Below are 112015 nucleotides of genomic sequence, written 5' to 3' on the forward strand. Positions count from 1 at the left end.
TCACCCAATTTGCAACTCCGCTGACCACCGCCCAAGGCAAGCGTGCTAGCTCAGATCAAAATCTGATTTTAGATAGCCTAAAACGCTATGACGTTTACACCGCAAAAATCGATGAAGCTGCCGCTAAAGATCGAATTATTCCAGCGCCGATTGAACAAAAAATCACTAAAGCAAATAGCGTTTCAATCCAACATGGTTTGTTCTTAAATCAAGTCGCGCCCGAGAGCAAAGACGTTTTTGCCCAAGCACTCAAAAAATATAAACTCCTCGCTAAAAATAAAGACCAAGCTTTGCTGGTGAATATTGCGATTGATCCAAAACAAATCCAATTGGCTGCAGCGAAAAAAGACGGCGGCTACACCTTAATCATTAAAGATGGCGTCGCCCAGATTCATGGTTTTGATGCTGCTGGCGCAATGAATGGTTTTAATTCATTACTCTCACTGATTGATATTCAATCGAAAGATAATCTCTCTGAGATGGTGGTCAATGATGCGCCACGCTACGAATACCGTGGCATGATGCTCGATACCGCCCGTAACTTTAAATCCAAACAGCATGTATTAAGTTTAATTGACCAAATGAGCCAATTAAAATTAAACAAACTGCATTTGCATTTAAGTGATGATGAAGGCTGGCGTTTACAAATCAATGGCTTGGATGAATTGACCAGCGTTGGCGCACAGCGCGGCTTGAATTCAAGCAATGAACAAACTCAATTATTGCCGCAATTGGGCCATGGTACTGAGCCACAAAAATCCGATGGTTTTTTTATACTCGCGCTGATTTTATTGAAATCTTAAAATACGCTAAAGCGCGCAATATTGAAGTGATTCCAGAAATCGACATGCCAGGCCACTCACGCGCCGCCGTGGTTTCAATGGAAGCGCGCTACAATAATCTAATGAAAGCTGGCAATAAAAAAGCGGCCGAGCAATATCGTTTATTAGATCCAAGCGACACTTCGCAAGTAACCACCGTTCAGTTTTATGACAAGAAAGGCTTTATGAATGTCTGCCTGCCGTCATCAAAAGACTTTGCGAAAAAAGTCATTGCTGAAGTTAATGCCATGTATACCGAAGCCGGTCTGCAATTAAGCACTTGGCATTACGGTGGTGATGAAGCGAAAAAACATTATGCTTGGCGGTGGTTATGCCAGCGCAGCAGAGGCTAAACCGGGCCAAGGTATTATTGATAAAAAAGCACAAAACTTCCCTTATGAGAAATCACCTGCGTGCCAAGCTTTGGTTAAAAACGGCACTGTCGGCTCATTTGATGAATTAACCACGTGGTTTGGCAAAGAGATTAATAAAGAGCTCGTGCCACACAAAATTAATTCATTCCAAAGCTGGCAAGATGGTTTGTCGCATTTAAAGAGTGCCAGCGAAATGACGGTGAAACCAACCGTTAACGTTTGGGATACTTTATTCTGGGGCGGCACTGAGGTTGTTTCTCAATTTAGTCAAAAAGGATTTGATATTGTTTTATCCAATCCAGATTATTTATACCTCGATATGCCTAATGAAATCGACCCTGCTGAGCGCGGTTATTACTGGGCAGCGCGTGCTAACCCATTGAAAAAGATTTTCTCTTTTGCACCGGGCAATTTAGCGCAAAATGCTGAAACCAGCGTAGATCGCGATGGCAAGGCAATGAGTATTACTTCACCGGCCACCGCACCAAGCATCAAAGGGATCTCGGGTCATTTATGGTCAGAAACGCAAAGAACCGATGCGCAAGCTGAATATATGATGTATCCACGCATCTTTGCCATTGCCGAACGCGCTTGGAATAAACCAAGCTGGGAGAACTTTAAAGCCAACACGGTTTATTCGAGCGAAAGCAAACATGTGAATAAACAAGCATTAGAAAATGATTACAATCATTTCGTTAATGCCGTTGGCGCGCGCGTGGTTTAGAAAAACTCGATGCGCATCAAATTCAATATCGTTTGCCCAAAGTCGGCGCTAAAATCATTAATGGCGTGTTAAATGCCAATACTGAAATTCCAAATGTGCAAATTCAGTATTCAACCGATGGTGAGCAATGGCTGGTTTACGATGCCAATAAAAAACCAGCAGTCACTGGCAGCGTTTGGGTGAGAACCAGCAACTTTGATCAGAAAAACCCACGTTTTGGTCAAGTGTCTAAAGTGCAATAAACCGTAATCAAAACAAAACGCCCGCCAGGGCGTTTTTTTTCGTGCCGTAAAAAATCGTCTCCGCGATCTGGTGGAATGCACTGCGTTTATTCCCCCCTACATTGCCCCCCCCTACTTTGACTCCCGTACTTTTATTGCTAGCCGCGCAATAATTTTTTCGCCATCAGCGCCAATACGGCTGGGCGATTGCTGCAAGCGGCGATGCGGGTTTTGGCTTGTGGGGCGAGTTCAAGGTCATACGGGTTACGTCCGGCAATCAGCAGTAATTTATCGGCCGCAATCTGGCGGATTAATTCACTTTGCCGCGCAAAGCGAGTGGCGTTATAGCTTTGAAAAATCACTTGCGGTGCGCTTGCTTGTGCGGCGATCACTTGCGCCCATTCGCTATCGTTCACCTGCGGGGAAATAATCATTTCACTGACAGCAACACCCGCTGCTTGCAGCAAGGGCAATAAAGTCCCGCGCGCGCTGCGCGAAGCGCCCAGAGCAACTTCGTCAATCTCGGTGCGTTGCATTAATTCAACCGTGACCAGTAAGGTTGCAGCGTGCTGGTCCAGCGGTAAACCGTGCATTTCAATCGCTTGCGTTTGCACTTGCTGCGCCAAGGCCATCGCGGCGGGCGCTTGCAAATGGGCTGGCGGCTGCACTAGATTACGCCATTGCGTCATTGCCTTGGATTGTTTAAGCAGGGTAATTCGATCTAGGCTTTGCTGTATATGTTCTACATTGATATACCCAGATTCTACGGCCTCAAGTAAAGCCTCGACGGCCGCCACTTGCCGTGAATAAGTATGCGAAACCAAAGCGATATCGGCCCCGGCCGCAATCGCTTGTACTGCACCTTGTACGGTACCGGCAGCGCCGGGGCAATCGCGGACCCGTGGGCGCGCTGCAATCGCATCCATTTCAAGGCAGTCGGTAATAATCAATCCGCCAAAGCCCAATTGTTGCCGTAGCAAACCTGTGAGCACTTTGCGCGATAAAGTCGCCGGCAAACTGGTATCGGGTTCGATGGCAGCAAACACCACATGCGCCGTCATCACGGCATCCACGCCTGCGGCAATCGCCGCCTTAAATGGCAGCAGTTCTACCGCATTTAAGCGCGCTAAATCATGCGCCACTAGCGGTAAGGCGTAATGTGAATCGGTGGCGGTGTCGCCGTGGCCGGGAAAATGCTTGGCGGTTGCCGCAATGCCTGCGGCATGAATGCCGCGCAGCGCCGCTAGGCCATATTGCGTGACCGTTGCGGCGTCTTCACCAAAAGAGCGAATGCCAATCACCGGATTAGCGCGGTTATTATTTATGTCTAAGCAAGGGGCAAAATTAATATTGATGCCCATTTGCCGTAATTCATCGGCGGCTATTTGATGCAAAGCTTGGCAGGCCTCTATCGCATTGGCTTGCTGGGCTGGGCTAGTTGCTTCGCGAGCGTAGGCCATCGCCGAAGGCATCGGGGTCACGCCTTCTTCGATGCGCATCACCATACCGCCTTCTTGATCAATCCCAATCAATAACGGCAAATCGCTAACCTCTGCATTAATCATTTGCAATTGCTGGCATAGCGCCGCAACTTGCGCTGGCGTATCGATATTGCGGCGAAACAAAATCACCCCACCGATGCGCTGCTGGCGAATCAGACTTTCAATCTCTGGATTCACCACAAAACCATCAAAACCGACCATCAGCAATTGGCCGATTTGCTCCGGTAATTGAGCATGCGAAACAGCAATAGACATCCAAACATCCTTTGGCAATCGGCCCATGGCGATTGTTCAATCAGCAAAAAAAAAGGCCAAGATGGGCTTGGCCTTTTGACACTCAGTTAGCAAATCATTGCGGGTTTAAGCCACTAAGCGGCGCAATACTTCTTCGCGACCGATCAAGGCCAATACTGCGTCCACCGATGGGGTATTGGTGATGCCGCAGACTTTGGCGCGAATTGGCATGCCCACTTGCGGCATTTTTACGCCTTGTTGCTTCACAAACTCTTTAATCAACGTGCCCAAACTTGCCGCATCCCATGTTTCAAGCGCAGCAGCGGCTTCGGCGAATAACTTCAAGCGTTCTTCATCATCTGGCGTGAGGTGCTTATCGGCGATTTCTTGTGTTGGCGTTAAAGCACGATAGAAATATTCAGCTTGATCGGCCATTTCAACTAAGGTTTGGCAACGATCTTTCAGCAAAGCGCACACCTCAGCGAGCGCTGGGCCGCCTTCCGTTGACACACCTTTATCGGCCAAAAAGCCAGCAACGCGCGCCGCGAGTTGCGCTGGATCGGCCGCTTTGATGTATTGCGCATTGGTCCACAGCAATTTATCGCGGTCCATCCGGCTTGGGCTGCCGCTGACGTCTTTTAAATCGAACCATTCAACGAATTGCTCTAACGAGAAAATCTCATCGTCGCCATGACCCCAACCCAAGCGCGCCAAATAATTGAGCAGCGCTTCTGGCAAAATACCTTGCTTATCGTAATCAACCACCGACACCGCATCGCGGCGCTTAGACAATTTAACGCCCTGATCGTTATGAATCATCGGTAAATGAGCAAACAAAGGCACCGTGGCGTCAAGCGCGCTTGGTAAATCACAATTTGCCGTGGAGTGTTGTTTACATGATCGTCACCGCGAATAACGTGGGTAATTTGCATATCCCAATCGTCAACCACTACGCAAAAATTATACGTTGGCGTGCCATCAGGGCGCGCCAAGATCAAATCATCCAGTTCATCATGGCTGATTTCAATCCGACCTTTCACTTGGTCGTACCACACCACGGAGCCGCCTATTGGGGTTTTAAACCGCACCACGGGGGTGATATCACTCGGAATCGCTGGCAAGGTCTTGCCAGTCTCTGGTCGCCAAGCGCGGTTGTAACGGGGTTTTTCACCCCGGCTTTCGGCTTCTGTACGTTGCGCGTCGAGCTCTTCTTTACTGCAATAACAGTAATAAGCATGACCTGAATCGAGTAAATGCTGGATCACGGTTTTGTAGCGATCCATTCTTTGCATTTGGTAAAACGGGCCTTCGTCGTAGTCCAAACCCACCCAATGCATGCCATCCATAATGGCGGCAACCGATTCTGGCGTTGAGCGTTCTAGATCGGTGTCTTCAATCCGCAAAACAAATTGGCCACCGTGTTTTTTGGCAAAAGCCCAAGAAAACAGCGCAGTGCGAACACCGCCAATGTGTAACAGGCCAGTTGGAGAAGGGGCAAAACGAGTGCGAACTTTCATGGGCGCAGATCCGGCGAAAAGCAAAAATACTATTGTACCGGAAATGCGCAGTAATACAGCCCCAAAGCTCTCTTTCAAAAGCTATACGGCGGACTGAATTATTTTGAAATTAATGCGGAAATATACGCTGAATTATAAGGCTGCAACTTGGCGTGGTTTAGCCTGACTGAGCTTGCTATTGATGTCTAATGTCAGATTGCCCGGATTGTCGACCATCACCGTAGTCGAGAATTCTGGCGCAGTGATTTTGCTCGGCTGCTCAAAACGCACCAAAATATCGTAATAGGTTTTCAGTCTTTCAACATAAATCACCGGTGCTCCGCCGCGCGCATAACCGTATTTTAAGGTACTAAAATGTTCGGCTTTGCGCAACAAAGGTAAAACGCCTTTTAGATCAGTCCAGCTATCAGGATTTTTATCTAAACGTTGTGCCAAAGTGCGCGCATCTTCAACATGGCCCAAGCCAATATTATAAGCGGCCAAGGCTTGCCAAGTGCGATCTGGCTCTGGCACACGCTCAGGAATACCTTTACGCATCAGTTGCACATAACGCGCGCCGCCTAAGATGCTCTCTTGTGGATCTAGCCGATTGACGCCGAGCAAAGACGCCGTGTCGTTGGTCAGCATCATAATGCCGCGAACACCCGTTGGCGAGATTGAGGCGTTGTCCCAATGCGATTCTTGGTAAGCCAAAGCCGCCAATAAGCGCCAATCAATGCCGGTTTCAGCTTCAGCTTTTAAAAAGGTCGCTTTAAATTTCGGTAAAGTTGATTTGATGCGCCCGAGATAAGTCAGCGCATCCACCGGATCAACTCGATTGATATGGCCATAATAACGGTCTTGCAAACGGCCTAATGAGCCATCGGCCATCGCCTGACGGAAAAACGTCGACACCATGGTTGATAGTTGACTATCCCCTTCCATCATGGCCCACGATAATTGCTGTGCACTTTCGCCAAAAGACTTGGAGATCGCTACATTGGGATAATAATTTTGTGCAATTTCGGCCGCATGCGAATCCACCACGGCGTAATCGAGTTTGCCGGACGCGACCAATTCAATCAAATCTTCGTTATCAACTTGATCAACGGTATTCCAGAGCAAATTTGGAAACTTAACTTTATGTTGCTGCAGTGAAGCGGTGTATTGCGGCAAGGTACTGAGCGTGCCTTGGCCTTGTTCGATCTGACGCAAAACATTGCTTTCATTGCGCGCTGCGGGATAAACCAGAACCGGCTTCACCGTTTGATAACCCGGGCCAAACACCAAGCCCTCACCATCAATATCACGGTGCACACCGACGGCCATATGCGCTTCTTTACGCTTTAAACGCTGCACCACTTCGCCATACGTCGCGGCCATAATAAAGCGAACTTTTAAGCCATGTGCCTCGGCAAAACGGGTGACTAAATCGTATTCAATCCCCGCATAACGCCCTTCGGCATCCACGTATAAAGTGGTTGGACCATTTTGTACCAGCACGGTCAATTCTTTTGACTCCGCCCATGGTAATACACGTTGTGCTGTTGACGAAAGGTTGCCACAGCCCAAAAGTAAACACGCTGAGAGCGCAGTTAAGAATCTCTTCATGCCTAGCCTGTTGATCGTTAAGTTGAACGCATTGTGCCAAGAAATTTGAAAAACAACAAATTATTCAAGCACATCTGTGAAATGTACCTGCAAGCCAGCGCCAAGAAAAAACACCGCCAAGCAGCGCCAATACACGCGATCAGTAAAAAAAAAAAAGTCCTCACCATCATCAATCAGTAAATCACGACACTTTTTTTCGCTTTTGGCCCTCAATCGCCACCGATCGACAGCCAAAAAACAGCGAGCCAAGCCAAAAATCAGCTGGCGTTTTTCGCCGGCCACTGATTTTTACCTCGATTAAAAGCTACAAAATTTGCAGTGCAACATTAAGCCATTTTAAACGCGAACTTCGCGCAAAAAAAATGCCCAACTTGGCAAATTGGGCCACACGGCGTAAACTGCGCCCTCTTGTTGGAGAGGTGGCAGAGTGGTTGAATGTACCTGACTCGAAATCAGGCGTAGTAGCGATACTATCGGGGGTTCGAATCCCCCTCTCTCCTCCAAGCCCAAGATCAAAAAGCCCAGATTAAAAATCAGGGCTTTTTGCATTTATACAAAAAAATTGATCGATTAAGCGTTCGCGAGTTTAAAACGGCTAATTGCTTGTTTTAAATTATTAGCCAACAGCATTAAAGAGCTCGATGAGGTTGCGACTTCCTGCACCGCTGCATTATTTTCTTCAGCCATTTGTGCGATTTTCTCGACATTGTGGGCTAGATCTTGGCTCACTGCTTTTTGCTGTGCAATCGCGGCTGAAATACTATTGACGGCGGTTTGTACTTTATTCGAGCCATCTTTAATTTGCTCCATCACCTTATGTGTTTGCTCAGATGCATGAGCCACGCGCTCGGATTGATTTGTACCCCCACTATTTGCTGTATTATGGATACCGGTAATCATTCGAGTAATTTCCATCGCTGATTGAGTGGTGCGTTCAGCTAATTTACGTACTTCGTCGGCAACCACCGCAAAACCACGGCCTTGCTCACCAGCACGAGCCGCTTCGATCGCGGCATTTAATGCCAATAGATTGGTTTGATCGGCGACATCTTTAATGATGACTGCAATATTGCCAATTTGTACTGAATTTTTTTCCAAATCCAATAATTTTAAATTAACGTCCACCAAAACTTCACGCATTAAATCAGCCGATTCTGCCACCTCATGCCCTCCAGAATTAGCCAATACGCCAGCTTCGCCAGCTTGCTGATTAGCCATAGTTGCATTTTGCAAAACACAATCAATGCTACTGCTTAACTCTTCAACCCCGGTGGCAGAAGATGCAGCAGATTCAGATTGTAATTGTGAACTATGCGCAACCTGTTCAGCCGCAGTTGCTAATGCACTACTCATGCTCAGTAATTCATTACTTTCTCGAGCAATTAAGGTAATCGTTCCAGACAACTCTTTTTGCATATGCTGTAATGTTTTCTGCATAATGCTGAGTTCATCTTGTCCGGTAATTACAATTTGCCCAGATAGATTTCCGGTACCAATAGTCGCTAATTCATTTTTTAAATCGTCTAATGGCTGATTAATACTGGCAGAGATTTTTGATCCCATCACCATGCTAATTGCTATTGCCAGCAGTGAAACCAAAATACAAATAATAATAGAAGTCCAATAAGCATCGTTGCTTTCACGCAGTGCATCATCGGCTAATTTCTTATTAAGGATAACTAATTCACTCAATGCATCGTCTAATGGCTGAAATGCTGCGATAACTTGATTCGATAAAAGCTCTGATGCTAATTGGATATTATTTGCTTTGCCGGCAGCCATTGCCGGTGCCGTGGTTTTAATATATTCGGGCCAAAGCGTATCTACTTTTTTTAGTAAATCAATTTCTGTTTGAGTTAACGAGGTGGCACGATATTTATCAAGTAGCTTTTTATAATTGGCCTCATAGCTCGATATTGAAGCCAAGATTGTTTCCATCTTTTTTTCATCAGGCTCCACAGCGTAGGCATACAAGGCCCGATGATGGTAAATCGCAGCCATATTGGCATTAGCTAGGTCCATAATCGGCGTAAGCTGGTTATCGTACATATTTACGGATTGAGCGTGCATCGATCTGGCAAACCAAATGGCCATGCATCCTAAGCTCAATGTCAATGAAGCACAGATCAAAAAACCAATGATCAGTCGTTACTACTGATTGAATATTTACGCAAGAGGCTCATTGAGTTTTACCCATCCATAGTTAGCCATTCTTAAACCCGTCAAGCAGCCATCAAAAATGATTGATTCGGCCAAGTCTGATTACTGTTTAGTAAATATATTAGTCAGTTACAAGCTGCAATTTATTTTTCAATTTCTTACATAAAAAATAATGGCAACAATTTCACTTACGCATAAAAACTTCCAATTCAACACCATGGCACTATCCGCGCCAATCGCTGGCTGCAATGCTATTTCAACTTTGGGAAACGAGCTGGCTGACTGACTAACTGACTGACTGACTGACTGACTGACTGCATCACCTTGCTGGCACCGCGCGCTGGCGGCAAGCGCCATTTTTTGCAATATGACCTCGTGGTCAGTACATCAAAATCATTTTCGCCTACCAGCAACGACACCACGCCGCGTATCCAAGCTTGCTGGTCCAGCATAGTGCCTGCCTCACACTCCCCGAGATGGGCGCTGGCTATCTGGATCACTTACTCAATCCGTATAAGCAGCTAACGCAAAACATCGGCAAATCCAGCGCCATGAGCGACAACTATGCGGGGATTACTTGGGGGCAAATTGATCGCGCCAGCATTATGCCGACATTTGAAAAACTACAGCGCTCGCCCGCTGCAATGCGCGCCATGATTGAAGAATTGGTGCTCGATCCGGTGAAGTCACTACCGGAAGTGTTAGAGCGACAATTGCAGCGGCAACAGCAAGTCAGTATTGCGGCACTGGGTTGGGAAGATTTGGCGCGTTTAGATCGATTGTTATTGCTGGGGATTGCCGAAGGTCGGCAGCAATTTTATGAGACCAAATACCGGCTTTGGCTCGCCGAACAAACCGCAAGCCCAGCCATTAGCGCCTCGCAAATACCAAGCAGCTTTTAAAAAAATGCAAAGAAATCGGGTGATTGCGCAATTGGCGAATCAATGGCAAATCATTGACCCACAATTGAGCAAACTATTGCGCCGCAATCATGGGAATAAACTCAGTGAATCAGCGCCGATGCGGCATTGGCGCGAGTGCGCTGTAAAATCTGCCGAGTGTGTTGGGCAATCATCCATTCTTCATGCGTTGGAATCAGCCATGCGCTCACCGCGCTGTCTGCGCGGCTAATGCATGCAGCGCCAGCTTGATTGGCGGCCTCATCCAAATCAAGCCCCAGCCACGCCGCCGCTTGGCAAACACGCTGCCGAATCAGCGGCGCATGCTCGCCAATGCCAGCGGGTAAAACCAAGGCATCGACGCCGCCCATGGTTGCGGCCAGCGCGCCCAACTCGCGGGCGATCCGATACACAAATAAATCCACCGCAAACTTGGCCTGTGGTTCATCCGAATCGAGCAAGGTGCGCATATCACTTGATACGCCAGAAACGCCCAATAAACCCGATTGTTGATACAGCAGTTTTTCGATTGCGCGCACGTCCATTTTTAATTCATCAATCAAATACAGCACCACACCGGGATCTAAATTACCGCAGCGCGTTCCCATCGGCAGGCCATCAACGGCGGTAAAACCCATAGAACTGGCCACGCTTTTTCCATCTTGAATCGCACACATACTGGCGCCATTGCCTAAATGCAGCACCACCACTCGGCGTGCCTGCGCAGCGTATTGTGGCAACACGGTCGTAATATATTCATAAGACAAACCATGAAAACCATAGCGCCGCACACCCAACTCAGTGATCTGCTGCGGAAGCGCAAAGGTTTGTTCTACAGCAGCTTGGGTGCAATGAAACGCCGTATCAAAACAAGCCACCTGCAGTAAATCAGCACGCTGCTTGAGTAAGATCGAGATCGGCTTGAGATTATGCGGCTGATGCAATGGTGCCAGCGCCGTGAGGCAACTTAAATCTTGCACAATCGCTGCATTGAGCGCCACGGGCGCGGTATAGCGCATTCCGCCATGTACCACCCGATGCCCAACCGCCACTAAATGGTGCGTGCCCAATTGCTCACGCAAAAATTCAGCCAAAAAACGCCAGAGCGCCTTCATGGCCGAGTGACTCACCTTCAAGCCATTGTTTTTCACCGATCAACGCCCCTAGCGCATCTTTCACTTTAAATCGCGGCGCGGTATACAGCCGCTCAAGTTGGCCGGTTAAGCCCGCATTGAGCGCATCTTCTTGAAGCAAAAATAGCGAGAATTTAAGGCTGGAAGAGCCCGCATTCAAAACTAAAATGGCCTCGCTCATACCGCCACCGCTTGCTTTACGTTGACGCGTGGCGATTCGGCCAGCGCTTGCTTTAAGCTGAGCCGCTGCGATTCCGCCACCAAGGCAGCCACCGCGCAAGAGGCCAAGCGCGTCATTACAGAATCGGCTCGGCTAGTCAAAATAATCGGCACGCGCGCGCCAAGTACAATGCCAGCGGCGTCAGCCCCTGCCATAAAGGTCAAGCTTTTGGCCAGCATATTGCCCGATTCCAAATCTGGCGCCACCAAAATATCGGCCATGCCGGCCACCGGAGAGTCGATCTTTTTGATTTGTGCCGCCTGTAGATTGATGGCATTGTCGAGCGCCAATGGCCCATCTAAAATCCCGCCGGTGATTTGCTGGCGGTCGGCCATTTTGCACAGCGCCGCAGCTTCAACCGTTGAAGGAATATCAGGGTTAACGGTTTCCATTGCCGATAAAATCGCCACTTTGGGGGTACCAAATCCCAAGGCATGCGCCAAATCGATGGCGTTTTGTACGATGTCCACTTTGTCTTTGAGCGTAGGCAAAATATTAATCGCGGCATCGGTAATGATGATGGCGCGATCTAAACTCGGCACATCCATAATAAATGCATGGCTAATTCGCCTTGCGGTGCGCAAACCCGTTGCAGTACGCACCACCGCCGCCATTAGCTCATCGGTATGCAAGCTGCCTTTCATCAGCATTCTGGCCTTACCTTGATGCACTAATTGAACAGCCGTTTCGGCGGCGGCTTGGCTATGCGCAGCGTCAACCAGCGTAAACCCAGAAATATCTAATTTAAAAACTCAGCGGCAACCGCCTCAATCTTGCCCCTTGGGCCAACTAAAATCGGCAGCAAAATCCCTGCTTCAGCCGCTTCAACCGCGCCGCGCAATGAGCTTTCATCGCAAGGATGAACCACCGCCGTGGCCACTGGGCTGAGCGCCTGACTGCGTGCGATCAGATTTTGATATTTTTCATGCGCCATATTGTTGCCTCTAGGGTCGATTGATATTGGGTTTACTCGCTGCCTTGCTGCGGATATTGGCCCAAAGCAAGGCCAAAATCGCCGGAGAAGCCATCAATTATTGCAGTGAATGAACCGGCGTTCTCTGAGCCACAAATAGCGTTTCAATTTCATGTAAGCGCGCCGTTGCCGCCGCGCTCATCTCACCAGTGGCCTGTACAATGCGCCGAATCACATCCAATGCGGCCTGCCTTTTGGCTAAATCCGCAGGCAACATGTCGACCATCGTCGCCAAAGCGCGATCTTGATCTAAGCGCAATGAAAAATACTGTTCACGCAGCTTTTGCTTAAATTCACTCAATGGCAGCGCCTCATTTTGCGAACGAATTAAGCGCAAAGCATTAAATGCCCGCTCATCCACGCCGTCCCCCGCCATGCCGATATATAGCAAGGCGCGAATCACCGCTTCACGCAAACCGCCTTCGGCCATATTGGCGTTAAAGTGAGCGATGCGCTGCTGAATAAAAGCTTGGCGCTCTGGCGAGATATCTGAGATCGCAGGACAAGACGCCTCGGTGATTCCGAGCATCTGCTGCAATATCGGCGAGCCATAAATTGAGATAAACAACTGCTCCATCGCGCGATCACGCTGATCTCGGTATAAATTGAGTGCGCTCATCATCTGTTCTGAAAACAGATTTTGCCATTTTAAAAATGGATTATCCGCAGCCACCGGCTGACGATGCTGGCGAACCCACTCCGCGCATTGCGGCAACATCGACATCATTGGATTTTGATTTGAAAAAACTGAAGCCGGCGCCAGCGCCGCAAAACATGATTTTAAATATTGATTCAACGGGGTATTAACCGCCAGCCTAATCAAGGTTGGACCCAACGTCGATACCCTTCTAAATTGATTTCGGACACTCGCGCCACCGTGGCAAAGCGTAATGCGTCATCCAGATTGGGCTGAACAATCTGGCGAATATCGGCCAAAGTGCGCGGCTCAAAACGTACAATCCAGTCGCCTTCAACCCATTCTGGATTAACCACCTCGGCGGTTTTGGGCGTCAGTACCGCCTCGTACAATCCCGGCGGCAAGACATCGATCAGATCAATATTGCTGGCAAACTCTTGATGCTCTTTTTTCGCCACGCTGCCTGAGACAAAAATACCTAAATGCCCCACATGATCGTGCACCGCATACACAATGGTTTGCCCACACAGCCGCAGCTCGTCATCACTGGCGTAGATATCGCTAATCCAGCCCAGCGCCTGCTGTGGCGGGGTAATGTTGTCGCCTTTCGAGCAAAAACAAATAATCGGCGAGCGAATATTGCGTAAATCAATTCGCTCGCCCGCTTGCGTCTCAATCTGCCCGCTTGAGAGCCGATTGCCGATAAACAGTTGATCAACAATCCATTGAATTTCTTCGCTATTTAAATTGACATGCGCGCCCCACCATTTTTCAAACGCCAGAAAACGTGCGCCGCCATGGTCGATATCGGACCAAATCTCGTAATTTTTGCCCCACAGGGTATTGGCTGGATTGAGGTTTTCAAAATTCTTAACCAAATTTCCGCCATCAAAAATACCATGACCTAAATCGCTAGTGAGTGCGGTGATCCAACTACCACCGCTCAAGCCGCCGGTATAGCGCATTGGATTTTCACCCTCAACGCCCGCCCAGTACGACAACGGCGCGCCAGGCACAATCACTGGGCCACATAATTCAGGTCGCGTCGCCGCCAACATCATCACTGCCCAGCCCGCTTGGCAATTGCCAATAATGCACGGTTTTCCTTCGGCATCAGGATGTAGCTCAATGACTTTTTCAAGAAATTTTGCCTCAGCATGCAGGATGTCTTCTATCGTTTGGCCGGGCATCGGGTCGGGCGTAAAGCCAACAAAATAACAAGGATGCCCTGCCGCCATGGCCACACCAATTTCACTATCAGCTTTAAAACCACCGATGCCCGGGCCATGGCCCGCCCGAGGATCGACCACCACAAAAGGGCGTTTTTTGGGGTCGATGACCTGCGCCGCAGTGGGCTTAACACGGACCAATAAATAATTCACTGCCGTGGCAAAAGTGCGCGCATCCAACACTAATTCAGCGTCAAAACTCAGCACATGTGGCACGGCCTTGTTTTTTTGCGCTTCATTTTGTTCACTACGCTGGCGCAGTAAATCAGCAAACAACACCGTGCGCTGCATCGCATCCAGCCAATATTCAAACCAAGGATTTTGCGCGCATGGCAACTGCGGCGCGGGCGCCGCAGGCTGGGTCACGCTGCTGGCCGCACGACGACGGGAACTCTGACTAGCCACTTTCGACATCTCACTACTCCACAATGATTGAATTTTCGACTGATCACGATGCATTAAACTGGGCGAGTCCCTGCTCAAGCCATGATATTGACGCCACCATCGACATAAATCGTCTCGCCAGTCAGGCGGCGTGCATAGGGTGTTGCCAGATAAGCGCAGGTATAACCGACATCCATAATGTCAACTAACTCGCCCACTGGTGCGCGCTCTGCCGCCGCATTGAGCAGTAAATCAAAGTCTTTTAGTCCAGAAGCCGCGCGGGTTTTGAGTGGCCCCGGTGAGATCGAGTGCACTCGAATCCCCTTGGGGCCCAATTCATACGCCAGATAACGACACGACGCCTCCAGCGCGGCTTTTACTGGGCCCATCACGTTATAGTTGGGCACAACTTTGCATGCGCCGTGGTAAGTCATCGCAAAAATGGTGCCGCCATCAGTCATCAAAGGCGCAGTCAATTTGGCCATGCGAATCAAAGAATGCACCGAAATATCCATTGCCAATGCAAAGCCATCGGCCGAGCAATCGAGCAGACCGCCTTGGATGTCTTCTTTTTTGGCCGACGCAATCGAATGCACCAAGATATCGATCTTGCCCCATTCTTTTTCGATCCGCGCAAACAACGCTTCTAATTCACCGGGTTTAGACACATCCAATGGTGCAAAAATTGAAGCGCCAAGGGCTTGCGCCAGTGGCTCAACATGCGGTTTGGCTTTGTCATTTAAATAAGTAATCGCCACATCAGCGCCAACGGCGCGAAAAGCCTGCGCGCAACCATAAGCAATCGAGTCTTCGTTAGCGACCCCTACCACCAGCGCCTTATAGCCAGCCAAAATAGGTGTCGGGTTTTCTATCGTCTTCATCTGGTTTTCCGTCTAGTTGAATCATCATCACACATTGATCGCAGCGGCGATTTTACCCTCAAACATATTACGCCAAAATTTCTAACAAATAACACCAAAAGAAAATATCGGGCATATTAATTGATGCGCCGCAACAATAAAGTCGATTTAAATGCGCCAACCTCTCGCCTCAGGCAAAAAAATACCGCCATATTTGGCGGTATTTTTTTTGCAAGCAACGCACGCTAACACGTGGCGTAGTGAATTAAAGCAATCGGTGTTGCATCGCGATAATCGCCGCCACATTGCGCGCCACGCGATACAAATTATCACTCGCGCCTGCAAGGGCTTCTTCTAGCGGCATGGCTTTATGCACGCAATCAAACACCGCATCAATGCCGTATTCATGCACAATATCCACGTCTTCACGCAGACAACCGCCAATAGCAATCACCGGTAGATTAAATTGCTTGGCCAGTTGCGCCACGCCAATTGGCGTTTTACCAAAAAATCGTTTGCCCATCCAAACGGCCTTCGCCAGTAATCACTAAATCAGCGTCTTGCAACTGATCAGCCAATTTAGCGGCGTCGAGCACAATATCAATCCCACGCCGCAATTGGCTATTGAAAAACGCCAAAGCCGCCGCGCCCATACCACCCGCAGCGCCCGCACCGGCAGTCATCTCGACATCACGGCCGATTTGCTGACGAATCACCTGAGCAAACCGCGCCAATGCCGCGTCCAAGGTCTGCACCATTTCAGGGGTTGCGCCTTTTTGCGGGCCAAAAATACTGGATGCGCCATTGTCGCCGGTTAATGGATTATCCACATCGCACGCGACTTCAAACTGACATTCTGCCAAACGCGGATCGAGCAAACTTAAATCAATCGTTGCCAAATGCGCCAAACTTGCGCCGCCCGCAGGCAGGGCTTGGCCTTGTTCATTTAAAAATTGGGCACCCAAAGCGCGCATCATACCGGCACCGCCGTCATTGGTCGCCGAGCCACCAATGGCCAAAATAAAGCGCCGAGCGCCGGCATCTAACGCGGCACGAATTAATTGTCCGGTACCTTCGCTCGAAGTAATTAAAGGATTTCGCTGCGCGGCAGGCACCAAAGCCAAACCACTGGCGGCGGCCATTTCAATCACGGCGGTGATGCCATCCCCCCATCAAACCCCAAGTGGCATTCACCGGCTCACCCAAAGGACCGTGCACCGTGCATTGATGACGGCTGCCGTTAGATGAATCAATCAGCGCGTCCAACGTCCCCTCGCCGCCGTCGGCAACCGGAATTTCTACCAACTCAACATCGGGCAATTGCGAGCGAAAAGCTTGGGCAATAATGTGCGCTACCGTTTGGGCGCTCAGTGTTTCTTTAAATGAATCTGGGGCAATGACAATTTTACGCATTTCAATTTCTCCACCGCGCCGCACCCGACGCCGTATCTGTTACGTCAACTTAATCTCAATAAATAAACGGGTATAACCATGCAAGGCTTATTCAGCATTAACCTAGATTAAATACCCCATAAATTAATGTCGCAGTGATGGTGATACCCATACCAATGGCAGCTTCATACGGGATCATTTTCAGACGCTCTTTCATTTGCATGCCCACAGCACCGGCCGTTGAATGGAAGAAACTACCGTGTGGCAAGCTATCCAAGACCGTCGCCCCAGAGTGAATCATCACCGCAGAACCCAAAGGCGCTACGCCTAAAGTGGTCAGCGTTGCAGCAAAGACTTGCGAAGCCACCGCCGTACCTGCCGTGGTCGATGCAGTGGCCATCGACATCAAAATACCTGCCACTGGCGCCAGCACATAAGCCGGTAATCCTAGGTTGGCAATGCCATCAATCAACACATTTTTGAGTTCCGAATTAGCGACAATCCCGGCCAAAGTCCCGGTACCGAGCAGCATCACCGCCACCGGCAACATTCTTTGCAAACCGGCAGTGCTGTAGTGATTTAATTGGCGAATTTTGCCCATCGCCAAGGTACCGGCAATCCCGCCGACTGGTAGCGCAATCAATGGATCTACTTTGATATCAAATAAAGGACGTAAGGCCAGCAAACCAATGGCCACGCTTGGTGCCACGATGGCGGCACCAAAACTCGGCAGCACTTTGTTGTGATCTTTGTCGTGCACTTCACTGGCGTGCACCGCCGAGCCAAAATGGCTTAAACGACGCGCTAATAGATAGGCGACTAATAAACCCACCAAGCCTGGAATCACCCCACCCATCATGACCGAGGTGAGCGATTGGTGAAATGCATCGGCCGCCGCAATGGTATTGGGATTGGGCGACATCACATTGCCCGCTTTACCGCCACCAATCATCGCCAGCAGCACCGCAAAACGCGAAATATTAGCCCGCTCTGCAATCAACAAGGCAATCGGTGCTACGGTAATCACCGCCACATCCACAAACACTCCAACCGAAGTCAGAATCATGGTCGCGACTGCCAACGCCAATAAGGCGCGCACTTCGCCCAATTTACCGACGATGGTGTCGGCAATGCGCGCAGCGCCACCCGATTCGATCAGCACGCCAGCCAACACCCCGGCCGCCAAAATCCGCAATACCGCAGGAATAATATTTTTAGCGCCGCCCATCATTAATTCGACGGTGTACACCAAATCAGCACCGCCAACCAAACCGCCAATTAAAGCCCCGGCGACCATGCCGTAAGTCGGCGAAACTTTCTTTAGGATCAGGCCAATGGCCACGGCCAAGGCGACAATCGCGCCCAGTGTGCTGACTAATTCCATAACAAGACTCCTTTAAACCGGATGTAGCGCTTCAGTAAGGACTACATTTTCTGCCGATTTAAAGCGGGAGTCATTGTGAAAACGCCTCAATATAAAATCAATTTATGGTTAAATTTTGGGCGTTTTAACAATAACTGCATTAACCCTGCGGTTTTTCATCGCAATTTGCATCAACTATTACTTTCGCAACAGCACGTGGCCATGGCGTCAGCAAGGCGCAAAACGATTTAATGCGGTAACTGATCCAATTGCACGGCAATATACAGCTGCATCCGCTCTTCTAATTTATCTAAATTCAAGTGCGTTAATTCAGCGATTTTTTGCAAGCGATAATCCAGTGTATTGCGATGAATATGTAAAGCAGCGGCGGTTTGCGCGTAATGCAAATCGTGCTCAAACCAGTGCAGCAAAGTGTGATAGAGCAACCGATCTTTATCATGCTCAGCCAAGCGGCTCACTGGCAGGCGAAATAATTCGGCTTGCCAGCCACTGGCCAAAGGCGACAATAAAACCGGCAAGCGGCGCTGTTCAAACGCTTGCAGTAAAGGGCGCTTGGCTTGCGGCTGCAATAAGGTGGCTCGCGCAGTTTGATACGACAAAGCAATGCTGCCGTCCTGACTAAAATAATGCCCAAGCGCGGCATGAATATGCGCCACGCCATCGCGCTGGATATCTTCTAACCAACGGTTTAATTCCAGACTTAAAGCGCTGGCATCCCACTGGCCGCGCCGATCCAGTGCGGGGTAGAGCACGACAAATTCATTTAAAGAACGCCGCGCCGTTAATTGCCCGCGCCGATCTTGACTCAAACGCCGTTGCAATTGTTGTAATGCTTCTAGCCCCGACTCTTCATTTAATGCCATGCCACTGGTTTGTATCACCAGCGCCACTCGCGGTTTAAGTAAGTCCACATCCAGCCGCGCCGCCCATTGCTGCAAAGGCTCGTCCGGTGCGCTGGTGCGCTCAATCAGCTGTAATACCAGCTCTTCACTCATGCGACTATCACGCTCAATGGTTTGCAGTAATTGCCGCTGATCGAGCATCATTTCTGCAGTCATTCGCACCAACTCACCAAATTGACGCACCTCATCGGGCTGGCCAGTAATGCCAATCGCACCAATCACTTTGCCATCGTGATGCAGCGGCAGATTCACCCCCGGGCGCACGCCCTGCAGTCGATTCACCGCCAGCTCGTCAATTTCAACCGTTCGCTCCTGACTAATCGCTAACACTGCGCCTTCATGTCGCTCACCTAAACGATTTGGGTCGCCACTGCCCAAAATAATGCCCTGCTCATCCATCACATTGATGTTTTGCGGCAAAATCGACATGGTTCTTTGCACAATCGATTGCGCTAACAACACAGAAAGTAAAGACATACTCGTTCTCGTTTACCGTTGAATTTCATACGCACTTGATAACACGAACGCCAGTCACTGTCTTACCAGCGCATCAGCAAAGTTAAAAAATAGCGCCCTATTGGGCGCTATTGAGTGAATCACAGTGCGGCGTAAAGACTTATTTGCGAAAACTACCTTCGTTCCTGAACGATGCGTCATAACCCCAAATCGCCGTTTCCTTATCCAGCCCCAGCGCTTGCGCATGAATGCCTTGAATCACAAACAGTTCATGCGCCACATTGGGGGTAAAGCCTTCTCGATCGCCACGATTATCAAATAGTATTTCATTTAAAAAATTCGCTAGCTCAGGGCTACCCCCACAGCAGCGTGATTTTTTCCATAATGCGTGGATGTTGCTCGATCAATAGGTGTGGCAAGTTATTTTCGCCAAGATATTGGGCCAACTGGGCTTGCAGTTTGCTATCCATTACGATGCTCCAAAAGCAGGTCTATTTCAGCTATAGACCAGCGCTTGGCATTCAGCAAAAAAACGCCGCTGAACAACAACGCTACGCCGACTTACGGCAAGGATTTTTTACTGCAGTATTTAGTAAAGTCCGCTTGTAAGATTTGTTGTTTGTCTTTCATTCTTTGCACGCGCATACGGTTGATTAGGCCCACCCAAACGGCGCTGAATCAGTCGCTGCTCTTGCGTAATTTTGGTGCAACGCTGCGCCTCGAGCGCACGTAATTTATCTGGATCACCTTGGTAATATTCTTGAGCTGGCGCCAAGCTAGCGAGCCATAACACGCTGCTGAACAAAACAAACTTCATCATGCCGATTGATTTCCAATAAATAGTAATGACGCCGTAGCTCGTTGGCCGAGCCGCGCAGCGATCTCGCCAGAAAGCAGCGGCCACGATTGCTCACCCATTTGCCGCACTGGCACGCAAGCGGCCAAACTATTACACATAAATACCGCATCAGCAGCATACAGCTGAGCCAAGCTGATTTTGCATTCAACTATGGGTATTTCATCACAAGCAATATCATTCAATAGGATGGAGCGATATACCCCAGAGACACCGGATTCATTTAATATGGGCGTGCACCATACGCCATCGATCAAAGCAAATAAATTGCTCATCACGCCTTCCACCACCCAACCATCCCGATCGAGCATCACCCCATCAAACACCGCCGGATCGGACCATTCTTGCCGTGCCAAGACGTTTTCTAAGCGATTCAGATGTTTTATTCCCGCCAACGCCGGTTGCCAGCTGGCCCGAGTCGCACACAACACCAGTTTGGCGCCCGCAAGATATAAGCGCTCAGCATACGCAGGCAATGCCGCCAATTGCACAATTCGATTGGGCTCAATATCAGCCGGCAGCGCATAACCGCGTGCTGATTCACCGCGCGTGATGATGATTTTTAAGCTGTGATCAAACGGTGCAAGTTGGGCGATATCGGCCAATAGCGTTGCCTCGCTGGGCGCAGTAATGCCGATGCGTGCGCAGTCTTGGACTAATTTAGCGTATTGCTGCGGCCAAAATTCCAACTGCCCCGCACGCACTTTCAGTGTGCGAAATACGCCGTCACCAAACTGAATCGCCCTATCGCTCAAATTCAAGTTGTCCGCCAAAACGCCATTGACTAACCGCATTGTGATCTTCCTGCTAGCAACGCCATCATCCCGCTACACCAAGAGCGCGCAATAAACCACGCGCTTTATGCCGCGTTTCTTGCAATTCACGCTCAGCATCAGAATCGGCCACGATACCGGCACCAGCGCGGAAATACAGCTGGTCGGCGCGTTGCACAAAAGTACGAATTAAAATATTGCTGTCCATACTGCCGTCGCGATTGATGTAGCCCAAGCTGCCGGTGTAGGCTAAACGAGGCCGATCTTCGAGCTCGCGAATAATTTGCATGCAGCGCACTTTAGGGCAGCCGGTAATGGTGCCCCCCGGAAACAAGGCGCGCAGCACGTCGGCGCTATTGAGGCCCGATCGCAATACCGCGCGGATATTCGATTCAATGTGATGCACAAAAGAATACGTCGCCACCGCCATTAATTCATCGACGTGCACCGTGCCCGGTACGGCGATCCGCCCCAAGTCATTGCGCTCTAAATCGACCAACATAATGTGCTCGGCGCGCTCTTTGGGGGTATTTAATAATCGTTGTTTGAGTTTTTCGTCTTCGATTGGATCGGTCGATCGGGCAAAGGTCCCCGCAATCGGCCGCGTTTGTATAATGCCGTCTTTGACTTGCACCAAGCGCTCAGGCGATGAGCTGATGATTTGTCCGGCGTCGCCCAAATCTAAATACGCCGAAAATGGCGCAGGATTGGCGGTGCGTAATGCCGCATAAACGTCGGTGGCCTGACCTTGCGCCAAGGTGACATCCCAACCGCGCGATAAATTCACCTGAAACACATCGCCATCGACAATATATTGCTTGGCGCGCTCAGCGCCGGCGATAAATTGCTGTGGTTCATCCTCCGAAATGGCTGCCACCACCACCGCTTGCGGCTGCCACACCGGCGCTTGCGCAAGCAAAGCTTGCAGTTGCGCTAAATCTGCGGCAGTTTCAGCGAGCAAGGTCGCCACTTGCGTTTCACGGTGCAGCAATACCGCAGCCGGGCAACGAATTAAAGCGCCCAAAGGAAAATCAGCATACTGCCCTAGGGTACGGCTCGCTACGCTAGGCTCAAAAATCTCTAGCAGCTCATACCCAGCATAAAAAAACCAGCCGCCATGAAATGGCAACTCAGACTCTATGGTTGGGCCTTGTGGTAGCGCAGCTAAATCACGCACTAAAGCCGCGCCTTCATCAGCGCCATAGCAGCGGATTTCGCTCGGCAAGGCAAATAAAATATCCCAACCTTGCGTTTGCGATGATTGCAATAGCGCGGGAAAATGCGCACGAGAATGCGCCAACAAACCGGCTAAATCCGGAGCTTGTGGCAATCTATGGGTAAAATAGTTAAATTCTGACATGGCGCTATTGTAACAAGAGCCCAGCCCACTCACACCATCGAGAACCCTGATGCCAAAACTTTTACTGATTATTTTATGCAGCTTGATCAGCAGCGCCTACGCCGAAACCACGCCGGTACGCAGTGTGCCGCAGCTGGATGTGGCGCGTTATCTGGGCACTTGGCATGAAATCGCCCGTTTTCCGATGTATTTTCAAAATCAATGCGTCGGTGAGGTGACGGCTAATTACACACTGCAAGACAATGGCGATATCCAAGTGATTAACCGCTGCCGCATCGCCAATGGCGAATTTGACCAAGCCAAAGGCCACGCCCAAGTCATCGCCAACACCGGTAATGCCCAATTAAAAGTCAGTTTTTTTTGGCCATTTAAGAGTGATTACTGGGTGATTGGCCTTGATCCTGATTATCGCTGGGCGGTTGTAGGTAATCCGAATCGCAAGTATTTATGGATTTTATCGCGTACGCCGACCTTGAGCCCGGCTGACTTGGCGCTCGCCAAAGCCAGCGCTATGGCGCAAGGCTATTCACTCAAGCAGCTCATTCCAAGCGATACATCGAGCGTTCTGCCATAAAAAAAATCACCGCGCTGATTAAGCTGCGGTGATTTTTTTATTCGTCAATCATGCCAATGGCGAAATTTTATTTGATCGTTTACTTGTAATACGCACGGCGAATTTCACGTTTTTGCTTCGCGCTTTTCTTGGCGCACTTCGCGTTCGGCTTTGCGTGTCGCTTGGCGAACTTCACGCGCACCTTCACGAATCGCTTGGCGGCGCTCTTGCGGTGTTCTGGCATTGTAATAATCACGCGCTGCTTCGCGGCGTTCGCTCATCACTTCACGCGCACCTTCAATTTTGGCTTGGCGAACTTCACGCGCACCTTCACGCATCTCGTGGGCCACGCTGCCGGCCATCGCAGCCGTGCTTGAAATAGCAAAAAGTACCGTTAGCAAAAGTCGTTTCATGATGAATTCCTTGGATCAATTTAAGCTGGAGAGTGCTTTTGCACCTGTAGTGTCGCCATCTTAAAAGCCCCTTCCCGACTGCAACAGGCTTTGTGCGATTGTTCACAAGCGGTTTGCATCACAGTTCAACGTCGCAATTCACAAGCAATCATCATCGAATCTATGCCAAGTTAAGTTTGAACACCGCCCGCGAAACGGCCAACGCCGTGCCGAATCATTGGGCCAATAATTTTAATATTTTAAATTCAAGCACAAAACATGAAACGCAAGTATTGCCATCTAGCTCATATTTAATAAAGCATAGCTGGCAATACCTATCGACTCAGCCACGACCAAGCTGGCTTATCTAAGCGATGCTGCCCAGCAATCAATGTTTCACCACAGTCTTTTTGCAAAATAATCGAATTGCAATCGACTTCACGCTCCAGTGCTGCGACTAGGCGGCTGGCATGGCTCACCACAATCACCTGACTACGCGTTGCCGCCGCAGCAATTAAGCGGGCTAAAGCCGGTAATAGATCCGGATGTAAACTCGTTTCTGGCTCATTGAGCACCAATAACTCAGGTGGGCGTGGGCTCAATAAAGCCGCGACCAAGAGTAAATAACGCAACGTGCCATCAGAAAACTCACTGGCAGACAATGGCCGCAGTAAACCATGCTGCCACATCACAACGCTAAATCGTCCTTGTTGCACCTCAATTTGAATCCGTGCCCCCGGGAAAGCATCATCAATCGCTGCAGCCAGCGTTTCGGGTTCTCCGATTTCAATAATGGTTTGCAAAGCAGCAGCTAAATTAGCGCCATCGTTGGCCAAAATCGGGGTGTAAGTGCCGATTTGCGACTGCCGCGCAGGAGCGCCAGCATCGGTGCGTAGATGATCATAAAAGCGCCAGCGGCGCATCGCTTCGCGTAATTGCAACACTTCGGGCGCATTAATCGGATCTGCGCACTGCATAAAAACACTATCGTACGTTGGCACATGCTGATTGAGCACTTGCCAAGCACGGCCATCACGAGTGCGCGCCACGGCGCCACGCCGATCCAGTAGTAGTGTCGCATCGCGCTGTAGTTGCCCCGCCCAAATCTGTTCGCGCTTGATTTCTGGATCGGCGCAAAACAACGACAAACTCGGCACTGGCAGGCCCAAATCTATGGCGTACGAAAAATCATCACCGGCAAAACCCAGCTTCAACGCCACCGTTGTTTGGCGAATCGTCCCTTGAATCGGCACCTCACCGCGCCGCATCGCTGGGCTGATTTTTTCTGGCCCCGCCCATAAGGTGGATGCAAAGCCCCCCTCTTGCGCTAAATGCGCAATCAAGCGCCCTTCGGCGGCTTCGGCAGTTAACCGCAAAGCGCGATACAAACTGGATTTGCCACTGCCATTGGCACCACTAATCACATTCAGTTGTGCCAGCGGCATGATCAAATCACGTAGCGAGCGATAATTGGCAATGGCCAGCGTATGTAGCATCGAATTTCTTCACCCCAAAAAAACCATCATAAAGAGAAATTGCTAGCTCGTACTGTGTTTTTTGCCAACAGATGTTCGGTAGCGACAGCGTAAAAAAAAGCCACCCGAAGGTGGCTATTGTTTTGTGCTAGTCGCTTAAATCTTTTTGAACACCAGCGTACCGTTGGTGCCGCCAAAGCCAAATGAATTGGAAATCGCCACTTCAATCTTCATATCACGCGCGGTATTAGCGCAATAATCAAGGTCGCAACCGGATTCAAAATCTTGCTCATGCAAGTTAATCGTCGGTGGTGACACTTGATGGTGCAAGGCCAAGATCGAATAAATCGCTTCAACACCACCCGCGCCGCCCAATAAATGGCCAGTCATTGATTTGGTTGAGTTAACGACTAATTTCTTCGCATGATCACCAAAAGCAATCTTCAAAGCATTGGTTTCATTGGCATCACCCAGCGGTGTTGATGTACCGTGCGCATTCACGTATTGTACTTGATCCGGATTCACACCGGCATCGCGCAATGCATTGGCAACGCCACGTGCAGGGCCTTCAGCGCTTGGTGCGGTGATGTGATGCGCGTCCGAGCTCATGCCAAAACCAACCAGTTCGGCATAAATGGTTGCGCCACGCTTTTTAGCGTGCTCGTACTCTTCGAGTACCAAGACCCCAGCGCCTTCACCCATCACGAAACCATCACGGCCTTTATCCCAAGGACGTGACGCGGTTTTTGGATCGTCATTGCGCGTTGAGAGGGCCTTCATTGCGCCAAAGCCACCGATGGCCATTTTGCAAATTGTGCCTTCAGCACCGCCCGCAACCATCACATCCGCATCGCCGTACTGAATAATCCGCGCCGCATCACCGATGCTATGGGCACCAGTGGTACACGCTGATACGATGCCATAACTCGGGCCTTGATAGCTTTTCATAATGGAAACGTGGCCAGCGATCATATTGATCAATGAACCAGGAATAAAGAACGGGCCGATTTTACGCGTGCCGCCTTCGAGATAAGCTGCATTGGTTTGCTCAATCAGCTGCAAGCCACCAATACCCGAACCGATATTCACCCCAACGCGGGTTTTATCCAGATCGCTCACATCATCCAAGCCAGCGTCGTTAATCGCTTGCATTGCAGCAGCGATCCCGTAATGAATGAAGTCATCCATTCGGCGCGCATCTTTCGGGCTCACGTACTGGCTAATATCAAAATCTTTTACTTGGCCGGCGATATGGCAACCCATATCGCTCGGGTCAAAACGGGTGATTAAATCAATACCGGATTGACCAGCAAGCAGGTTGGCCCAGCCAGTGGCAACATCATTGCCAACTGGGGAAACTTGGCCCAAGCCGGTGACAACTACTCTGCGTTTAGACACGGGGTGACTCCGCTTAAAACCGGACTGTGCCGGTTGCGCCATAAACCAATTCAAGAGCGTGTTTTAAAACTATGCCGCGCCTAGCCTTAAAACACGATCTTAAACACTGCTTCATCGCGCTAAATATGAAAAAACCCCCGCGACGACACTGTAGTGCCGCAGCGGAGGTTGGATGTTCCTTCTTACTTGCTCAAATGAGCGCTGACGTAGTCAACTGCTTGCTGAACAGTAGTGATCTTTTCTGCATCTTCGTCAGGGATTTCGCACTCAAATTCTTCTTCAAGCGCCATAACGAGTTCAACGGTGTCGAGAGAGTCGGCGCCGAGGTCGTTTACGAATGATGAATCAATCTTAACGTCAGTTTCTGGCACGCCCAGTTGCTCAGCAACAATCTTCTTCACGCGCGCTGTTCGATGTTTTCCATGGATTTATCCCAAGCCTATTAAAAAGCAAATTTCGAAAAAAAACGTCCGCATTCTACCAAAAAAATGGTGAAGCAAACAGTTTGATGATGTTTTATTGCAAAAATACCTGCAATTCACATCGTTAATAAAGACTACAAAAATATGTCAATCTAGCAAAATGCAGTATCGCTGCTATTTTACTCGATTAATTCATAAACATGCCACCATTCACATGAATGGTATTACCCGTAATATAACCGGCTTTATCTGAAGCCAAAAATCCAACGGCATCGGCGATGTCTTTTGGATCACCCAAACGTCCCAGTGCAATATTAGCAACGAGGTGGGCTTTTTGCTCATCAGGTAAATTACGGGTCATATCGGTATCAATAAAGCCCGGTGCGACGGCATTCACTGTCACACCACGACTACCGATCTCTTTAGCTAGCGATTTGGTAAAACCAAATAACGCCGCTTTGGCTGCCGAATAATTGGTTTGACCGGCGTTGCCAGTCGCGCCTACTACCGACGCAATATTGATAATCCGTCCCCAACGCGCTTTCATCATACCGCGCATCACGGCTTTAGATAATTTGTAAACTGGCTTCAGATTGGTATCCATAATGGCATCCCATTCTTCATCCTTCATGCGCATCAATAAGTTATCACGGGTAATCCCAGCGTTATTGACCAAAATCGCAATCGGGCCAAATTCTTTTTCAATTTGTGCCACGATGGCTTCACAAGCACCATCTTCGGTCACTTGCAAACGTAAACCAGAACCTGCGGCACCTGCTGCTTGTAGATAATCGGCAATCGCTGTTGCGCCTGAATCGCTGGTGGCCGTACCAATCACGGTTGCGCCTTGCGCTGCCAACTCTAAAGCAATCGCTTGGCCGATCCCGCGTGAAGCGCCAGTCACTAGCGCAACTTTACCTTGCAAACTCATTCCTCACCCCTAATCTAGGTATACATTGCTAAGATATAGCCACAAACGTATTGCAGCATATACCTGTAATAAATCTGCAGATTACACCGCTGATTTTAATTGATCCATACTGGCTACGTCGACTAAAGCAACGCCTTGCAGATCACTTGAAATGCGTTTGGTTAAACCAGCAAGCACTTTACCTGGGCCACATTCAGCAACAACAGTCACGCCATCGGCAGCCATTTTTTGAATGGTTTCAACCCAACGTACTGGCTGATACAACTGGCGAACTAAAGCCTCACGGATCTGCTCGGCATTGTTATACGCGGCAACGTCAGCATTGTGCAAGACAGGAACGATAGGTGTATGAATTTCTACCACAGCCAATTTAGCGGCTAATTTTTCTGCGGCAGGTTTCATCAAATCGCAATGCGATGGCACCGAAACCGACAACAGCATCGCACGTTTAGCGCCACGGGCTTTACAGCCTTCGCATGCACGCTCTACCGCTGCTTTGCTACCAGCAATCACCACTTGGCCTGGTGAATTAAAATTCACCGCCTGCACCACGTCGCCCTGCGCGGCTTCGGCACAAGCTTCAATAATCAATTCATCGCTCAAGCCAAGCACTGCAGCCATTGCGCCGGTGCCAGCAGGAACGGCTTCTTGCATTGCTTCTGCGCGTAAGCGCACCAATTGCAAAGCATCGCCAAAACTCAAAGCTTCGGCAGCTACCAAGGCGGTATATTCACCCAAGCTATGCCCAGCCATGACCGCAGGCATAGCGCCACCTTGCGACTGCCATGCACGCCACACGGCAACACCAGCGGTCAACATCAAAGGCTGCGTGTTCACTGTGGCATTGATCGCTTCGAGCGGGCCTTCATTGGCCATCGCCCATAAATCAAAACCGAGCACGCTTGATGCTTCGTCAAATGTGGCTTTAACCACGGCTAAATCAGCCCAACCATCATCATCATACCGATGGATTGCGAGCCTTGACCTGGAAACACAAATGCTAAAGACATATCACTACCCCTTTCAAACCATCCAACAGTAAAACGGCGCTTCAAAGCGCCGTTTACAAACCATTAAAATCAATATTTAACCAGCGCCGAGCCCCAAGCAAAGCCACCACCAATCCCTTCCATCAACAGGGTTTGGCCGCGTTGAATCTTGCCGCTGCGAACGCCCGCATCCAACGCCAATGGAATCGATGCTGCCGAAGTGTTGCCGTGCATATCCACCGTCACAATCACATTGTCCATCGACATATGTAAGTGCTTGGCTGTTGATTCAATAATGCGAATATTGGCTTGATGTGGCACCAACCAGTCCACATCACTTTTTTTGCAAACCGGCTTTTGCCAATGTGCTTTCAGCAACTTCAGCCAAGGCTTTTACGGCGAATTTAAACACCGCATTGCCTTCCATATACACATAAGGATCACCGACTAACTCGCCTTGTTTTGGGCGTGCATCGGTTTTTAAAATACCACTATAACGACCATCTGCATGCAGTTGTGTCGCTAAAATACCCGGCTCTTCTGATGCTTTAAGCACCACAGCACCGGCACCATCGCCAAACAAAATACAGGTACCACGGTCTTCCCAATTAATCAGATTGGTGACAGTTTCTGCGCCAACCACAACCGCGCATTTGGCTGCACCGCTTTTGACAAATTGGTCTGCGGTACTTAAGGCATAAATAAACCCAGCACAAACGGCTTGTATATCAAAAGCCGGAAAGCCATGCATTCCGAGTTTATTTTGCAAAATACACGCCGTTGACGGAAAAATACTGTCTGGCGTCGTGGTTGCGACGATCAATAAATCGACTTCGCTTTTATCCACACCCGCCGCTTCAAGTGCACGCTCAACGGCAATCAACGCTAAATCAGAAGTACGTTGATCTTCTGCGGCGATATGGCGCTGACGGATACCGGTGCGTGAAACAATCCACTCATCAGTGGTGTCGACACGTTGCGCCAGCTCGGCATTAGTAAGAATTTTTTCTGGCAAATAAGAGCCAGTTCCTGCAATACGAGAATACATGAACACCTCTGAATTAGATCAGGACTCGGTCGCTTCTACTGCAGCGTTAAGATGCACCAACTCTTGTTGCACCTGCTCTGTAATGCGTTGAATCATACCGGAGCGTGCTTCCTCAACGGCCTGAGACAATGCCCAGTAAAACGCAATTTCATCCGCGCCGCCATGGCTTTTTACCACAATGCCACGTAAGCCCAAAAATGATGCGCCATTAAAACGGCGTGGGTCTAAACGCTTTTTAAATCGATTCATTAATGGCAAGGCCAGCAATGCCACGCAACGTGTCAGAATATTACGAGTAAATTCTTCCTTCAAGAAGGTGGTAATCATTTTGACTAAACCTTCTGAAGTTTTTAATGCCACATTACCGGTAAATCCATCACAAGCCACCACATCCACTGTACCGCGATAAATATCATCACCTTCGATATTACCTTGGAAATTCAAACGGGTTTTACGCAGCATTTCAGCCGCTTCTTTTCACCGCTTCATTGCCTTTGATGTCTTCCGAACCAATATTGAGCAAACCCACGGTGGGTGCATCAACATGCTTGAGCGCCGAAAACATCGCCGAACCCATAATGGCAAATTGCGTGAGCTGCAAAGGCGTTGAATCCACATTCGCGCCCAAATCGAGCATCGCCGTTTGTCCCTTCATTGTGGGCATCAGCTTTGCAATCGCGGGGCGATCAATACCTGGGATCGTTTTTAATACAAACCGTGCCGTCGCCATCAATGCGCCGGTATTACCCGCTGACACACACGCATTGGCCTCACCGGACTTCACCAAATTAATGGCGACACGCATCGATGAATCTTTTTTATTTTTCATTGCCGATTGCGGGGACTCATCCATCGTCACCACCTCGGTGGCAGGATGAATTCGCAAACGCGGACTCGTTGTGGCATGCTGAGCCGCTAATTCAGCCGCAATCGCATCGGCTAAACCGACTAAAACGATATTGACATCGGGATTGTCTCGCAAAAAGCGCAATGCGGCTGGCACTGTAATGTGCGCGCCGTGATCGCCGCCCATTGCATCTACTGCGACAGTGATATCCATTCAAACACCTAAAATGACGAACGGCGCAAGGGAGTTATTCTCAGAGAGACACTCACTTGCGCCGTAAAGCTAGCCAGCATGGCTAAAAATTAACCCGCTTAGCTAAAACAGCAAGGCGGCGATTATTCGCCCTTAGCTTTGATCACACGACGGCCATTGTAAAAGCCGTTTGGAGAAATGTGGTGCGGGCGATGAACTTCACCAGTTGCAGCATCTACAGACAAAGCTGGTGCAGACAAGAAGTCATGAGCGCGGTGCATGCCACGTTTCGAAGGTGATTTTTTATTTTGCTGAACTGCCATGTGAAATACTCCTAATAACTCAGTTGTTTATTCCGCTTTCCTGGTTTTCAACTGAGCCAGGACTGCAAACGGATTCGGTTTTTTACTCGCCAATTTGGCCAGTGCATCGTCGCCACCACACTCATCGTGTACTGGCGCCACTGGTAAAGCGAGTAACAATTCGTCTTCGACCAGTGCTTCAATATCCAGCTCCGGATCGATCAAAATGCCATCAAGGTCCTCATCGATGGCTTCCGCTTCATCGATTTCTTCCTCAGTAGCAAACTGGGTCAACACGGTTTCGTTATGAATTGACCAAGGCATACCTAACAGGCAGCGCTGGCAAATCAGTTGCAAATCACCTTTTACTTCTAAATAAAGCCAAGGGCGTTGCGTACGATCATCTACGCCACTTTCGATATGCCAAGCGATTTCGCCTGATGTATCTGCCAACAGGTCACTCAAACGTGAGAGCTGCGAAAGTGGGATAGAACCTTTAAGTTCTCGACCTTCTTGCGCAAATTCCGCGCTATGAATCACCGTCATGGAGTTGCCGCGTAGAACTGGAAACCGCGCATGATATATAATCTCCGACTATCCTCTGTCAAAGTATTTTGCGCTTTTAAGCACGGTGAAATTCATATGCGAACCACTTCTACCTCCTGCGAGTCACGCCAACTGGTTCTGGCGTCTACATCGCTGTATCGAAAAGAACTTTTAGAACGCTTGGGTCTACCGTTTGTCACTGCAGCACCCAATCTGGATGAATCGCCACTGATCGGTGAGACTGCAGCCCAAACCAGCGAGCGTTTGGCCATTGCCAAAGCTAAGGTACTGGCCGATCAATATCCAAATAGTCTCATTATTGGCTCAGACCAAGTGGCGCTACTTAACGGTGTGCAATTAGGCAAGCCCGGTAATCATGAGCGTGCCGTTGTGCAATTGGCTGCCATGCGTGGACAAAGCATTGCGTTTCATACTGCGCTCTGCCTTTACAATACGGCAACGCAACAAGTGCAAAGCCATGTCGACATCACCAAGGTGACTATGCGCGATTACAGCGATGCACAAATCGAAACCTATTTACGCCGTGAGCAGCCTTACAACTGCGCCGGCAGCGCCAAAACCGAAGGTCTTGGAATTGTGATGATTGCCGCGATTAACAGCACCGATCCAGCGGCGATTATTGGTTTGCCTTTAATCGAGCTCGTTAGCATGCTCAATCGCGAAAGCTATCCAATTTTGTAATCAAAACCAAACACCACTGGGTATATTTAGCTAGCTCTTTTAAATAAAGAATTAGCAAGAGATACCCATTAATAATGTACTCACTCCTTATTTGGATAAATGACCATGACGGGCATCTTGTATTTAATCCCCGCGCCAATGGGTGGCGATACCATCAACGATATTTTGCCGCTCGACGTAATTGAAACCGCCAAACGGCTGACGCATTTTGTCGTTGAAAATGCCAAAACAACCCGTGCACATTTAAAAATGTTCGGCACACCTCATGAGTTACGGAGCCTTACAATGGCCGAGCTTTCTGAGCACACCAAAGATCATGAAGTCAGTGCGCTGTTACAACCGCTACTCGATGGTTTTGATGTTGGCTTAATGTCCGAAGCAGGTTGCCCAGGCGTTGCTGACCCCGGCGCTCGACTGGTACAGCTAGCCCATCAACGTGGCATCCAAGTTGTGCCGCTAGTGGGACCATCGTCGTTATTGATGGCTTTAATGGCCTCTGGGGCTAATGGGCAGAAATTTCGCTTTAATGGTTACCTGCCTTCTGATGCAACGGGACGCGTGCAAGCCATTCGGCAGCTTGAAGCGAGCTCAAGCAAAGAAAATCAGGCGGAATTATTTATTGAAACCCCATATCGCAATGGCGCGCTGTTTCAAGCCTTACGCGACAATCTCAAAGCCAATACACGGTTAACGGTGGCCTGCGATATTAGTTTGCCAAGCCAAGAAATTTTGACGCTAGAAATCGGTCAATGGAAGAAAAAAACTGAGCCACAAATCCATAAACGGCCAACGGTATTTATCATCCAAGCGTAAAAATACCGCATCGATCAATCCACAACAGCGCGGCAACCTGCCGCGATCGATGCGCGTCATGATCATTTCGTTGCAATTAATGGGCTTGCGTCACCCCTTGCAACGCCGAATTATAAAACAAGGCGGTATTTCGACCGGCGGCTTTGGCCTGGTACATCGCCACATCAGCGTGTTTCAGTAAATCATCAATTGAGATTTGCTCTGCTAAAAATAAAGCCACACCAATACTGGGTGTGCTCACATGCGTATGCCCAGATAAATCATACGGCAGGCGCAAGCATTCCAAAATTTTATTGGCCACCGTCTGCGCTTGCGTGAATGCGTGTGCTGCTTGCTCGCTTAAAGTTTCAAGCAAGACCACAAACTCATCACCGCCCAAACGCGCCACGCTGTCATTTTCTCTAACACACGACTGCAAGCGTGCCGACACCTGTTGCAGTAATAAATCGCCCATATGATGACCATAATTGTCATTCAAATTTTTAAAATGATCGAGATCGAGAAACATCACCGCGCCATGTAAACCACTGCGGGCTGAAGTCAGCATGGCTTTTTTGATTCGATCCATTAATAAACGCCGATTCGGCAAACCGGTTAAGGCATCAAAAAAAGCCAAACGATAGATTTCTTCTCGCCGCTGATGATCCAAAGTGTTGTCGCTCACTAAACCAATAAAAATCGGCTGACCGACCCGCAAAATTTTAGATACCGATAAACGCATCGGAAACGAACTACCATCTTTACGTAAACCTTCTACCTCACGCGGCACGCCGACAATACTGGAAGTGCCTGTAGATTGATGACGCAATAAATAACCATCATGCAGGTCGGCATGGGGCTTGGGCATCAACATCGAAACATTTTTAAACAACACTTCTTCAGGCGAATAACCAAAAATATGACTCGCCGCCGAATTAAAACTTTCAATCCGCCCAGTGATATCTATCGTAATAACCCCGTCAGCCATATTGTCGAGAATTGTCTGTGTGTGCTGAACCGATTCTTGCAAAATCATTTTATCATTGGATAATTGACGTTCAGTCAGCTCATGTTCAATGACTAAACCCACCAAATAAGCGCCACGTTTAATGGCTTGTAATTCCTTACTCGAAGGCGAGCACGGATAGCGATGATAATTAGCAAAAGTACCGAGAACACGGCCTTTGGTGGATAAAATAGGAATAGACCAGCACGAGCGTAAATCATGTGATATAGCCAGCTCAGCAAAATTACGCCACAAAGGATCACTCGCAATATCGGCGACAATAGTGTCTTGCCCGGTATAGGCTGCGGTGCCACAAGAGCCAACATTTGGACCAATTGCCACACCATGAATCGCTTGGCAATACGCCTCAGGTAAACTTGGAGCAATGGCATGTAATAAATGCTCACCTTCAGCATCAAGCAATAGTATCGAACATAAAACACTAGGAAAATTTGACTCAAAACTATGCACAAATTGCGTTAATAACTGCATAAAAGGGACATCAGCAGCCTGCATTTCCAATAGCTTTAATTCGGTGTCAATTTGTAGCTGAAATTGCTTTTGCTCTGAAATATCTAAAATCGAGCCCGACAATATATAAAGGCTGCCCCGTCTCATCAGTAACAGTTTTTTGAATAACATAATTGGTTTGATAGCGACCCAACTGGCTATTCCAGCGTGATTCTTCATGCGTGGCTATTATTTCATTCGCTTGCGCGAACGGAGTTGGCGACACCAATGGCGCGCTCTCATTCACGTCAAGCTCGCTCGCTAAAGGTACCACTACCTCAGTGCGCGCATTTTGATAAGCGGTATTGCTCAAAATAATTTGGCCATGCGCATTTTTAACAAAGCACTGCAGCGGCAACGCATCCAAAAACTCGCGAAAAAAAATCAAAATCATCGGGTGTTAACTGGTTTAAGGCCATTTCAATCATCTACCTAGCAATAAAATCTAACACGCCATCGCTTCAACCTAGGGTCGTCCTCAGTTGCAATGGCGTAGGCCTCAAAATGTAATGTACAAACAAACTCGAAAAGCAGTGTTTTAATTTTCACCATGCTTTCACAAAAAAACAATAGCTGTAAAATAAATACTAGATACATTCAAAGAAAGATGACAAGAACAAAACAATTTATGAGGTGAGCATTAAACGAAAACTAACCGTCTACCCCCCAAAAGTAAACATTTCACTACGCGTTTTGCGTCCGCTGTCGATATAAAACACAGATTGTGTCTTTATTGAGGAGATTCATTATGTCCATCAGCGTCTCTAGTCTGAGCAGCATACCGCCGCTAGCTAACCGCCCGCAGCAGCCGCAAAACAACAGCGCTCGCAATGAATCGAATCCAGAAAATTCACAAGAAACGGTGAATCTCACCGCAAGTAGCAATGAATCACTCACCTATAGCAAGCCACGCGCACTCCCCGAAAACCTATCGGCCATGCTCGAAGAATCAAATCGTAAAGTCGATGAATTAATGAGTTTGATTCGGCCACTCATTGAAGGGCAAGGTCTAAGCTTGGCCAAAGTGGCGCGTGGCGAACAAACACTGACTGTCGATCAAGCAACGATTGATAAAGCCAAGGCAGATTTGAGTGAAGACGGTGAGTTTGGTGTTAAAAAAGTCGCCGAGCGGATTTTAAGCTTTGCCAAATTTGCTATGGGCGATGATCCGGCCAAATTACAAAAAATTCGTGATGCGGTTGAATTAGGATTTACACAGGCCAAAGCCATCTTAGGTGGCACCCTACCGGACATCAGCCAAAAAACCCACGACACCATCATGGCTGAATTTGATCGCTGGCAACAAGAAGGCATTCCAAGTGGGGCAACCGTCAGCCTTGGTACTGAACCTAAAACTTAAAAGTGTCCAAACTATATTGCCTGAGTTTCAATATAAAAAAACGGCGCAATGCGCCGTTTTTTTTGAATTGCCGAGGTTTAATGCTGCACTTTTTTACGCTTGCTGCTCATCCATTGCACAAAATCATCGACAAAAGTAAACACCACCGGAATCACCAATAAGCTCAAAAAGGTCGAGGTAATTAAGCCGCCAATGACAGCAATCGCCATCGGGGCACGAAAACTCGAATCCACGCCCCAACCCATCGCAATCGGCAACATCCCCGCGCCCATCGCAATCGTGGTCATCACAATCGGCCGCGCGCGTTTTCGCCCTGCATCCATCAAGGCATCAAAGCGCGCCATCCCTTCTCGACGGGCAACAATGGCGTATTCAACCAATAAAATCGAATTTTTAGTCGCGACCCCCATCAACATAATCAAGCCAATTAAAGTCGGCATTGAAAACGAACTATGGGTCAGCAATAAGGCCACAAAAGCACCACCAATCGACAAGGGCAGTGCCGCTAAAATCGTCACTGGCTGCATAAAATCACGGAACAACAGCACCAGCACCATATAAATACACAACACCCCTGTGAGCATCGCCAAACCAAAGCTGGCAAACAGTTTTTTCATTTCTTCTGCATCACCAAACACCGCTCGGGTGACCCCAGCTGGCAGGTTTTTTAAGCTCGGTAACTGATCGGCTTCCGCACTGGCTTCGCCTAAAGTTCGGCCATTGAGTTCAACGTCAAAAATCACATTACGCGCTCTATCGTAACGGCTAATCACACTGGGTCCGCTACCAATCTCCACCGTGGCCACCTGCCCGAGCATCACATCACCCTGCATGGACGGCACACGCAAACGCTTGATTTGCTCAAGATCGCTACGAAATGAATCCGGTAAGCGCACCACAATCGGTATTTGTCGTTCGGGTAGATTAAGTTTGGCCAGCGCCGTATCAAAGTCGCCCACTGTCGCCACCCGAATGGTGTCGGCAATCGCCAACGCGGTGACCCCCATCTCGGCGGCTTTACTCATATCAGGACGGATAATTAATTCAGGGCGAACCAAACTGGCGCTCGACGTAACCGCACCAATGCCGTTTAAAGTGCGTAAGTCTTTTTCCACCGCTTTGGCAGCAACGGCTAAAGCTTCGGGATCGTCCGACTTAATAATCATTTGTAGCTTTTCACCATTTTGCCCTAGCCCTACCGTGACCCTCGCGCCGGGAATCACTCGCAATGCCTCGCGCAATTCTTGCTCCAGCGCCGTTTTTTTCGCGCGCTCAGTGCGCGAGACTAAAGTCAACGTTAGGCTGGCTTTATTCACGCCGCTACTGCCGCCAGCAAAGGGGTCTGCCCCTGCTTTACCATCCCCCACGGCAGTATAAATTCGGGTAATAAATGGCAACGTCGCTAATATTTTTCGCGCTTGATCGGCGGCCAAATAGGTGTCATTTAATGTGGCACCGGGCGGTAATTCAAGTTTGACTAAGGTTTGCGAGCGATTATCCGCCGGAACAAAACCCGTAGGCAGCAAAGGCACCAAGGCTAAAGACGCAATAAAAAACACAATTGAACAAATCGCCGTGATTTTACGATGCCGTAAACACCAAGCGGCACAGCGCAAATAAGCGAGTTTCAAACGCCCTTCTTGCTCGGCATGCGGCATCGGTTTGAGCAAATACGCCGCCATCATCGGCGTGAGTAAACGCGCAACCACTAAGGAACGCCATCACCGCTAGCGCAGCGGTCCAGCCAAAGGGTTTAAAAAACTTCCCCGGAATACCGCTCATAAACGCCGTCGGTAGAAACACCGCCACCAACGCAAACGTTGTCGCAACCACCGCCAAGCCAATTTCATCGGCCGCTTCCATCGCTGCTTGATACGGTGATTTACCCATTCGCAAATGGCGCACGATGTTTTCAATTTCGACAATCGCATCATCGACCAAAATCCCCACCACCAAGGCCAGCGATAATAAGGTCACGGTATTGAGGGTAAAACCGAATAAATACATACCAATAAAAGTCGGCAAGATCGATAAAGGCAAGGCCGCAGCCGAGACTAAAGTCGCGCGCCAATCACGCAAAAAGAACCATACAACAATCACGGCCAGCAAAGCGCCTTCGTACAACAAGCCCATCGAGCCATCAAACTCTTCTTGCACTGGCGCGGCCATATCATAAGCCGGACTCAGCACCAGCGCCGGATGCTCTAATTGCAGTGAGTGAGGGCTTTTTTAACTGCAGCAGCCACTTCGGTCTCACTGGCGCCGCGCGCACGGGGTGATTTCAAAGCCGACCACGGGCTGACCATCGAGCTGGGCGATAGAGCGACGCTCGGCAATGGTGTCGTGAATGCTAGCGATTTGATCGAGGCGAATTCGGCGGCCATCCGGCAATGTCAGCTCGGTTTGTGCCAACTCGGCCGCCGTCGTGGCCGCAATAATGGTGCGTAAAGCTTGCTCTGAGCCGCCCAAATCAGCGCGCCCACCGGAAGCGTCTTTTTGCGTTCGCGCCAATTGCCGTGAAATATCGCTACTGCTCACCCCCAGCGCGGCCATGCGCGCCGGATCGAGTTCAATTTGCACTTGCCGCGTAACCCCGCCAACGCGAGCAACTTTGCCCACACCCGGAATCGCTCGAATCACGCGGGTAATTTTATTGTCGACCAACCAAGAGAGCTGTTCTTCATCCAGCTGTGGATCGGCAACGGTATACCCAGACCAGAAATGGCACGCCAGAAAACTCAACCTTGCCAATAATCGGATCTTTTAAATCCGCGGGTAAATCACTGCGCACATTGGAAACCGCATCCCGCACATCATCAACGGCTTCATTGATTGGTTTTTCTAGCTCAAACTCGACGGTCATGCCGACCACGCCATCGCTGATATTGCTGTAAACGTGTTTCACGCCTTGCAAAGCCGAGACTGAATTTTCCAGCTTTCGCGCCACCTCGGTTTCGAGCTGTGCGGGCGCTGCGCCCTCCAAAACCGCAGTCACCGTCACCATCGGCAACTCGATGTCCGGAAAGTTTTGCACCTTCATTTGGCTAAACGACCACAAGCCCCCTAAAGAGAGCAGCACAAACAGCATAATGGCCGGAATTGGATTTTTAATCGACCAAGCAGAAAAATTCATTATGCATCCCAGGGTATATCAACAAAAAGCTTTAAAATAAAAGTCTACAAGCCAATACCTAATAGACTAAACGCAATATAAATTGGCGATACTCGGCCAATTGATCAAGGCGCTTAACACCGCCTGCTTGGCTTACTTAACAACTCGCACCACGTCACCATCAGCTAAAAAGCCGGCACCACTGGCCACTACTGAGGTGTTTGGAGCCAAACCTTCTACTTCCATCATGCCATCAGCCTGACGGCCCAATTTCACGCGCACTTGCTTCACTTTATGATCGGCTTGCAACACAAATACATTGGCAAAACCATCGCGTAATAAGATCGCACTGCCCGGTAGTGCCAAGGCCCGAGTTTGGCCAATCGCAATCTGGCCTTTCGCAAACATCCCCGGTTTGGCTTCAGCCAAAGGATCTGCCGCTGTTTTTAAATCGACATACACCAGCACATTGCGGGTTTTCATATCAATCGTGGGCGCAATATTTCGTACCGTACCTTGCACCGTTTTACCTGTAGGCAGCAGCAAAGACACCGTTTGCCCGGCTTTAATACGGTTACTTTCAGCTGCCGTTACCTCCGCCTGCCATTCCAAGCGGCCTTGCCGTACTAAACGAAACAACTCTTGTCCTGGCTGGCTCACCGCCCCTAAGCTGGCGCTGCGTGCCGAGATCACCCCGTCATCGGGTGCCACAATCCGCGTTTGACTCACGCGAACTTGCGCACTGGTCACTTGCGCTTTAGCCGATTGCACTCGCGCCTTGGCCATCATTTCTTTAGTAAAAGCTTCAGTTTTTTGTTGTTCTGACATGGCACCGGTATTGCCCAGTTGCCGCACCCGATTGGCATTTTGCTGGGCTTCGCCTAAAGCGGCCTCGGTTTCAGCCAGCGCCGCTTTAGCTTGGGCGACTTCGGCCTGAATCGTCGCATCATTGTATCGAGCGAGTACTTGGCCTTTTTTGACCCGATCACCAATGGCTGCATTGAGCTGAGTTAAGCGTAAGCCGCCTATTTCAGTGCCAATGGATGATTCTTGCCATGGCAAAATATTGCCATTGGCGGCAATCGTTTGCGCCCACTCAATCGATTTGGGCTGAATCATCCGCACCGTCAATACCGGTTTACTACCCACGGTTTTTTTGTCGGCTGAATCGGCACGCACCATCGCTGCGGTCAAACTCAAACCCGCAAGCAGCGCAAACACACTGATACTCAATACCATGCTACGCCGCACTGGGAATCGCTTGAATAAATCCTTCATTACCCTACTCCAGTATAAGTTCATACTCATTATCTAGATTAAACTTGCAAGCAATACCCTACTTGATGATCGCTTCTTCGCGAATGCCATCGACTGGCCATTGACCGCCCACCGCTTTGTAGAGCGCAATCCATAAGGACAATTGATCGCGCTGCAAAGCCATTTGTTTGACTTGTGCGCCCAGTAAAAAACGCCGCGAGACTTCCAAATCCAATAAGCTGGCACTGCCGGCTTGCCACATGGCGTTGCTAGCATCTTGCTGCTGCTGATACCCCGCCACCGATCGCTGCATGGCGGCAATGCGGCGTTGATTGCCATCGAGCTGCTGCAAGGTCTGCTCAACTTCACGCACCGCAAATCGCACCTTTTGCTGATAAGCCGCCAGCGCCTGATCGTAGCGCGCCACCGCAGCTTCTTCTTCAGACTTTAAGCGTCCAGCGTTAAAAATCGGCAGCTTTAATGTAGGCCAAACGACCAAGCATTGCCATTGATCGACAGACTGCCGACCTCTTGTTGACCCAAACTAATCACACCAAACAAACTCAGCGAGGGTAATTGCGCTACTTTGCTAATTCCGACTTCGGCCGCCGCCATATTGACGTTTTCAGCAGCCACGCGAATATCGAAGCGTTGCGTAATCACATTCGCTGGCACAGCATTCATCGCAAAACCCACCGGCTGCGGTAAGCGCGCAGCGCCTTGCTCAAGCTGAGCGTTCACTTGCTGGACTGACCACCCCGTTAAAGCCACTAAGGCTTGCTTGGCCATGCCAATGCCTTCTTGCGTTTCGACCCACTGCGCCAAGGCATCAGCGCTACTGGCATCGAGCAAAGCCACGTCCACTGGACTAGCAAGGCCGACTTGTTCTTTTTCCTGCGTTAATTGCAAACTGTGATTTCGCGACTTTAAATCCAGCGCCACAATCTCAGCCAAAGCTTGATAAGCGCGTAATGCCACATAGGCATTGGCGACTTCGGCCGCCACCGTCGCTCGTGCATCTTGCCATTCGATGGTTTTGGCCGATAAATTGGCCAGCAGATTTTTTTTCTGCCGTGCGCACGCCCCCCCATAGATCGATCTCCCAACTGGCATCGAGGCCAACGCTGCCCGCATTGATGGGCTGCGCAGGAGCGATCATCGTGTTGTGACTGCGCGAGCCGCTGGCCGTTGCGCCCACGGTGGGCCATAAATAGGCTTTAGTGGCGTAGGCCTTAGCGCGTGCTTCACGAATCCGTGCTTCGGCAAATTCTAAAGTGGGGTTCGCTTGTTGCGCAGCATTGAGTAAGGTGTTGAGTACCGGATCTTGCCAAGATTGCCACCACACTTGCTGCTCGGCGAGGTGGCTGGTGGTCGGCAATGGCGTCTGCCAAGCGCTCGCTTTGGGCGCCAGCTGCGCAGACTCAGGCTGCGGCAAGGTAACGGCACAACCACCAACGGTGCCGAGCAGACTCAGCAAAAGCAAATTTAAACAGTGGCGCATACAGGCGGCAGTTCCCTAAGTCAGTAGAAGTGCATTTCAACGACAAATACAAGCAGTGCGAAGGTGAAATTGATTAAGGCCAAGCGAAGAAATGCTAAACTGACCGAACGGTTCGGTCAATGACCAATGAATATTTATTTTGGGTATCGATATGCCAAGTTCCAGCCCGCTGAATCCAGCCAAACGTCAGCAAATCCTCGACGGCGCGCGACGCATCTTTATTGAATTGGGTTTTGCCAGCAGCAGCGTAGAAAAAATCGCTAAAGCAGCCGGTGTTGCCAAAGGTACGATTTATAATTATTTCGACAGCAAAGAAGCGCTATTTGTCGCCTTGATTGCTGGGAGTGCGGCGGCGAAACACACTTGCCTGCGCTAACCCAATTACTGGACGCACCGATTGAAGCGGTATTAAACCGCTTTGCTCATCAATGGCTGAGTAGTTTATTACAAGAAGAGCAAGCGGCATTGTTTCGGATTGTATTGGCAGAAGTAATGCAGTTCCCGGCACTCGGACAATTAATCGAGTCATCAGGGCCGGCGCAGGTCGTGCAACGGCTGAGTGAGTATTTGGCCCAATTAAATCAAGATGAAATACTACAGATCGATGATGCCAGATTGGCTGCTGAACAATTATTAGCGCTCAGCGATGCCGGCATCATTCGTCAAATGCAACTCTCGGTCAGTAATCCCAGTTCCAGCCAGATTGAGCTGCATGTGAATAGTGCAGTGAACGTTTTTTTGCGGGCTTATCGTCGCGCTAATTAAGCCACTGCGAGTCGCTGCATTAATTGTTCGGCATTGGGATCGTCCGCCAGCACCAGTCTGATTTTATTAAAGGCAGTGGCGGCCTCTTCTGGATATTTGCCATACGACACGACGCTAGCGTGTCGCCACCCCGCCGCCGTTAGCGTCTGCTTGGCAAATTTACTACCCTCGATACCGCCGCCGCCCAATTGCAACAAGGCTTGTTCGATCAGCACGTGGGGGAATGGATTACGCGATAAGGTATTAAAATGCGTTGGGAATACTTCATCAAATGGCATCATCAACTCACTCAAGCAAATTGAAAATGAATGGCTTGATGCACCCACTGCATCGGCTAATTCATTCTCTTCTTTCGTTTTTTTAGCGTTTCGCTTATGAAATAGCAAGCACTCACTGACAAACAACGAAACAAACCCTTCACCCAAAACCAATTGAGCAGCTGCCTCATCGATAGCTGATCTCGGTAGAAATCAATACACGCGATGCATCCCATCGCAATTTGCGCCCACACTGACCAGCATCCCGCTAAAATAGCGTTTTTACCTTGCCCAATATGCTGCTCATGAAAATCGCCCTTGCTCAAATCAACCCTATTGTTGGTGATATTGATGGCAACACCGAGCTTATTTTTGCTGCGGCTCGCGAAGCTGCCGCTGCTGGTGCTGATATTTTGCTCACCCCGGAATTAGCCCTTACTGGCTATCCACCGGAAGATTTATTACTGCGCCCAGCGTTTTTACAGCAATGTCGCGAAAAAATTGCGCGTTTCATTGATGAGCTTGACGGCATTACCTTGGTGCTGGGCTACCCATCAAGGAGTGGCGACGAAATTTTTAACTCAGCATGCGCCATTCGCGACGGCAATTTTCTTGGCCGTTACGACAAATTACTCTTGCCAAATAACGCGGTTTTTGACGAAGTGCGTTATTTCACGCCAGGCTGCACGCCATTCGTATTTGAGCAAAATGGCGTGCAAGTCGGCATCGCGATTTGCGAAGACTTATGGGATACCGAGCCCGCTGCCGCGGCTAAAGACGAAGGTGCCGAGGTGTTATTGGTGCTGAATGCCTCGCCGTACCACCAAGCCAAACAAAGCACGCGCCGCGAGATTGCCCAGCAACGCGTGGAAGAAAACGACTTACCGATTGTGTATTGCAATTTGGTTGGCGGCCAAGACGAGCTGGTTTTTGACGGCCACTCCTTTGCGCTAAATAAATCCGGTGAATTGGCTCTGCAATTACCGGCGTATCACAGCCAAATTGGCTACTGCGATTTTATCGCTGGTGATATTCAAACCGCATCGATTGCTGCTGATGAGTCGATCGAAGCCAGTATTTACGGCGCTTTGGTGCTGGGCGTACAAGATTATATTGGCAAAAACCGCTTCCCTGGCGTGCTACTCGGTCTCTCAGGCGGGATTGATTCGGCACTCACTTTGGCCATTGCGGTGGATGCACTGGGGGCCGATAAAGTCCACGCGGTCATGATGCCATCGCGCTATACCGCTGATATTTCGGTGAATGATTCCCGCGAAATGATTGAAATTCTCGGCTGCCAATATTCAGAAATCGAAATTTGGGCCGATGTATGAAAGCATGATGGCCGGATTAAAAGACGAGTTTGCTGGCCGTGAAATGGACACCACCGAAGAGAACTTGCAAAGCCGTATTAGGGGTATGCTGTTGATGGCTATGTCGAATAAGGGCGGCAAGCTGGTACTCACCACGGGTAATAAATCAGAAATGACCACCGGTTATGCCACCTTATATGGCGACATGGCCGGCGGTTTTGCGGTCTTAAAAGATATCGCCAAAACGCTAGTTTATCGCCTATCCAACTGGCGTAACACGCAAGGCTTGGTGATTCCTGAGCGGATTATTACTCGCCCACCTTCAGCCGAACTGCGTCCAGATCAAAAAGACCAAGACAGCCTGCCTGAATATGAAGTGCTCGATGCCATTTTGGCCGCCTATGTTGAAGATAATCTGAGCATCACCGAGATTATTGCGAAGGGCTATGCCGAAGCGGATGTGAATAAGGTGGTGCGTTTACTCAAAATCAACGAATACAAACGTCGCCAAGCACCAGTCGGTCCACGCATTACCCAACGCTCATTTGGTAAAGATTGGCGTATGCCGATTACCCAGCGCTTTACGCGTTAAATCAGATTTTCTATTTGTGCTTAGCCCAAGCGCTTCATGCTTGGGCTTTTTCTTGCGCAAAACGGTGTGCTGTTTCAAAAAACCGCAATAAATATGCCAATAGCGTACTTTGTAACAAAACATTCATCTTTCGCTGTTACCTTACCGCCTCACACCAAACCATTGAGTTTGTATGATCCGCCACAGCAGCAATGAGCGCTATTGCGCCGAACTCGCCGACATCATTCAGCAGCAACAGCTTAGCGCAGTCTTTCAGCCGATTGCCGCACTCAATCAAGCCACAGCCTATGGCTTTGAAGGATTGATTCGTGGACCAAGCGGCCATCCCTTGCATGGACCACAACAACTGTTTCAAGCCGCAGAGCAAAGCCAATGTCTTCCGCAATTAGATAGGGCTTGCCATCAAGTTATTATTCAAGCTTTTATCGAGCAGCAGCTGCCCGGAAAGTTATTTCTCAATGTTTGTCCACTCAGCCTAATGCACGCCACCTTTCACGCCGATGCAATGTTCGATTTTATGCACGCTAAAGGATTAGACCCTAGCCGAGTCGTCATTGAGCTCACCGAAACGCAAGCCACTTGCGATTACGGCCTCATGACTCACACATTGCAACACTATCGGGAGATGGGTTTTCAAATTGCGCTGGATGATTTAGGCGAAGGTTATTCTAGCTTACGGCTCTGGTCGGAACTCAAACCTGACTTTGTTAAAATTGACAAATACTTTATTCAAGGCATTAGTCGCGATCGAGAAAAAACGCCAATTTGTTCGCTCAATCCAACATATTGCACTCAGTACCAGCTGTAACGTGATTGCTGAAGGTATTGAAAATCATACTGAGCTGGCGGTAATTCAACGCTTAGGCATCCGTTTAATCCAAGGGTTTTTAATCGGACATCCCGAAACCAAACCCAAGCCCTTGCTAGATTTCCCCAAAAGCCAAACCGAAACACCACTGCAAATCGGCCAAGGCAGTAGTCACGCTGGTGCATTACTGCAAATCGTACCCAGCGCCAGCCAAACCGATAGCAACGAGACCGTTTGGCGGCGCTTGACGCAGCAAGCCGATTTGAGCGCGATTCCGGTGGTCGACAATGAGCGTCCGATCGGGCTGATTAAACGCAGTGATTTACTTGAGTTGTTTTCTCGACCGTATAGCCGTGAACTATTTGGCGCGCGCAGTTGTAGCACTCAAATGGATTGCCACCCTTTAATTGTTGAGCAAGCAACGAGTCTAACCGAGCTCGCGCGTTTACTGACTTGCTGTGAGCGTGGCGATCTCAATGATGGTTTTATCATTACCGAGCAAGGACGTTATTTAGGCATGGGCACTGGAAGGGATTTAATTCGCGCAATGACTGAGTTGCAAATTAGCGCGGCACGCCATGCCAATCCTTTAACTGGCTTACCCGGCAATGTGCCCATTCAAGACGCCATCAGCCAATATTTACAGACTGAATGCAACTTCACCGTGGTCTACGTCGACCTCGATCACTTCAAACCTTATAACGACATTTATGGTTACGCCCGAGGTGATGAGCTACTGCAGTTTTGCGGCCAACTGTTACAAAATAGCGTCGATCCTCAACTGGATTTTGTTGGGCACGTCGGTGGTGATGATTTTATTTTGTTATTGCGTTCACCACATTGGCGCTCGCACTGCGAGCAAATACTCAGTGATTTTCAGCGGCAATTGGCCCCATTTTTTAAACCGGCACACTGGCAAGCGCAAAGCTATTTGGCGCACAACCGACAACATCAATTGCAGCGTCACCCACTGGTTTCGATGTCTTTAGGTGCGGTAGAAATTGTCGCTAGCGATTATCAAAGCCACCACGAAGTGGCCAGTCATGCCTCAAACGCCAAACATATGGCCAAGACTCAGACTGGCAATACTTTGTATATTGCTTCAGCAGCACTGCAATGCGCCTAAGGTCAGCTGCATAGGTATTGAACGCCAGCCTTTTTTGTATAAAGCACAGCATTCAATACCCATAGTTATGAATTGGTATTTTCAGAGGCATCAATTTGCGACAGATCCCAACCCAAGGCCAAATCTTGATTGGCTTGGGCCAATAATGGCTGTAAATTTTTGAGCAAAGCCCGCAGATGTGGGCGCAATTCAGTCAGCATGCCTTTGTGCAACATCACCAAGGCCTCGGCGATCAGCGGCGTGTGAGCCTCCCCGACTGATTCGGGCATAAAGACGTGATTTTCCATTGGCGTCGCATACAGGCGATCTTGTGCGGTTTGTAAAATCCGCTCACAAGAATGCTCATCATCATGCCAAGAGTTCGCTACCGCAATACTTGCCGTCACTCGTAACACCTGCTCACGATAATTAATTCGCGCATTCGCTACCCGAAGACGTAAACGCTCCGCGACAATTTTCGCTTCGGTCAATGGCGTGGCGGGGAAATAATCGCAAACAGTGCGCTAGTTAAATGCGCCAAGGTATCTTCTTTACGTAAAGTGCTTTCCAGCAATTTAGCCAACATGGCTAACATTTGATCGCAAACGCGCCCACCCAATTTATCGGTCAACAATTGAAAATGATTCACTTCTAATAGCAAGACACTCACTTGGCTATGATGCCGCAGCGCAAAGGCTAATGCTTGTTCCAGTTGTAGATTTAATAAATAAGAACTCGCGACACCGGTTAATTGATCATTCGCGCTATGCACTTGCATGCCCCCCGCGCGGCGGCCAGTTCTTGACGCGCTGCGGCCAATTCAAGATTGGCCTGAACTCGCGCCAGCATTTCAGTGCGATCGGTGGATTTGCTTATAAAGTCATTGGCACCACATTCAACACAGCGCAATTTAGTCGCTTCATCTTCTTCACCCGAGATAATGATCACTGGCAAATAATGCAAATGTGCATCGCCTGAACTACGTACGCGCGCTAGCAAACCCAAGCCATCGAGCTCAGGCATGGTTAAATCTGAAATCAATAAATTAATCTTCGGCTCAGCCAATAGCAGCTTCCAGCCCGCTTCACCATCTGCCGCTTCAAATAAATCAAAATGCGCGCTTAAATGCTTACGCACCGTTGCACGGACGATGCGAGAATCATCAACAATCAAGATTTGAGGCCGCGGATTTAATTCTTCACTGTCAATCATTGTCAATTCCACTTCATCCAACGCAGGCTTTAGCCTAGCACATGAAATTAAACGACGAGAGGCAGAAATAGGACGCGAGAAATCAGTCTACAAGGACCCGAATGTCATGTAAGCTAACAGCTTACTCGCTTGCTTAGGATGTGATCATGTCCAAGACCTATCGTTTACAGCTCAGCGTTTCCCCTGTTACCTGCCGTGAAGCCGACTATACGCTTGGCGCAATTCAACGCGCATGGTGCACACATCATCATGGGCGAATAAGCAATCGCTAGGGCATGAGATTTTATTACTCGAAGTGGGACACGAAGCCGAAATCAAGCTCGGAGAAAGCGCCGATTGGTTTGTAGAGCGCATCGCCGCGGCCATCTGGCAAGAAACCGGCCGGTTTGTGCGCATTGCCATTGATATCGCTGCGGATGAAGCCGCTGATGGACAACTGATTATTCTTGATGAAGCGGCATATTGGCGCATTATGCAAAGCTTTCGCCTGTCATCGCCGCGCTTTCATTCCTAAAACAGCGCGAATATAAGGCACACCAACACAGCGGTGCGCAAATAGCAGGCACAAAAAAACCCGTTTACACGGGTTTTTTGCTTTAGAACCTGTTACTTACAAAGCTTAGGCAGCAGCCATTGCTTTGATCGCAGCAGACAAACGGCTCTTATGACGAGCTGCTTTGTTCTTATGGTAGATCTTTTTGTCAGCCAAGCTGTCGATCGTGCTAACAGATTCTTGGTAAACAGCTGCAGCAGCCGCTTTGTCGCCAGCCGCGATCGCTTTCAATACTTTTTTAACTGCAGTACGGAATTCTGAACGTTGCGCGCCGTTGTGTAAACGTGCAGCTTCAGCTTGACGAGCGCGTTTGCGTGCTTGTGCGGTATTTGCCATGGTAATTCTCCAAAGGTATAAACGGGTCTACTGCTTCGCCGGAGACACGGACTTTCGGCAGCACACACACCCTAGAAAGGGGGCAATTTTATGCCTTCTTCACGGCAAGTGCAAGTAGGCGTTATCATGCGCGCTATCAGGGACGGAAAAATAACAATGAATCTACTCAAAGCACTGGCCGCAGTCAGCTCGATGACGATGGTTTCGCGAGTTCTCGGCTTTGCCCGTGACGCGATTATGGCGACTATTTTTGGTGCAGGCGCCATGATGGATGCGTGGGTGGTTGCCTTTCGCTTACCGAATTTACTGCGACGTATCTTCGCCGAAGGCGCATTTTCACAAGCGTTTGTGCCAATACTGGCCGATAAAAAAACCCGCGAAGGCGATGAAGCGGCAAAAATCTTTCTCGCGCATGTGGCCGGTTTATTAACTTTAATTTTAGCGGTAATCACCTTAATCGGAATTTTGGCTGCACCATGGATTATTTGGACTACCGCCAATGGTTTAACTAATAATCCCAATCAATTTGCCGTTACCACCGATTTATTGCGCATTACCTTTCCTTATATTTTGCTGATTTCATTGTCGTCACTCGCTGGCGCCGTGCTCAATACGTGGAATCATTTCTCTGTTCCGGCTTTTACACCCACGCTACTGAATATTTCATTTATTATTTTTGCGTTGTTTTTTGCCCCCTATTTTAATCCGCCGATTATGGCGCTCGCTTGGGCTTTGCTGGTGGGCGGCGTTGCTCAGCTGGCGTATCAACTGCCTTACCTCAAAAAAATTGGCATGTTGGTTCGACCGAGATTGGATTTTAAAGACCCCGGCGTTTGGCGTGTCATTAAGCAAATGGGACCGGCGATTTTGGGCGTTTCGGTCAGCCAAATTTCACAAATTATCAATCAAAGCTTGGCGTCATTACTCGTAGTGGGTTCGATGTCGTGGATTTACTACGCTGACCGCTTAATGGAGCTACCTACCGGCTTATTGGGCGTGGCGCTCGGGACGATTTTATTGCCGTCGCTGTCTAAAACCTTGGCCAATAACGATACAGTGGAATATTCCAAACTTCTCGATTGGGGTTTACGATTGGCGCTCTTATTGGCGCTACCCTCAGCAGTCGCTTTGGCAGTGATTGCCGAGCCGCTAACGATTTCATTATTTCAATACGGTAAATTTACTGCTCATGATGCGCAGATGACGCAATTGGCGTTAATGGCGTATGCAGTCGGCATTCCCGGTTTGATTTTGATTAAGCCCTTAGCGCCGGCATTTTACGCACGTAAAAATATTAAAACCCCAGTCAAGATTGCGGTGTTTTCTTTAATTGTGACCCAAGGCTTAAACCTGATTTTAGTGCCTTATTTGCAACATGCCGGCCTCGCGTTATCGATTAGTTTGGCGGCCATCGCCAACGCCGGCTTGCTGTATTACCAATTAAGAAAACAAGATTTATATCAACCTGAAACGGGCTGGTTGGGCTTTTTGTTGAAGCTGATTATTGCGGTGAGCTTAATGGCATTGGCTTTATTTGGCGTAATGCAAATCATGCCAGAATGGGCGCAGGGCAATATGCCTTCTCGATTACTGCGCCTCTCAGGCTTAGTCGTCGTTGGCATCGCGGTGTATTTTGCCGCACTGGGATTACTGGGATTTAGACCACGGCAATTCTCTCGCCGTAGTGTTTAAGCAGCAAGTTGGATATTTGCATATAGGCCATTTTATAAAAGCGCTACAAGCAAATACCCTCTTGTTTATAACGCCGCACTCGCTGGCGTTGGCAAATAAACTTCTATCGCCACCATGTCAATTTGCTCAGCTTGCATAAATTGTTTGGCGTATTTCAAATACACGCCCGAAGTTAAAAACAGTTGAAATAGCTCACGATCGATATGCTGATTTTCCACCATGCTATGCATAATGCGGATCGCTTCCGAGAGTAATTTACCTTTTTTATACGGTCGATCCACTGCCGTGAGCGCTTCAAAAATATCGGCAATCGCCATCATTCGCGCCAATGGGCTCATTTGTTGTGTTGTGTGAGTTTGCGTGGATAACCCGTACCATCCATTTTTTCATGATGACCACCGGCAATTTCTGGCACTTGCTGCAAATGCCGAGGAAAAGGCAGTTTTTCTAACATAATGATGGTTTGCACAATGTGCTCGTTGATTTTATAGCGCTCTTCTTCGCTTAAGGTGCCACGCGCTACCGATAGATTATAAATTTCACCTCGGTTGTATAAGAGTTCAGGCACTTTCAGCTGAAAGCCCCAAGGATTAATTTCTGGCATTTGCTCGCGCAGCGAGCGACTAAATTGATGCTCAACTTTATCGGCCAATAGCGACTCAACAACCGGCAGCTCAGCGGCTGGCTCACGCGCTTTACGGCTATTTTCTTCATGTGAAATACCAATTCTATCGTCCAAAGTACGCAGCCATTGGCGCTTGGCAATGGCATTTAATCGCGCGATTTTATCCTCGGCCATAAATTCACCGCCCTGATTACACTGGGCGATAAAAGCAAAGTCATCGTCAAGCTGTGCCAACGTTTGGGCCAATTGCGGTGCTAATTGTTGCGGATCTTCACCGTTAATTTGTGCTTGTAGTGACTGAATTTGCGCGTCGCGCTTTAAAACTTCAAAGCGCATCCGCACTTCATGCAGCCTATCGTAGAGCGTTTCTAATTTAGTCGCTTTATCAACCACGTATTCTGGTGTCGTTACCTTGCCACAATCGTGCAGCCAACACGCAATATGCAAAGCTTCGCGCTCGGTTTCAGTTAAATTGAAATCTGCATATGGGCCATTTTGAGTTTCACATGCCGCATTAGCCAGCATTTTGGTGAGCTCAGGAACGCGCTGGCAATGACCGCCGGTATACGGACTTTTGGCATCAATCGCACCAGCAATTAATTGAATAAACGCTTCAAGTAATACTTTTTGCTCTTCGATTAAACGCTGCGTATTGAGCGCTACTGCCGCGGTGCCAGACAGCGCAGTCACAAACGACAAGCGTTTGGCACTAATTGCGGTCTCGGCGTTCAGCAATAACGCCAACACCCCAAGCAATTGCCCCGTTTTATCTTTAAGCGGCACGCAAACCAATTGATAAGCTGCGGGCTCAGTAATCACAAAATTAAAATACAGTTGCACCTGCTCGCGAGTCAAAAGCATAGAGCTGGCTTGTTGCTGCAATAATTGCAATACCGGATGTGCCTGATCGGCATCGAGTTTAAGGGTGGCCAATTCGCCAAAGGCTTCACGAATTTGATCGTTATATTGAGCTTGTACTACTTCCAGTGAGCCTTGTTTGGGCTCCGCTAAATATAAAATACCGCAAGGCGCTAAAGCGGCTTTACGCATCTCACTGACAATCATCAACACCAGTAAACGCTGGAAATTCGTTTCCGCAGCCAATGCATTAGATAGATGTAAAAAGTCTTCAATCGTGCCCTTCATTTGATCCATCGATTTAGCTAGCGCAATAATCTCGGTGATCCGCGCATCCACCTGAATGGGCTCACTAAAATCAAAGCGCGCAATTCTTTGTGCTTCGCTGTTGAGCTGAATTAATGGTCGCGACGCCATACGCGCTAACCACAAAGCCAAACTCACGCCAAAGGCTAAAAGTAGCGCAGAAATCAATAAAGCATGATTGCGAATTTCAATTGCTGGGCCCAGCAATTCGGAATGCGGCGAAGCTAACCATAATTGCAATGGTGTACCGCCAAGCACCGCGATGGATTGCTTGGAGGCTTCCCAATTCTCATTATCCACCGTCATCGTCGTGCTTTGGCCAGGGGCACGCTTAAAATGATCCTCTTTTAATTGGCTTAGCAAATGACCATCCAATTCCGTCAGCAATGGCAGCCGCAATTGCCCTTGCTCTGCTTGTTTCATTTGAGGTAGCCCATCTTGGGTCAGCATCACCCCTTGCTCTGCCGTCATCAATAGAAATTTTGATCCCGGCGTTTCCTGATAATACGATAGGACTTCTTCAATCGTTTCTAAGCGAACATCCACCCCGACAACGGCGGTTTGCTGGTTTGCCGCAGTAGAAATCGTCACCCCTGCTTTATCGGTGGCATAAAAAACATAAGGCAAACTGCTTTGCACACCGGAAGTCGATACTGCGGCCTTAAACCAAGAACGCGTTCGCGGATCAAATTGATAATCAGGCTTAATTCGATTTTCAATTAAATGAAATTGCGAATCAAAAAATAAATAACGCCCAACAGAATAATCAGCAGTGACTTCAATACTTTGCACCACCCACGCTGTATTTTTAGGCGGATTAAATCGTTGAATGAGCGAAGGCTCATTACGCCAAGGACGTAACAAAAAGAAATCGCCATTTTGATAGCCCACATATACCGCAGCCAAAGCCGGTCGCGTTCGCAATGCGGTCAATAAATACGGCATGCTTTCCAGTCTTTGCTCGAGCGTTGTGGCATGGACAATGCGTTGATCGGCCATTAATTCTGCCGTCACGGCGGCATTACGATAGAGATTATCCAAGTGATCGGTCGCCACTCGCGCAAAATTGTTCACTCGATTTTGCGCATTGAGCATTAATATTTTTTCTGTTGAGCTTTGAAAAAACCAAGTTGTTACCGCAGCAAATAACACCATTAAGCCGACAAAGAAATAACCAAGATGCAAATGAAATGGGATATGTTTCGACGTTTTTAACTGCGCGCTCATACCAGCAAGTCCCCTCTTTTTATTCTTTCTGCAATATTAAATCGGACGAAATACTAAATATCATATTAATACTGATCTCGAAAGAAAATCGAGATTATTCCACCGATGTCGACAGCCCCACTTGCAGAGTCATGCTAAAATCACCTTTAAATTGATAGCAATTTAAGGCAGAACTGGCCTTTTCTCTTTATTTGAATGGAGCACTGCATGTCGTCCTCGATTTTTGCCGCCGTTGAAATGGCGCCACGCGATCCAATTTTGGGTCTGAATGAATCTTTTAATGCCGATACCCGTGACTTTAAAGTCAACCTTGGGGTCGGCGTTTATTTTAATGACGAAGGCAAAATTCCTTTATTGGCTGCAGTAAAAGCGGCAGAGAAAGCCCGCCTTGAAACGCAACCACCACGCGGCTATCAGGCCATTGAAGGCAATCCAGCCTACAATGCCGGCGTGCAAAACTTGCTATTTGGTACCGACAGCGAATTAACTGCTGCAGGTCGTGTTGTGACTGCACAAGCACTTGGCGGCACCGGTGCACTGCGCATTGGTGGTGATTTCTTATATCGCCTCAATCCTAATGCCACTGTATATATCAGCAATCCAAGCTGGGAAAATCACCGCGCTATTTTTGAAGCCGCTGGCTTTAAAGTTGCTGACTATCCTTACTATGATGCAGCAACACGTGGCGTTGACTTTGCGGCAATGAAAGCCAATCTACTCACCTTGCAACCAGGCTCGGTCATTATCTTACATGCCTGCTGCCATAACCCAACTGGCGCTGATTTGTCAGATGCACAATGGACTGAAGTGGTTGAAGTGTGTCGTGAACGCGGCTTAGTGCCTTTCCTTGATATGGCTTACCAAGGTTTTGCTGAAGGTATTGCTGAAGACTCAGTCGCAGTCAATGCTTTTGCTGCCTCAGGTCTGCAATTTTTGATTTCGAGTTCTTTCTCAAAAAGCTTCTCTTTATACGGTGAACGTGTTGGCGCGCTGTCGATCATTACCTCAAGTAAAGAAGAATCTGGCCGTGTACTCTCGCAAGTAAAACGCGTGATTCGTACCAACTATTCAAACCCACCCATCCACGGCGGTGCAGTGGTTGCGGCGGTATTAGCGAGCCCAGAATTGCGTAGCATGTGGGAAGAAGAACTCGGCGGCATGCGCGTACGTATTCGCAGCATGCGCTCAGGCTTAGTTGAAAAACTGGCGGCACGCGGTGTTGCACAAGACTTCAGTTTTGTCACTGAACAACGCGGTATGTTCTCGTACACCGGTTTGACAGTCGCTCAAGTTGAAAAACTCCAAACTGAATATGGTATCTATGCGGTATCAACGGGCCGGATCTGCTTGGCTGCGCTGAATAATAAAAACATCGACTATGTCGCAGATGCGATTGCCAAAGTGCTCTAATATTCTGCTTCGCCATGAAAAAGCCCACGCAACTAGCGTGGGCTTTTTTAATGTTCTGCTCAATTAATGCGCTGCTGATTGCTTCTCTGCGGTGACTTTTTTACCTTTTTTTAGGCACTCGCGCCAATTTGCTGCCGTTGCCCCGGCACTGCCTTCAACCAAGCAATCCCCCGCTTTTAAGCGTAAATAATTTTCACTTTGCTGATCTGCGGTGCTTTCAGCGAGATTGGCTTGAGTTGTAACCGCCGCACTACCTTCATCTTTGGCTTTTAATTCTTGGCGGCGCGTCGCGTTCTCTTGCTCAGCAAGTTTATCTTCTAACTCGGCTATATGGTCTTTTTTAGCGCGCAGTTCAACTTTTAGCTCGGTCATGTCGCGCTCTAATTCCGTTCGTTTTTCCAGAGAGCCCGAGAGTGCATCTTTTAATTTTTCAATTTGAGTGAGGTAAAAATTTTTTTCGAAGTTTTTTTTCGCCATACCCAGAGCAATACCGATCATAAAAAAAATCAGCACCAAAAAAAAACCACTTACGCCGAAAAGAATTAAACGATAGCGCGAAAAAAAACTAACAGAATGAGCCGGTACTTCAGGCTGGGGTAAGTCAATGGCATGCTCTTCAGCAGACATCTCTACATCCTTCTTGATATGAGGGGTAATAGAGACAGCATAATCGTGAAAAAGCACAAATGAGAAGAAATTAAATTGATAAAAAAAAGGGCTAGCTTTTCAGCTAGCCCTTTTAATTTGGCTCCTCGACCTGGGCTCGAACCAGGGACACACGGATTAAACAGTCCGTTGCTCTACCAACTGAGCTATCGAGGAATTGATCGATAAGATCGTTACGGGTGAATTGCTACGAAAGGCAAAAAACCACAGAATTCTTGGCTCCTCGACCTGGGCTCGAACCAGGGACACACGGATTAACAGTCCGTTGCTCTACCAACTGAGCTATCGAGGAATTGGTATGGGGCGTATAATAGACACTCTCGACCGTTTAGTCAAGAACATCCTAATAAAATAATCGATAAAATGATGACTAGCCCAAAAAAAATCCTCATCGGCAGCACTCTATTTCTTGGCTTTGCCGCTTCCCTGCCGTTGATTATGCCCTATGACGCCTTCAAAAACAGTTTAGAAACAAAGCTCTCGCAAATGAATGGCGGCAAGACGCAGATTGCGCATATCGAATTTAGTTATCAGCCTACGCCGGTATTTATTTTACGTGATGTGGTGATCGAACGGCCTGAGACGGCCCAAATTGCAGAGATTATTATTCCAGTCACTAGCTACAATCTTTTAAATTGGGGTAAATCGATGCGAAATGTGCTAATTCGCAACGCTGTTTTATCTCGTTCCTTCGCGCTTGATTTGCCAAATCGAATCAAAACTGACGATCACAATGGCTTTCGAGTCGATCGGCTGGCGCTAGAAAAAGTCTCAATCAAGCTCGATCGCCGTACTGTTGGCCCAATTGATGGTGAATTACGCTTTCGATCCAATGGCAATATCGAAGATCTGGTTATTCGCACCGATCAAGACCGCGCAGAAATTCAAGTCCAACCCACAGAGCCAGGGCAATTCAAAGTACAATTTAACGCCAGCAACTGGGAGCTACCCGTGGGGCAGCCAGTTAAATTTGAATTTCTTAAACTTATCGGCACCGCCGACGCTAATGGCTGGACCATTTCAGATATTCGAGCAGATCTTTATGGTGGCCTCGTTACCGGTTCAGCACAACTTAACTGGCAATCGGACTGGCAACTCACCGGGCACATTTTTGCCAAGAATATCTCTGTCGAGCCATTTATGAGTTTATATAGTCCCATTACACGCAGTACTGGTCGGATGAATGCCGACGCTAGCTTTAAATATCAAGGCGCAACAGAGCAACAATTATTTAAACAACCACAAATCCAAAGCCGCTTTATTATTCAAGACGGTACTTTGCATAATTTTGATTTGATCACGCCACTCAAATCGCAAACTCCAACGACATTACGCCGTGGCGGACAAACCAATTTTAGTAGTTTATCTGGGAGTATTGCCATCAACGACAAGAGTGTCTCCCTCTACAACCTAATACTCCAGTCGGGTAAATTTCGAGCCAATGGCGAATTACGCATTTCACAACAAAAAATTAGCGGATCAATTGGCACGCAACTCGCCGCGGGCGCAATGATGGCCAATAATCAGCTCAGTATTTCCGGCCAATTAGCCGCACCAGAAATTAAACAGTCGTGGCGCGCTACGCCCCAATCATGAAGAACGAAGCACCATCGCCGAAACCGATGCGCCTAAACCTGAAAACTAATCACTCAATATCAATTGGATATGCGGCCTAGCCAACCTGCCGCATCCTCAATAAGGAAGAACACATGACCTGGACCGCATTTTTACAGCAAGCCGGCGCTCAATTCGAAGCGCACCTCGTTACCCACTTTACACAGTCTGAGACTGAATTAGCCGCACTGGAACAAAATTGGGTCATCTGTCCACTCAGCCAATACGGCTTAATTCGCTTTAGTGGCGAAGACAGCCAAGCGTTTTTGCAAGGCCAACTCTCAAGTGACGTTCGAGCGCTAGATGTTAACTCCGCGCAGTACTCAAGTTACTCAACACCAAAAGGTCGCATGCTCGCGAGCTTTTTAGTTTCACGTCAGCAAGATGACTATGTCTTACAAATCGCCGCCGAGCTACAAGCCAGCATTCAAAAACGCTTAAGCATGTTTATTATGCGTAGCAAAACCAAGGCCAGCGATGCCAATACCGACTGGGTACAAATCGGTGTGGCCGGTCCTGCAGCTAGCGCACAAATTGCCGCGTTCTTTGGCAGCGTACCGACAGCAATGACAGTACAACATCACGCCAATGCCAGTATTATCGGACTTGAGGGTGATCGCTTTCAAATTATGGCTTCACCCGAAGCAATGGCGACGCTATGGACCGGATTGATCAGCAAGGGCGCACAAGCAGCGGGAAGTCCCGTTTGGCAACTCACCGAAATTCGTGCCGGTAGCCCATGGGTCACCGCAGCCACCCAAGAAGAATTTGTGCCACAAATGGCCAATATGGAATTAATTGGTGGCGTTAACTTTAAGAAGGGCTGCTACCCGGGCCAAGAAATTGTCGCCAGAATGCAATATTTAGGCAAAACTAAACGCCGAACCTATCGCATGCATGTTGATAGCCGCGATGTGCTTGCTGGACAGGACGTGTATAGCTCAGATTCGGATGGCCAAGCCAGCGGTAAGATCATGCTTGCAGCGCCAAGTCCTCAAGGCGGCTCTGAAGTCTTAGTTGTCGCACAAATTGCCAGTTTAGCGCTGGGATTGCATTTAATTGACGCCAATGGTCCGCTATTGACGCAATTAAATCTGCCATATGCACTCAACTGAAGCCAAAACAGCAATTTCATCATATAATCGCGAAATTCGCACAAGCAAGGATGTCACCCCATGGGGTTTCTCGCTAATAAAAAAATCTTAATTTGCGGTCTACTTTCAGATCGCTCTATCGCCTACGGCATTGCCCAAGCTTGCCGCCGTGAAGGTGCTGAACTGGCTTTCACCTACGTGGGTGAAGATCTAAAAGATCGTGTTGTTCGTTTAGCTGCTGACTTTGACTCAACCATCGTTCTGCCCTGTGATGTGGGTAGTGATGAGCAAATCGAAGCGCTATTTCCAGCATTGGCTGAATATTGGCCAACGTTTGATGGTCTGGTGCACTCGATTGGCTTTGCGCCACGCGATGCATTAAAAGGCGACTATCTGGATGCCGTGACACGTGAAAACTTTAAAATCGCTCACGATATCAGCTCGTACAGCTTTGCTGCACTGGCTAAAGCTGCGCGTCCAATGCTCAATGAAAAAGCATCGCTCGTTACGATGTCGTATCTTGGGGCTGAACGTGCGATCCCAAATTACAATGTAATGGGATTGGCTAAAGCCAGCCTCGAAGCCAATGTGCGCTATATGGCGGCGGCATTGGGCACCAGCAAAGAAATCCGTGTCAACGGTGTTTCTGCTGGCCCAATCAAAACTTTAGCTGCAGCAGGGATTTCAGACTTTGGTAAACTGCTTAAAGGCGCGGCAGAAGCTACACCGTCTAAACGCAATGTGACCAAAGAAGAAGTAGGGAATGTCACTGCCTTCTTATTGTCTGACTTATGCTCAGGCATGACCGGTGAAATCTTGCACGTTGATGTGGGCTTTAGTATCGGCGCAGGCGCGCTTTGGCGGGTTAATTACCCCTCGATTTAGCCCAAAATAAAGCCCGCAATCGCGGGCTTTATTGTTATTGATTACCACGCAAACAAGCAAGACCCCAATTTAAAAGGTATTTAGCGATGTGCCAGTTACTCGGAATGAATTGCAACACCCCAACCGACATTGTGTTTTCCTTTGAAGGATTTCGACGCCGTGGTGGACTCACCGCCGAACATGCCGATGGTTGGGGAATCGCTTTTTTTGAAGACGCAGGCTGCCGACTTTTTTTAGACTATCTACCGTCGAGCAGTAGTCCGGTCGCTGATTTGGTCCGTAGCTATCCAATCAAAAGCAAAAATGTCATTTCGCATATTCGCAAAGCCACCCAAGGTGTGATTAACCTCGCCAATACCCACCCTTTTCAGCGTGAATTGTGGGGTAAATACTGGATCTTTGCGCATAATGGCAACCTCACTGAGCTCGCCACGCTTGAGCCATCTCGCTTTCAGTCGGTGGGCAATACCGACAGTGAACTGGCTTTTTGTTGGTTACTTGATCAGCTCGCGCAACAATTTAGCGTCATGCCAAGCCGCAGCGAACTCCATCAGGCATTAAGCCGCATTGCTGGGCAATTAGCGCAACATGGCTGCTGCAATTTTTTACTCTCAAATGGCGAAACCTTATGGGCTCACTGCTCAACGGCGCTGCACTATATCGTGCGCCAAGCGCCATTTACCGTCGCGCATTTGTCGGATATGGATTTAACGGTCGATTTTTCCAATGAAACCCGGCCTAATGATCAAGTTGCCGTCATTGCCACTCAGCCGCTCACCGACAATGAAACATGGACTGCAATGCAGCCCGGCGAACTACTGATGTTTGTTGATGGTGAGATACAAAAAACATAGGTATTCTCATGCATGCTTTATTTTATAAAGCACAGCGATAGATACTAGGCCTCGTGCTGATGTAAACCCAGCAGGGCAAACACCGTATCATCAAAATATTCGCCCTGCTCATCCAGCTGGCGCAATTGAAACGACAGCCGCTCGAGGCTGATTTGATTGTGTGCAAAGCGATCTCGCGTCATCTTCATACTACTCGCTCGTGCGGCGAGTTGATTTCGCCGCGCTTCAATCTCTTTGCGCTCGCGCTGATGCCCGCCAACCGATAAATACAGCCAAAAAATCAAACCGCCGGCAATCCACCATAACTCAAAAAACAAACTCGCAATGGCAATCAAAGTCATCAGCAAATACCAAATCTGATCGGCCTGCTCAAATTTTGGCACCATCACCGACAAACTAGGCCAGCGACGTTTCATCATCGAGGCAATCCGGGTGTCATCCGTCGCATCGCGCTTTTTTGCGGCCAAAGCACCGTCCAGCGCCAGACTAATATACCAGTGGGTAATCACTTTTGAATGCAGCCAATGGGCGGCTAAATACTGCGCCATTTTTTCATGCAATTGATCTCGAAATGAGCTGCTCGACAAGGGTGGCACACTATCGTTATACGGATCTTTCAGCGCATTTTGTACTTGCAGGGGGTATCCAGCCACGTCCATTAATAATCGGCGTCGCTCATTCAATACCTCTGGACTAATCAGGATTTCAGGATGATCCAGATGCAGATAATGCTGCAATAATTTGTCTAAATCATCAAATGCTGGATGTGTGCCGGGATGATCTTTTAATAATCCACGTAAACGCGTGACCTCTTGACGAATTAAATCCGCTATCGGCCCAGCCTCGGGCACCCATGAGCGACGCAATAAACCATCAATTTTATCTAACGGCTCATCATAATGACGATAATAAGCCTCATGATAACGGCCAATTTCTTCATCATCACGCAGTTTATTTCCCGTTAGCAATGGACGAGTCGGCGGCTCACGGCGTAAATCCAATCCAATGCGATTGACCACACTATCTAACTCTGGCGCGACACCCGCCCGGGCAAAAACTGGATCTAGTTCATGCCGCTTATTTCGCCATTCTTCGAGCGCCTGCCAAATACTCCAATCGGCCATTATTTATTTTATTCCCTCAAACCTTGACCACAGCGCTCTCGCGCCTCACCGGCCCCAATGGCCATCACCGCGCAATACGGCAGTGAATTAGCGACAATCAGGGCGCAGCATAACATCAATTTATCCGCGCACTTTACGCGAAAAAATACCTCTAGCGCACGTCTAAAGCCGGTTGTTCTTGTTGACTTAACGCCGCTTCAATACGCTCACATAAATGGCGAAGCACTGCAACCCGCGCATAATATTTGTTATTTGCCCCTACCCTTAGCCACGGCGAATTCGGGGTACTGGTTCGCTCGATCAAATCACTGGCGGCAGTGACGTAGTCATCCCATTTTTCGCGGTTACGCCAGTCTTCTTCGGTAATTTTGAAACGTTTATATTCAATCGCTTCACGCTCATGAAAGCGGTTTAATTGCTCTTCATTACTAATCGCCAACCAAAACTTCACCACCAACACGTTAGCTGCCGCAATTTGCGCTTCGAAATCATTAATTTCGCCATAGGCCCGCATCCAATCTGCATGACTCGCAAAGCCTTCTACGCGCTCCACCAAGACACGGCCATACCAAGAGCGATCAAACAGCGTGAGCTGCCCATGTGGCGGCAAATGCCGCCAAAAACGCCATAGATACGGCTGAGCACGCTCCTCTTCGGTCGGCGCTGCAATCGGGATTGTGCGATATTGCCGAGCATCGAGTGCCGCAGTAATCCGGCGAATTGCCCCGCCCTTGCCTGCAGCGTCCATGCCTTCAAACACACAAACAACGGAAAGCTGCTTAAATTGAGGCTGCCGAACTAGGCCATTGAGTCGGCCTTGCAATTCTTCGAGCTGAATTTTGTAATCCTCTTTGCTGAGAACAAAATCCAAAGGCAGCGTATCAAGCAGGCGAACGCCATCGATGGATGGCATCAAAGGAGCAGCATCAATGCGATTTTGCCGAACAGAGCCCCGCTCCAGATGATGGCGAATGGCTTCTTCAATATGTCGACCGACTGAGATATTGCGGAAATTATTGTCTGAGCTTTCAATCACTCGCCATGGCGCATCCGCTAAATTGGTTCGCAGCAATAAATCACGGTAACGATCAATCATTTGATCATAGTTTTTTAAAAACCAGCGATCTGATTCTTCAACTCGCCATGCCGTACGTGAATCGGCGCTGAGTTTTTTGATTTGTTTCTTCAGCTGATCTTTGGATAAATGCAGCCAAAATTTTAAAACCAGCACGCCCTCATCAGATAGCATTTTTTCTAAGCGCAAAATTTTAGCTAGCTCACGCTCATAAGCAATGGGCTCAGCCGCATCTTGCATTTGATCCCACATCGGACCGCTATACCAACCACCAAAAAGAATCGCCATCTTGCCTTTGGGGGGCAAAATACGCCAATAACGCCAAAATGGTGGTCGGGCAGTCTCTTCATCACTCGGTTCGGCAAATGCATGCGTGGCAATTAAGCGGGGATCTAACCACTTTAATAACAGATTAGCCACCTCACTTTTACCTGCGGTCGGTACGCCACCGAGCAATATAACTACCTGAAAATCAGCGCGTTGCTTTAAATCATATTGAATTGACAATAAATTTTGCCGTAATTCAGCTTCAAATTGCTGGTAAGACTGCTTATCCAGTTGATGCCCTAATTCTGCTGATTCAAACATATGCTGACTCCGAGTCATGATAAGTCATTATTCAGCTTTAGCCGCATTTCGGGAAGCGTTTGATTAAGAGCGCAGCCAGAAAGCCATAACCGCCCAATATTCGCGCCCAGATCACAAGCGATCAGCCATAAAAAAAGAGGCTTACGCCTCTTTTTTGCTGACATTATCGGTGAATATTAAACCGAGAATGAAGAGCCACAGCCACAAGTTGACTGGGCATTCGGGTTTTTTAATGGTAAATTGCGAGCCTTCTAGGCTTTCAACGTAATCAATTTCCGCACCAACCAAATATTGATAGCTCATTGGATCTACCAATAAGGTCACGCCATTTTTAGTAATTGGCGTGTCGTCTTCATTGACGATTTCGTCAAAAGTAAAAGCCATATTGAAAGCCTGAGCAGCCACCGCCCGTCACGAAGACGCGCAATTTCAAATCTGGATTACCTTCTTCCAAAATCAATTCATTGACTTTACTCGCCGCATTATCGGTAAAGACAAAAGGAAGTGGCATCTCGGTTTCAGTGGTCATAACAGCTCCGCCCATAATAGTTGACTAAATTGATAGGGTATATTATCCACGTCTGGCCCAGCAAGGTCAATCACTCTGCCTTGCTGTCCGCTACACGTGGCAGATCATCGATGGCCATCTCTTCACGCTGGCCGTTATGCACATGAATTAATCGCCCATCGACAATCGCGCCCGGATGCATTTCTAGCGTTTTATACGCTAAATCACCGCGAATTCTGGATTTACTTTGCAACTCAACATAGTGGCTAACTTCGATTGGCCCACAAATTTCACCATTCAAAATCAAATGCGAGCACACCACTTTGCCTTCGATTTTAGCCTTGTCACTCACCACCAACGTGCCGTTTTTTTCATCAGTCATGCTGACATCACCAATAATGGCACCGTCTAAGCGCAAACCGCCGGCAAATTTCACATGCCCAGTCACCGTCGTGCCTTGCCCAATCAGGCTATCAATTTTGGTGCTGCCTTTTTTCTTATTAAACACACTTATCCCCTTAGAATTTTTTTTGGCAACTGGCTAATACTTTACTGCCTTGTGGTTCAACCAAGCGAGCTTCCATCACAAATGGGCCCGTCGCACCAACCGGCAATTCAAATTCACCTTCTGCGCGATGATAATGCGCAACGGCAATCGATGCGCCCTGAGTATTTGCCGTCAATTGCTGTTTTTTACCGTCCAACTGATATTGCACACTAACGAATAAACGCCCGGCCAATTCAGTTGTTTTATCCGTTCCTTGCACCAGTAATAAACGATAACGCAATCGATCTACGGTGCTGGTTTGCAATTCACAGGCCACAAAACTGGCGGAGCGATTTCTATCATTGCTTTGCAACAAAGATTCAAAAAACGATAAAGTTTCTCGAGTGATTGCAAAGTCTTGCTGCAAAGCAGTCAGCTCACGCTTGAGCGCATCTCGCTCCGCCCCCACAACAGTCAGCTGTTGCGATAATAAAGCCTGTTCTTTCTGCAAAAAATCGATTCGCTGCTGCAGACCTTGCATTTGATTTTGCTGCAACAGCGAAGAGCTCGACCGTAGCTTCTCTTTGCGGTATTCGCCCAACTGCATTCCAGTATAAAGCGCGGCAAGCAATACCCCCATAAATACAGTAATACGAAAGAATTTTGCTTTCAGGCTTAGCTGCGGGCGTAATGACAAGGGCGTCGCTGTCATGCGCGCCCTTTGCGAACGATATAGACGTTTAATTGGCATCACTTAAGGCAGCAATGGCACAACATCTAAACCATGCTGTTCAGGTAAACCAAACATCAAGTTCATGACTTGCACAGATTGGCCTGAAGCACCTTTGACTAGATTGTCTTCCACCACCAAGATCACGAGTAAATCGCCATTACCTGGGCGGTGCACGGCAATACGTGCCGTATTGCTACCGCGTACCGAGCGAGTTTCTGGGCAAGATCCTGCAGGCATCACATCAACAAACGGCTCAGCAGCAAATCGCTCTTCAAATAATTTTTGCACATCGGCCGCTTTACCAGCCTCAGTTAAGCGCGCATAAATCGTCGAATGAATACCACGAATCATCGGCGTAAGATGCGGAACAAACGTCAATTGCACAGGCGCGCCGTGGATTGCTGATAATCCTTGCATGATTTCAGGCGAATGGCGATGACCTTTTACGGCATAGGCTTTGAAATTATCACTGCTTTCGGCAAATAAAGTCCCCACTTCGGCTTTACGGCCAGCGCCAGACACACCCGATTTGCAATCGGCGATAATGCCGCTGGTTTCAATCAATTGCAGGCCATTTTCAATCAATGGCAATAAACCGAGCTGAACTGAGGTTGGGTAGCAACCTGCCATACCAATTAAGCGTGCTTTGATGGATGGCTGCGCGATTCACTTCCGGCAAACCGTACACCGCTTCGGCGAGTAAATCGGTACAGCTGTGCTCCATGGCGTACCACTGCGTAAATTCAGCAGGGTCTTTGAGGCGGAAATCTGCGGCCAAATCGATGACTTTAACGCCCGCTTCGAGCAATTCACGCGCTTGTGCCATTGCGACACCATGCGGCGTTGCAAAGAAAACCACGTCGCACTCGGTCAGTTTGGCGTCTTCGGGAGTGGAAAAAGCAATCTCAACGTGGCCACGTAGGCTAGGAAACATCTCAGATACTTTCATGCCGGCTTCTTTTCGCGAAGTCACCGCTTTGAGTTCTACATCAGGATGGCGCGACAATAAACGCAGCAATTCAACCCCTGTGTAACCAGTACCGCCAACAATCCCAACCTTGATCATGCTCTTTTCCCTGTTCAAATTATCACAGCGATAATAAAACAAAATACTAGGGAGTGGGGAATAGGGAAGAAAGAATAAGTAAGAAAAACCATTCTCTAACGACGACTCCCCAAGTCGACAGACGTAAAAAAGCCATCCCGTAGGATGGCTCTTTGATCCAAACAATCTGTAAACGAATTAACGCTTAGAGAATTGTTTACGACGACGTGCGCCGCGTAGACCGACTTTCTTACGTTCAACTTCACGAGCGTCACGAGTAACCAGACCAGCCGATTTCAGAGTTGGTTTCAACGCTGCATCGTACTGAATCAAGGCACGGGTGATACCGTGACGAACCGCGCCAGCTTGGCCAGATTCGCCGCCGCCAACCACGTTTACCATGATGTCGAAAGCTTCAAGATTGCTAGTCAACACGAGTGGTTGACGAACGATCATACGGCCTGTTTCACGAGCAAAGTATTGATCCAATGCTTTACCGTTAACGATGATTTGGCCAGTACCTTTTGCCAAGAACACACGAGCTACAGAGCTCTTGCGACGGCCAGTACCATAATTGTATTTACCTACCATGATGCAATTCCTTTAAGTAAGTTTTGCGATCGCTTAGAGAGCAAGAGTTTTAGGTTCTTGCGCAGTGTGCGGATGCTCGCCACCGGCATAAACTTTCATTTTCTTGATCATTGCGTAGCCCAATGGGCCTTTTGGTAACATGCCTTTAACAGCAAATTCCAACGCACGGCCAGGAAATTTGTTTTGCATTTCAGTGAAGGTACGCTCGTAAATACCGCCTGGGTGACCAGTGTGACGGTAATAAATCTTCGCCGTTGCTTTATCGCCAGTAACGCGGATCTTGTCTGCGTTTACCACAACGATGTAGTCGCCGGTATCGACGTGCGGAGTGTATTCAGCTTTATGTTTGCCACGCAGGCGTTTGGCGATCTCGGCAGCGAGACGGCCCAGCACTAAGTCTGTGGCGTCCACAACGAACCACTCGCGCTTCACCTCGTGCGGCTTGGCAGAAAAGGTTTTCATGACTGCTAGTCCACGTTTTTGAATTTGAGAAAGTCGCGGATTGTAGCGGGTTAAATGCCACTCTGTCAAATGCATTTGCAAACAGATTCCAATCCGAGACAAAAAAAACGCAATCAAGGCATGCCTAGATTGCGCGAAATCCTACCAAATAAATGGAGGATGGAGGAGACGACATCGAGCAAAGCCCAATGTCATCGCCGATTATCACAGAAATTTAGGTGTAAGACAACCAAGTTTTCCGTGCTACGACCAATGGTTATAGCGCCAATCTACTCGTTCAATTTACCCGCAGTGCCATCGCATCACCTGCATTTCCCCGTTAGAATAGTGACCGATATTCCATCGTTTTGCCTTAATCCAAGGACCAGTGAATTATGAAAGTACGCATTAAATGGGTCGAAGAAGTGAGTTTTTTGGCGCAGTCCGAATCTGGCCATGCAGTGCTAATGGATGGCCCTCCAGAGGGCGGAGGACGTAATCTCGGTCCGCGCCCGATGGAAATGCTACTGATGGGCATGGCAGGCTGCTCTAGCTATGATGTCATCCACATTCTTAAAAAAGGCCGTGCGGACGTTAGAGACTGTGTGCTTGAAGTTGATGCTGAACGCGCGCCAACCGACCCTAAGGTATTCACCAAGATTCATTTACATTTTATTGTGACCGGCAAAGGGCTTAAAACAGAGGCCGTTGAACGGTCGATTAAATTATCGGCCGAAAAATACTGCTCTGCATCGATTATGCTCGGCCAAGTCGTTGCTATTACGCACGATTTCAGCGTGCATGAAGCCGATTAGTTCGTAGGCTTAGCTCAATAAAAAAAACGGCAAGAAAGCAATTCTTGCCGTTTTTTTATTGCCGATGAAATATTTATTTTGTTGAGTCTAATGATTTTTAATGCGCAGCGACTTCTTGACGGCGAAAAATCCAAGCATAAGGTAAACCAATAAATAAAGCCCCACCCACAATATTACCCAGCGTTGCAGGCAATAAATTATGCAGGAAAAAAATCACTCCAGCTGGCATCCAACCCAAGCAACATTGCGGCAGGGATAAAGAACATATTCGCAATACTATGTTCCATACCCAACGCAACGAATGCCATGACAGGCAACCAAATACCCATCATGCGCCCTAATGTGTCTTTTGCTGAATAACCTTGCCAAGCGGCTACACACACCAAAATATTCGCCAAAATACCTTTAAAAAAAGTCACGACAAATGGGTTTTCTAATTTGTGATGGGCAACAGAGAGTAAAAATAGCGTTGCAGAGTCATCCGGCTTAAAAATCCCCGTCATATAGGCAAAAGCCCATGCGGTAAATAAAGCACCAATAAAATTACCCAAATAAGAGAGCCCCCAGACTTTTGCCACATCGCGTTTAGCCAATAAATTACGTTGCAATGGCACCATTTGCGTCGCGCAATTACTGGTAAAAAGATCTACCCCAGTCAACACCACCGCAATAAAGCCCAAAGGGAAAACCGCGCCAAATAATAATTTACCCAAGCCAGGATTGCTCTGCATCAACTCAGGCGAGCCCCCTGCTACACAAACCGCGAGCAGACCACCAAGGGAAATAAACATCCCGCCGATAATGGCCATGACCGCCAATCTTGAGCAAGGCAATGCTGATTTTTCTAAAGCACTGTGTTCAACATAATCAACAATGGCAGAAGGAGCTAACATCCCATTCATATCAAAGCCTGCATTTCTATTATTTAGATGGCGCTATTTTATAACGCGCATACCCACAAAGAGCGGAAGTATTGCCATGACGTTGGTATTGAATACGACAAATCTGATCTGGCGCAAAGTTCTAGTGGTTCATGTCAGCCGCCGCAATGCGCACAATATGCTATTTAATTTTTAAACTCGCTTAAAACCGATAACTCAGTTGCGTCATTAATTTAGAAGTTAACTGCATTATTTGTGGCACAGGCTGTGGCAAAGGAGCCGCCCCCATTTGATCGGCCAGCTCGGCATGGCTCATTTCATCCAAATACATTTGCGCCACAATGGCGCGGCTTTTTTCGTCCGACTCAGGCAATTCATTGAGATGACTTTGCAAATGTGCGCCAACCTGCCGCTCCGTTTCGGCCAAAAAGCCCAAATTCCATTTGTCACCAATCACACCCGCGGCAACCCCCATCGCCAATGAGCCGGCATACCACAACGGATTAAGCACACTGCGGTGACTACCTAGCTCAGCCAAACGCCGCTGAGTCCAAGCCAAATGCTCGACCTCTTCATCGGCTGCTTGGCGTAACGCTTGCCGCGCAGCGGGGTCTCTGGCGGTCAAAGCCTGCCCTTGATACAACGCTTGCGCGCACACTTCGCCGCAGTGATTCACCCGCATCAATCCTGCTGCGTGCGCTTTTTCTGCGCTACTCATTGCTACATCATCAATTTTGGCATCAGGATGAGCCCGAGCACTCACCGCGGGTGCTGCTAAAGTACGCAACACCGTATCAAACTCAGTAATAAATTGGTCCAAAGAAGGTAATTTCAGCATCATCAGTTCTCCTTAAGCTGGCAATTCTACACTGTGCACATGTTATGATTACGAGATTGTATATTTTACCTCCAATTTGCAGGAATTTTCATGAAACGCTTCGTTATCGCTGCCGCTTTAGCACTTTCAAGCTTGACCGCCATCGCCGCCAATCCGCAAGTCGAGCTCAACACCAGCAAAGGTAAAATCATCGTTGAACTCTACCCAGAACAAGCACCAATCTCTGTGGCTAATTTTTTGCAATATGTCAAAAGCAAACATTATGACGGTACGGTTTTTCACCGCGTAGTGCCCGGATTTGTCGTGCAAGGTGGCGGTTACGATGTAAAACAAGAACAGAAACCAACTAAAGCATCAATTCAAAACGAAGCCAAAATCACGACAGAAAAAGGGCTAAAAAATGACCGCGGTATGCTGGCGATGGCCAGAACCGGTCAGCCGCATTCGGCAACAAGCCAGTTTTATATCAACCTAAAAAACAATGACGCTTTAAACTACCCTTCATTTGATGGCTGGGGTTACGCGGTATTTGGTAAAGTATTGAGTGGCATGGAAGTGGCAGATCAAATGGCAAAAGTGAGTTTACTGCCTGGTGATACCCCTGCCGAACCGATCATCTTAATCAGCGCCAAAGAATTAGCCGCCAAAACCGAAAAAGCCAGCGCTAGCAAAAGCAGCACGACCAAGTAATTTATATTTTTTCAAGGACAAAACAGATGACTAAAGTAAAACTCACCACCAGCATGGGTGACATTGTTTTAGAACTAAACGAAGAAAAAGCGCCGATTACGGTGGCTAACTTTATTCAATACGCTACTTCTGGTCATTACGATGGTACGATTTTCCATCGCGTCATCGATGGCTTTATGGTGCAAGGTGGTGGCTTTGAACCAGGCATGAAAGAAAAAAAAGACAAGCACCCAACCATTCAAAATGAAGCTGACAATGGTTTAAAAAATGATATTTACACCATCGCAATGGCGCGCACGCCAGAACCACATTCAGCCTCTTCACAGTTTTTCATCAATGCTGCTGACAATGATTTCTTAAATCATCGTAATAAAACAGCCCAAGGCTGGGGCTATGCCGTATTTGGCACTGTGATTGAAGGGCAAGACATCGTCGACAAAATCGAAAAAGTGAAAACTGGCAGCAATGGTTTCCACCAAGATGTGCCAAAAACAGATGTGGTCATTGTGAGTGCCGAAGTGCTGGCCTAATTACTTTGACTCACGATCGATTTAATTTTAAGCGCAGCAAGCCTGCGCTTTTTTTTATGCTCAACCTGCAAAGCCTTTCGAATGACTCAAGCCACATACTTTATCTCTGACCTACATTTATCCCCTAGCGACACAGCCACGGTACATGCATACCAGCAATTTATGCGCCAAATTGTTGCGAGCAGAGCTGAATATTTATATATTTTGGGGGATTTATTTGAATACTGGTTGGGTGATGATCAGCTCGACGAGCCATTCTATGCTGAGCAAGTGGCCGAAATTGCTGCCGTTGCGCAAACTGGCGTCAAAGTTTTTTTTATGGCCGGTAATCGCGATTTACTCGTTGGTCGCCGATTTGCAACAAGTGGTCAACTCACCGTGTTACCAGACCCAAGTTTGATACATTTACAGGGGCAAGCGATTTTATTGGGCCACGGTGATCGTTATTGCACTGATGATATCGCCTACCAGCGCTATCGCCGGCTGACACATAATCCAATTGTGCAATGGATTTGGCTGCATTTACCAAAAAAAATCCGCGATAAACAAATTGCTAACTTACGATTAAAATCACAACAATCCAATAAAAATAAAACCCGTATGATTATGGATGTCAATCTTGCCGCGATTGAAACCGAATTACAGCATAGTCCTGCACGGCTGCTGATTCATGGACACACCCATAGGCCAGCACAACACCAGCATCAACACGGAATTCGCTGGGTCATTCCAGACTGGAAAAAAGGGCATGGTGGCTATCTATTAAGCCAAGATGGTCAAATCAGCCTACATCACTATCCTGTTTAACTCAGTGAAATAAATCATCACCATAGCGACAAGTATTTGTTTTTATGACAAAACCCACTACTATTGGGGCTTATCAACTTACCTAATACGCCAAAAAAATGAAATTTATTCGTAAAATACGACTAGATTTTCTGACGCTTGCATTGCTATCTTCAATGGCAAGCGCGGAAAACACTTTGCGTATTTTGACTTGGCATGGCTATGCAGATCCCGACTGGATTGCTGCATTTGAGCAGAAATACCATAGCAAAGTTGAACTGACTTATGTTTCAAGTGATGATGAGTTATGGGAAAAGATCAATCGTAAGCAGGCCAATAACTATGATGTTTTTGCCGTGAATACTGCTGAATTACAGCGCTATATTGACCATAATCTCGTCACCCCGATTAAACAAAATCAAATTCCTAACTCCAAAAATCAATTACCCCGTTTTCGTAAAACTGAGCAAATATCAGGTTTAAATCGCAATGGTCATTTATACGCCATTCCATTTACTTATTCAGAAATGGGGCTCATTTATGATAAAAAGCAATTTAAAACGCCACCTGTATCAATGAATGACCTATGGCAAACCCGATACAGTGGAAAAATCGTTCTCTACGATGGCAGTAATCATAATTTCAGCCTAGCCGCACTCACATTGCATGCCAACAATCCATTTAAACTCTCAGCCAATGAGATGAAGCAAACCGTCGATAAATTACTCCAATTACGCCCACAAAATCCTATTTTTTACACCACCCCAGAGCAAGGCACGCAAGCATTTATTAACAATAAAGCCGCGTTAATGTATGCCAATTATGGCCAGCAACAGGTTAAATTATTGCAACAAGCGGGAGCAGACATAGGCTATATTATTCCGCAAGAGGGCGTACTGGCATGGCTAGATTGTTGGGCAATCAGCAATACCAGCAAAAATCGCAAGCTCGCCGAAAATTGGATTAATTACACTTTAGAAAAAACAGTGAGTCACACTTTAAGTCAGCGGCAAGGTTTATCTAACACCTTAAGTGGTGGTAATTTAAAAGACAGCGATAAAATTTTATGGCTAGAACCATCGGAAAACTTTGCCTTGCGCAGTCAATATTGGGATCGAATTCGTGCTGGCAAAGCGCGGCAAGACGCTCAACGACAATTAACTAAATAACGCCTATCATCCAGAGCACTCACAAATTCGCTCTAACTTCATACGCAAAAACTTCAGTCCTATTGATTCACTGCGATGTATTCACAAGCCGTAATAATGAAGCCCACCAATAGGTGGGCTCGGCAACAAACGGCGAATTTAAATATGGAGAACTCGCTTGATCGTAAAGTACGAAAAACCTTACGGGACTTTGCTAAAAGAGAACAATAGCAAACAACTTTTAAATTACTGCTTAGTTAGCAAATGCCATCATTGAGGCGCGTGTCACCACCAGCAACTGATCACCCGTTGCAGCTTGTGTTAGCCATTCTTTGTTTGCAACCGGTACGGTAATGATTTTGCCAGCAAAATCTTTGACGCGCAGCGAACCAGCGGCAACATTCACGCCCACAATATCATTGTAAACGGTATGCGTTAATGTCATGCCTGCGCCATCGACAGATAAATCTTGTGTATTGGTATCAATCACTTTACGAATGCCAGCAGTGCCTTTTTGCAATACAAAAGCCATTGTTTCAGCCCCTGTAACCGTGGCGGTGTCATTGGGCTTTAAGGTATTCAAACGCGTGACCTTGGGATTAATATTAGTAAACTCGAGCATTTGCCCGTTTGGCATTTGGAGCACAACGCTGCGCGTTGCCAAATCGACAGAAACCACCCGTGCCTCATCAATCTTACGTTCAGAAGTCGCCACGAGTAATTCATCTTGCCCAGTTGCGGCAATCGACGCCGTTCCGACCAATAAACCCGCAGTGAGCAAGATAGAAGCAAGTAATTTAGTGCGCATAATTGATACCCCTAGATTTATTTATTCAAACGATAAGCATAAAGCAAATTATCACCCATCGAGGCTAACACCCAGTGTCAGCAAAAACCCAGTCTAGCTCGAAATGGACAGGCTAGAAATAAATAATTTGCCTAATCAATATAATTGAAAAACCAGCAGAATCCAGCACTAACTCACCTTGGCGACAGTAGGGCAACCGCCTGCGCTTCAACCGCTGCGCCCTCTCCCACGGGGCCGAGCTTTTCATAGGTCTTGGCTTTCACGTTGACCAACGCCACATCAATTTGCAAATCTTCGGCAATATTCACTCGCATTGCGGGAATATGCGGGGCCATTTTGGGCTGCTGAATTAAGATCGATGCATCAATATTCGCCACTTGCCAACCTGCTTGCGCCACTCGCCGCACCGCTTCGCGCAATAAAACGCGGCTATCTACGCCTTTAAATTCGGTGGCCGTATCTGGAAAATGCCGACCAATATCACCCAAACCCGCCGCGCCCAAAATCGCATCGGTAATCGCATGCAACAAAGCATCGGCATCGGAATGCCCCAGCAGGCCTTTCTCATACGGGATATGTACGCCGCCCAAAATTAAAGGACGATCAGCCACCATACGATGAACATCCCAGCCTTGGCCGATACGAAAAGGTAAAGTCATGTTGAATTCTCCAGCGAAACGCTTGCCAACAAGCGCCATACAATAAGGTTTACATTACAACGACAAGATCAACGGTTAGCCTGTAACAGCAACCCCGCCAATTGCAAATCCTGCGGATAAGTCACTTTCAGATTCCATGGACTGCCCATGATAAGTTTGGGTGAATAGCCGAGGCGTTCGAGCGCGCTGGCTTCGTCGGTGATCTCTGCAACGTGTTCGGGTAGCGCGTCTTGAAGTGCGGCGAGCAATGGGCCACGGCGGAACATCTGCGGCGTTTGTGCTTGCCAAAGTCCCGCGCGCGGCGTGGTGTTAGCGATGCGTGGCTCAGTAGAAGAATTGACGGCGACCTTAAGGGTATCGGCCACTGGAACAGCTAAAATACCGCCTACAGCGTCATACTCCAACTGAATAATCATGGCATCCACTTGTTGGCTGGTGATACAAGGGCGGGCGGCGTCATGCACCAGCACCCAAATATCATCAGACATCGCAAAACCCTGCGCGTGTTGACCCGCTTGAGGACTTTCAATGGGAGCAGCGGCAAGTGCCGTCAGACCATTCATCACTGATTCAGCGCGGCTAACGCCTCCCACGCGCAGCACCAGCAAGCGGGCCAACGACTCGCCCAGTAAAGCAGCCCAATCGTAGCTTTCCCACCATTCATCTTCGGGCGAAATCACCACCACCACTTGCGCGATGCCCGCAGCACCGAGCAAGGCGCGCAGCGTATGCGCGATCAACGGTTGACCAAGTAAATCTAAATATTGTTTCGGCGTCGCAGACGCCATACGGCTGCCGCTACCCGCGGCAGGGACTAAGGCAATGGCAGTCATTCTGTAGTCTCGTTCTCGTCATCTTCTTGTGCATCGAGCGCGTTATACACTTCGGCGATCTCGACTTCAGGGTGCGCGGTTTGCCAAGCGTCGAGCACGTCAGCTAATGCTTGATCATTGAGCGCCGCCACGCCAAATTGCCGTTCAGGCAGCCAAGCGACTGTAGCTGCGCTCGCCGCATCGTGTGCGTGCTGCGTTTCTTCGCCACCCGCTTGGCCCTGCATTGACATAAGCTTCGACCAATCGTCCAGCGCCATATCGCTGTCTAGAACCAGCTCACAAAGGGTATTAGCCGCTAGCTCAATAGGTACAGTGGCTTCGATCACATACGTCGAGTAATTTGCGCGTTGCCAAAATTCTAACCAATCAAATACGGGCACTGGATTGCCATTGAGTTCATGCGTGCCGCGCGGTGCGCCGTCAATCAGCACGATATCTTGGTAACGCACGCCGCAATCGGGCAAAGGGACACTGATAATCTGCGCGCGCGCTGGATCAAGACGATTGGCCCACAGCACCTCAACCTGATCGCCCTGCGTAATTCGCACCGGAATCAAGCCCAATTTTAAATCGGGCGCAGCATGCTCCACCGCATCCAATGGCAGCGTAATGCCAAAAAATTCCCATGCTTTGCCAGCCCGTTTCCCAATCAGCAATCGCGGTTGCCGCGATGCCCATATTCCACCACGCGGCGGCGTCTTCGGGATTGAGCTCGGCTGCGCGGCGGTTGTAGCGCAGCGACTCGGCCCAGCGGCTTTGATATTTATACAGCAGCGCCAAATCGTAGTTCGTCACTGCGTCTTGCTCATCAATGGCCAGCGCCGCCAAAAAATGCTGCTCGGCCAGCGCTTCGTCGTGCTCTTCCCACGCCGCATGCGCGGCGGTTTTGAGTTCAGTGCTATTCATGCAAACGCTCATTGTGGATTGCCCTCGGTATTGGGCAACGCGGCGAGCGGCTCAAGTTCGCGCCACACGCAGCTGCCCTTGACGGCTTTATCTAGCGCATCGAGATACTTTTGATGTAATGCGAGTTCTTCACTGCTGGCTTGCGTCACGATCAGCGGCAAGCTATTGCTGCGGCGCGCTAAATTACTGGCGTTTTCTTCTGCAGTTGGCGCGTAGTCGATCAATAGACTATCTTGGCCGCGCGTCATCGCCATATACACTTCGGCGAGCAATTCGCAGTCAATCAGCGCGCCGTGTAATGTTCGGCCAGAACGATCGACGTCATAACGATCACACAGCGCATCCAGGCTATTGCGTTTGCCCGGCCACAGATCTTTGGCCATTTTCAGCGTGTCGGTCACGCTAGCGACGTAGTCTTCTAGCTTGCCACGGCCTAACTTGCCAAGCTCCATATTCAAATAGCCAACGTCAAATGGCGCGTTATGGATAATGATTTCGGCGTCTGTTACAAATTCAAGAAAATCATCGACGATTTGCCCGAACTTGGCTTTGTCCGACAAAAATTGCGTGGTTAAACCATGGACATTCAAAGCACCCTCTTCAGAGTCGCGGCCCGGATTGATGTAGCGATGAAAATGGCTATCGGCTTTGGATAATTTACGATCAATCATTTCAACCGCAGCGATCCGATTTCCAAAATTCGGTTACCGTCTTCAACCCGCAGACCTGTCGTCTCGGTATCGAGGAAAATTTGACGCATGATGATTCCCAACAAAACAATGGCGCTATTGTAACTGATGTTGATCACGGGCAAAAAACCGTCCACCGCGTGAAAAACCACGCACTCTGCCTTTATGCCGACAACATCAAAACCTTACAACGCAGAGACACAGAGGCGCAGAGAACACCCATTCAGGTCTCAAACCATCACCAACACGCTGATTTAAACTGCGATTGGCTGATGTTTTGTTCTGCGTCTCGGCATTGGATTTTTGTTTAACGTTTAAGTGAACCGCAGGCAATGGGCTTTGACGCTATTCACATCAAAACCTTACAACGCAGAAACACAGAGGCGCAGAGAACGCCAATTTAGGTCTCAAACCATCGCCAACACGCTGATTTAAGCTGCAATTGCCGGATGTTTTCGCTAAGCCTCGGCGTTGGCGTTGGCGTTGGCGTTGGCGTTGGCGTTGGCGTTGGCGTTGGCGTTGGCGTTGGCGTTGGCGTTGGCGTTGGCGTTGGCGTTGGCGTTGGCGTTGGCGTTGGCGTTTCAATATTGAACGCTTAAGTGAACCGCAAGTACTTGGCTTCGTTTTTTCTCACCAATTCGTTCAAATCATTTCGCCGCGGTGCCTGCGGCAAACTCGTATGATTGGAAACGCGCCAACCGCACGCTAGCGCGAATGCCAACACGGCCAATATCAATACATTCAGGAAGACCATGCCCCGCTCTCTCTTTATTAGCCACGGTGCGCCATCGCTGGCCATTGAGCCCAGCCCAGCACACGATTTTTTACTTTCACTGGGCCAAACCTTGCCTCGCCCTAAGGCCATCGTGCTGATTTCAGCGCACAATATTCAAGCGCAATTCACCGTCGGTAGCGCTCAGCAATGGCAAGAAGTGCATGATTTTAGTGGGTTTTCACCCGAGCTGTATCAATTGCAATATCGACCGCAGGGGGATCCGGGATTGGCCGAACGCCTGGCTTTACAACTGGCCAACGATGGGCACGCGATGGCCATTAGCGATCATCCGGCGATTGATCATGGCGCTTGGGTGCCGTTGATGCTGATGTATCCCAAGGCCGATATTCCTTTGGTGACGATCTCATTGGCAGCATCAATGGACAGCGCCGCGCATTTAGCACTGGGCCAATCACTGGCAAAATATTTACCTGATGAGGTGTTGCTGATTGGCTCTGGTAGCATTACGCACAATCTCAACGACGCTTTTAGTCGGATGAGAACCGGGCAAACTGAGTATAAAATTGAGCCGTATGCGGCGCAATTCATTGCTGCGACTTACTCTGCGCTCAATACCCAGCCTTTATTGGATTGGGTTAATTGGCAACAAAACTTGCCGCATGCACGGCAAGCCCACCCCACGATTGAACATTTTTTACCGCTACTGATTGCGCGCGCCGCCGCTGGCGATCAGGTCGACGTGCTGGCGCTGCATCAAAGTATGTCGCTGGGGGTGTTGGGGATGGATGTGATTGGCTTTACGCCAAGCGCGCGTTAAGTGAGTGATTCAACGCCGCGATTGGCCAATTGATCGGCGCGCTCATTGCCCGGATTACCGGCATGGCCTTTCACCCAACGCCAGGCAACAGTATGCCGCGCCACTTGCGCGTCGAGCTGCTTCCACAAGTCTTCATTTTTAACCGCTTGTTTAGCGGCGGTTTTCCAGCCGTTTTTTTTCCAGCCATGAATCCAAGTTTCAATACCATTTTTAACGTATTGTGAATCGGTATGAATGGTAACTTCACAGGTACGGGTTAACGCCGCTAAAGCGCTAATCACCGCCAGTAATTCCATGCGGTTATTGGTGGTATGTGTGCTTCACCACCGAATAATTCTTTTTCATGCTCGCCAAAGCGCAAAAAAGCGCCCCAGCCGCCAGGACCGGGATTGCCTTTACAAGCGCCGTCGGTATAGATTTCTACCATGATGTTGTTCACTTTTGGAGTGCCACAATGCGTGTTTCTGCACTGGTTTTAAGTTGTATATTGCCGCTCAGTTTAACCGCAGTTCCGCTGTATGCCGCGACTTTTTGTCCGTGGAAAATTCCCAGCGACAGCAAAACCGAACGTTTAATCAATCTTACCGTGGTGCAATTTATTGATGTCAATGATGATGAAGTCAAAATCGCTTTTGGCGGCGGCAATCTGGGCAGCGGCCATGATATTCGTTTAGCGACTAAAAATCGCGATGAAGGCAATAAATTGATTAAATCAATGCAAGATGCGGCAAAACAGTGTGATAAATAAATCCACAACCTATAGGTATATGCTTATAGGTCATTAAATTCAAAATCTACAAGCATATACCTTTGACAGCAGCCGGTTTTACTCTATTTACAACGATCTTTACGCGCTTGCTGGCGGAGTTTTTCGATGGCCATTGCCGAGCTTTGCTGTGGCGGTAGCCGAGCGCCATTGCGGTTCAATCAAATGCATGCCACGAATCCGCTTTACCGCGGCAACACAATACACGCCACCACCAGCGGGCCATAAGCGATCACCCGCTTGATCGAGAAAACGGCTTTTTTCTAACCAGCCGGGGCGTTGTACCGGTGGCCGATAGCATAAATGCTCGTCTTGCAGCGTTTGAAAATCCAGCACACTTAACCAATCTTTTAATTTGGGTAACGCCACAAAATTGCCTTTCCACGGGATTTCTGAATTGGGCTTTAAACGGCGTAAACCCCATAAACTCCATGGATTAAAGCCGGTAATCAATAAACGTCCCTCAGGGCGCAAGGCGCGCTGACATTCGCGCAGCACCGCATGCGGGTCCTGACAAAAATCCAGCACATGCGGTAAAGCAATCAAATCCAAGCTTTGCTCATCAAATGGCAACGCTTGTACCGAGCATTTCAACTGCGTGCCAGCTGCTTCACCGGCTTGCAAACGCCAAGGCATGCGATTGCTGCGTAAACAATCAATTTGTGGCAATTCAAGCTGCACCGCTTTGTAGCCAAAAATATCCACCACCGAGCGCTCAAACCAAGCCAACTCGCTCATGGCCACATAGCGCCCTAGCGGAGTTGCTAGCCAAGTAGCAAAATGATCAAACTCAGCATTCATTTTTTGATGCCCACAGGATTTAAGTAAATAAAATGCTCAAACTACACTGCCTACCGATTCTGGATGACAACTACATCTGGCTGATCGAACATCAGCACCAAGTTATTGCCGTTGATCCAGGTCTTGCTGCCCCATTACAAAATTGGCTGGCCGCCCATCAAGCACAATTAGCCGGCATCCTCATTACGCACCATCACCACGATCATACTGGCGGCTTAACTGCATTCGCTGCCAGCACGCTGCCCATTTACGGCCCCGCAGGCATCCTTGGGGTGAATCATCCTTGCCATGATGGCGATACCTTAACTTTATTGGGAGAGACATTTCAAGTTATCGCCACGCCGGGGCATACTTTGGATCATTTAGCCTATTTTGGTGCTGGTTTCTTGTTTTGTGGCGATACTTTATTTGCTGCTGGCTGTGGTCGACTGTTTGAAGGTCAACCGGTGCAACTATTTAATAGTTTACAACGACTAGCCCAGCTCCCTTTGCAAACGCAGGTTTGCTGTACTCACGAATACACGCTCAGCAATCTACGCTTTGCGCTGCATGTGCAACCCGATAACAGTGCCTTGCTAGAGCGTCAGGCTATCGAAAGTGAAAAACGTTCCCAGCAACAAGCCACTTTACCCAGTACGATTGCACTTGAATTAGCGACCAATCCTTATCTACGCTGCACAGATGCTGGGCTATTTGCACAAGTTAAAGCCCATCAACCAAAGATAACCACGCCATTAGATTGCTTTACCGCGCTACGCAGCTGGAAAGATTCTTTCCGTTAATCCACTTTCAGGGGCTAACTCGTTGACACAGCAGGAAAGCCGCCATTAGTATCGGCAGATTCATTTACTTTGGGGCTCAGCATATGCTGCGACTACCTGCGCTCATCCTGAGCGCTTTTTTAGCCACGCCGCTGCTTGCAGCCGATCCCAATACTCGCTTTGATTACGCACTCACCCAGCCTGCGGTGCCCATTAGCGCCGATACCCAACGTGTGATGCAGGCCTTATTTAGCAATCAAGTCATCACGCCAGCAGAAGCGGATATTTGGGCCCGTGTTCGTAAAGGTTTTGCCATCCCTGATATTGACAGCCCCTTAGTCAGCAAATGGGAAAACTACTACGCCAGCCGACCTGATTACCTCAATCGCATTATCAGTCGCAGTACCCCGTATTTATACTTTGTGGTCGAAGAAGTCGAAAAGCGCGGCATGCCGATGGAAATGGCGCTCTTACCGATGATCGAATCGGCCTACAACCCTAAAGCGCTGTCTTCGGCGCAAGCGGCTGGCATGTGGCAATTTATTCCTGCCACGGGTAAGCGTTATGGTCTTGAGCGCACTTGGTGGTATGACGGCCGTCGTGATGTGGTCGCGGCAACTGGCGCGGCTTTGTCTTATTTACAAGAAATTCACGGCCTATTTGATGATTGGCAACTGGCACTCGCATCGTATAACTGGGGTGAAAATGCCGTTCGCCGCGCAGTCGATCGCAATCAAGCCGCAGGCCTTAGCGCTAGCTATATCGACTTAAGAATGCCCGACGAAACTCGTAACTACGTGCCGAAATTACTCGCCATCCGCAATATTATTGCCGACCCTGCCGCCTATGGCGTTGAACTTAAGCCGATGGCCAATCAAGCCTATTTCACCACTTTGCAACCGGGCAAGCACATGGATGTATCCATTGCCGCGCAATTGGCCGAAATTAGCGTGGATGAATTACTGCGCCTCAATCCTGGGTTTATCCGCCCGGTGATTGCCCACAAAGAAGACCGACAATTAGTTTTGCCGATCGCCAACAAAGCGATCTTTGAGCGCAACTTAGCGCAATACACCGAGCCACTGCTCAATTGGCAGCCTTATGTCACCAAAACGGGTGAACGCTTTGAAGATTTAGCCACCATCTTTGGCATTGCAGCCGCCGAATTACGCGATATGAATGATATTGCCAGCAAAGAAAACATTGCGCGTGGCCAAACGATTTTAGTGCCTCGCCTTGCAGGGCTAGATATCTCTGAGCGACAAACCTTAGCTGCACTACATAAAAATCGTGAGTCAGATGCCATCGATACCGGTGCCAATGACAAACCCAAAGCGCAACCGGTGTTAGCTAAAAACAGCAAAACCACCGAACATAAAGTCGCCAAAGGCGATACTTTATTTAATATTGCCAACCGCTATGGCTTGAGTCTGGCGCAATTAAAATCGCTCAATGGACAAAAAAACCAACCATATTGCAATCGGCGATACCTTGCTGGTGCAACGCCCGCAAAATTCGCTGGCGAGCAAATCGCCCAGCAAATACGTTGCTCAGCGCGGCGATACTTATAGCTCAATTGCCCGTAAATTTGACGTTGAGCTAGCGGATCTCAAAAAATGGAATCGGCAAAATTTAGTTCCCGGCATGAAAGTCGTACTCTCGCAAGCCGGCCGCTAAGCCACAAAGAAACAACAGAACAAAAAACACCTTCTGCGATTGATCCAGAAGGTGTTTTTTTTGCGCATAAAATCAGTGCAATTACCCCAAGAAAGGCTTAATCTATTTGGGTGATATCTCTTATTAAGAGGCTAGATCATGCCTAAGCAACTCGAAGTGCAACGCACGCAACACGACATTGTTTTTAATCCCAGCGCAGTCGATCAAACCGTCGCTGCGGCGCGCTTTTTAGCACACCTCAATGGCATTCAAGCGCAAGCCTACCCCGCAGAACACAAAATCACCATTAGTTACTCACTGTGCGAATATGCTTTGCTGGATATTGAGCAGCAACTACAAAATGCTGGATTTGAGCTCGACACGCACTTTTGGCAAAAAATCAAACGCGAATTTGTGCATTACAGCGAAACCGTACAACGCGATAATCTCGCCATGCCAGAACACAATTTAAAATCGCCACAAATTTATATTCATGCCTGGGAAAAACACCAGCACGGGGATCATGACGATACGCCGGAAGAGCTGCGGCGTTACCTTTAAATACTCGCGCATTCCCATTTGTCTATGCTGACAACCAGCTGAAGCCACGCCGCACAAACTAATACGCAAAAATCCCGAAGCGATCGCTACGCGCTATAATCGGCGCTTACTCCTCAATCCTCTGTTGCCATGACTTTTTGCCCGACTCGTAGTGCCCAGATCGATCTCGACGACAATGCCCTACTGCGCTATAGCCGCCATATTTTGCTCGACGAAATTGGTATTGAAGGACAAACCGCACTCAGCCAAGCACACGTCTTAGTCATTGGCGCCGGTGGTTTAGGCTCGCCCGTTACGCTGTATTTGGCCAGCGCCGGCATTGGCACGCTCACCATTGTCGACGACGATCACATCGATTTAAGCAATTTACAACGGCAAATCGTCCATACCGAAGATCGTGTCGGCCAAAATAAAGCCCTCTCGGCCAAACAAACCTTAGAAGCGCTCAATAGCCAAATTCGCATTATTGCGCTCAACGAGCGCGCTAGTAGCGAGCGCTTGCTGGAATTAGTCGCCGCTGCGGATATTGTCGTGGATTGCTGCGATAACTTTGCCACCCGCCACGCCATCAATCGCGCCTGTGTTGCCAGCAAAACCCCCTTGGTGTCGGGTGCCGCAGTGCGTTTTGATGGGCAGCTCACGGTATTTGATGCTCGAATCGACGGCGCGCCGTGTTATCACTGTTTGTTTGGCGAAGAAGGCGAAGCCAATGATGGCCCTTGCGCCACTTTTGGCGTCTTTGCCCCGCTTGTTGGCATTATCGGAGCGGCACAAGCCGCCGAAGCGCTTAAAGTCTTAATGGGGCTGGGTGAAACCTTGATTGGCCGCTTGCAACTGTATGACGCCCGTACCGCTCGCTGGCGCGAAATGAAATACAAGCAAGATCCGATCTGCCCAGTGTGTGCGGTGCTCAAGCATGAACGACAAGCCACGCCGCCCTTCCTTGCAAGACGTTGCCGATTTAGTCAACACCTCCAAAATGACCATTAGCCGCTACTTGCGCTCCCCTGAGCAAGTCGCCCCACTGACGGCTGCGCGAATCGCGCAAGCCATGCAAACGCTAGGCTATATTCCGAGCCGCGTTCCAGCGATGCTGTCGAACTCGCGTAGCCGCGCGATTGGTGTGCTTTTACCTTCAATGTCCAATCAGTGTGTTTTCTGCCGTTGCCCATGGTATTGAACAAATCAGCACCCCAGCCGGCTACCACACTTTGTACGGCCATTATGGTTACGAGCCAGAGCGAGAAGAACAACAAATCGAGCAATTACTGTCATTTCATATTGATGGTTTAATTTTATCGGAATCCAATCACACCACCCGCACCCGAAAAATGCTGGAAGTCGCCGCGATTCCAGTGGTGGAGATCATGGATTTACCGGCTCAACCCATTGATTTGGCCGTTGGGCTTGATCACGTTGCCGCCGCCAAAGCCATGATTGAAGCGATGCTGGCGCACGGCTACCGGCGTATTGTGTATTTAGCCGCGCGTATGGACACCCGCACTCAGCAACGCAATGATGGCTACTGCCAAGCCATGGCCGCACAACAATTGCCAATACACACCATCCAAACCAGTGAATCATCGAGCTTTACTTTAGGTGCCAGCTTAATTCGCCAAGCTTTACTCGAAGTGCCCGATCTAGATGGCGTTTTTTTGTACCAATGATGACATCGCCGCCGGTGCATTATTGGAATTACAAAGTATCGGCCGCCGCATTCCAGAAGACATTGGTATTGCTGGCGTTAACCATTTAGATATTGGCTTGGCACTCAAACCCCAGCTCGCGAGCATTATTACGCCCCGCGAAGCCATTGGTCGACATGCCGCCGAGCGACTCATTGGCAGCATCAATGGTCAGCAATATCCTGAGCGTACCTTGAACCTAGGCTTTGATCTTTTTTTGGGTGGCAGCATCTCAAAGCACATTTAATCCGCGCCCTTCTCCAGATACCCTCCTGATGTATTTGCTTGTAAGCCTTTAGCTTACTAACACCGATACATATACATTGCGTAGTAAATATTCACCCGACTACGTAAGTGTAATCCCTAGGTCAAAACAGCCCTGAAACCCACGTCAACACTTGAGCGAAGATAAAAATAAAGGCAAGATGTTACCGAAAACATGTTACCAGTAACATCTTCAAATATTTCGATTGGAGTCGAAAAATGACAAGTACAAAAGTTTACGTTTTGATGGGGGTATCAGGCTGTGGTAAATCAGCTGTCGCCAATCAACTCGCAAAAGATCTTAACGCCGCGTTTTTAGACGGTGATTTTTTGCACCCACGCGCCAATATTGAAAAAATGTCGTCTGGCCAACCACTCAACGACGATGATCGTGCGCCTTGGTTGGGTGCAGTCAATGATGCGGCATTTGCAATGCAACGCACTAATCCAGTGTCGTTGATTGTTTGCTCGGCACTCAAAAAGTCTTACCGTGATCGTTTGCGCCAAGGTAATCCGAATCTCTCTTTCATCTTTTTTAAAAGGTGATTACGAATTGATCGAACAACGTTTGATTGCGCGCCAAGGTCATTTCCAAAAGAGCGGCATGTTAGCGTCACAATTTGCCACACTAGAAGCCCCCACTGCCGACGAAAGCGATGTGATCATCATTGATATCACGCCGCCACTCGAAAGCGTGATTGCTGCGGCTCATCAAGCGATCTTGGCACAGGAGTAATCGAGCATGGATACGTTTACACTCATATTTACCTCACTCGGTTCAGTACTGCTGTTGCTGTTCTTAGTGATGAAAGCACGGATGCACGCCTTTGTTGCCTTGATGATTGTGTCAATTGGCGCCGGTATTTTCTCTGGCATGCCAGTAGATAAAATCGCCGATACCATGCAAAAAGGAATGGGCGGCACGCTCGGCTTCTTAGCGATTGTGGTCGCTTTGGGCGCGATGTTCGGCAAAATCTTGCATGAAACCGGCGCTTTGGATCAAATCGCCGTTAAATTACTCGACAAGTTTGGCCATAGCCGTGCCAACTATGCACTGGGTATTGCCGGCTTGATTTGTACTTTGCCGTTGTTTTTTGATGTGGCGATTGTATTGTTGATCGGCGTGGTGTTTGCTGTAGCTCGCCGTACCGGCGGTAATGTGGTTCGTTTGGCGATTCCACTGTTTGCTGGTGTTGCCGGTTCTGCCGCCTTCTTATTGCCAGGCCCAACTGCCATGCTATTGGCTTCGCAAATGAAAGCTGATTTTGGCTGGATGATTTTGCTCGGCTTGGCCGCTGCGATTCCAGGCATGCTGCTTGCCGGTCCGGTTTTTGGTAACTTTATTAGCAAGCACGTGCATTTGCCATTGCCCGCTGATGTCAGTGAGCCAACCTTGGGCAAAAACCAAATGCCATCGTTTGGCTTTAGTTTGGCACTGATTTTGTTCCCACTATTGTTGGTTGGTCTGAAAACCATCGTGGCGCGCTTTATTGATACCAGCGGTACTTTGCACCAATGGCTGCAATTGATTGGTCACCCGTTCACTGCCATTTTATTGGCTTGTTTACTGGCGACCTACGGCTTAGCGCTGCGCCGTGGCATGAGCAAAGAAAAAGTCATGGAAGTGTGCAGTGCCGCCTTGCAACCCGCTGGTATCATTTTGCTGGTGACCGGTGCCGGTGGTGTATTTAAACAAGTCTTGGTTGATTCTGGTGTGGGCCCTGCTTTGGGTGACGCCTTAATTAGCGCAGGTTTACCGATTGCGATTGCTTGCTTTGTGCTCTCTGCAGCTGTGCGAGTGATTCAAGGTTCGGCAACTGTTGCTTGTTTAACGACTGTTGGTTTGGTGTTACCAGTGATTGAAGCGTCTCAAGTGGCTTATTCAGGTGCCCAATTGGCCGCTTTGTCGATCTGTATTGCTGGTGGTTCTATTGTCTTGAGCCATGTGAACGACTCAGGTTTCTGGCTATACGGTAAATTTACGGGTGCCAATGAAATGCAAACACTGAAAACTTGGTCGGTGATGGAAACCATCTTGGGTACCACCGGTGCCGTTGTTGGTATGGTTGCATTCTCAATGATGTAAAGCAGCGAACGACGGATGTCGCTCATTCATGCCCAATAAAGCGCTCTGTTTTATTGGGCATGATGCTATTGAGCGCTCAAATCCTCGCCGGTCATCGTAAAGCGATGCTTTGTTGACGGCAAAAACCACATCTCCAGAATATTCAAGTTACAATTCGCGAAAATCAAATCAACGAGATGCTCAATGCGATGGATCGTGTTTTTTGGCCTTTTCTTTTGCAGTACATTAGCGCTAGCTCAGACTGTCAACTCAAACATCATTTTGACCGTTACCGGAAAATCAGCCAACTCAGAAGTACAACTCACTGCACACATGATTGCTAAGCTGCCACAGCAAATCATGACCATGCGAACCGCTTGGTACCCGACTGAGCAAACCTTTGAAGGCCCTTTACTCAGAGACGTTTTAAAATTAGTGGGCATTCAATCGGGTGATATCAAACTGCGATCACTCAATGACTACACCATCAGCATACCCGTGAGCGATGCACTGCAATACGACGTGATTATCGCCAGAAAGCGTAATGGGCAGCTAATGACAATTCGTGATAAAGGGCCGTTGTTTGTTATTTATCCATTTCATCAACATGAAAATCTGCGTCGAACTGAATATTATCGACGCTGTAGTTGGCAATTACGCAGCATTGCTGCCGAGTAATCAATGACCCGATTTCGTCTTATATTAAGTTTAATTTGTCTGGTGTTACTGGCTAATTTTAGTTTGATGGTGCACTTCGAATTAAAACAAAAGCAAGAGCTCAGCCGCACCAATCAACTGGGTTTAGACAATCAACTCTGGCAATTTTTTCAACTTAATAATGAATACCAGCGCTTACGCGAAGCCGTTGAACACGGCAACGCAGTGCAACTAGATAACGTCAAGTTGCGCTTTGATATTTATTTCAGCCGTATTGATAGCATCACCAAGCATGAGGTTGAAGACTCGGGCATTTTTTAAAAATGCCCCCATGCAACATCGCTACATCGAGCCGCTAAAAACCTATATTGATCGCGCCGCCAACCTACTCGAGCAACAGCCGATCAGTCGTGCCGCGTGGAAAGAGTTTCAGGCACAAACCCTAGCGCAACAGGATGCGGTGAACGACCTCATTCAAGAAGCACGCACGCAAGACGCGTTGGCAATGGAAAAATATCAGCAAAATATTGCGCATTGGAGTGAGCTACGCATCATATTGGCGGTGATTCAAGTTTTACTACTGATTATTAGTGCCTCATTAGGGCTATATGCGTTATGGCGCTCAGAGCAAAGCCGCAAACAACTGGCCGAAACGGCGCAATCTTTACAAGAAGCGCGCCAACAAGCCGATGTGGCCAATGCCGCCAAAAGCCAATTCTTAGCGCATATTAGCCATGAAATTCGCACGCCACTGACGTCGATTCTTGGCTATACCGACCGCCTTTCCCGCAAAAAAGAAATATCGCCGCAGAGGATTTAAAAGAAATCGGCTACATCGCCAATAGTGGCGCACATTTATTGAGCCTATTAAATAATGTGCTGGATTTTTCCAAATCGGAACAAAACAAACTCAGCTTGTTAAATGAATCGCTCAATTTAAAACAGCTCAAACAAGAGCTAGAAACCATGTTTGAAATGATGGCTAGAGCCAAATTAATTCAATTTAACATCAGTTTGGCCGATGATTTACCCTGTAATGTGAATATCGACGCGGGTAAATTTCGCCAAATTTTAATTAATTTAATAGGTAATGCCCTCAAATTTACTGATTCAGGATCTATTAACGTTCATTTTTATGGGCAACAATTAGCCCAAGACTATCAACTCAATGCCGCGGTCAAAGACACTGGCTGCGGCATTAAGATGGCCGATCAAGCGCGTATTTTTTTACCTTTTTGAGCAAAGTGAATCTGGACAGCTTGCCGGCGGAACCGGGCTTGGCTTAGCACTCAGCCGCGATTTTGCCTACTTAATGCAAGGCAATATTCGCTTTACCAGTCGCGTAGGCCAAGGCAGTGAGTTTATCGTTAGCGTAAAAACACAAATTATCGCCGCGTTGTTAGCGCCTCCCCCTGAGTCTCCCCCAGTCAAGCTTACACTCGACGCCGAATCGCTAAATAAGCGACTCATCTTAGTGGTTGAAGACCAAGCGGTTAACCGTGAAATGATCTGTGAAATCTTGCATGACTTTGGCGCTCAAACACTAGAAGCGGCCAACGGCAAAGAAGGATTACAGCAAGTGGCACTGCACCCAGAGATTGACGACATTATTATGGATTATCAGATGCCAGAAATGAACGGCATGACCGCCGCCCGCTGCTTACGCGAGCAAGGCTGGCTCAAGCCGATTTATCTCGTTTCGGCCAGCCCATTGAGTGAGCTACAACTCGCACCAGACTTTGCTGCTTTTAGTGGTCATCTCAGAAAACCATTTAAAATCGACGACATTATTCAATTACTCAATCGTCAATACATTGACGATCAATGCAAACCCAATAACTTGTCTTTGCTCGACGCACACACCGCAATGCAGCGCCTTGGTTTTTCTCCTGTACGGTTTTGGAGTCTCTGCAATAAAGGCTTATTGCGGCTCAAAGCACTGGAAGGCGAATACCAAATGGCGATCGAGCAAAACGCCAAACACGACGCAATACGGCACGCCCACAGTGCCAAGGGAATTGCCCAGCAAATTGGCGCTAATTTACTCGGGCATTATTGGGCGCAATTAGAAATCGAGCCAGACTCACACTCAATCCAAACACTGATTGAATTACGTCGTCGCACTCAGCAAGCCGCGCAAGAGCAAGCCACTAAGGTTTAATTTTTAAACCTAAAATCAGCAAATCTCGCGCAAAACCATCGAGCTCGGCGACCTCTGGCAAATGTCCCCAAAGTTTAAAACCCTGAGTTTCAAATAAGCGGATACTCGGGGTATTGTGCCCAAAGATAAATCCAAGCAAGGTATGTAGACCAATACCTGCCGAATGCGCAATCGCCGTCTGCAATAGAAACCGCCCTAAGCCTTGCCCTCGAGCCGACGCGGCTAAATAAATACTCACCTCCGCCGTGCCTTGGTAAGCGGGTCGTCCATAAAAGCTAGAGAACGACAACCAAGCGATAATCTGCCCCGCTTGCTCAACCACCCACAGCGGGCGATCCGCTGTTTGATGCGCAGCAAACCACGCTTGCCGACTCGCCACGGTGACCGGCTCGGTATCAGCAGTGACTTGCCGCGAGGCAATGGTGGAATTATAGATGGCGACAATCTGCGCCAAATCATCCATCACCGCTAAGCGATAATCCCAGATCAAAATAATGCTCCTACCAAAACGCTGCCGTGCAGTGCGATCCGCGCGACAAAACCAAACATGAATGCCAATCCGTCATTGGAGCATACCAGACAATGAGCCCCGCTTCGGCGTGGTAACGTTTGGTTTTTGCTGCCTAGTTATAGGCCTTTAGGCGCAATATTCTTAATCGTCGCCCATTCTCCGGTGGCGACTTTTAAATTGGACGATACATCCACTAACCAGCCTTTTTGTACTTCTTTATTTTGCAGCACAAACAAATAGCCATCGACAATCCGCCATGCCATTGGATCACTATCGAGCTTTTTGCTTTTTGCGACGCCCATCGCGCAAAATCCACCAAATTTAGGCGCAAATTGACTGGCATTGGCTTTGAATTTGGCCATATTTTCTTTGCTAGCAAAGTAATAAGTGCCGCCTTCAAAGCTCACGCTATAGTCTTTATGTCCCTGCATTGGTCGGCCGCTAAAATAAGACACTGGATCGTAGCCATCTAAGACTAGGCCTTTGTCATTCAAATTCACCGCGCGATTGGAACTCGCATCAAAAGCGGCGACAGAAAGTGATAAGCCCATCAAAATGGCCAAGGTGGTAGAACGGATCAAGACTGAAGCCATATCGAATCCTTACAAATTACGGGTACATGAAACTGACGGCGGCAATTAGGCCAGGGTCATGTAGTAAGAGTCAATCTGAATACAAAACACGATATATATAAACCACACACTTCTTACTTCATTCGTCTGCAATTCAATCAATTAGCCACCCGCACCGGCATAGCGACGCATTCCCCGTTGCCACATGCCATTTAATAAGCCGACACAAATCACCGCCAAAACAGCCATGCCCAGCACAGTCAGTGGCAAACTTGCGCTGCGGAGTAGCGCTTGGCACGGCCACCACACCGTACCGGCCAGTGGCAAGGCCATAAAAATCATCGTTGCCAATTTAGGAAATAAATCCAGCGGATACCGCGACATATCGGTGAGTTTTCCCGTCATTGAAAACACCGGATCAGATTCTCCAATCCAAAAACACGTCGAAATCGCCGCCAAATTAATCACCCACAGCACCAGCGCCGATAGCGGCAGCAGCAACACAAATCCAAGGTAAAACAGCGGCTCGAGCAATAAAGGACTGCCCCACAGACCAAATAGGCAATACGCCAAACCAATCGCCAGCACCACAAAGCCTTGCGGATGAAAGCGCTCTAACGCCAGCAGCAGCAAGAGTGGATTGGCAGGACGAGTATAAAAACGCAAAAAACGCCCCGGTTTTGAGCCAATGTTCCAGCCAAAACATGCCGTTATAACAGCCACTTTGCGGCGCAAAAATGCAGAACATAAAACCCTGCATAAAGATCAATTCACCGCGATGCCAACCGGCAATCGTTCCGGTAGCACCGAGCATAAAATACAGCGTGGCTGCCGTTGATAGCGAAGTCGCCGCCACCCCCAAAATCATCAGCGCAAAATCGGCCCGATGCTCCAATCGCGCTCGCGCTTCCGAACCCAACATGCGCCGATAAGCACGCCAAAATGGACTTAATGTCATGATTTACGCTCCAAACACAATCAGTTTTCGCAGCACCACGCGCCCTGCCAATGCCGCAGCAAAAAACAAAGCCCAGCGCCCAAGCCGCTTGGATCAATAGCGGTTGCACGCTCACAATATCGCCATTGATGTAGCCGACTGGGGTATTTAAAAAAAGTGCCCAAACGGCAGATAGGCCAAGACTTCGCGAAACTCAGCCGGGAAAAACGCCATCGGCATCAGTGCCCCGCCCAAAAACATCACCAAAGCGTCTTTGCTGGCGGTGATGCCCCATAAATCGGTGGCAATAAATCCCGCCAAAGCAACGACAAAATCGATGCAAAACAACAATACAAACGACAAGGCAATCGACGCCAGTGCCAACGGAATCGTTTTCGGCGTCAGATTTAAATCGAAATACCATAAGAACAGCGCAAACGCCGGCAAGATATAAGTCGCTTTGGCCAGCGCGCGCCCCAAAGAAATAGCAAACTGCCGCAGCGGCAATGACATCGGTTGAATCAATTGCGTAGCCACTTCGCCCGAGCGGATTTCCCGCGCCAGCCGCCAATCCGTACCGACGGGCAAAAAAGCCAACAGCGTTTGCGCCACCAACACATGCAGCACCGCGCTATTAAAAGTCATCCCCGCCCGTGTAGGACTTTCGGCATACAACGCCGCCCACAGGTAATACAACAACCACATCGCAATCAAATAACCAATGGTCACCAACCAGCGACCTTTACGATCGGTTGCCACGAGGCGCGCACTACCCCATGCCAGCGCGGCACACGCTTTAAATGGAATACCTAACATACCGCCTCCGCTTGATTGGCCAGATAAAATCCATGCAGCAATTCTTCAAATTCTTGCTCGACGGGCTTCAATTCGCTCACTGAATACGGCGCGAGTAATTGCATCAACTCGGCAAATGGCAAGGTATCGTGGCGGGCGATTTCTAGCCATTCGCCGCGCTGGCGTACTGGCAGCGCCGAATGATGCGCACGCAGTTGTATTTCAGCGGCGGCGACCAACTCAGGCTGCAAACGCGCCGCCCACCAGCGGCCATCACCGGCGTGCGAACGAAAATCGGCCAAGCTGCCGTCAAAGCGCAGTGTGCCTTTGTCGATCAACAGCAATCGCTGCGTCAACCGCTCAATGTCACCCACATCATGCGAAGTAATCAGCACCGTGGTGCCCGATTCTTGATTCAATTTGCGAATCAAGCCGCGCATTCTGGATTTCATTTCTAAATCGAGCCCAATGGTCGGTTCATCAAAAAAAAACCACGTCGGGGCTATGCAAAAAGGCGGCGGCGATTTCACACAACATCCGTTGCCCAAGTGACAAAGTACGCACGGGGCGATGATAAAATTCATCCAAATTGGCCTCACGGCGAAATAAATCCAGTCGCGCATTAAACGCCGCCTGCGGCACATCAAACAAAGCCTGCAAAATTTCAAACGAATCTTTTACTGGCAAATCCCACCACAGCTGACTGCGCTGACCAAATACCACGCCAATTTTCTTGACGTATTTAACTCTATCCCTTTGTGGATTTAATCCTGCAACCAATACCCTGCCTGAGCTGGGCTCTAAAATCCCAGTTAACATTTTGATCGTCGTGGATTTACCCGCCCCATTGGGCCCCACCAAACCAACGCACTCGCCAGCGGCGATATTAAAATTCACCTCGCTCACCGAGAGTTTTGTCTTCATAGTTGGCACGAACTAAATGCTTTAAACGCTCGGCCCAATTTTGGGGGCAACGGGCGTGCGATACACGCGGCTTAGGTTTTCAACTTGAATCAGCATGGATTGCTCCTGTAAGTCGGGTTAGCGTAGCCTTACCCGACAACGTTCTCGTCGGGCGAAGCCAAACGATGATGACTTCACCTGCCGCCAAAAATCGCGCTCAATCCAAAACGAAAGCCCATTGACTGGCCTTGCTGCGGAATAAATGACAGGTGAGTTTCAGACAAACTATTTAATCTGCGAAATGACCGCGCTAGGGATTAAACCTGCTCTCCCTTGCAGCCATCGCAGTCATAACCCGTTCGCAAAGTGCCTACCTCGGTCGATGAAGTTGGTATTGAGATTGCTAGACTTTAGCGATAAGCCGCAGAAAGTTTTCATATAGATTACGGGCTTGTTTGTTTGGTGAAAATGTTGCAAATATGACATTTGATTTGTCAAAAACTCACATCGCATCTTATGGCCCTCATTTACCGCGAACGACTCGACATTGGCCCTGATTCGCCGCAGATCATGGTCGGCACGCACGTGTTTCACAAAGAGCCGTATCCACCACTCCGTGATCGGGGCATTTTGATTTGCGGCATCAGCGAAGGACGTGATTTTTTTGAAGTCGAACGCGTGGATACGCCGTGGCATGTGCTGGCTTTTTGCCTCACCGGCCGCGGTGAAGTGTTTACACCCGATGGTGTAAGGCGTGGCTTTGGCGCTGGGCAATTGGCGCTAATGCCGCAAGGCGTCCACAGCGGCTATCGTCGCATCAGTGACGCGCCGATGCAGCACGTGTGGTTTTTGCTGTATCGGCATTCGCGCTGGGATGATCTCAACGGCAAACAACCGGCGATTTTGGCCAGCGCCGAGGGCGAAGCGTTATTTGATGCGATGCGCCAATTTCACCGCGAAACGCAGCGCTTTAATGCCGGTGACGCGGGTAATTTGGCGGTGCAATCGCTGGATTTTTTATGCTTGGTGCTCGATCGCGCGCTGCTGCCACTACGCTGTACGCTGGGCTGGCTCGAGCAATTGCAGCAAATGTTCACGCATGTGCAAAAAAAATCTCGATCAAGCTTGGGATAACGCGGCGCTGGCCAAGCAACTGCACATCACCACCACGCATTTGCATCGTTTGTGCACGCAGCATTTGGGCGAAACGCCGAATAAAATTGTGTTTCGGATGAAAATGAATCAGGCCAAAGAACTGCTGATGCATGGCATCAGCGTTGGCGAGGTAGCTCGGGTTACGGGTTATCAGGAGATTGCTAGTTTTTCGCGGCGTTTTCGCCAGCATTTTGGCTACAACCCCAGCCAAGTGCTCAGCAAACACCTCGCCAGCGCCGGGCATCAGCAGATTTGGACATAAGGAGAGCGGGCAGACTCAACCCAACGGCCATGTTCAGATTAGGTGTTGATGCTGTGCCGCGCTCGTCGAGCTGGGGCTTAAAATCCCGTCTAAGCGCACCGAGTGCGTCAGAGACAAACGGTTTTATCGTTTGGCTCACGACAATCGAGGGCACAGCGGAGCTGGGCGTGATCAAAAGCGCCTTTCTTTTCCCCCAACTCTTTGGCGGACAAAGAGTTGGGGTGCCGCCACTGACTGCGACTGTAAAAGAATGTGCCGCAGGCACTTAAAACCATCAACACGTAACCTGATCACCGCCATGGCACATGGGTATATGGATGCAGATTATATTGATCAAGCCCCAAGCAGCAATACCCGCTGTGTATTTTGGGTGCAGGCCTCTGCCAAGTCGGCGACGTCCATCCCGCGCAGCGCGGCGAGCTCTACGGCGATTTTTGCTAACTCGGCGGGCTCGTTGCGCTGCGGTGGAGTGCCTGCCAGCCAGCTTGGCACCATATCCGGCGCATCGGTTTCCAGCACCAGCGACGATAGCGGTAAAGTCGCGGCTAAACGCCGAATACGCTGTGAGCCGCTATACGTCAGCGCGCCGCCAAAGCCCAAGCAAAACCCGAGCTGAATAAACGCATTGGCTTGTTGCTCACTGCCATTAAACGCATGCGCGATGCCGCCCTTCACCCGCCATTTGCGTAAGTATTTGAGCACCTGATCTTGGCTACGGCGAATATGCACAATCACTGGTAAATCGAAATCGCGGGCGATTTTGAGTTGCGCCTCAAAAAAATAAATTTGCCGCTCATGATTTAAATCCGGCAGATAAAAATCCAAACCAATCTCACCTACCGCAATCGCCTCACCTAAATCGAGTGCGCCGCGTAGCTGCTGTAGACTCAACTCTGAATGCTCAGGTTCGTAAATTGGATGCAAGCCCAAAGCGATCTCTGCACCATATTGCTGACGCATCGCACGGGTTTTATCCATGCTGGCGGCAGTAATCCCCGGCACAACCCAGCGCGTCACGCCTGCCGCAAACGAGCGCGCCAGCATCGCGGCACGATCAAGATCAAATTCACTGGCATCTAAATGGCAATGGCTATCGATTAAATTCACTGTATTTCTTCTCTCGAATTAAAGCGCCTGTGAGCTCATTCATCTTTCATAATCATTAATAATAACTTGCTAGATATTGACCAAGCACTATCTTATACAAATACACTTCTCTCGGTGAGGCTTAAGAATGAAAATCATCCATAAATTGGTCCTATTGACCGTCATTCCTGTATTGGCACTCCTACTGATCACTGGCTTGAATTATCAACAACTCAATAAAATCAACTCTGCCAGTGCTGATGTCACCGAAAATGTCCTGCCTTCAATCATTCTATTAGCCCATATTACCGATCAATTTACGACCTTACGTCGTGAATATTTATTACATATTCTGGAGGTGGATAAGGAAAAGAAAAGTGAAATTGAGAAAGGTTTCAAAGCAATAGTGAATGAAATGAACTCTGAAATAAAAAAGTATGAACCGATGGTTTACGACGATACGGATAAAGCGAATTTAACTAGCATCAAAAGTGAATTCAATGCTTGGCTGCCCTCCTCCGAGCAGGTTTTTAAACTTTCGTACGAAAATAATACGGTCGAAGCGATGCGACTAATCAATCAAACCGCCAGGCCGCAAGCCAAAAAAGTTTCTGCTGCATTGCAAAAAGCCGAGGACTACAATACCGAACTCTCACAAAAAATGCGTGCCGATGTAACCAATGCAATTAGCAGCGCGGTCAGCATCGGCGTGACTTTAGGGCTAATCGCTATTGTCTTACTTGGTGTATTAAGTTTAATTGTTGCCCGCAGCATCAGCGGGCCTTTAAATAAAATGCAAAGCTTTATTGTTGACCTGAGTACGCGTTTTGATTTTACCAAACGGATTGAAGTGCAAAATAAAGATGAAATCGGTACGTCTTTAGTGGCACTTAATGGCCTACTCGATACCTTGCAAGCGAGTTTACAAAAACTGGCTCACGTTGGTAATCAAGTCGGCGACTGCGTCAATGGACTATCAAACTCCAGCTCTGAGCTTTCCAGTGCCTCGCGCGGCGTGAGTGAATCTGCGTCAAGCATGGCAGCAGGCGTTGAGCAAGTGACTGTGAGTGTGACGCACGTGGCCGATCGTGCGCAGCAATGCGATGCCACAGCCCGAGAAGCCGGTCGTTTGGCGGGCACCGGCGGAGAAGTGATAGACAATACCATCAACAGCATCAACCAAATCGCCGACCAAGTGCGCCAATCAGCTGGGCAAATTGAAAACCTGAAAGATCGTACCAACAGCATTACTTCGGTGGTGAATGTCATCAAAGACATTGCCGATCAAACCAATTTGCTGGCGCTTAATGCGGCGATTGAAGCGGCACGTGCTGGTGAGCTCGGCCGTGGTTTTGCAGTGGTAGCCGATGAAGTGCGTAAACTGGCAGAGCGTACTTCCAGCTCAACGCAAGAAATCACCACCATGGTGTCCGAAATTCAAAATGAGGCCAATCATACGGTGCACACCATGCAACAAACCGTACGCCAAGTCGATAATGGCGTCAGCATGGCGCATGAGGCCAGCACGGCAATTAGTAATATTCGCAAAAGCGCGGATGACGTTGTAGCGCAAGTGAGTGAAATCTCGAGTTCAATGCGCGAGCAAAGCACCGCCAGTGCCATGATGGCGCAGCAAGTTGAGCGTGTTGCACAGATGAGCGAGGAAAGTAGTAGCGTAGCCGAGCAGACTGCTTCTGAAGGTGGCCGTTTAAAACGACTCGGTAATGAGCTCGATGAAGCGATTTCTCGCTACAAAGTACAGTAGCATTAAGGGCGGGTTGCACTCGCGAACACGGCCCTTAATTGACCGAACACCTAAAGCCGCTGCTGCGGCTTTTTTTATGACTTCGAAGCAAACTACTCGCGATGGCTTTCCCAAACGTGACGGTTAAAGCGCTTATTAGCGTCTGTAACCATTGGGTTTATTTTTGCGTTCCCAGCAATTGATGCAACTTATTTTGGGAGCTTGGATCAAATACCCATTAGAATTCACAGATTAATAACGACAGGTGCAGTGATGGATATTTTGATGAGTCTTTGGGTCGGCTACCCCGTGTGGGTTTGGCTGATGTTTTTTGTGGTGGTGATCTCTTTATTGGCATTCGATTTGGGGGTGTTACAAAAAGACGACCATGAAATTAGCGTTAAAGAAAGCTTAAAGCTTTCGGCAATGTATATTGCCATGGGCTTATTATTTGGTGCTTGGCTCTGGTGGTATAAAGGTGCCACTTCCGGCATGGAATACATTACCGGCTATTTGATTGAAAAATCTCTGTCAATGGACAATGTTTTTGTCATTGCATTGATCTTTACGAGTCTGGGTGTACCACGGATTTACCAACATCGCGTGTTGTTCTGGGGGATTCTGGGCGCCATCGTGATGCGCGGGATGATGATTAGCGTTGGTGCGGTCTTGGTGTCGGAATACCAATGGATCTTAATGATCTTTGGTGCTTTCTTGATTGTGACCGGGATTAAAATGCTATTTGCCGACGATGAACACGGCAAACTAGAAGACAATGGCTTTTATAAATGGCTGCGCAAACACATGCGTTTCACGTCAACGACACATGGCAACTTGTTTTGGGTTCGCGGCGAGCAGCATGGCTTGGCCAAAGGCTGGTGGGCAACACCGCTATTCTTGTGTTTGATCTTGGTAGAAACCGCTGATTTGGTGTTTGCAGTCGATAGTATCCCGGCGATTTTTGCGATCACGCAAGATCCATTTATTGTGTATACCTCGAACATCTTTGCCATTTTGGGTTTGCGCGCTTTGTATTTTGCTTTGGCAGCAATGGTGCATCGTTTCCATTATTTAAAGTACGCACTGGCCGTGGTTTTGGTCTTTATCGGGATCAAAGTGGGTTTGGTTTACCTCAACGACATCCAATTGGTGGCATTTAAGATTCCAACCTTAGTGTCTTTAGTGGTTACTTTTGGTTTATTACTTTCTGGAGTTTTGTACTCGTTGTGGAAAACCCGCGACGAGCCAAATGATCCACCAAAATAATTAACGCAGTACTTTGTATTCAACCCCGCTAATGCGGGGTTTTTTATTGCCCTGACAATAGCCATCGATCAGCTTTCTTGAAAATATAAAAACATAGCACCTAGAGTAAATAACATCCTAGGAGAGCCCAATGTCATTAAGTGCACAGCAGATTCATTTAGTACAAGAGAGTTTCGCCAAAGTAGAACCAATTGCCGAACAAGCCGCAGCGATTTTCTATCAGCAGCTGTTTGCCATTGATCCTTCGCTACAAAAAATGTTTCAACACGATATGAAAGCGCAAGGAAAAATGCTGATGAGTACATTAAAACTCGCTGTTGGCAGCCTGAATGATTTACCCAAATTGATGCCCGTATTAAAAAAACTCGCTTTGCGGCATGTGGATTATGGCGTCAAAAATGAGCATTACACTTTGGTTGGCAATGCCTTATTAAGAACGCTCAAAATTGGCTTGGGCGATAGTTTTGATGACGAAACACGTGAAGCGTGGACCACAACGTATCGCTTAATGGCCAAAGTCATGAAATCCGCAACGGTTTAATCTGGGGCAATTTCCGAATGCAAAGCGGGCCGAATCAGCCATGAATGCAGTGCTGCTAAAATAATCAAGCAGGCTGCAACACCGCCAGTTACCACTTCTGGAATATGAAACCGTGCCGCCAATAGCATCACCCCAGCCAGCGCACCAATGGCCCAAAATGCGCCATGCTCTAAATATTTAAACGCATTGAGCGTGCCTTTTTCAACCAATAGCAAAGTAAAGCTACGCACAAACATGGCGCCAATACCCAGCCCAATCGCAATTAAAAAGATATTGGTGGTTAATGCAAATGCGCCTAAAACGCCATCAAATGAGAAAGAAGCATCAAGCACTTCCAGATAAATAAATCCGGCTAGCCCAGTTTTTGCCGCTGCACCCTCATCGCCAATGAGCTCCCCCAAACCATCGACCAGCATAAAAACAATCATCCCCCAAATACCGGCGACTAAAAATTGATATGCCTCAGCAGCAGGTAATGATCCAGCGAGTAACAGTAGTAATAGCAAGCACAATAACAAGGCGGCCAAATCTAATTTACCCAGTTTGGCCAGCGGCCGTTCAATTGGACGCAACCAATGAATGTCTTTTTCTGAATCAATAAAAAAATTCAAAAAGACCAGCAATAAAAAAGTACCACCAAAAGCAGAAACCTCAATATGTGCAGAGGTTAAGATTTCGGCATAGCGCTGCGGTGCCGCAATCGCCAGCGATAACACATCATTAATCGGCCATAAACCCGAACTAAAATAATGCCACAGCGCCATTGGCCCCGGTAACGGCGGCATCCCGGCAATCACCGCCACAATCAGCAAGGGAAAGATCACGCGCATTCCAAATACGGCGATCAGCATGCCCCATAACAAAAAGCGTCTGCGCCATTTATCATCCCAATGCTTGAGTACCGAGGCATTCACTACCGCATTATCAAAACTCAGACTGGTTTCTAATAAGGCCAAATTAAATGCGATCCACAGCCCCCCCAACCGGCAATCAACCATGCGCCAATTAAGCCAATCAGGGTCACAATCAATGAACTGTGAAAGTACTGAATCATAAAGTGCCTCTTAAGGTTTACCTTATTATGCCGCAGTTTAGCCGGCGCGATAAAATCACACTGCGACTCAACGAGATCGAGCCAGCTTTTCCTTGCAAAAACTGTGAAATATCAACTCAGCAGCCACTAGATCGCGTCTGACTCTTGGTCTCAAGAGTGTGAAAGCCTATACTGCTACCTATTGATTTTGTCTTTGGCACACCGCCCCGGAGTTTTCTAATGAGTAATCCTTACCTCGCGCTGGTTGAAGCGCACAATGCTTTATTGCAAAAAACAGATGCCCCTTTATTCGCCAATTTAGATACTTTGGGGCATAGCCCAAAATCGGCCTTGGCGGCCGATGCTCCGGTTGTGATGATTTTTGCGCCGCATCCTGACGATGAATGTATCATCGGCGCGCTGCCGCTCCGTCTAGGGCGCGAAGCGGGCTTTCGCGTGATGAATGTGGCCGTTTCTCAAGGCTCGAGTCTGAAACGTCAACCTGAGCGTTGGGTTGAAGTTAAAAATGCGTGTGATTACCTAGGCTGGGATTTGCTCGAAACCATTCCAGGCGGCTTAATGGATGTGAACTGCAAAACCCGCGATAACAATCCAAGTGCTTGGGCAGAAAAAGTCGCCGTCATTCGCCAATTGATTGAGCAATACCAACCGCAGGTGGTGGTGTTCCCGCACAATAACGATTACCACTCCGCGCACATTGGTACGCATTACTTGCTAATGGATGCACTTAAAGCCGCTCAACACGCTTGCACCGTGGTGCAAAGTGAGTTTTGGCGTCAGATGGAAGCGCCAAATGCTTTAATCGCCACCAGCCAACAAGACACCGCCGATCTGATCGCGGCGCTCGCTTGCCACGTAGAAGAAGTTCGTCGCAATCCATATCACCTGCGTTTGACCGGCTGGATGGCAGACAATGTGCGCCGTGGCGCCGAGGTGTGTGGCGGCCAAGGTGCTGCAGCGCCAACGTTTTCATTTGGCACGATTTATCACATTAGTCGTTTTGATGGTCAGCAATTGCTATCAACCGATAAAAAAATTCACGCTAAGTGAAAGCGATGAGATTCAAGCGATTTTAGCTTAATGCGCTAAACAAAAAACCGCAGCTCAAAACTGCGGTTTTTTTACGCGCTCAATATACCAAAGAGGATGGTCATGATGCTGACTTTACACACGCTCGCAACTGGCGTTGAATACTTGGGTATCGCGATTTTATTACTGTCAACCTTGCTGGGTTTATGCCTTTTTGTGCGCGATGTTTACCGTAGTAAGGCCATGGATGCGGCTTATGATGCCCTTCGAGAACAGCTCGGTCGGGGGATTTTATTAAGCCTTGAGTTTCTGATTATCAGCGACATTATTTACACCATCGCCATTGAGCTCACGGTAGATAATCTACTGAAACTCGGCTTGGTGGTCATCATCCGCACCTTTTTGAGCTTTACCATGGAGCTTGAACTCACTGGCCGCTGGCCGTGGCAAAAAAAAAGAATTAACCGTCGTTTGATCTCATCATACGAAATGCAAAATTAGCCGCTGGCAATTGCCAATCGCAGTGGCTAATTTAAACCGAACCAAGCCCTAGTCCATGACAATTTTATCAGTGTGGGCTCAATCATTTCCCTGTTACGCCTGTTAACTCAGCCACTTGAGCGATTAATGGTCATTGCTCATATGGATATTTCTTTCTATAAAAGAAAGATTAAAAAAGTGTTTTAAACAGGAATTACCATGAAATCAGTGCTGGTTTTAATACTTTGCTTGGCTGCCACCATTGGCAGTGCGGCGCTCATAGCGCCGCGTACCCTATCGAGCAAGCCCAGTACCTCACAGGCTTTATGCCAACCGGGCGATTCGGCCAAATGCTGCTGGCAGCATTTAGAGTATCGCAGCTATTAACCGATCAACTCGCCAAAGTCGCGCAATCGAGCACAATGGTTTTTGGTTTTTTTAAGCTCAGTACGAATCAACTTCGCCATATCGACATCAAATGCAGGTCGTTCTGCCGCCAACAATGCCGACAATTGATCAGGATGATCAATTGATCCCAAATAACACCAATGATCCAGCACATGCCACACCGTCGACCACTCTGGTCCTTCGGCAATGGCCACTGCGCCAGCATAGGGCCATGCGGCTAATTGATGCTTGGCCAAGGCCGCCAGTAAACGTCCATTGTGCAGTCCCATTGGCTCGCGCCCAATACAAGCGCCACGACAATCGCCTTGCAAATGCGCCTGGCAGGGGTGAACCGTCTTTTTTAGCTGCTTCCAATCCTAAAGCTTGTCGGCATAGACCTTGGGCTTTAATGATTCGATTCATGATATTTTGCGCTTCGCGGGCGCCGCGAAATGGGCCGAACAATTCTCCGCTGGCTTGACTTAATGCTGTCAAAGCAATCAATTGAGGTTGCAACGGCAATATGGCTTCGCCACGTACTGCTTTGGGCAACTCAATCTGCCATAGCGACTGCGTTTGATCTACTTTGTGCCGTACGGATGAATTCATTCTTGGGCGCAAGGTTTGAATCAGTTGTCGCTCAAGCAAGGTATTGCCTAGCTCACCGGCCGTTTCAAACCAAGTAATTCGACGCAGATCACGCGCCAGATAGGCTGCTGGGCCTTCATTGGCTTTTTTTGCCAAAATGCTGCAAGATCCGACGACGGAGATTCATACTGCTGCCCACCCATAGGGCCTCGTCTTGCTCACCATAAAAAACATAGACGCCAGCAGTATCGGGTAGATCGTCGATGACCGATTCGGGGATTTGACTCGGTAGCGCCGGAGGCCGAATCAATTCATTAATCGCAGCGGTGACACGCTCCGCTCCTAAATCCTGCACCGCCGCTTGCAAAAATTGATAAATCAGCTGTGCATCGGTCAAAGCACGATGCCGCTCGCCGCTATATTGCAAACCATGGCGGGCAATTAAGGCATCTAAACTGTGCTTGTATTCGTCTGGGTAAAGTTTGCGCGAGAGTTGCACCGTGCATAGCACTTGACCACGAAATGCCCGCCCACAACGCTTAAATTCATTGCGTAAAAAGGTGTAATCAAATCGTGCATTGTGTGCGACAAAAATTCGATTTTGTAGCTGATCAAGCACCTCATCAGCGACATCTGCAAACACCGGTGCATTCGCAACCATCGCATCATCAATACCGGTCAGTCGCTGAATAAATGGGGGTATTGCTTGGCACGGATTAACCAATGAGCTCCAAGAGCAAATACCCGACAAATCCACTTGAATTAAACCGATTTCAGTAATTCGATCCGTCGAAGGGTTGGCGCCCGTTGTTTCTAAATCAAGCAACACCAGCGGCGCTGGATAAAACGGATGCGTCATACGTCAGCTCAATAAATAAATTAAATATCAATCAATGCCCGCAGCAATGCATTGCGCGGGCCATAAAACCAAAAAGCTTGGAATCCCTTAGCCCAGTAGGCCAAAGTCAATCCAAGCTCGGGGCAATTTTAGATGCGTTTTCGGCTATTTCTTTACGAATCGGAAGCACTGATGAATGCGCTTATTACGAAAATCTTCAGGAATCGATGATGCCGTTAGATTTTCGCTACGATCAACAAACATCGGATCTAATTCAAAGCTACGTAAATTATTCGAGAAATACAATACGCCACCCGGTGCCAGCATGGCCATACAAGATTCAATTAAATAAGCATGGTCACGTTGCACATCGAGCACACCGAGCATTTTTTTTGAATTAGAAAAACTCGGCGGATCCATTACGATCAAATCATATTTTTGTGGGCTACACGTCGCTTCACGCAAGAACTCAAACACATCAGCACGCACCCGCTGATGATTGACTTCATTCATACCGTTCAGCGCAAAGTTGCGCCCAGCCCAATCCAAATAGGTATTAGACAAATCAACCGTTAAGGTCGACGTCGCCCCACCTGCTGCGGCATACACACTAAACGCGCCGGTATAGCTAAATAAATTGAGGAATCGTTTGCCCTTCGCCTCCATCATCACCCGCTTACGCGTGTTGCGATGGTCTAAAAACAGGCCAGTATCAAGGTAAGCTTCCAGATTGACTTCAAAATTCAAGCCATTTTCTTGCACCACAAAAAATTCGCCCGCGCCTTCGGCTTTTTCGTATTGAGTCAGCCCTTTCATTCGTTTGCGAATTTTTAGCGCCACGTGCTCAAGTGGAATACCAAACACCTCGGCAGTCGCGGCATGAACTTCATCCACCCATTCTGAGTAGGCTTCGTCAGTCTCCATCCAGCCGGTATCGTATTCTTGTAAATGAACACGATCACCATACACGTCAACAATCATAGGGAATTCAGGCACGTCACGGTCATAAATGCGATAGCAAGTCAGCCCCTGACGGCGCGCCCATTTACCCCAATGGCGCATATTTTTTGTGAGACGATTTTTGTAACTGGAAAGATCAGACATGGCAGCAACTGAAAAGCAAAAGCGTAGTTTACCAGCTCAGACCGATGTCGATGAGCTTAGTGGTATTTATTTCCACAAAATCAAGGTTTAACGGCCAGATAGCAAACGTAAAAAAACCGGATCAGGAACATATTGCTTCACGACATTTTCCCAGCCAGTTGGACCAACCAGCCCTTTCACCATCGTCGAGCTGATTTCGGCGATCTCACGCGGCGGCATTAAAAATATCGTATCAATATGTGGCGCTAAATCGGCATTCACATAACGCATTTTTCGCTCGAATTCATAATCAGCCGCTTCACGAATCCCGCGCAAAATAAATTGCGCGCCTTGCTCGCGAGCATAATCAACCAAGAAACGATTTTCAAACGTTTCAACCCGTAAATTAGGCCATTGATTGGTGGTTTCACGCAGCATCGCGACACGATCTTCAACGCTGAAAGTGTAACGTTTATCTGGATTTTCACCGATGGCGACAATCATTTCGTCAAATAATTTGACGCCATGCTCGATCATCCACAAATGCCCCTTGGTAACAGGATCAAAACTACCTGCGTAAACTGCACGCCGCATGACAACACACTCCAAAACAACGGGACGCTTAGCTAATGGCGCAACCCAAGGGTAATAAAAATAGATTTTAAAACTGCGTCGATATCAGTGCACTGCAGCATTAGCGTGATTTTAACTCAGTCACTCGCTCTAAAATGCGCAAAATAGCGGTACTTCGTCGCATTACGACGTCGTATTCGCTGAATACTATACCATCAGCAAACAATAATTTAAGATGCTTGATAAAGAATGACACTTGGAGGGGAATCGAACGTGTTTAAAAAAACTCATAATTAGTGCTAGTTTATCCATTGCGAGCTTCGCAAATGCAGAAATTGTCATTGGACAATCGGTTCCAACCACCGGTATTGCAGCCGAAACTGGCAAAGCTATCGCGCTGGGTGCATCGCTCTATTTCAATAGTATCAATGGTCGTGGCGGTATCAATGGCGAACTCATCAATCACCTCGTTCGTGATGATGCCTACGATGCACAACGAACTTTAAAAAAAACACCCAAGATTTTATTGAAAAAGAAAATGCAGTTGCATTAATTTCTTATTTTGGCACCTCGGGTATTTCTGAACTTATTAAAACTAAAACATTAGATAATTCAGGGATTCCTTTAGTAGGTATTCATAGTGGTGCCGAATCTATTCGCAGCGCCAGCAATTTATTTATTTTTAATACTCGCAGTAGTTACAATCAAGAAACCGATCGTTTAATCAAATTGCTCGCAGGCAATTTAGGTGTCACTAAAATTGCTGTCGTTGCCGAAAAAGGTGAATTAGGTGATGCCGGTGTAGCCGCATTAAAAGCTTCACTTGCAAAAAATCAGCTTAAATTAGTCGGAGAAGCTTGGTATGACAACAAATCAGGCGACACCACTAAAGCGGCACAAGAGCTCGCTAAAATAAATCCAGAAGCAATTATTGTTGTGGCACTCTCTAAACCAGCCGCTTCATTTGTACAGCAATATAAAGAGAAAGGCGGTACATCACAGCTATATTCACTTTCGCCAGTACAGTTTGAAGAAGTCGCAAAAACGATAGGTAAAAAAGGAGCGCACGGCTTAGGAATTAGCCAAGTTTATCCTTATCCATACAATACGCGCAGCAAGTTAATTCAAGAATTTCAAGCCGCCGTTTTTAATGAAATGGGAACAGGCTCAGGCAAAGAAGAATCATTGTCGGCGATCGCCAATTATCCAAGTTATGCCATGCTAGAGGGCTATATTTCTGCTCGGCTGATTGTTGAAGCCATTTAAACGCGCAGGAAAAAACCCAACACGCTCGGCAATTTATAACGCCTTAACCACGATGAAAAAATATGATTTAGGCGGTTTTACCATCGATTACAGTGATAAAAATCGCAATGGCTCTAGCTTTGGCGAAATTACCATGATGTCGCCCACTGGTGCACTCTCCCGATAATGCTTTATGCAATAAAAAAGAGCCGAATCGGCTCTTTTTTATTGCTAATACAAACTCAAGCAAATTAAGTCGCAAAGAAATCTTTCACTTTATCCATAAATGATTTCGCACGAGGATTGTGCTTATCTGAATCACCTTGGCTGATTTCTTCAAACTCTTTTAGCAATTCTTTCTGGCGCGCAGTTAATTTCACTGGCGTTTCAACCACAACATGACACATTAAATCGCCAGTCATGGCGCTACGCACGCCCTTAATCCCTTTGCTACGCAAACGGAATACCTGACCAGTTTGCGTTTCTGGTGGAATCGTAATGCGTGCCTTGCCGGATAAGGTTGGGATCTCAATTTCACCACCCAATGCCGCACAGCTAAAACTAATTGGCATTTCGCAGTGTAAATCATTCCCTTCGCGATTAAATACGGCATGCTCTTTCACATGGATCACAACGTATAAATCACCAGAAGGCCCACCATTCACACCGGCCTCACCTTCTCCGCTCAGACGAATACGATCGCCTTCATCCACACCAGCAGGAATTTTCACTGCCAATGTTTTGTGCGTTTGAACCCGGCCTGTACCTTTACAGTTACGACATGGATCAGGAATATATTTACCAGAGCCATGACAGGTTGGACAAGTTTGCTGAACACTAAAGAAGCCTTGTGAAACACGAACCTGACCATGGCCACCACAGGTATGGCAAGTTGTCGCTTCAGTACCAGGCTTCGCACCCGAGCCATGACAAACTTCACACTCATCGTGTGATGGAATCTTAATCTGCTTTTCTACGCCACGTGCCGCGTCTTCCAGCGTGATTTCCATGTTGTAGCGTAAATCAGCACCGCGATAAACATTACTGCGTCCACCACGACCGCCGCCACCACCACCGCCAAAGATATCACCAAAAATATCAGCAAAATCACCAAAACCGCCGCCGCCAAAACCACCGCCGCCCCCCATACCGGCTTGCTGATCAACTCCAGCATGACCGTATTGATCATAAGCAGCACGTTTTTGCGAATCAGATAGTATTTCGTAGGCTTCTTTGCCTTCTTTAAATTTATCTTCAGCTTCTTTGCTATCCGGATTACGGTCCGGATGGTATTTCATCGCCAGTTTACGGTATGCTTTTTTTTATTTCTTCATCTGAAGCGTCGCGATTCACGCCTAAAACGTCATAAAAATCTTTCTTTGCCATGATGCATTTCCCCGAGACAAAAAAGCACAGCCGCTTGCAGTGCAAGCGCTGTGCCTAATTGAATATGCTGATTACTTGTCTTTTACTTCGGTAAATTCAGCATCAACTACATTGCCGTCATCTTTATCATTGGCACCCGCTTGCGGACCTGCAGCTTGAGCGCCGGCTGCTTCGCCTTGCTCAGCATACATTTTCTCTGCCACTTTATGACTTGCTTGCATCAAAGCTTCAGTTTTCGCTTCGATGACTTCTTTGTCATCGCCACGAACGACTTCTTCCAAGTCTTTAATCGCAGCTTCAATGGCTACTTTCTCGTCTTCAGTGACTTTATCTGCAGCATCGGCCAGCATTTTCTTAACTTGATGAATCATTGCTTCACCAGAGTTACGTGCCGTCACCAACTCATGCAATTTTTTGTCTTCTTCAGCATTAAGCTCAGCGTCTTTTACCATCGCTTCGATTTCTGCCTCAGACAAACCAGAAGAAGCTTGAATCGTAATTTTGGCTTCTTTACCTGATGCTTTGTCTTTCGCGCCAACGTGCAAGATACCGTTTGCATCGATGTCAAAAGTCACTTCAATTTGTGGCACACCGCGTGCTGCTGGTGGAATATCGCCCAAGTTGAACTGACCAAGCGATTTATTCGCCGACGCTTTTTCACGCTCACCTTGCAACACATGAATCGTTACTGCACTTTGGTTATCATCTGCAGTTGAAAATGTTTGTGATGCTTTAGTTGGAATCGTCGTATTTTTTTGGATCAGCTTAGTCATAATGCCGCCCAAAGTTTCGATACCCAATGACAACGGTGTTACGTCGAGCAATAAGATATCTTTACGATCGCCGCCCAATACCGCACCTTGCAATGCCGCACCAACTGCAACCGCTTCGTCTGGATTCACGTCACGACGTGGATCTTTACCGAAGAATTCCTTCACCGCATCCATGACTTTAGGCATACGCGTTTGACCGCCGACCAAAATCACATCATCAATATCAGAAGCTTTCAAGCCAGCATCTTTCAATGCAATTTTGCAAGGCTCAATTGAGCGAGCGCGATCAAATCATCAACCAAAGATTCGAATTTAGCGCGAGTAATTTTCATTACCAAGTGTTTTGGACCCGTTGCATCCATAGTCACGTATGGCAAGTTAATTTCAGTTTGCGCGCCGCTAGACAATTCAATCTTGGCTTTTTCTGCAGCTTCTTTCAGACGTTGCAATGCCATTACGTCGTTTTTCAGGTCAATGCCTTGTTCTTTTTTGAACTCAGCAATGATGTAATCCATCAAACGTTGGTCAAAGTCTTCACCGCCCAAGAATGTATCGCCGTTGGTAGCCAATACTTCGAATGCAGTCGAGCCATCCACATCAGCGATGTCGATAATCGAAATATCAAACGTACCACCACCCAAGTCATACACCGCAACTTTGCGATCGCCTTGACCAACTTTATCCATACCAAACGCCATTGCCGCAGCAGTTGGCTCATTGATAATACGTTTTACGTCCAAACCCGCGATACGGCCTGCGTCTTTAGTCGCTTGACGTTGGCTATCGTTAAAGTAAGCAGGAACGGTAATAACGGCTTCTGTTACTTCTTCACCGAGGTAGTCTTCGGCGGTTTTTTTCATTTTGCGCAAAATTTCAGCAGAAATTTGCGGTGGTGCCATTTTTTTTGTCGCGAACTGAAACCCAAGCATCGCCATTGTCGGCAGCGACAATCGTAAATGGCATCGAGTCGATGTCTTTTTTCACTTCTTTATCGACGAACTTGCGGCCGATCAAACGCTTCACTGCGTACAAAGTATTTTTTGGGTTTGTTACCGCTTGGCGTTTAGCTGGCGCGCCAACCAAAATTTCGCCGTCTTCTTGATACGCAATAATCGAAGGTGTCGTGCGCGCACCTTCTGCATTTTCGATCACTTTAGGTTGACCGTTTTCCAAAACAGCTACACAAGAGTTTGTTGTACCTAAGTCGATACCAATAATTTTAGCCATGTCGTATTTTCCTTCTTTCTAATTGCGGCTCACGCAAAGCGGAGCACCTTGTTCAATTAACCTTAATAATCAAGTGGGGATTGCCGTTTGCATTTCAAGCCCACCGACTTCATTTATGCTAATAAATTATTTTGCTGCCGCAACCACAACCATGGCTGGGCGGATTACGCGGCCAGATAATTCATAGCCTTTTTGCATTACTTGAATCACCGTGTTGGCTTCTTCGTCGCTAGGGGCCATTGAAATCGCTTGATGCTTGTTTGGATCTAATTTTTCGCCGATCGGGTTAATTTCAAGTAGATCAAACTTTTCAAACACATTGGTCAAGCTTTTTGCGGTCAGATCAACGCCCATTTTCAAGCCTTCAAAATTGCCCGATTCATCCAGCAAAGCCATATCAATCGCGTCTTTGACTGCAATCACTTCACGTGCAAATTTTTCTAAGGCAAATTTGCGGGTGCGTTCATTTTCTTCTAATGCCCGACGACGCGCATTTTCGGCTTCGGCACGAATATACAAAATATCTTGGCGGGCTTTATCTAGATCAGCCAAAGCGGCGCTCAATTGCGCTTCAATCCCATTTTCCATTTCATCTACAACGGTTTCTACCGTCGATGCCACAGCGGCCTCTTGCTCAGTGGCTTCTTGATTTACGTCTTGAATATTGTCTTGACTCATTGCCTGTACTCCAAATTTGTTACGTTCCGATATGAAATGGGGGTAGGCACTTGCTTTTCAAGAGCGAGGACACCGACAAAATCTAAACCCTCTACAGGCAAGCCCCAATATGTAGTAAGAATAATTCGACTACACTATGGTGCAGCGCAATAAAAACATTGCACTGAATAAAAACCCTGCTTCAATGAAAGCAATAGCGAGTGCACACGATAGACAATTGAATTACCGCGCTTGATCGCCCAAGCCAACGTTTTAAAACCACGCTGAGTATTTATATACCCAATGATTTTAGACGGCAGCTGAAGTGAGAATGAAACGGTGTTTCAAAAAAAAAACACACTCAAAATTGCCCTAACCAACACGGAGATCAGTATGAGCACGCAAGCAAAACGCATCGCAGCAATCGAAAATGACTGGCAGACTAACCCGCGTTGGAAGGGCATAACACGCCCTTATACCGCAGCTGATGTTGATCGTTTGCGGGGGACTTTATTACAGGAATATACCCTTGCAAGTCACGGCGCTAAAAAACTGTGGCAATTGATGCACGAAACACCTTACGTTCATGCCTTGGGCGCATTGACCGGCAATCAAGCGATGCAACAAGTTAAAGCGGGACTTAAAGCCATTTACCTTTCTGGCTGGCAAGTGGCAGCAGACGCCAATCAAGCCGGTGAAATGTACCCAGATCAATCGCTCTATCCAGCTAATTCAGTCCCGCAAGTTGTTCGCCGCATTAACAATACTTTAGCGCGTGCCGACCAAATCAATCACTCAGAAGGTGATGACAGCATTGATTTTTACGCTCCGATTGTGGCTGATGCCGAAGCAGGTTTTGGTGGTGTACTCAATGCGTTTGAATTGATGAAAGCGATGATTGAAGCCGGTGCTGCCGGGGTTCACTTTGAAGACCAACTGGCCTCAGTAAAAAAATGTGGTCATATGGGCGGCAAAGTCTTGGTGCCAACACGTGAAGCCATCGAAAAACTGGTTGCCGCGCGTTTAGCTGCCGACGTGATGGGCGTACCGACCATTATCGTGGCACGTACAGACGCTGAAGCGGCTGATTTGCTCACCAGCGATGTGGATGATAACGACAAGCCATTCTGCACTGGCGAGCGCACGATGGAAGGCTTTTACAAGACGTATCCTGGCCTAGACCAAGCCATCTCTCGTGGCCTAGCCTATGCCCCTTATGCTGATCTGGTTTGGTGCGAAACCGGTAAGCCCGATTTGGAATATGCGCGTAAATTTGCCGATGCGATCCATGCCAAATTCCCTGGCAAATTGCTGGCTTATAACTGCTCGCCATCATTTAACTGGAAGAAAAACCTCGACGATGCAACGATTGCCAAGTTCCAAAAAGAACTCGGTGCCATGGGGTATAAATTCCAATTTATCACCTTGGCAGGCTTCCATGCCTTGAACTACGGCATGTTTAATTTGGCACACGGGGCTATGCGCGTGAAGGCATGAGCGCTTTTGTTGAATTGCAAGAAGCCGAATTTGCTGCAGCACCACGCGGCTTTACCGCAGTTAAACACCAGCGGGAAGTCGGTACCGGTTACTTTGATCAAGTAACTCAAGTGATTCAGCAAGGCCAATCATCTACCACCGCCTTGCAAGGTTCTACCGAAGAAGAACAATTTCATTAATCGGGTATTAGCATATAGATCATGCTAAATAAGG

120 protein-coding genes, 3 tRNA genes and 17 pseudogenes (1 of these 140 cut by a window edge) are annotated in these 112015 nt (G+C 48.3%); 60 read left to right on the plus strand and 80 right to left on the minus strand.

Annotated features, from left to right (window positions below; all coding sequences use genetic code 11):
* From GKO28_RS21155 to GKO28_RS05210, 5 genes and pseudogenes are all read left to right on the plus strand, one after another.
* A pseudogene (locus tag GKO28_RS21155) lies at positions 1 to 485 on the plus strand (carbohydate-binding domain-containing protein) (its annotated part extends 480 nt beyond the left edge of the window); the annotation flags it as partial.
* Positions 480 to 803 carry a family 20 glycosylhydrolase gene (locus tag GKO28_RS21160; protein ID WP_282099389.1) on the plus strand — a complete coding sequence of 108 codons (324 nt, stop codon included), beginning with the start codon at positions 480 to 482 and terminating at the stop codon, positions 801 to 803. The pseudogene GKO28_RS21155 and the gene GKO28_RS21160, both read left to right, overlap by 6 nt.
* A 26-nt stretch (positions 804 to 829) precedes the next feature.
* Positions 830 to 1174, plus strand: coding sequence for a family 20 glycosylhydrolase (locus GKO28_RS21165; RefSeq protein WP_307838951.1), 345 nt, complete (start codon positions 830 to 832; stop codon positions 1172 to 1174).
* Positions 1119 to 1919: a family 20 glycosylhydrolase gene (locus tag GKO28_RS21170; protein ID WP_182075581.1), complete on the plus strand. Its 801-nt coding sequence runs from the start codon at positions 1119 to 1121 to the stop codon at positions 1917 to 1919. Before GKO28_RS21165 ends, GKO28_RS21170 begins: the two co-directional genes overlap by 56 nt.
* Before the next feature lie 32 nt (positions 1920 to 1951).
* Positions 1952 to 2161, plus strand: a complete 210-nt coding sequence (locus tag GKO28_RS05210; protein ID WP_182075582.1) for a chitobiase/beta-hexosaminidase C-terminal domain-containing protein — start codon at positions 1952 to 1954, stop codon at positions 2159 to 2161.
* 137 nt (positions 2162 to 2298) lie between these two features.
* Here GKO28_RS05210 and nagZ read toward each other — a convergent pair whose 3' ends face one another.
* The 3 genes and pseudogenes from nagZ to mltF all read right to left on the minus strand — a co-directional run bounded on the left by nagZ (position 2299) and on the right by mltF (position 6983).
* Positions 2299 to 3897, minus strand: a complete 1599-nt coding sequence (gene nagZ, locus GKO28_RS05215; RefSeq protein WP_182075583.1) for a beta-N-acetylhexosaminidase — start codon at positions 3895 to 3897, stop codon at positions 2299 to 2301.
* 105 nt (positions 3898 to 4002) lie between these two features.
* A pseudogene (gene gltX / locus GKO28_RS05220) lies at positions 4003 to 5393 on the minus strand (glutamate--tRNA ligase).
* 132 nt (positions 5394 to 5525) lie between these two features.
* Positions 5526 to 6983, minus strand: coding sequence for a membrane-bound lytic murein transglycosylase MltF (gene mltF / locus GKO28_RS05225; protein WP_182075584.1), 1458 nt, complete (start codon positions 6981 to 6983; stop codon positions 5526 to 5528).
* Positions 6984 to 7396: 413 nt separating this feature from the next.
* On the opposite strand from mltF, the gene GKO28_RS05230 reads away from it, so the two are divergent.
* Positions 7397 to 7486 (plus strand) — tRNA-Ser (locus GKO28_RS05230).
* Between the two features lie 67 nt (positions 7487 to 7553).
* Here GKO28_RS05230 and GKO28_RS05235 read toward each other — a convergent pair.
* Positions 7554 to 9128, minus strand: a complete 1575-nt coding sequence (locus GKO28_RS05235; protein WP_282099390.1) for a methyl-accepting chemotaxis protein — start codon at positions 9126 to 9128, stop codon at positions 7554 to 7556.
* 165 nt (positions 9129 to 9293) lie between these two features.
* Positions 9294 to 9509, minus strand: a complete 216-nt coding sequence (locus GKO28_RS05240; protein ID WP_182075586.1) for a hypothetical protein — start codon at positions 9507 to 9509, stop codon at positions 9294 to 9296.
* A gap of 71 nt (positions 9510 to 9580) precedes the next feature.
* Here GKO28_RS05240 and GKO28_RS05245 point away from each other — a divergent pair, with 71 nt between their 5' ends.
* Positions 9581 to 10045, plus strand: coding sequence for a hypothetical protein (locus GKO28_RS05245; protein WP_182075587.1), 465 nt, complete (start codon positions 9581 to 9583; stop codon positions 10043 to 10045).
* A 101-nt stretch (positions 10046 to 10146) separates the two neighbouring features.
* On the opposite strand, the gene GKO28_RS05250 is transcribed toward GKO28_RS05245, so the two are convergent.
* The 12 genes and pseudogenes from GKO28_RS05250 to GKO28_RS05305 all read right to left on the minus strand — a co-directional run bounded on the left by GKO28_RS05250 (position 10147) and on the right by GKO28_RS05305 (position 22601).
* Entirely contained in the window at positions 10147 to 11172 is a 1026-nt protein-coding gene (locus GKO28_RS05250) for an acetate/propionate family kinase (RefSeq protein ID WP_203563930.1), read from the minus strand.
* Positions 11129 to 11356 carry a hypothetical protein gene (locus GKO28_RS05255; protein ID WP_203563931.1) on the minus strand — a complete coding sequence of 76 codons (228 nt, stop codon included), beginning with the start codon at positions 11354 to 11356 and terminating at the stop codon, positions 11129 to 11131. Before GKO28_RS05255 ends, GKO28_RS05250 begins: the two co-directional genes overlap by 44 nt.
* The gene (locus tag GKO28_RS05260; protein ID WP_307839081.1) at positions 11353 to 12132 is read right to left on the minus strand and encodes a phosphate acetyltransferase; all 780 of its coding nucleotides are present in this window, start codon (positions 12130 to 12132) and stop codon (positions 11353 to 11355) included. Before GKO28_RS05260 ends, GKO28_RS05255 begins: the two co-directional genes overlap by 4 nt.
* Before the next feature lie 2 nt (positions 12133 to 12134).
* Positions 12135 to 12329: a hypothetical protein gene (locus GKO28_RS19330; protein WP_247646388.1), complete on the minus strand. Its 195-nt coding sequence runs from the start codon at positions 12327 to 12329 to the stop codon at positions 12135 to 12137.
* A 97-nt stretch (positions 12330 to 12426) separates the two neighbouring features.
* A pseudogene (locus GKO28_RS19335) lies at positions 12427 to 14693 on the minus strand (DUF3141 domain-containing protein).
* A gap of 20 nt (positions 14694 to 14713) precedes the next feature.
* A complete protein-coding gene (gene fabI / locus GKO28_RS05275) occupies positions 14714 to 15499 on the minus strand; it encodes an enoyl-ACP reductase FabI (protein WP_182075590.1) in 786 nt (261 codons plus the stop codon).
* 244 nt (positions 15500 to 15743) lie between these two features.
* Positions 15744 to 16891: pseudogene (locus GKO28_RS22670) on the minus strand (glycerate kinase).
* Between the two features lie 97 nt (positions 16892 to 16988).
* Complete coding sequence (locus tag GKO28_RS05285; RefSeq protein ID WP_182075591.1) at positions 16989 to 18254, minus strand: GntP family permease; 1266 nt, start codon at positions 18252 to 18254, stop codon at positions 16989 to 16991.
* A gap of 227 nt (positions 18255 to 18481) precedes the next feature.
* Positions 18482 to 19633 (minus strand): sugar diacid recognition domain-containing protein, encoded by a 1152-nt coding sequence (locus GKO28_RS05290; protein ID WP_182075592.1) that lies wholly within the window; start codon positions 19631 to 19633, stop codon positions 18482 to 18484.
* A 568-nt stretch (positions 19634 to 20201) separates the two neighbouring features.
* Complete coding sequence (locus tag GKO28_RS05295; protein WP_182075593.1) at positions 20202 to 20432, minus strand: hypothetical protein; 231 nt, start codon at positions 20430 to 20432, stop codon at positions 20202 to 20204.
* Complete coding sequence (pabC, locus tag GKO28_RS05300) at positions 20429 to 21262, minus strand: aminodeoxychorismate lyase (protein ID WP_182075594.1); 834 nt, start codon at positions 21260 to 21262, stop codon at positions 20429 to 20431. Before pabC ends, GKO28_RS05295 begins: the two co-directional genes overlap by 4 nt.
* A 25-nt stretch (positions 21263 to 21287) precedes the next feature.
* Positions 21288 to 22601: an aminodeoxychorismate synthase component I gene (locus tag GKO28_RS05305; protein WP_182075595.1), complete on the minus strand. Its 1314-nt coding sequence runs from the start codon at positions 22599 to 22601 to the stop codon at positions 21288 to 21290.
* Positions 22602 to 22650: 49 nt separating this feature from the next.
* Here GKO28_RS05305 and GKO28_RS05310 point away from each other — a divergent pair, with 49 nt between their 5' ends.
* Positions 22651 to 23175, plus strand: coding sequence for a lipocalin family protein (locus GKO28_RS05310; RefSeq protein ID WP_182075596.1), 525 nt, complete (start codon positions 22651 to 22653; stop codon positions 23173 to 23175).
* A gap of 104 nt (positions 23176 to 23279) precedes the next feature.
* Here GKO28_RS05310 and GKO28_RS05315 read toward each other — a convergent pair whose 3' ends face one another.
* The 10 genes and pseudogenes from GKO28_RS05315 to GKO28_RS05360 all read right to left on the minus strand — a co-directional run bounded on the left by GKO28_RS05315 (position 23280) and on the right by GKO28_RS05360 (position 31696).
* Positions 23280 to 23567 carry a hypothetical protein gene (locus tag GKO28_RS05315; protein WP_182075597.1) on the minus strand — a complete coding sequence of 96 codons (288 nt, stop codon included), beginning with the start codon at positions 23565 to 23567 and terminating at the stop codon, positions 23280 to 23282.
* 314 nt (positions 23568 to 23881) lie between these two features.
* Entirely contained in the window at positions 23882 to 25042 is a 1161-nt protein-coding gene (locus GKO28_RS05320) for an AAA family ATPase (protein WP_182075598.1), read from the minus strand.
* A 135-nt stretch (positions 25043 to 25177) separates the two neighbouring features.
* Entirely contained in the window at positions 25178 to 26419 is a 1242-nt protein-coding gene (gene fabF / locus GKO28_RS05325) for a beta-ketoacyl-ACP synthase II (protein WP_182075599.1), read from the minus strand.
* A gap of 182 nt (positions 26420 to 26601) precedes the next feature.
* Positions 26602 to 26843, minus strand: a pseudogene (gene acpP, locus GKO28_RS05330) (acyl carrier protein).
* A gap of 185 nt (positions 26844 to 27028) precedes the next feature.
* Complete coding sequence (fabG, locus tag GKO28_RS05335; RefSeq protein WP_173532305.1) at positions 27029 to 27772, minus strand: 3-oxoacyl-ACP reductase FabG; 744 nt, start codon at positions 27770 to 27772, stop codon at positions 27029 to 27031.
* An 81-nt stretch (positions 27773 to 27853) separates the two neighbouring features.
* A pseudogene (fabD, locus tag GKO28_RS05340) lies at positions 27854 to 28782 on the minus strand (ACP S-malonyltransferase).
* 69 nt (positions 28783 to 28851) lie between these two features.
* Positions 28852 to 29809: pseudogene (locus GKO28_RS05345) on the minus strand (beta-ketoacyl-ACP synthase III).
* A gap of 18 nt (positions 29810 to 29827) precedes the next feature.
* Positions 29828 to 30869 (minus strand): annotated as a pseudogene (gene plsX / locus GKO28_RS05350) (phosphate acyltransferase PlsX).
* Between the two features lie 122 nt (positions 30870 to 30991).
* Complete coding sequence (rpmF, locus tag GKO28_RS05355; RefSeq protein WP_173532309.1) at positions 30992 to 31171, minus strand: 50S ribosomal protein L32; 180 nt, start codon at positions 31169 to 31171, stop codon at positions 30992 to 30994.
* A gap of 27 nt (positions 31172 to 31198) precedes the next feature.
* The gene (locus GKO28_RS05360; protein WP_182075600.1) at positions 31199 to 31696 is read right to left on the minus strand and encodes a DUF177 domain-containing protein; all 498 of its coding nucleotides are present in this window, start codon (positions 31694 to 31696) and stop codon (positions 31199 to 31201) included.
* A gap of 96 nt (positions 31697 to 31792) precedes the next feature.
* On the opposite strand from GKO28_RS05360, the gene GKO28_RS05365 reads away from it, so the two are divergent.
* Both GKO28_RS05365 and GKO28_RS05370 read left to right on the plus strand, forming a co-directional pair.
* Positions 31793 to 32398: a Maf family nucleotide pyrophosphatase gene (locus GKO28_RS05365; RefSeq protein WP_182075601.1), complete on the plus strand. Its 606-nt coding sequence runs from the start codon at positions 31793 to 31795 to the stop codon at positions 32396 to 32398.
* A 105-nt stretch (positions 32399 to 32503) separates the two neighbouring features.
* Complete coding sequence (locus GKO28_RS05370; protein ID WP_182075602.1) at positions 32504 to 33211, plus strand: SAM-dependent methyltransferase; 708 nt, start codon at positions 32504 to 32506, stop codon at positions 33209 to 33211.
* 76 nt (positions 33212 to 33287) lie between these two features.
* Here the strand turns inward: GKO28_RS05370 and GKO28_RS05375 are convergent, their stop codons facing one another.
* Together GKO28_RS05375 and GKO28_RS05380 are read right to left on the minus strand one after the other, a co-directional pair.
* Positions 33288 to 34790, minus strand: coding sequence for a sensor domain-containing diguanylate cyclase (locus GKO28_RS05375; protein ID WP_203563932.1), 1503 nt, complete (start codon positions 34788 to 34790; stop codon positions 33288 to 33290).
* Positions 34735 to 35019: a hypothetical protein gene (locus GKO28_RS05380; protein ID WP_203563933.1), complete on the minus strand. Its 285-nt coding sequence runs from the start codon at positions 35017 to 35019 to the stop codon at positions 34735 to 34737. The genes GKO28_RS05375 and GKO28_RS05380 overlap by 56 nt, the downstream gene beginning before the upstream one ends.
* A 435-nt stretch (positions 35020 to 35454) precedes the next feature.
* Between GKO28_RS05380 and GKO28_RS05385 the strand changes: the two genes are divergently transcribed.
* Positions 35455 to 36066 carry a hypothetical protein gene (locus GKO28_RS05385; protein WP_182075605.1) on the plus strand — a complete coding sequence of 204 codons (612 nt, stop codon included), beginning with the start codon at positions 35455 to 35457 and terminating at the stop codon, positions 36064 to 36066.
* A 77-nt stretch (positions 36067 to 36143) separates the two neighbouring features.
* Here the strand turns inward: GKO28_RS05385 and GKO28_RS21180 are convergent, their stop codons facing one another.
* The 6 genes and pseudogenes from GKO28_RS21180 to GKO28_RS22675 all read right to left on the minus strand — a co-directional run bounded on the left by GKO28_RS21180 (position 36144) and on the right by GKO28_RS22675 (position 41936).
* Complete coding sequence (locus GKO28_RS21180) at positions 36144 to 37775, minus strand: efflux RND transporter permease subunit (RefSeq protein WP_203563934.1); 1632 nt, start codon at positions 37773 to 37775, stop codon at positions 36144 to 36146.
* Between the two features lie 67 nt (positions 37776 to 37842).
* Positions 37843 to 38817 (minus strand): annotated as a pseudogene (locus GKO28_RS21185) (efflux RND transporter permease subunit); the annotation flags it as partial.
* Complete coding sequence (locus GKO28_RS21190; RefSeq protein WP_203563936.1) at positions 38747 to 39199, minus strand: efflux RND transporter permease subunit; 453 nt, start codon at positions 39197 to 39199, stop codon at positions 38747 to 38749. The gene GKO28_RS21190 and the pseudogene GKO28_RS21185, both read right to left, overlap by 71 nt.
* Positions 39200 to 39331: 132 nt before the next feature.
* Entirely contained in the window at positions 39332 to 40456 is a 1125-nt protein-coding gene (locus tag GKO28_RS05405; protein WP_203563937.1) for an efflux RND transporter periplasmic adaptor subunit, read from the minus strand.
* Between the two features lie 58 nt (positions 40457 to 40514).
* The gene (locus GKO28_RS05410; protein ID WP_182075606.1) at positions 40515 to 40934 is read right to left on the minus strand and encodes a TolC family protein; all 420 of its coding nucleotides are present in this window, start codon (positions 40932 to 40934) and stop codon (positions 40515 to 40517) included.
* Positions 40913 to 41936: pseudogene (locus tag GKO28_RS22675) on the minus strand (TolC family protein). The gene GKO28_RS05410 and the pseudogene GKO28_RS22675 overlap by 22 nt, the downstream one beginning before the upstream one ends.
* 151 nt (positions 41937 to 42087) lie before the next feature.
* Between GKO28_RS22675 and GKO28_RS05425 the strand changes: the two are divergent.
* On the plus strand, positions 42088 to 42312 hold the full coding sequence (locus tag GKO28_RS05425) for a TetR/AcrR family transcriptional regulator (protein WP_182075608.1): 225 nt from the start codon (positions 42088 to 42090) through the stop codon (positions 42310 to 42312).
* Positions 42300 to 42701 carry a TetR/AcrR family transcriptional regulator C-terminal domain-containing protein gene (locus GKO28_RS05430; RefSeq protein ID WP_182075609.1) on the plus strand — a complete coding sequence of 134 codons (402 nt, stop codon included), beginning with the start codon at positions 42300 to 42302 and terminating at the stop codon, positions 42699 to 42701. The genes GKO28_RS05425 and GKO28_RS05430 overlap by 13 nt, the downstream gene beginning before the upstream one ends.
* Here the strand turns inward: GKO28_RS05430 and GKO28_RS05435 are convergent.
* On the minus strand, positions 42698 to 43132 hold the full coding sequence (locus GKO28_RS05435) for a hypothetical protein (RefSeq protein ID WP_203563938.1): 435 nt from the start codon (positions 43130 to 43132) through the stop codon (positions 42698 to 42700). The genes GKO28_RS05430 and GKO28_RS05435 overlap by 4 nt on opposite strands.
* A 131-nt stretch (positions 43133 to 43263) precedes the next feature.
* On the opposite strand from GKO28_RS05435, the gene GKO28_RS05440 reads away from it, so the two are divergent.
* The 4 genes from GKO28_RS05440 (at position 43264) to GKO28_RS21200 (ending at position 46797) form a co-directional block, all read left to right on the plus strand.
* On the plus strand, positions 43264 to 44292 hold the full coding sequence (locus GKO28_RS05440) for a nitrilase-related carbon-nitrogen hydrolase (protein ID WP_282099236.1): 1029 nt from the start codon (positions 43264 to 43266) through the stop codon (positions 44290 to 44292).
* Positions 44285 to 44863, plus strand: coding sequence for an NAD(+) synthase (nadE, locus tag GKO28_RS21195; RefSeq protein WP_282099237.1), 579 nt, complete (start codon positions 44285 to 44287; stop codon positions 44861 to 44863). The genes GKO28_RS05440 and nadE overlap by 8 nt, the downstream gene beginning before the upstream one ends.
* Before the next feature lie 172 nt (positions 44864 to 45035).
* On the plus strand, positions 45036 to 45671 hold the full coding sequence (locus GKO28_RS05445) for an EAL domain-containing protein (RefSeq protein ID WP_182075610.1): 636 nt from the start codon (positions 45036 to 45038) through the stop codon (positions 45669 to 45671).
* Entirely contained in the window at positions 45577 to 46797 is a 1221-nt protein-coding gene (locus GKO28_RS21200) for a GGDEF domain-containing protein (RefSeq protein WP_282099238.1), read from the plus strand. The genes GKO28_RS05445 and GKO28_RS21200 overlap by 95 nt, the downstream gene beginning before the upstream one ends.
* 65 nt (positions 46798 to 46862) lie before the next feature.
* On the opposite strand, the gene GKO28_RS05455 is transcribed toward GKO28_RS21200, so the two are convergent.
* From GKO28_RS05455 to GKO28_RS05465, 3 genes are read right to left on the minus strand one after another with little or no spacing between them, the layout of a single operon-like run.
* Complete coding sequence (locus tag GKO28_RS05455; protein ID WP_182075612.1) at positions 46863 to 47267, minus strand: hypothetical protein; 405 nt, start codon at positions 47265 to 47267, stop codon at positions 46863 to 46865.
* On the minus strand, positions 47264 to 47554 hold the full coding sequence (locus GKO28_RS05460; protein WP_182075613.1) for a diguanylate cyclase domain-containing protein: 291 nt from the start codon (positions 47552 to 47554) through the stop codon (positions 47264 to 47266). Before GKO28_RS05460 ends, GKO28_RS05455 begins: the two co-directional genes overlap by 4 nt.
* A complete protein-coding gene (locus GKO28_RS05465) occupies positions 47524 to 47988 on the minus strand; it encodes a PleD family two-component system response regulator (protein WP_182075614.1) in 465 nt (154 codons plus the stop codon). Before GKO28_RS05465 ends, GKO28_RS05460 begins: the two co-directional genes overlap by 31 nt.
* Positions 47989 to 48220: 232 nt before the next feature.
* Here GKO28_RS05465 and GKO28_RS05470 point away from each other — a divergent pair, with 232 nt between their 5' ends.
* The gene (locus tag GKO28_RS05470) at positions 48221 to 48502 is read left to right on the plus strand and encodes a hypothetical protein (protein ID WP_182075615.1); all 282 of its coding nucleotides are present in this window, start codon (positions 48221 to 48223) and stop codon (positions 48500 to 48502) included.
* Between the two features lie 105 nt (positions 48503 to 48607).
* On the opposite strand, the gene rpsT is transcribed toward GKO28_RS05470, so the two are convergent.
* Positions 48608 to 48877, minus strand: coding sequence for a 30S ribosomal protein S20 (rpsT, locus tag GKO28_RS05475; protein ID WP_173532321.1), 270 nt, complete (start codon positions 48875 to 48877; stop codon positions 48608 to 48610).
* 156 nt (positions 48878 to 49033) lie between these two features.
* Here rpsT and murJ point away from each other — a divergent pair, with 156 nt between their 5' ends.
* The gene (gene murJ, locus GKO28_RS05480) at positions 49034 to 50569 is read left to right on the plus strand and encodes a murein biosynthesis integral membrane protein MurJ (protein ID WP_182077403.1); all 1536 of its coding nucleotides are present in this window, start codon (positions 49034 to 49036) and stop codon (positions 50567 to 50569) included.
* Positions 50570 to 50634: 65 nt separating this feature from the next.
* Here the strand turns inward: murJ and GKO28_RS05485 are convergent, their stop codons facing one another.
* Both GKO28_RS05485 and GKO28_RS05490 read right to left on the minus strand, forming a co-directional pair.
* Positions 50635 to 50907: an HD domain-containing phosphohydrolase gene (locus GKO28_RS05485; RefSeq protein WP_203563939.1), complete on the minus strand. Its 273-nt coding sequence runs from the start codon at positions 50905 to 50907 to the stop codon at positions 50635 to 50637.
* On the minus strand, positions 50904 to 53585 hold the full coding sequence (locus tag GKO28_RS05490; protein WP_203563940.1) for an HD domain-containing phosphohydrolase: 2682 nt from the start codon (positions 53583 to 53585) through the stop codon (positions 50904 to 50906). Before GKO28_RS05490 ends, GKO28_RS05485 begins: the two co-directional genes overlap by 4 nt.
* Before the next feature lie 207 nt (positions 53586 to 53792).
* Here GKO28_RS05490 and GKO28_RS05495 point away from each other — a divergent pair, with 207 nt between their 5' ends.
* Positions 53793 to 54995 (plus strand): amino acid aminotransferase, encoded by a 1203-nt coding sequence (locus GKO28_RS05495; RefSeq protein WP_182075616.1) that lies wholly within the window; start codon positions 53793 to 53795, stop codon positions 54993 to 54995.
* Positions 54996 to 55058: 63 nt separating this feature from the next.
* On the opposite strand, the gene GKO28_RS05500 is transcribed toward GKO28_RS05495, so the two are convergent.
* From GKO28_RS05500 to GKO28_RS05510, 3 genes are all read right to left on the minus strand, one after another.
* Positions 55059 to 55622, minus strand: a complete 564-nt coding sequence (locus GKO28_RS05500; protein ID WP_182075617.1) for a hypothetical protein — start codon at positions 55620 to 55622, stop codon at positions 55059 to 55061.
* A gap of 118 nt (positions 55623 to 55740) precedes the next feature.
* A tRNA-Asn gene (locus GKO28_RS05505) sits at positions 55741 to 55817 on the minus strand.
* 60 nt (positions 55818 to 55877) lie between these two features.
* Positions 55878 to 55953: transfer RNA gene (locus GKO28_RS05510), tRNA-Asn, on the minus strand.
* 71 nt (positions 55954 to 56024) lie between these two features.
* Between GKO28_RS05510 and GKO28_RS05515 the strand changes: the two genes are divergently transcribed.
* From GKO28_RS05515 to GKO28_RS05530, 4 genes are all read left to right on the plus strand, one after another.
* Entirely contained in the window at positions 56025 to 57257 is a 1233-nt protein-coding gene (locus GKO28_RS05515) for an AsmA family protein (protein ID WP_203563941.1), read from the plus strand.
* A gap of 113 nt (positions 57258 to 57370) precedes the next feature.
* Complete coding sequence (locus GKO28_RS05520) at positions 57371 to 58390, plus strand: folate-binding protein YgfZ (RefSeq protein WP_182075619.1); 1020 nt, start codon at positions 57371 to 57373, stop codon at positions 58388 to 58390.
* Positions 58391 to 58450: 60 nt separating this feature from the next.
* Positions 58451 to 59254 carry an enoyl-ACP reductase gene (locus GKO28_RS05525; RefSeq protein WP_182075620.1) on the plus strand — a complete coding sequence of 268 codons (804 nt, stop codon included), beginning with the start codon at positions 58451 to 58453 and terminating at the stop codon, positions 59252 to 59254.
* Positions 59255 to 59340: 86 nt separating this feature from the next.
* The gene (locus tag GKO28_RS05530) at positions 59341 to 60108 is read left to right on the plus strand and encodes a class II glutamine amidotransferase (RefSeq protein WP_182075621.1); all 768 of its coding nucleotides are present in this window, start codon (positions 59341 to 59343) and stop codon (positions 60106 to 60108) included.
* A 44-nt stretch (positions 60109 to 60152) separates the two neighbouring features.
* On the opposite strand, the gene GKO28_RS05535 is transcribed toward GKO28_RS05530, so the two are convergent.
* The 8 genes and pseudogenes from GKO28_RS05535 to rplM all read right to left on the minus strand — a co-directional run bounded on the left by GKO28_RS05535 (position 60153) and on the right by rplM (position 66721).
* Positions 60153 to 61232 (minus strand): hypothetical protein, encoded by a 1080-nt coding sequence (locus GKO28_RS05535; RefSeq protein WP_182075622.1) that lies wholly within the window; start codon positions 61230 to 61232, stop codon positions 60153 to 60155.
* A gap of 151 nt (positions 61233 to 61383) precedes the next feature.
* Complete coding sequence (gene pap, locus GKO28_RS05540) at positions 61384 to 62895, minus strand: polyphosphate:AMP phosphotransferase (protein WP_182075623.1); 1512 nt, start codon at positions 62893 to 62895, stop codon at positions 61384 to 61386.
* Positions 62896 to 63071: 176 nt separating this feature from the next.
* Positions 63072 to 63424 (minus strand): annotated as a pseudogene (gene erpA / locus GKO28_RS05545) (iron-sulfur cluster insertion protein ErpA).
* Positions 63425 to 63494: 70 nt separating this feature from the next.
* Positions 63495 to 63911, minus strand: a complete 417-nt coding sequence (locus tag GKO28_RS05550; RefSeq protein ID WP_173532333.1) for a polymer-forming cytoskeletal protein — start codon at positions 63909 to 63911, stop codon at positions 63495 to 63497.
* Between the two features lie 10 nt (positions 63912 to 63921).
* Positions 63922 to 64602, minus strand: a complete 681-nt coding sequence (locus GKO28_RS05555; RefSeq protein WP_182075624.1) for a DUF6776 family protein — start codon at positions 64600 to 64602, stop codon at positions 63922 to 63924.
* Positions 64603 to 64644: 42 nt separating this feature from the next.
* Positions 64645 to 65689 (minus strand): annotated as a pseudogene (gene argC / locus GKO28_RS05560) (N-acetyl-gamma-glutamyl-phosphate reductase).
* Between the two features lie 177 nt (positions 65690 to 65866).
* Positions 65867 to 66259, minus strand: coding sequence for a 30S ribosomal protein S9 (rpsI, locus tag GKO28_RS05565; RefSeq protein ID WP_173532336.1), 393 nt, complete (start codon positions 66257 to 66259; stop codon positions 65867 to 65869).
* A gap of 33 nt (positions 66260 to 66292) precedes the next feature.
* A complete protein-coding gene (rplM, locus tag GKO28_RS05570) occupies positions 66293 to 66721 on the minus strand; it encodes a 50S ribosomal protein L13 (protein ID WP_173532337.1) in 429 nt (142 codons plus the stop codon).
* Positions 66722 to 67095: 374 nt separating this feature from the next.
* Here rplM and GKO28_RS05575 point away from each other — a divergent pair, with 374 nt between their 5' ends.
* The gene (locus tag GKO28_RS05575) at positions 67096 to 67515 is read left to right on the plus strand and encodes an OsmC family protein (protein WP_182075625.1); all 420 of its coding nucleotides are present in this window, start codon (positions 67096 to 67098) and stop codon (positions 67513 to 67515) included.
* Between the two features lie 197 nt (positions 67516 to 67712).
* Here the strand turns inward: GKO28_RS05575 and GKO28_RS05580 are convergent, their stop codons facing one another.
* Both GKO28_RS05580 and coq7 read right to left on the minus strand, forming a co-directional pair.
* Complete coding sequence (locus GKO28_RS05580) at positions 67713 to 68417, minus strand: formate/nitrite transporter family protein (protein WP_182075626.1); 705 nt, start codon at positions 68415 to 68417, stop codon at positions 67713 to 67715.
* A 181-nt stretch (positions 68418 to 68598) separates the two neighbouring features.
* Entirely contained in the window at positions 68599 to 69234 is a 636-nt protein-coding gene (coq7, locus tag GKO28_RS05585) for a 2-polyprenyl-3-methyl-6-methoxy-1,4-benzoquinone monooxygenase (protein ID WP_173534578.1), read from the minus strand.
* A 90-nt stretch (positions 69235 to 69324) separates the two neighbouring features.
* On the opposite strand from coq7, the gene GKO28_RS05590 reads away from it, so the two are divergent.
* The 4 genes from GKO28_RS05590 (at position 69325) to GKO28_RS05605 (ending at position 72409) form a co-directional block, all read left to right on the plus strand.
* Complete coding sequence (locus tag GKO28_RS05590; protein WP_182075627.1) at positions 69325 to 69924, plus strand: peptidylprolyl isomerase; 600 nt, start codon at positions 69325 to 69327, stop codon at positions 69922 to 69924.
* Positions 69925 to 69950: 26 nt separating this feature from the next.
* Positions 69951 to 70454, plus strand: a complete 504-nt coding sequence (locus GKO28_RS05595; protein ID WP_182075628.1) for a peptidylprolyl isomerase — start codon at positions 69951 to 69953, stop codon at positions 70452 to 70454.
* A gap of 81 nt (positions 70455 to 70535) precedes the next feature.
* A complete protein-coding gene (locus tag GKO28_RS05600) occupies positions 70536 to 71261 on the plus strand; it encodes a UDP-2,3-diacylglucosamine diphosphatase (protein ID WP_182075629.1) in 726 nt (241 codons plus the stop codon).
* 155 nt (positions 71262 to 71416) lie between these two features.
* Positions 71417 to 72409 (plus strand): extracellular solute-binding protein, encoded by a 993-nt coding sequence (locus GKO28_RS05605; RefSeq protein ID WP_247646390.1) that lies wholly within the window; start codon positions 71417 to 71419, stop codon positions 72407 to 72409.
* 232 nt (positions 72410 to 72641) lie between these two features.
* Here GKO28_RS05605 and GKO28_RS05610 read toward each other — a convergent pair whose 3' ends face one another.
* The 7 genes from GKO28_RS05610 to GKO28_RS22170 form a co-directional block, all read right to left on the minus strand.
* Entirely contained in the window at positions 72642 to 73196 is a 555-nt protein-coding gene (locus GKO28_RS05610) for a hypothetical protein (RefSeq protein WP_182075631.1), read from the minus strand.
* 173 nt (positions 73197 to 73369) lie between these two features.
* Positions 73370 to 73855: a 2-C-methyl-D-erythritol 2,4-cyclodiphosphate synthase gene (gene ispF / locus GKO28_RS05615; RefSeq protein ID WP_182075632.1), complete on the minus strand. Its 486-nt coding sequence runs from the start codon at positions 73853 to 73855 to the stop codon at positions 73370 to 73372.
* Between the two features lie 68 nt (positions 73856 to 73923).
* Complete coding sequence (ispD, locus tag GKO28_RS05620; protein ID WP_182075633.1) at positions 73924 to 74688, minus strand: 2-C-methyl-D-erythritol 4-phosphate cytidylyltransferase; 765 nt, start codon at positions 74686 to 74688, stop codon at positions 73924 to 73926.
* A complete protein-coding gene (locus GKO28_RS05625; RefSeq protein ID WP_203563942.1) occupies positions 74685 to 75278 on the minus strand; it encodes a hypothetical protein in 594 nt (197 codons plus the stop codon). The genes ispD and GKO28_RS05625 overlap by 4 nt, the downstream gene beginning before the upstream one ends.
* The gene (locus GKO28_RS05630) at positions 75208 to 75594 is read right to left on the minus strand and encodes a hypothetical protein (RefSeq protein WP_182075635.1); all 387 of its coding nucleotides are present in this window, start codon (positions 75592 to 75594) and stop codon (positions 75208 to 75210) included. The genes GKO28_RS05625 and GKO28_RS05630 overlap by 71 nt, the downstream gene beginning before the upstream one ends.
* A gap of 8 nt (positions 75595 to 75602) precedes the next feature.
* Positions 75603 to 76265 (minus strand): DNA polymerase III subunit epsilon, encoded by a 663-nt coding sequence (gene dnaQ, locus GKO28_RS05635; RefSeq protein ID WP_307838952.1) that lies wholly within the window; start codon positions 76263 to 76265, stop codon positions 75603 to 75605.
* Positions 76262 to 76435, minus strand: a complete 174-nt coding sequence (locus GKO28_RS22170; RefSeq protein ID WP_307838953.1) for a hypothetical protein — start codon at positions 76433 to 76435, stop codon at positions 76262 to 76264. Before GKO28_RS22170 ends, dnaQ begins: the two co-directional genes overlap by 4 nt.
* A 297-nt stretch (positions 76436 to 76732) precedes the next feature.
* Here GKO28_RS22170 and GKO28_RS05640 point away from each other — a divergent pair, with 297 nt between their 5' ends.
* Together GKO28_RS05640 and GKO28_RS05645 are read left to right on the plus strand one after the other, a co-directional pair.
* Complete coding sequence (locus GKO28_RS05640) at positions 76733 to 76882, plus strand: hypothetical protein (protein WP_182075636.1); 150 nt, start codon at positions 76733 to 76735, stop codon at positions 76880 to 76882.
* A 153-nt stretch (positions 76883 to 77035) separates the two neighbouring features.
* Positions 77036 to 77836, plus strand: a complete 801-nt coding sequence (locus GKO28_RS05645; RefSeq protein ID WP_182075637.1) for a class III extradiol ring-cleavage dioxygenase — start codon at positions 77036 to 77038, stop codon at positions 77834 to 77836.
* Here GKO28_RS05645 and rnhA read toward each other — a convergent pair.
* A pseudogene (rnhA, locus tag GKO28_RS05650) lies at positions 77833 to 78263 on the minus strand (ribonuclease HI). The gene GKO28_RS05645 and the pseudogene rnhA overlap by 4 nt on opposite strands.
* A gap of 27 nt (positions 78264 to 78290) precedes the next feature.
* Here rnhA and GKO28_RS05655 point away from each other — a divergent pair.
* On the plus strand, positions 78291 to 78584 hold the full coding sequence (locus GKO28_RS05655) for a hypothetical protein (RefSeq protein ID WP_182075638.1): 294 nt from the start codon (positions 78291 to 78293) through the stop codon (positions 78582 to 78584).
* 99 nt (positions 78585 to 78683) lie between these two features.
* Here the strand turns inward: GKO28_RS05655 and GKO28_RS05660 are convergent, their stop codons facing one another.
* Positions 78684 to 79403 (minus strand): class I SAM-dependent methyltransferase, encoded by a 720-nt coding sequence (locus GKO28_RS05660; RefSeq protein WP_182075639.1) that lies wholly within the window; start codon positions 79401 to 79403, stop codon positions 78684 to 78686.
* Positions 79404 to 79435: 32 nt separating this feature from the next.
* Between GKO28_RS05660 and gloB the strand changes: the two genes are divergently transcribed.
* From gloB to GKO28_RS05740, 16 genes and pseudogenes are all read left to right on the plus strand, one after another.
* Positions 79436 to 80185, plus strand: a complete 750-nt coding sequence (gene gloB, locus GKO28_RS05665) for a hydroxyacylglutathione hydrolase (RefSeq protein WP_182075640.1) — start codon at positions 79436 to 79438, stop codon at positions 80183 to 80185.
* Between the two features lie 83 nt (positions 80186 to 80268).
* Positions 80269 to 81735, plus strand: a complete 1467-nt coding sequence (locus GKO28_RS05670) for a transglycosylase SLT domain-containing protein (RefSeq protein ID WP_182075641.1) — start codon at positions 80269 to 80271, stop codon at positions 81733 to 81735.
* Positions 81662 to 81841, plus strand: a complete 180-nt coding sequence (locus tag GKO28_RS22680; protein ID WP_182075642.1) for a LysM domain-containing protein — start codon at positions 81662 to 81664, stop codon at positions 81839 to 81841. The genes GKO28_RS05670 and GKO28_RS22680 overlap by 74 nt, the downstream gene beginning before the upstream one ends.
* Positions 81842 to 81979: 138 nt before the next feature.
* Positions 81980 to 82381 (plus strand): hypothetical protein, encoded by a 402-nt coding sequence (locus tag GKO28_RS05680; protein WP_182075643.1) that lies wholly within the window; start codon positions 81980 to 81982, stop codon positions 82379 to 82381.
* Between the two features lie 129 nt (positions 82382 to 82510).
* Complete coding sequence (locus GKO28_RS05685; protein WP_182075644.1) at positions 82511 to 83371, plus strand: molybdopterin-synthase adenylyltransferase MoeB; 861 nt, start codon at positions 82511 to 82513, stop codon at positions 83369 to 83371.
* Positions 83361 to 83561, plus strand: coding sequence for a LacI family DNA-binding transcriptional regulator (locus GKO28_RS22685; RefSeq protein WP_203563944.1), 201 nt, complete (start codon positions 83361 to 83363; stop codon positions 83559 to 83561). Before GKO28_RS05685 ends, GKO28_RS22685 begins: the two co-directional genes overlap by 11 nt.
* Entirely contained in the window at positions 83503 to 84048 is a 546-nt protein-coding gene (locus GKO28_RS05695; RefSeq protein WP_247646391.1) for a hypothetical protein, read from the plus strand. Before GKO28_RS22685 ends, GKO28_RS05695 begins: the two co-directional genes overlap by 59 nt.
* Positions 84026 to 84313: a substrate-binding domain-containing protein gene (locus GKO28_RS05700; protein WP_203563946.1), complete on the plus strand. Its 288-nt coding sequence runs from the start codon at positions 84026 to 84028 to the stop codon at positions 84311 to 84313. Before GKO28_RS05695 ends, GKO28_RS05700 begins: the two co-directional genes overlap by 23 nt.
* 236 nt (positions 84314 to 84549) lie before the next feature.
* Positions 84550 to 84876, plus strand: a complete 327-nt coding sequence (locus tag GKO28_RS05705; protein ID WP_203563947.1) for a gluconokinase, GntK/IdnK-type — start codon at positions 84550 to 84552, stop codon at positions 84874 to 84876.
* A gap of 7 nt (positions 84877 to 84883) precedes the next feature.
* Positions 84884 to 85066, plus strand: a complete 183-nt coding sequence (locus GKO28_RS05710; RefSeq protein WP_203563948.1) for a hypothetical protein — start codon at positions 84884 to 84886, stop codon at positions 85064 to 85066.
* 6 nt (positions 85067 to 85072) lie between these two features.
* On the plus strand, positions 85073 to 86416 hold the full coding sequence (gntU, locus tag GKO28_RS05715) for a gluconate transporter (protein WP_182075645.1): 1344 nt from the start codon (positions 85073 to 85075) through the stop codon (positions 86414 to 86416).
* A gap of 183 nt (positions 86417 to 86599) precedes the next feature.
* The gene (locus GKO28_RS05720) at positions 86600 to 87073 is read left to right on the plus strand and encodes a molybdopterin-dependent oxidoreductase (protein ID WP_182075646.1); all 474 of its coding nucleotides are present in this window, start codon (positions 86600 to 86602) and stop codon (positions 87071 to 87073) included.
* A 3-nt stretch (positions 87074 to 87076) separates the two neighbouring features.
* On the plus strand, positions 87077 to 87373 hold the full coding sequence (locus tag GKO28_RS05725; protein ID WP_203563949.1) for a hypothetical protein: 297 nt from the start codon (positions 87077 to 87079) through the stop codon (positions 87371 to 87373).
* Between the two features lie 10 nt (positions 87374 to 87383).
* Positions 87384 to 87872 (plus strand): histidine kinase dimerization/phospho-acceptor domain-containing protein, encoded by a 489-nt coding sequence (locus GKO28_RS05730; RefSeq protein WP_182075648.1) that lies wholly within the window; start codon positions 87384 to 87386, stop codon positions 87870 to 87872.
* Between the two features lie 158 nt (positions 87873 to 88030).
* A pseudogene (locus tag GKO28_RS05735) lies at positions 88031 to 88373 on the plus strand (ATP-binding protein); the annotation flags it as partial.
* Positions 88365 to 89213, plus strand: coding sequence for a response regulator (locus GKO28_RS05740; RefSeq protein ID WP_282099394.1), 849 nt, complete (start codon positions 88365 to 88367; stop codon positions 89211 to 89213). The pseudogene GKO28_RS05735 and the gene GKO28_RS05740, both read left to right, overlap by 9 nt.
* Here the strand turns inward: GKO28_RS05740 and GKO28_RS05745 are convergent.
* From GKO28_RS05745 to GKO28_RS05770, 6 genes are all read right to left on the minus strand, one after another.
* Entirely contained in the window at positions 89203 to 89703 is a 501-nt protein-coding gene (locus GKO28_RS05745) for a GNAT family N-acetyltransferase (protein ID WP_247646392.1), read from the minus strand. The two genes, GKO28_RS05740 and GKO28_RS05745, sit on opposite strands and share 11 nt — an antisense overlap.
* 137 nt (positions 89704 to 89840) lie before the next feature.
* Positions 89841 to 90317 carry a YHS domain-containing (seleno)protein gene (locus GKO28_RS05750; protein WP_182075651.1) on the minus strand — a complete coding sequence of 159 codons (477 nt, stop codon included), beginning with the start codon at positions 90315 to 90317 and terminating at the stop codon, positions 89841 to 89843.
* A gap of 141 nt (positions 90318 to 90458) precedes the next feature.
* A complete protein-coding gene (locus tag GKO28_RS05755) occupies positions 90459 to 90962 on the minus strand; it encodes an ABC-2 family transporter protein (protein ID WP_182075652.1) in 504 nt (167 codons plus the stop codon).
* Positions 90963 to 91401: 439 nt separating this feature from the next.
* On the minus strand, positions 91402 to 92049 hold the full coding sequence (locus GKO28_RS05760) for an ABC-2 family transporter protein (protein ID WP_182075654.1): 648 nt from the start codon (positions 92047 to 92049) through the stop codon (positions 91402 to 91404).
* Entirely contained in the window at positions 92043 to 92468 is a 426-nt protein-coding gene (locus GKO28_RS05765) for a hypothetical protein (protein WP_182075655.1), read from the minus strand. The genes GKO28_RS05760 and GKO28_RS05765 overlap by 7 nt, the downstream gene beginning before the upstream one ends.
* Positions 92469 to 92508: 40 nt before the next feature.
* Positions 92509 to 92952 (minus strand): ATP-binding cassette domain-containing protein, encoded by a 444-nt coding sequence (locus GKO28_RS05770; RefSeq protein ID WP_182075656.1) that lies wholly within the window; start codon positions 92950 to 92952, stop codon positions 92509 to 92511.
* Between the two features lie 495 nt (positions 92953 to 93447).
* Between GKO28_RS05770 and GKO28_RS05775 the strand changes: the two genes are divergently transcribed.
* Positions 93448 to 94065, plus strand: a complete 618-nt coding sequence (locus GKO28_RS05775) for a cupin domain-containing protein (RefSeq protein WP_182075657.1) — start codon at positions 93448 to 93450, stop codon at positions 94063 to 94065.
* The gene (locus GKO28_RS05780) at positions 94031 to 94348 is read left to right on the plus strand and encodes a helix-turn-helix transcriptional regulator (protein ID WP_182075658.1); all 318 of its coding nucleotides are present in this window, start codon (positions 94031 to 94033) and stop codon (positions 94346 to 94348) included. Before GKO28_RS05775 ends, GKO28_RS05780 begins: the two co-directional genes overlap by 35 nt.
* A 333-nt stretch (positions 94349 to 94681) precedes the next feature.
* On the opposite strand, the gene GKO28_RS05785 is transcribed toward GKO28_RS05780, so the two are convergent.
* Positions 94682 to 95455, minus strand: coding sequence for a TatD family hydrolase (locus GKO28_RS05785; RefSeq protein WP_182075659.1), 774 nt, complete (start codon positions 95453 to 95455; stop codon positions 94682 to 94684).
* 127 nt (positions 95456 to 95582) lie between these two features.
* On the opposite strand from GKO28_RS05785, the gene GKO28_RS05790 reads away from it, so the two are divergent.
* The 3 genes from GKO28_RS05790 to GKO28_RS05800 all read left to right on the plus strand — a co-directional run bounded on the left by GKO28_RS05790 (position 95583) and on the right by GKO28_RS05800 (position 98985).
* Entirely contained in the window at positions 95583 to 97199 is a 1617-nt protein-coding gene (locus GKO28_RS05790; RefSeq protein WP_182075660.1) for a methyl-accepting chemotaxis protein, read from the plus strand.
* A gap of 264 nt (positions 97200 to 97463) precedes the next feature.
* Complete coding sequence (locus GKO28_RS05795) at positions 97464 to 98444, plus strand: TerC family protein (RefSeq protein ID WP_203563950.1); 981 nt, start codon at positions 97464 to 97466, stop codon at positions 98442 to 98444.
* Between the two features lie 130 nt (positions 98445 to 98574).
* Entirely contained in the window at positions 98575 to 98985 is a 411-nt protein-coding gene (locus tag GKO28_RS05800) for a globin family protein (RefSeq protein WP_182075662.1), read from the plus strand.
* Here the strand turns inward: GKO28_RS05800 and GKO28_RS05805 are convergent.
* Positions 98982 to 99983 carry a DUF475 domain-containing protein gene (locus GKO28_RS05805; RefSeq protein ID WP_247646393.1) on the minus strand — a complete coding sequence of 334 codons (1002 nt, stop codon included), beginning with the start codon at positions 99981 to 99983 and terminating at the stop codon, positions 98982 to 98984. The genes GKO28_RS05800 and GKO28_RS05805 overlap by 4 nt on opposite strands.
* Before the next feature lie 275 nt (positions 99984 to 100258).
* On the opposite strand from GKO28_RS05805, the gene GKO28_RS05810 reads away from it, so the two are divergent.
* The 3 genes from GKO28_RS05810 (at position 100259) to GKO28_RS05820 (ending at position 101935) form a co-directional block, all read left to right on the plus strand.
* The gene (locus tag GKO28_RS05810; protein WP_182075663.1) at positions 100259 to 101089 is read left to right on the plus strand and encodes a PIG-L deacetylase family protein; all 831 of its coding nucleotides are present in this window, start codon (positions 100259 to 100261) and stop codon (positions 101087 to 101089) included.
* 102 nt (positions 101090 to 101191) lie between these two features.
* The gene (locus GKO28_RS05815; RefSeq protein ID WP_203563951.1) at positions 101192 to 101569 is read left to right on the plus strand and encodes a DUF1622 domain-containing protein; all 378 of its coding nucleotides are present in this window, start codon (positions 101192 to 101194) and stop codon (positions 101567 to 101569) included.
* A gap of 198 nt (positions 101570 to 101767) precedes the next feature.
* Positions 101768 to 101935, plus strand: coding sequence for a hypothetical protein (locus tag GKO28_RS05820; RefSeq protein ID WP_182075665.1), 168 nt, complete (start codon positions 101768 to 101770; stop codon positions 101933 to 101935).
* On the opposite strand, the gene GKO28_RS05825 is transcribed toward GKO28_RS05820, so the two are convergent.
* From GKO28_RS05825 to coaD, 5 genes are all read right to left on the minus strand, one after another.
* On the minus strand, positions 101932 to 102087 hold the full coding sequence (locus GKO28_RS05825) for a hypothetical protein (RefSeq protein WP_182075666.1): 156 nt from the start codon (positions 102085 to 102087) through the stop codon (positions 101932 to 101934). The genes GKO28_RS05820 and GKO28_RS05825 overlap by 4 nt on opposite strands.
* On the minus strand, positions 102074 to 102679 hold the full coding sequence (locus tag GKO28_RS05830; protein WP_182075667.1) for a hypothetical protein: 606 nt from the start codon (positions 102677 to 102679) through the stop codon (positions 102074 to 102076). The genes GKO28_RS05825 and GKO28_RS05830 overlap by 14 nt, the downstream gene beginning before the upstream one ends.
* On the minus strand, positions 102660 to 103382 hold the full coding sequence (locus GKO28_RS05835; protein ID WP_182075668.1) for an exonuclease domain-containing protein: 723 nt from the start codon (positions 103380 to 103382) through the stop codon (positions 102660 to 102662). Before GKO28_RS05835 ends, GKO28_RS05830 begins: the two co-directional genes overlap by 20 nt.
* Positions 103383 to 103526: 144 nt before the next feature.
* Positions 103527 to 104465 carry a class I SAM-dependent methyltransferase gene (locus GKO28_RS05840; protein WP_173532375.1) on the minus strand — a complete coding sequence of 313 codons (939 nt, stop codon included), beginning with the start codon at positions 104463 to 104465 and terminating at the stop codon, positions 103527 to 103529.
* Between the two features lie 87 nt (positions 104466 to 104552).
* Positions 104553 to 105038 (minus strand): pantetheine-phosphate adenylyltransferase, encoded by a 486-nt coding sequence (coaD, locus tag GKO28_RS05845; RefSeq protein ID WP_173532376.1) that lies wholly within the window; start codon positions 105036 to 105038, stop codon positions 104553 to 104555.
* A 235-nt stretch (positions 105039 to 105273) separates the two neighbouring features.
* Between coaD and GKO28_RS21205 the strand changes: the two genes are divergently transcribed.
* The 3 genes from GKO28_RS21205 to GKO28_RS05860 are packed head-to-tail and all read left to right on the plus strand — an operon-like array spanning position 105274 to position 106449.
* Entirely contained in the window at positions 105274 to 105570 is a 297-nt protein-coding gene (locus tag GKO28_RS21205; protein ID WP_182075669.1) for an ABC transporter substrate-binding protein, read from the plus strand.
* A complete protein-coding gene (locus GKO28_RS05855) occupies positions 105570 to 106283 on the plus strand; it encodes an ABC transporter substrate-binding protein (RefSeq protein WP_307839082.1) in 714 nt (237 codons plus the stop codon). Before GKO28_RS21205 ends, GKO28_RS05855 begins: the two co-directional genes overlap by 1 nt.
* Positions 106270 to 106449, plus strand: a complete 180-nt coding sequence (locus tag GKO28_RS05860; RefSeq protein ID WP_182075670.1) for a hypothetical protein — start codon at positions 106270 to 106272, stop codon at positions 106447 to 106449. Before GKO28_RS05855 ends, GKO28_RS05860 begins: the two co-directional genes overlap by 14 nt.
* Positions 106450 to 106513: 64 nt before the next feature.
* On the opposite strand, the pseudogene dnaJ reads toward GKO28_RS05860, so the two are convergent.
* From dnaJ to grpE, 3 genes and pseudogenes are all read right to left on the minus strand, one after another.
* Positions 106514 to 107648, minus strand: a pseudogene (dnaJ, locus tag GKO28_RS05865) (molecular chaperone DnaJ).
* Between the two features lie 71 nt (positions 107649 to 107719).
* Positions 107720 to 109648 (minus strand): annotated as a pseudogene (gene dnaK / locus GKO28_RS05870) (molecular chaperone DnaK).
* A 126-nt stretch (positions 109649 to 109774) separates the two neighbouring features.
* Positions 109775 to 110326, minus strand: coding sequence for a nucleotide exchange factor GrpE (gene grpE / locus GKO28_RS05875; protein ID WP_182075671.1), 552 nt, complete (start codon positions 110324 to 110326; stop codon positions 109775 to 109777).
* Between the two features lie 372 nt (positions 110327 to 110698).
* Between grpE and aceA the strand changes: the two are divergent.
* A pseudogene (aceA, locus tag GKO28_RS05880) lies at positions 110699 to 111981 on the plus strand (isocitrate lyase).
* Positions 111982 to 112015 lie beyond the last annotated feature (34 nt).

The organism is Deefgea sp. CFH1-16, assembly GCF_016881365.1.
In the GTDB taxonomy this organism is placed as follows: Bacteria; Pseudomonadota; Gammaproteobacteria; order Burkholderiales; family Chitinibacteraceae; genus Deefgea.

What these genes read in the sequence shown, in the direction of transcription:
- GKO28_RS21160 (WP_282099389.1), top strand. Translation starts at nt 480, where the DNA reads ATGGTGGTCAATGATGCGCCACGCTACGAATACCGTGGCATGATGCTC.
- GKO28_RS21170 (WP_182075581.1), top strand. Translation starts at nt 1,119, where the DNA reads ATGAAGCGAAAAAACATTATGCTTGGCGGTGGTTATGCCAGCGCAGCA.
- nagZ (WP_182075583.1), bottom strand. Translation starts at nt 3,897, where the DNA reads ATGTCTATTGCTGTTTCGCATGCTCAATTACCGGAGCAAATCGGCCAA.
- mltF (WP_182075584.1), bottom strand. Translation starts at nt 6,983, where the DNA reads ATGAAGAGATTCTTAACTGCGCTCTCAGCGTGTTTACTTTTGGGCTGT.
- GKO28_RS05255 (WP_203563931.1), bottom strand. Translation starts at nt 11,356, where the DNA reads ATGAGCGAGGCCATTTTAGTTTTGAATGCGGGCTCTTCCAGCCTTAAA.
- GKO28_RS19330 (WP_247646388.1), bottom strand. Translation starts at nt 12,329, where the DNA reads ATGGCGCATGAAAAATATCAAAATCTGATCGCACGCAGTCAGGCGCTC.
- fabI (WP_182075590.1), bottom strand. Translation starts at nt 15,499, where the DNA reads ATGAAGACGATAGAAAACCCGACACCTATTTTGGCTGGCTATAAGGCG.
- GKO28_RS05285 (WP_182075591.1), bottom strand. Translation starts at nt 18,254, where the DNA reads ATGGAATTAGTCAGCACACTGGGCGCGATTGTCGCCTTGGCCGTGGCC.
- GKO28_RS05290 (WP_182075592.1), bottom strand. Translation starts at nt 19,633, where the DNA reads ATGTCTTTACTTTCTGTGTTGTTAGCGCAATCGATTGTGCAAAGAACC.
- GKO28_RS05295 (WP_182075593.1), bottom strand. Translation starts at nt 20,432, where the DNA reads ATGATGAAGTTTGTTTTGTTCAGCAGCGTGTTATGGCTCGCTAGCTTG.
- pabC (WP_182075594.1), bottom strand. Translation starts at nt 21,262, where the DNA reads ATGCGGTTAGTCAATGGCGTTTTGGCGGACAACTTGAATTTGAGCGAT.
- GKO28_RS05305 (WP_182075595.1), bottom strand. Translation starts at nt 22,601, where the DNA reads ATGTCAGAATTTAACTATTTTACCCATAGATTGCCACAAGCTCCGGAT.
- GKO28_RS05310 (WP_182075596.1), top strand. Translation starts at nt 22,651, where the DNA reads ATGCCAAAACTTTTACTGATTATTTTATGCAGCTTGATCAGCAGCGCC.
- GKO28_RS05315 (WP_182075597.1), bottom strand. Translation starts at nt 23,567, where the DNA reads ATGAAACGACTTTTGCTAACGGTACTTTTTGCTATTTCAAGCACGGCT.
- GKO28_RS05320 (WP_182075598.1), bottom strand. Translation starts at nt 25,042, where the DNA reads ATGCTACATACGCTGGCCATTGCCAATTATCGCTCGCTACGTGATTTG.
- fabG (WP_173532305.1), bottom strand. Translation starts at nt 27,772, where the DNA reads ATGAGTTTGCAAGGTAAAGTTGCGCTAGTGACTGGCGCTTCACGCGGG.
- rpmF (WP_173532309.1), bottom strand. Translation starts at nt 31,171, where the DNA reads ATGGCAGTTCAGCAAAATAAAAAATCACCTTCGAAACGTGGCATGCAC.
- GKO28_RS05360 (WP_182075600.1), bottom strand. Translation starts at nt 31,696, where the DNA reads ATGACGGTGATTCATAGCGCGGAATTTGCGCAAGAAGGTCGAGAACTT.
- GKO28_RS05365 (WP_182075601.1), top strand. Translation starts at nt 31,793, where the DNA reads ATGCGAACCACTTCTACCTCCTGCGAGTCACGCCAACTGGTTCTGGCG.
- GKO28_RS05370 (WP_182075602.1), top strand. Translation starts at nt 32,504, where the DNA reads ATGACGGGCATCTTGTATTTAATCCCCGCGCCAATGGGTGGCGATACC.
- GKO28_RS05385 (WP_182075605.1), top strand. Translation starts at nt 35,455, where the DNA reads ATGTCCATCAGCGTCTCTAGTCTGAGCAGCATACCGCCGCTAGCTAAC.
- GKO28_RS21190 (WP_203563936.1), bottom strand. Translation starts at nt 39,199, where the DNA reads ATGAATTTTTCTGCTTGGTCGATTAAAAATCCAATTCCGGCCATTATG.
- GKO28_RS05405 (WP_203563937.1), bottom strand. Translation starts at nt 40,456, where the DNA reads ATGAAGGATTTATTCAAGCGATTCCCAGTGCGGCGTAGCATGGTATTG.
- GKO28_RS05425 (WP_182075608.1), top strand. Translation starts at nt 42,088, where the DNA reads ATGCCAAGTTCCAGCCCGCTGAATCCAGCCAAACGTCAGCAAATCCTC.
- GKO28_RS05440 (WP_282099236.1), top strand. Translation starts at nt 43,264, where the DNA reads ATGAAAATCGCCCTTGCTCAAATCAACCCTATTGTTGGTGATATTGAT.
- nadE (WP_282099237.1), top strand. Translation starts at nt 44,285, where the DNA reads ATGTATGAAAGCATGATGGCCGGATTAAAAGACGAGTTTGCTGGCCGT.
- GKO28_RS05445 (WP_182075610.1), top strand. Translation starts at nt 45,036, where the DNA reads ATGATCCGCCACAGCAGCAATGAGCGCTATTGCGCCGAACTCGCCGAC.
- GKO28_RS05460 (WP_182075613.1), bottom strand. Translation starts at nt 47,554, where the DNA reads ATGCAAGTGCATAGCGCGAATGATCAATTAACCGGTGTCGCGAGTTCT.
- GKO28_RS05465 (WP_182075614.1), bottom strand. Translation starts at nt 47,988, where the DNA reads ATGATTGACAGTGAAGAATTAAATCCGCGGCCTCAAATCTTGATTGTT.
- GKO28_RS05470 (WP_182075615.1), top strand. Translation starts at nt 48,221, where the DNA reads ATGGTGCACACATCATCATGGGCGAATAAGCAATCGCTAGGGCATGAG.
- rpsT (WP_173532321.1), bottom strand. Translation starts at nt 48,877, where the DNA reads ATGGCAAATACCGCACAAGCACGCAAACGCGCTCGTCAAGCTGAAGCT.
- murJ (WP_182077403.1), top strand. Translation starts at nt 49,034, where the DNA reads ATGAATCTACTCAAAGCACTGGCCGCAGTCAGCTCGATGACGATGGTT.
- GKO28_RS05485 (WP_203563939.1), bottom strand. Translation starts at nt 50,907, where the DNA reads ATGAGCCCATTGGCGCGAATGATGGCGATTGCCGATATTTTTGAAGCG.
- GKO28_RS05490 (WP_203563940.1), bottom strand. Translation starts at nt 53,585, where the DNA reads ATGAGCGCGCAGTTAAAAACGTCGAAACATATCCCATTTCATTTGCAT.
- GKO28_RS05495 (WP_182075616.1), top strand. Translation starts at nt 53,793, where the DNA reads ATGTCGTCCTCGATTTTTGCCGCCGTTGAAATGGCGCCACGCGATCCA.
- GKO28_RS05500 (WP_182075617.1), bottom strand. Translation starts at nt 55,622, where the DNA reads ATGTCTGCTGAAGAGCATGCCATTGACTTACCCCAGCCTGAAGTACCG.
- GKO28_RS05515 (WP_203563941.1), top strand. Translation starts at nt 56,025, where the DNA reads ATGATGACTAGCCCAAAAAAAATCCTCATCGGCAGCACTCTATTTCTT.
- GKO28_RS05520 (WP_182075619.1), top strand. Translation starts at nt 57,371, where the DNA reads ATGACCTGGACCGCATTTTTACAGCAAGCCGGCGCTCAATTCGAAGCG.
- GKO28_RS05525 (WP_182075620.1), top strand. Translation starts at nt 58,451, where the DNA reads ATGGGGTTTCTCGCTAATAAAAAAATCTTAATTTGCGGTCTACTTTCA.
- GKO28_RS05530 (WP_182075621.1), top strand. Translation starts at nt 59,341, where the DNA reads ATGTGCCAGTTACTCGGAATGAATTGCAACACCCCAACCGACATTGTG.
- GKO28_RS05535 (WP_182075622.1), bottom strand. Translation starts at nt 61,232, where the DNA reads ATGGCCGATTGGAGTATTTGGCAGGCGCTCGAAGAATGGCGAAATAAG.
- pap (WP_182075623.1), bottom strand. Translation starts at nt 62,895, where the DNA reads ATGTTTGAATCAGCAGAATTAGGGCATCAACTGGATAAGCAGTCTTAC.
- GKO28_RS05555 (WP_182075624.1), bottom strand. Translation starts at nt 64,602, where the DNA reads ATGACAGCGACGCCCTTGTCATTACGCCCGCAGCTAAGCCTGAAAGCA.
- rpsI (WP_173532336.1), bottom strand. Translation starts at nt 66,259, where the DNA reads ATGGTAGGTAAATACAATTATGGTACTGGCCGTCGCAAGAGCTCTGTA.
- rplM (WP_173532337.1), bottom strand. Translation starts at nt 66,721, where the DNA reads ATGAAAACCTTTTCTGCCAAGCCGCACGAGGTGAAGCGCGAGTGGTTC.
- GKO28_RS05575 (WP_182075625.1), top strand. Translation starts at nt 67,096, where the DNA reads ATGAAAGTACGCATTAAATGGGTCGAAGAAGTGAGTTTTTTGGCGCAG.
- GKO28_RS05580 (WP_182075626.1), bottom strand. Translation starts at nt 68,417, where the DNA reads ATGAATGGGATGTTAGCTCCTTCTGCCATTGTTGATTATGTTGAACAC.
- coq7 (WP_173534578.1), bottom strand. Translation starts at nt 69,234, where the DNA reads ATGCTGAAATTACCTTCTTTGGACCAATTTATTACTGAGTTTGATACG.
- GKO28_RS05590 (WP_182075627.1), top strand. Translation starts at nt 69,325, where the DNA reads ATGAAACGCTTCGTTATCGCTGCCGCTTTAGCACTTTCAAGCTTGACC.
- GKO28_RS05595 (WP_182075628.1), top strand. Translation starts at nt 69,951, where the DNA reads ATGACTAAAGTAAAACTCACCACCAGCATGGGTGACATTGTTTTAGAA.
- GKO28_RS05600 (WP_182075629.1), top strand. Translation starts at nt 70,536, where the DNA reads ATGACTCAAGCCACATACTTTATCTCTGACCTACATTTATCCCCTAGC.
- GKO28_RS05605 (WP_247646390.1), top strand. Translation starts at nt 71,417, where the DNA reads ATGGCAAGCGCGGAAAACACTTTGCGTATTTTGACTTGGCATGGCTAT.
- GKO28_RS05610 (WP_182075631.1), bottom strand. Translation starts at nt 73,196, where the DNA reads ATGCGCACTAAATTACTTGCTTCTATCTTGCTCACTGCGGGTTTATTG.
- ispF (WP_182075632.1), bottom strand. Translation starts at nt 73,855, where the DNA reads ATGACTTTACCTTTTCGTATCGGCCAAGGCTGGGATGTTCATCGTATG.
- ispD (WP_182075633.1), bottom strand. Translation starts at nt 74,688, where the DNA reads ATGACTGCCATTGCCTTAGTCCCTGCCGCGGGTAGCGGCAGCCGTATG.
- GKO28_RS05630 (WP_182075635.1), bottom strand. Translation starts at nt 75,594, where the DNA reads ATGAATAGCACTGAACTCAAAACCGCCGCGCATGCGGCGTGGGAAGAG.
- dnaQ (WP_307838952.1), bottom strand. Translation starts at nt 76,265, where the DNA reads ATGATTGATCGTAAATTATCCAAAGCCGATAGCCATTTTCATCGCTAC.
- GKO28_RS05640 (WP_182075636.1), top strand. Translation starts at nt 76,733, where the DNA reads ATGTTTTCGCTAAGCCTCGGCGTTGGCGTTGGCGTTGGCGTTGGCGTT.
- GKO28_RS05645 (WP_182075637.1), top strand. Translation starts at nt 77,036, where the DNA reads ATGCCCCGCTCTCTCTTTATTAGCCACGGTGCGCCATCGCTGGCCATT.
- GKO28_RS05655 (WP_182075638.1), top strand. Translation starts at nt 78,291, where the DNA reads ATGCGTGTTTCTGCACTGGTTTTAAGTTGTATATTGCCGCTCAGTTTA.
- GKO28_RS05660 (WP_182075639.1), bottom strand. Translation starts at nt 79,403, where the DNA reads ATGAATGCTGAGTTTGATCATTTTGCTACTTGGCTAGCAACTCCGCTA.
- gloB (WP_182075640.1), top strand. Translation starts at nt 79,436, where the DNA reads ATGCTCAAACTACACTGCCTACCGATTCTGGATGACAACTACATCTGG.
- GKO28_RS05670 (WP_182075641.1), top strand. Translation starts at nt 80,269, where the DNA reads ATGCTGCGACTACCTGCGCTCATCCTGAGCGCTTTTTTAGCCACGCCG.
- GKO28_RS05680 (WP_182075643.1), top strand. Translation starts at nt 81,980, where the DNA reads ATGCCTAAGCAACTCGAAGTGCAACGCACGCAACACGACATTGTTTTT.
- GKO28_RS05685 (WP_182075644.1), top strand. Translation starts at nt 82,511, where the DNA reads ATGACTTTTTGCCCGACTCGTAGTGCCCAGATCGATCTCGACGACAAT.
- GKO28_RS22685 (WP_203563944.1), top strand. Translation starts at nt 83,361, where the DNA reads ATGACCATTAGCCGCTACTTGCGCTCCCCTGAGCAAGTCGCCCCACTG.
- GKO28_RS05700 (WP_203563946.1), top strand. Translation starts at nt 84,026, where the DNA reads ATGGCGTTTTTTTGTACCAATGATGACATCGCCGCCGGTGCATTATTG.
- GKO28_RS05705 (WP_203563947.1), top strand. Translation starts at nt 84,550, where the DNA reads ATGACAAGTACAAAAGTTTACGTTTTGATGGGGGTATCAGGCTGTGGT.
- gntU (WP_182075645.1), top strand. Translation starts at nt 85,073, where the DNA reads ATGGATACGTTTACACTCATATTTACCTCACTCGGTTCAGTACTGCTG.
- GKO28_RS05720 (WP_182075646.1), top strand. Translation starts at nt 86,600, where the DNA reads ATGCGATGGATCGTGTTTTTTGGCCTTTTCTTTTGCAGTACATTAGCG.
- GKO28_RS05725 (WP_203563949.1), top strand. Translation starts at nt 87,077, where the DNA reads ATGACCCGATTTCGTCTTATATTAAGTTTAATTTGTCTGGTGTTACTG.
- GKO28_RS05730 (WP_182075648.1), top strand. Translation starts at nt 87,384, where the DNA reads ATGCAACATCGCTACATCGAGCCGCTAAAAACCTATATTGATCGCGCC.
- GKO28_RS05740 (WP_282099394.1), top strand. Translation starts at nt 88,365, where the DNA reads ATGCAAGGCAATATTCGCTTTACCAGTCGCGTAGGCCAAGGCAGTGAG.
- GKO28_RS05750 (WP_182075651.1), bottom strand. Translation starts at nt 90,317, where the DNA reads ATGGCTTCAGTCTTGATCCGTTCTACCACCTTGGCCATTTTGATGGGC.
- GKO28_RS05760 (WP_182075654.1), bottom strand. Translation starts at nt 92,049, where the DNA reads ATGTTAGGTATTCCATTTAAAGCGTGTGCCGCGCTGGCATGGGGTAGT.
- GKO28_RS05765 (WP_182075655.1), bottom strand. Translation starts at nt 92,468, where the DNA reads ATGCGCGGCTTGATTCGCAAATTGAATCAAGAATCGGGCACCACGGTG.
- GKO28_RS05770 (WP_182075656.1), bottom strand. Translation starts at nt 92,952, where the DNA reads ATGAAGACAAAACTCTCGGTGAGCGAGGTGAATTTTAATATCGCCGCT.
- GKO28_RS05775 (WP_182075657.1), top strand. Translation starts at nt 93,448, where the DNA reads ATGGCCCTCATTTACCGCGAACGACTCGACATTGGCCCTGATTCGCCG.
- GKO28_RS05780 (WP_182075658.1), top strand. Translation starts at nt 94,031, where the DNA reads ATGTGCAAAAAAAATCTCGATCAAGCTTGGGATAACGCGGCGCTGGCC.
- GKO28_RS05790 (WP_182075660.1), top strand. Translation starts at nt 95,583, where the DNA reads ATGAAAATCATCCATAAATTGGTCCTATTGACCGTCATTCCTGTATTG.
- GKO28_RS05795 (WP_203563950.1), top strand. Translation starts at nt 97,464, where the DNA reads ATGAGTCTTTGGGTCGGCTACCCCGTGTGGGTTTGGCTGATGTTTTTT.
- GKO28_RS05800 (WP_182075662.1), top strand. Translation starts at nt 98,575, where the DNA reads ATGTCATTAAGTGCACAGCAGATTCATTTAGTACAAGAGAGTTTCGCC.
- GKO28_RS05805 (WP_247646393.1), bottom strand. Translation starts at nt 99,983, where the DNA reads ATGGTTGATTGCCGGTTGGGGGGGCTGTGGATCGCATTTAATTTGGCC.
- GKO28_RS05810 (WP_182075663.1), top strand. Translation starts at nt 100,259, where the DNA reads ATGAGTAATCCTTACCTCGCGCTGGTTGAAGCGCACAATGCTTTATTG.
- GKO28_RS05815 (WP_203563951.1), top strand. Translation starts at nt 101,192, where the DNA reads ATGATGCTGACTTTACACACGCTCGCAACTGGCGTTGAATACTTGGGT.
- GKO28_RS05820 (WP_182075665.1), top strand. Translation starts at nt 101,768, where the DNA reads ATGAAATCAGTGCTGGTTTTAATACTTTGCTTGGCTGCCACCATTGGC.
- GKO28_RS05835 (WP_182075668.1), bottom strand. Translation starts at nt 103,382, where the DNA reads ATGACGCATCCGTTTTATCCAGCGCCGCTGGTGTTGCTTGATTTAGAA.
- GKO28_RS05840 (WP_173532375.1), bottom strand. Translation starts at nt 104,465, where the DNA reads ATGTCTGATCTTTCCAGTTACAAAAATCGTCTCACAAAAAATATGCGC.
- coaD (WP_173532376.1), bottom strand. Translation starts at nt 105,038, where the DNA reads ATGCGGCGTGCAGTTTACGCAGGTAGTTTTGATCCTGTTACCAAGGGG.
- grpE (WP_182075671.1), bottom strand. Translation starts at nt 110,326, where the DNA reads ATGAGTCAAGACAATATTCAAGACGTAAATCAAGAAGCCACTGAGCAA.